The sequence below is a fragment of the Vibrio crassostreae genome (genome assembly GCF_041439375.1).
GTDB classification, from domain to species: domain Bacteria; phylum Pseudomonadota; class Gammaproteobacteria; order Enterobacterales; family Vibrionaceae; genus Vibrio; species Vibrio crassostreae_D.
Window position 1 is genome coordinate 1 of sequence record NZ_JBGONY010000001.1, and the last position, 115,343, is coordinate 115,343.

Here is a 115,343-nt window from a genome sequence, read left to right on the forward strand (position 1 = left end):
TTTGAAAAGCGAAATGTCGCTTAGCTAAGTGTCCAGTCTGACTGGAGCAGATCAAGAAGAGTAAAAGGCTATCGAGATGCAATTAAACTTTTTAAAATGCTTAACGGTGGTTGCCTATGGGCCCTAATATCTCGAACGGGCATGCGCTCTGATGAAGTCTTTCGCCTTCATACTGCCAACGGGTACACAAAGGAATCCATATCCAAACAGACCATTCATATTATCCATACTGACCTATCGAAAACTGTCAGAGGCTCACAATCAAAGCAAGATGAGTTCATCACTACAGAAATCGGGGGAAGGGCTTACGAGATATTACAGGCCTTACATGAGCCACTAAAAAAGCGCCACCCTGATAGCCAAACCTTTTTCCACAGCGGTACGGAGGGCTGTAGTTCTATTAATAAAGCACAACTCGGTAAACATGCTAAAAATTGGTTTGAACGCACATTGGGACAGAGGCTTACGTTAACCAATGACGACGTGATTGATTTGAAAATTTCTGATCCTAACCTTTCGTTCAACGTAGGGGGGGACTATGAATTTTCATGCCATCAGCTTCGTCGCTCTTTTGCATACTATCTAATCGGGTATGAGCTTTGCAATTTTCCACAACTAAAGCAGCAGTTCAGCCATGTATCAATGGCCATGACACGCCATTACGCTATGAATGCCAGCAAATTCCAGAAAATCAGAAAGCAAAAGCAAAACTTAGCCCACACCATTGGTGAAGAAAGAACTCTTCAACAGGCTCAGGTGTACCTGAGCATCTATCAAAAACTAGCAAATAAAGAACGAGTCGCTGGTGGTAAGGGTAAAGAGTTTGCCAAGAACATGTTGAAGGCTGAGCATAATCTATTCAAAGATAAGGTCGATAACGACATGCTCTCGCTCAACTACTGGAAAAAACAAATCCTGAAGCAAAAGCGCCATATTCATGCCGTGGCGCCCGGCATTTACTGTACGTCCACAGGGTGTAGTCTGCGTACTCAAGTCAATCTATTGGAGTGTGTGGACTGCAAGAATGACTATATTGTCGATGCAGTTTTTGCCGAGGCGAAGCGCAAAGAAGCTGAGATTCATATGCTATGGGACATTGAGCATGATGAATTAACGCCTCAAACAGCATCAGAAGTGTATATCAAAATCACGGCTGCTGAGCGCATTATGAAAGACTTAGATATTAGCTATGAACCCGTTGTAATACCTCAAGAAGTTCAAGACCTGCTGATACCCTGTGGAGTGAATACGTAATGACACAAGCAACTAAGAATAAGCTGATAAATGCCCTAGAGCGACTGTTAGATGGTAGTCCAGAAAACCGAGAGCTAAGGAAAAAAGCCCGAGAGGGCAAACTAAAAATCAACAATAGCACCGTTGAGAAGGAAGCAGGTCTTTCGGTAGGCGCACTACGAAGACATGAGGATGTTCGAGTCATGGTGGAGAGTAAATCACTTGAAGCTCGCGCGGCTCAGGATAACTCAAGCCAATCACCTATTGATGTATTACAAGCGGAAGTGAAACAACTAAAAAGCGATAAGACTCAAGCAAATAAAAAGAAAAAGGAGTATCTAGATCTAGCTAGAAGCCATGAGCAAGCATTAGCTGTGCAAGCTGCCACTCATATAAAAATGATTCAAGAACTAATGGAAATGCTTCCTGCTTCTGAGCGAGAGAAAGCCATGGATAAAGTCGTTAACACTAGGCCCGATAATATCGTTGAAGGCAACTTCAGAAAGTAACTAAACCTAGTTTAGAGTTACCACTAGACAACACCACCAAGCATAGATAAAACTACACACTGAAATAATAAGAAAGCTCGATTCAGAGTAAATTAAAGAAAGTAAGGATAACCCATGGCTATCGAAGCAGGACAAATCGCTCCAGATTTCACATTAAACGACCAAGACAACAACCCAGTAACCCTCTCTGAGCTGAAAGGAAAAAAAGTACTACTCTATTTTTACCCACGCGCTTCAACGCCTGGCTGTACAGTCCAAGCTCAAGCGCTTCGTGATACTAAGGCTGAACTAGATGCTCATAACGTTGTTGTACTTGGTTTAAGCCCTGACACACCCAAGAAACTGACTAATTTCATAAACAAACAAGAGCTCAACTTCACATTGCTAGCCGATGAAGAGCACGAAGTTTGTGAAAAGTACGGTGTTTGGCAACTTAAGAAGTTCATGGGACGTGAGAATATGGGCGTGGTTCGTACAAGCTTCCTTATCGATGAATCTGGGAATCTTGAGCATGTATTTAACAAGTTCAAAACCAAAGACCATCATGAAGTTGTTCTAGATTACCTCGACAACAATTAATATTGATACTCTAAATTACCCATTGAGCCAGTATATTTTCCACTGGCTCCTATTCAGAAACTCTTGCCATATCATGTATCAAAAGGCAGATAAACCTCTTCAACTCCCAACTCCTCAATCGGCAAGGAAACAGCCCCTTTACTACAAGGTTTCAGCTCTTCAGGGCAAGCTGACTCTTCCAGCTCAACTGAGCAGAGAGTACCAAACTCTTTGAGCGTAGTGCTATCAACAGCTCCACTCGCATGCAAACTAATTATTGTTTGGTGGACAGAACTCAAAATATCACTCATGTATACCTACCCCCGTTTAAAGTTATGAAGAGACTCTTTTGCCTGACTGATTAATAGTTCTTTTTCTTCTTCGTTCATTTTTGCGATTAAACAGACTAGCTCAGCAGACCTATCATCTTCACAAAAGAAGTAACTCAAAGGCACACCAAGTTCATCTGCAATTGACTTTAACGTACTGATATCTGGCGTATGTTTTCCCTTTTCGTATTGATTCATTCTCGGGCTTGCGGAGCTTTCATCCATACCTATACGCACCCCCAAAGCTTTTTGGGAGAGTTTCGCTTTTTTGCGTGCTTCTTTAAGACGCTCAGGGATTGGGTTAGTAAATGACACTTATAGTTCATGTCTCTGATCTCAAGGTAACTAAGATTTTCTTAGTTTTACTGATTTCTGTATACTAAGCAATCCTTAGTTTTCTAACTTGGTATGAGTTGTAAATGAAACGTTTTACTAAAATCAGTGCAATAATGCACAAGTTGTTGATTGAAAAAGAAATGGATGGATTTTCAGTTACAGAGTTACGGGATGCGTCTATTTCAATTAGCAGCGACCACACGGAACCGGGCGAAGCTCGCAAAATAGTCTACCGACAAATCCTACGCTTTATACAAAATGATTGGCTGAAAAGTGAAGGCACAGGGCAAAAGAAAAGGTACTTCCAAACCGAACTTTTTAAAACTCTACGAGTAGCGCCAAAACCAGAGGTGGTTGAGATTGAGATCCCTTCGATAAATGATTACTCGATATTAAGACGTGAGCGCAGCCAATATAAAGGCGAGTTAGAAATTGTTCTTGGAGAGATTGAAGAGTACCAATCTCTTAGCCACCGTTTTCCTGAACTAAAGGTCAAACTGGCTCCACCTCTTGAGCGGGCAAAAGAACGTTCAGCCCACCTAATTGGAAAGGTAAACGTTTTAACGAATGTTCTAAAAACACTTACAGAAAGAAAAACTACGTGCTGACACAATGGCAGAAAAGCATTATCAAGCAGCGTTAGAGAAGTATTGCTCGAATAAAACCACTTATTTTGATGAGCAACTCCGAGAACCATAAAACAGCCTTAGCTATAACTGTCGCATCAAAGTTATTAGAAAACAAATGATTGACCTAGTACTATGCTTCTCCCCATCTCAAACGGTTTCAGATGGCATAAAAAGAACTTTTTCAAAACTCTAAAATGTACTTTTAATGGTGAGTTAAGTGTTATCGGTCAATCCGTCCAATTTTTGAACGATAAGTTTTGGCGGACACATCGTAAAAATCGTGTACTTATCGTCTCCGATGAGAGACATCACCGCACAGGATCAGATATTGAAAATATGAACATCTAGGTCCAGCAAAACCATACCGAAACTCAATAATTAGCTACCTACACAATGTCGAATAGTCCATAGCGCTTCGAGAGTCTAGCTTTTATAAATCAATACCCTAAATGCCTCTATACTCAATTAAAGTCATAAAATAATTTGACAGTAATCCCTTCGTAAGAGTAATCTCATCACAAGTTTATGTTATGGGATAAACCGCCACTTACTGAGCATTCGTGCTCGAGGAAAGTTTAGGCTTTCTAACATTTTCCCCCATGCCTCGCTATCAACCCCCTGTGCTATCAGGCGCCTTGGACAACTTACGGTTGCACATCGCTATCTAGATAGGTCAGTAGAATTGAAAAGCATGGACATGAAGGGAATTCGCACTTTTGGGCGACCAAAGTGCGTGGAACCGGGGGCATGTGCTGATCAATCCCTTCCTAAGTAGGGCGAACTTAGAGTTTATTAGCAGTCTCATCGAGATTGTGGCTCTGAGGTACTAAGGAAAACATCATGAAAAATGAAAACGTAAACCACGATCAGCAAGTACAAAGCAAACCTACCAACAAGACTAAGTTGAAGCTTATGTGGAAGGGTTTTACAGCTTTAATTAGACTGTTTAACTTCATCTGCTGGCTATTATCTATCTTCGACGGTTCAGGAGAGTAATGTGCTCCCCCTAGTTTCAACTTTCCGCTTACATAGGTTTCACTATGCTCCATAAAGCACTTCGTTTAATAAGACAATATCATAGCCAAAGTCAACTAGAGTTATCTCAAAGTATCGGTATTACAAAAGATAGATTAGTAGCAATAGAGTTTGGAAATGAAGTAGTCACGAAAGACATACTCGAGAAGTACTCGACTCTTTTCGATATCCCTGTTTCATCTTTAGTTTTCTTCTCAGAAAGCCTTAACAAAGAAGGCAAATTTACTAAGAAAATTAGAAGTAAACTCGCTGGCAAAGCGCTACAAATTTTAGAGTGGAAGATTAAGCAAAATGAACCTAAAGTCGAAGCTTAAGATCAATACCAAACAAAAATGCTACCCACTGAATGACTCCCCTTTATACAAACTAAAAAGTAAAAAAAAATTAGCGTCTATTCTAAAAGTACAACTGCCTGAAATACTCGCACTTAGATGCGACGACGGTAACTATGCTGAGTTTACTGAACTAGGTAAAAGCGGAAAGCCACGCAGTATACAAAAACCCTGTTACAAGCTAGATGTAATTCACACTCGTATTGCTAGTCTATTATGTCGAATTGAAAACCCACCTTTTCTTCATTCAGGTAAGAAGTTCCATTCAAATGTAACTAACGCCGCTACCCACGCTAACTCACACCAATTGTTGGCAACAGATGTTAAGTCATTTTTTCCATCTACTTCTAGGCCGATGGTTTTCAGCTTTTTCTTAACCGTATTAAAATGCTCACCTGATGTTGCAGATATTCTTGCTGATATATGCACCTGCCATAAACATCTCCCTACAGGTAGTCGCATCAGTATGCCCTTAGCGTATTGGGCGAACTGTAGAATGTTTGAGGAACTCCAGCGAATATCCTTAAAGCACGGTGTTACTATGACAGTATACGTCGATGACCTGACATTTTCTGGCCAGGCAGTTAACCGTAGATTCAAGTCACTCGTCAAAAAAGTAGTATCTAAACATGGGCATATAATACATCCCACGAAGACTAAGCTTTACAAGGGCACTCAGCCAAAGCTTATTACTGGTGTAGTTGTGGTTGATGGTGTTTTAAAAGTTAGAAATGAACAACACCTCAAGTACTCAAGCGAACTTGCTCAATGGGATTCGATCAAAGACTTACCGGCGGCTTCTGAAACTAAACTTGTAGCGCAGTTGATAGGCAGGTTGCATTCAATGGGTGTTATAGATATGAAATATAAGGCCAAGGTAAAATCTATTAAAAATGCCACATGTTCCGACTAAGCTACCTTTCAACTTCCTCCTAAAGCTAACTTATATTAGTTGGCTTTTTGTCTAATAAATCGACAGGCATCAACAACCCTAATACCCAGCTTGCAGTACATTACTTCATAATACCGCTCCCAAACGCATAAAACATCCCAAAGGCTTTAACTTTCAATTAGTTAATTTATCGTTCTATTAAATAATATAGCTCGGGGAACATTGATGTCGAAAATTAAACTCTATAGTGTTACAGACTGGAATACCTATGCTCTAGTTACAGCAAGGAGCCACTACGAAGCAATTGTAATTGCTTATAGAGATAGATTTTTCAGAGTTGATAGCTCTAAATTAACTGACGATACGGTTACTCACGCTATGTGCTGTGAGTATGTCGGAGAGACGGCTCTCCGATTAGAACACTGCAAGAATGACATTTATCGAGTGTTAGTTATGAACGAACAACCAGAAACGCACCACTACCAACTCAAACAACAGAGCTGATGCTTCTACCAGTTCAAGACTCCCGTATAGAAACATCAGGGGGAGTATTTCCAGTAATGTGAAAGTCAGTATGTGAGGTTACCCACGTGAGCACAGATAATATAATGCTCATCATCGATTGTAACTAGAAGACTAGTAGATACTAGAGTACTCCTGAACCTTTGGTTAGCAGGGATATATTAGTTTTCGTATTGAAAGATCTAGTAGCTTTTCATAATGGGCTCTACCTTAAGCATTTCCATATAGTGCCTCGAAGAAAACAGCTGGATACTTCCGTAGCTGCGGCTCGATAATTGGGCGGTGAGCGATAGCCATTTTTTTACTATACCCAGCCAAATTTTCTCCAGTACGAGAAAGAGTACCTGAAATATCAGATGCAACAACTCTGTCGGCTAATCCTAGTGCATATAACTCTGTTGCAAGTGTTTCTTTTAACCCTGTACGTAAAGTCAGTTGTAGTTGTCTAACTAACCCACCAATCAACTGATTATTAAATAAATTTTCCAGTAAATCAGCACATGCACCAACGATCAGCATGACTTCATATCCAAGACTATTGTCACAAATATCTGTGATGTTTTCGATTTTCAGTTTGCGTTTCTGACTACCTGCTCTGTATTTGAAACCGTCTCTCTTCGCTTGTAACAAGATGTCGTTATAAGAAATACTTGAACACCACCACTTGGCAATAGAGAGTCCAGCTCCTTCACCTATTAACTTACCTAAGCTATTGTCCATACCAATATGTTCTGCGACAGGCCACAAAAACTCGAGCACACCTAAGATGTCAGACTCCTCATTGAAGGTACTAATATGATCGCTCAACCATTGCTCGAGATAGTCTAGCTTTTGAATTCCTAGTAATGCTTTTCCGTAATACGCGCGCTTTTCTGGTTCGACCTGTTGAACTCTATCTGCAACTACTCTGAACACTTGGGCAAGTTTCTCCCTTTCCTCATCGTTAGCGAGGCTAAAAGCAAGAGTGCCACTATAAAGTTCTCTTAAAGCTTCACCATTAAGCATCGCGTTACTACTCAAATTAGCAAGCAGAAAGCTCTCAAGACTTTCTAGGTATCTAATCCTTTGTTGCATCTGTTTCAGTAACCCAGCAACTGGCTTGCCTCTAAGACCCAACTCAATGCAACGATCTTCATATGCATAAGGGTTTTCAAGAAACGCCATAGGATCGATGGCATAATTAAAATCAAACAGATTCTGCACTAAACTCAGAAGACTGCTCGTGCAACTCTCTGAGTTAGACGGGTCTAACAAATTATTCATTTGAGACCATTGCCGACGTTTAGTTGAAAGTCGATTATCAAACAATTCCGTATCAGCAAAAATAATACTTCCTTCAGTATGCTTGCCAGCTCTACCCGCTCGTCCTAACAGATTATGAAAGTCTCGGGTTGATATTAACTTCTCGCCTTGAAAAACACCCGAGACAACAAGGTACTTGATCGGTAGGTTAACACCCTGTGCCAAGGTGGATGTGCAAACAACACAACGCCCGTGGCCATTTTCCATTGCATGTTCGACAGATATTCTCAACCCGTTAGGTATACTTGCACTATGCGGTAGAACACCTCGTTTTATCGCCTTAGTGACTACTGACTTACTTCCTAAGTGCAATTCAGATAGCCAGCCTATTTTCTCTATTTCATCTTGGCTGCTATACACTATTGGAGCTTCAAGTTGCTCAATACGATCCAACGGTTTGATCACTTCTCGACAGATTTTTAACACAGAGCTTTTTTGTCCACAGAAAATAGCCACAGGTCCACTCTCTGAAAGCTTAAGGCCTAAGTATGCAGCAATGAGTGACTTATCATCTCTAGGTGGGAATAACCTCTGCAACGTTTCACTCCCTTTCCTCGGTATCTCTAACGACTCCATCACTCGAGGTACAAAGAACTCTTCTGCATTGATGTTAAGTGGATCAACATAATGAAACTGCCCTCGGCCCCTAGTCCAACTAGTAAACGCTATACTTCGCTCAGTTGATAAGCATTCAGCACCGTTAACGACATTGCCTTCACCTGCATACAGCCAATCGCCAATAGATTCAGCATTTGATAAAACAGCTGAGATCAAAACATGCTGCGTCCCCCTTCCCAACTCTCGCTTTAAGCTCGTAAGAAGCAACTCATAAGTAACACCTCGGCTCCCTGTATCGAACTGGTGCCCTTCGTCATAAATAACTAAAGATATTGTTTCTGATAACTCTGGTTTGTGACGTAGCAGGTAAACAAGCTTTTCTGGTGTGGCAACAATAACTGTTGGGGTAGTAAGACTATCTTCTTCTTGTTCGAATAGTTGTGAAAATAACTCAACATCAAAATCATCTATTTGCGGAACGTCATTGAGTTGGTTGACCAGAACATCTTCATTCGCAAACGCAACAGATAATGAAGAGCTAATCTCTCTGCATAGAGATCGGAAAGGCGCGATAATCACCGCAATAGATGCCCTTCCAGACAAGAAAGATGAACGGATAATTAACTCTGCTGACTTAGTCTTACCAGCACTTGTAGGAAGCTGAACCACTGCTGATTTCCCACTTAGAACCTCGGCATCTCCAAGCAACCTCTGTGCTGGCCAAAACTCCTTGATAAATGTTGCTTTAGATAGAGCGGGAAGCCATAAATCTAACGGTAGGCCTGTATATGTAGGAAGTAGGTTCAATGATGAATTTTTCACCTTACGAGCCACTAGCGAAGCAATAATATCAGCCAACAAAAGCTCTCTATCACATCCCATGTCATGACAGTATTCCCGAACCTCTCCCGAAGCTTCTAGCATAGTAATTGAAGCGTCTAAATCGTTATCGAAGTAGTCCCGAATAGATTCTGACAGTCTCATCATTGTTGGAGTCAAAGGAGTTTCTTTGATGAACTTTAGGGGCTCATGAAATTTAGCCTTCAGCAACCACTCCAATAAAGTTTCTACCTCTGACTCCGTCAAACCAGCTTTCAACCCACCTAGCTTGTTGGATAAAACGACAGCACTGCCCGGCATATCCGCAAGATAATATGATGCAGCCCCCAACAGGCTTAAATAGTAATCATACTCTGACTGTAACTTTGCTCCAATTAGCGCATCAAAATACTTCGCTACACTTCTGAGCTCAGTTTTTCTTTGTTCATAAATAGCATTGTTTTTCTCAAGCGAAAGCTCTTCATGACACAAGTCACCTAATATCCCTATAGTCATTAGTAACAGCTTCGTAGGAGACTCCGCTAAATGAATGTGATGCTCCTCATCTAAACCAAATTCGTACATTTTGGCTTTTGATTTGGTGATAGAAAGTAGCTTCGACGATTGGTTTTCAAATCTCATACGCGGCTCTCTCATACAGTGCATGTGCGAGGGTCATCAACTCACTCCCTTGTATTGCCAAAAGTTCGAGATCTTGAGCGTATGGGTGTGCTGTGGTGGAGGCTTCAGAAAGAATCTTGCAATCATAAGCACTGTCCGAGCAAACTGCTGCTGCACCAAACTTTAACTTATAAGGCTGATTAATAGAGTCTTGGAATCTGTTGATCATGCCTACACTTTGGAATTCATTTCTGTCAATCATACGTTGTTTAATACCGTTAAGAGATTCGGCTAAACGTAAATAGTCTTTCGCAGAGTGAACAATAGCCTCTTGAAGCATAGGTTTTGTTCCAGGACTTAATTTTGCCTTTACTTCATACACTAACAGTTCGTCTTCACTCGCTCTTCCAGCAACCTGTTTAAAGGCCAATACATCCGATCCCTTAGTGGACTCGTTAGGTACACCTTTTCGATCATAGCGAGTTCTAGGAACAATGTAGTTGTGTAGATAAGTTAAATAATCAGCAACGAGAATCTCCGCAAAATCCCCAGCGCGAATACTGGGACCTGGAGAAATAGAATCACTAGGGAATTTCATTGAGAGTAAATAATCGGCACGAGTCTGCCCTGGAGCTTTAAGCCAATCTATCTGGTCATCAAAACAGTAATGATTCCTGAAATGCTTCGCCCATGCAGTCATTTTTTGCTGGTCATTAACATCATGATCAAAGCGAAAGACTTTTGCCTCTCGACCACACGCTAATACCAGAACATTTCCCGTGTCTTGGAGCCATTGTATGTGCTCATTAGTCCATGGCATGTATGCTTTCCAGCCTATTGTTATGTTTAACTATTTTTAAATAAAAACACTATATTCTAGACTTTACGCCTGTTTATTAGAACATGCTTTAGAAGACACAGATCTAACAAATAGCAAATTAGTGCGAACCAACTCTTAACATTGATTTTTTGCACACCGAAAACATCTAACAAAAATAGGGGTGACCACACCTTCATTTAACAGTCATCACGCTTATTTAATGCAACAAAAGAATCACCTAGCTAAAGTGAGATACAGATATGTATACTTAGTCTAATTCAAATAGAATCATACATATACAGCTCTCGGCTCGAACCCTAGAGGCACATTTACCAACCCAAGTGAGTATTCATGAAATCTACACTATTACTGCGCTTTCGTGACCTGTCATGCCCTCGTGGTGAAACAATCAATCGACATAAAGAAATCATCCATAAAAAGGGATATGTTTGGTGGGGTTGGTGGAACAAAGGTCATGAGAAGTTACCATCAGAAACCCTAAGTCAGTTGGAACTTAAAGAAGAAGATGATTCAGAAAAGTTTGTTTACCTCTTTGATAGTGCAGACAAGAAATTCTACAAGGCGACTGTATTAACTTTCAAAGCTGAAGTCGGTGGTGAAACTAATGCTCCCGAAGAAAGCCATACACCGAGTTATTACATCGAAAATACACACCCTCTTTGGTTCAAATTTCAAAGAATTGTTGAAGTTGAAAGCTGTGAAATAATTGAAAAAAAATCTTATGAATCAATGGATGACCTTTTTACGTCAAAAGCTCACTACGAAATTTATGAGGACAAAGTTGTAGCTTCTTCTGAAGAATTGGCTGAACAACACCGCACTATGTGGAGAATTAGAGATAGAGACTTCTCTAATGACAAAACAAATGAAATCCGTCTCCGCGGTCTCACAGAACTTCAGCCAAAACACTTCGATTCATCATACAAAGCTACACATAAAGACAGTATATTGTGGCTGTCTGATCCGCATTTTACGAACGAACGGTTTCATGGCTACTCCTTAGAGGACGGCTCCTCTGATAAAACAACTTTGGCAAAAACAATAAAGTCTGCCTACTTCGACAGTGAAGAGAATGGTATTGCCTCTTTATTGATATCTGGAGACTTAACTTGGAAAGGAGATAAAGAAGAATTTGATCTGGCAGGTCAATTTATCGATTATCTTTGCAGTACCGCCGACCTCGACAAGTCTTGGCTGTCTATTTGCCCTGGCAACCACGACCTATCGTTTTACAACGAAGCACATGAGAGCCAAAAAGAAAACGAAGATATTATTTGTGAAAACTACAAACAGTCTCGCGAGGCATACGGCAACTTTTATGCTAAGTACTTCGACCTTCAACCGAATAAATCAATGACATCTGGAAGAAAATTCCTCCTCAATAAGTCTATTCCTGTTGAAATAGTTATGCTTAATAGCGTTACACTGCAGCAAACTAAAGGTAGCTTCCAAGGTCATGGTTTTATTGGAGCAGAACAGCTCAAAGAAGTAGATAAAGCAATGGGCTTCCATGAAGAAAAACCGAGGAATGTCACTCGAATCTGCGTAATGCACCACCACTTGGTTCCGGTATCTCTAACACAAAACGCTTACCATGATGCGAAATATTCAACCGTCTTAGATGCGGAGAGACTATCTAGGTGGCTTACAGAACATAAATTTGATTTTTTGCTTCACGGACACATGCATCAAAACTTCCACTGTGCAATCGAGCGCTCAGTAGTAACGCATCTCCCACCTTCACCCACAAATCCTAAGAATAAACTTAATATTCTATCACTGGGAAGTAGTGGCGTTTGTACAAGTCATACAGGGGAGTCTTCGGGGAACTGGGCTTGTAAAATTAAGTTCGGGCATGAAAAAATCATCTTCGATTACAGCAAAATTAGTGATAAAGATGCTAATTTAAGGGAAAGCTATCAATTGGAGTTCGACTACAATGCCTAAACTACTGATCACCGACTTAGACAACACACTCTATGATTGGGTTTCTTTTTTTTCCCAATCATTCGAAGCTATGGTTGACTCTATCGTTGAATTGACAGGTATAGACAAAAATATATTGCTTCGAGATTTCAAAGATATCCATCAAAAATATAATAGTTCAGAAAGGCCCTTTGCTGCGTTAGAAGTCAAAGCAATCATAGACTACTTTGACACTAGTGATAAAGACGCTCTGAAAAAGGAACTAGCTCCAGCTTTCCGCAATTTTTCTGAAACGAGAAAAGAGACTCTGAAGCTGTACAAAGGTGTAGCCGAAACTTTAGCCAAACTTAGAGATCAGGGAGTGATTGTCGTTGGTCATACTGAATCATATGAAGTTAATGCAGTGTACAGGGCCAAAAGGCTTGGGCTTGATAAGTATCTAAACCACCTTTACACCATTGGTTCAAGCTCTTCTTCTCACCCAGATCAGACTAAACCAATGATTGACCCTGGTGATGCTGAATGGGTAGTAAAGCTACCTGAAGAAGAAAGGAAACCTAACCCTCGGCTTGTTTTAGACATATGTGAGAGGGAAGGGGTATGTCCAAGTGACGCGTACTATATCGGCGACTCAATAGTAAAAGACATCTCTATGGCAAATGCTGCTGGTGTGAACTCTGTTTGGGCTAAGTACGGAAAGGATTTCCAAAGCGCTAACTGGAAGTTATTGGTTAGTATCACACACTGGACAGATGAAGATGTAAGAATAGAAGAAGATTTAAAAGCAATGTACTCAAAAGAAACACCGACATTCGAAGTGTCATCTTTCTCTGATCTACAAAACATCTTTAAAGTCTAACTCGATATGCTAAAAGAGCTACCGTCCGTGTAGCTCTTTCCTTCATACAAGCTGCCACTAAGCAGTCACACCACAAGCTGCATGTGTTATTTTATGTGCTCAATTCCAGTTTTTATGACAGATTTTATGAAAAAAGTCGTTAAAAGCTTCGAATTCCCGAAAAATATGACAGTTGCTAAAACTGACGTCCAACATACAGAAAAAAATCATAAGACATTGTTAACATTAAATTTGACTCGCAATAGTCAAAAGTAATGTCTTATATATTTTCCAAGGGTGGCTTAGCATGGGCAAAATCTACGACGGCCTGCACCGTATTAGCTTCCTAATTGACGAAGAAGGTCAGATTGAGCACGTCTTCAACAAGTTCAAGACTAAGACGCACCACGAAGTGGTTCTAGATTACTTCAATCAAGAAGCTTAAGGTCGATTTGAGTGAGCTAATAACTTAGATTCACCACTCACTAAGCCAAGAGCAGCACTCATTTAGCTAATAATTAAGCTAAGAGCAAAAAGGCCGAACATCATGGATATTCGGCCTTTTTCTATAACAAGATCAATTAATTTTGATGTTCGGGGTCATCGTCTAATGCGTGGCTCGGTAAGGCATTCCAAACCGCTTTAACTAGCGTTGCTAGCGGGATAGCAAAGAACACACCCCAGAATCCCCACAATCCACCAAACACTAACACGGCAACAATAATTGCGACTGGGTGCAGGTTTACCGCTTCAGAGAAAAGAACCGGAACCAGTACGTTACCATCTAACGCTTGGATAATACCGTAAGCGAGAAGCAGCCAATAAAACTGAGGCTCTAATCCCCACTGGAACAGACCAACAATCGCCACAGGAACGGTCACAGCTGCCGCACCGATATAAGGAATCAGTACCGAGAAGCCAACCGCTACAGCCAATAATACTGAATAACGAAGATCCAGAATTGCGAAGGTTACGTAACTCACGCCGCCTACGATTAGAATTTCTAACACTTTACCGCGGATGTAGTTAGAGATTTGCTGGTTCATCTCTTCCCATACTTTAGTCGCTAAACGACGATTTCGAGGAAGTACACCGCTGGCCATTCTGATCATTTCTTCTTTGTCTTTTAACAAGAAGAAGATAAGCAATGGTACGAGAATCAAGTAAACCGCCAAGGTCGCTAAACTCACAAGAGAAGCAAGTGAGCCTTTGACAACACTTTCACCAAAACCTAACGCTTTGTTCTTGGCATTAGACATAATGGACTCAACGATCTGCAAGTTGGCAAGTTCAGGGTAGCGTTCAGGAATAGTCGCGATGAAGTTTTGTAAGCTGCCATACATACTTGGGATATCATTGATTAGGTTACCCACTTGTTCCCAAATGGTTGGTACCAAGCCAAAGATCGCAAGTAGCATCACGCTAAAGAACATCATGATAACCAGCATCACCGAAGGGGTTCTTGGAACACCGAGTCTTTGAAGTTGGGTAACAGGCCACTCAAGCAAGTAAGCCAACACAATGGCCACTAATAATGGCGCAATGAGGTGACCAAAGAAGTATATGGTAATAAAGCCGAATAGAATGATGGCAACCAAACTGACAGCATGGGGATCAGAGAAACGTCGTTTATACCAACGATTGACCATTTCAAGCATCTGACTGCAATTCCTTTTTAGTGACGAGGAGATGATAGTAATTAGAGCAAACCTCAGTGATGACGTCATAGGCTTGCTTAGACAAAAAAGTAACAATATCTTTCATCGAGCTGTTATCAGAGACATAAATTGACAATGATTGCCCGACTTCTAACTTTACACTGTGACGCTTGGCTAATAATAGTGCCATTGGACAGCGCTCTTGGCGTAAATCTAGAATATTAGGTGTCATTCTTGAGCTCGATGCTTATTATAAGGGTCGTATTGTAATCTGTTTTTGAAAACGCGCCATCATTCATCTTCCTTCATGATAGCGCACGCACTTGGCAAAGGTTAAATCAGATAAAGAACCAATTTGCATTGCACTTGTCTTACTGTCAGAAGAAACGGAGTATTACTGACTAATATGTTTAAACGCGCTCGCTCAATTGCTTGCTTATGCATCGCAGCTACATTAAGCACCCCAACGTTGGCGAATACCAATAGTTTGGAGCTACCCGATATCGGTACCGCTGCTGGCGGCACACTCTCTATCGACCAAGAGCTTATCTATGGTGATGCCTACATGCGTATCATCAGAAGCAGCCAGCCTATCGTAAACGACCCAGTTTTAAACTTATATATTGATACGCTTGGTCATCGTCTGGTCGCTAACGCAAATGATGTAAAGACGCCTTTCCAGTTCTTTATGATCCGTGACCGCAACATCAACGCCTTTGCTTTCTTTGGTGGCTATGTTGCTTTGCATTCAGGTCTATTCCTGCATGCACAATCTGAAAGTGAATTGGCTTCAGTATTAGCGCACGAAATCGCGCACGTTACCCAACGTCACTTAGCACGTAGCATGGAAGATCAAGCTCGCCGTTCTCCAGCAACCATTGCTGCACTTGCGGCTTCTGTATTACTGGCGATTGCAGCTCCTGAAGCGGGCATTGCAGCCCTAACGGCAACGACAGCGGGTAATATGCAAAGCCAGATCAACTACACACGTAGTAATGAAAAAGAAGCTGACCGCTTTGGTATCAACACGCTTGCGAAAGCTGGCTTTGATGTGAATGCAATGCCACGCTTCTTTGGCCGCTTAGCCGATGAATACCGCTATGCGAGCACACCACCTCCAATGCTACTGACTCACCCATTACCAGAAGACCGAATTACAGATTCACGTGCTCGTGCTCGTAGTTACCCGCCACTGAAACTGGCTCCGTCTTTGGACTACCATCTTGCAAGAGCCCGCATTGTTGCGCGCTATGCTGGCATTAATAACGATGCTGCTCTTGATTGGTTTGAGCGTCAGCTGAAGAAAGCCCCTAAAGCCTTGGTTCCATCGTTAGAGTATGGGCAAGCGCTGGTTTACCTAGATTCTAAAAAATTAGACAAAGCAGAGCCAATTCTGAACAAACTGATTAACAGCGACCCGACCAACCTGTTTTATCTAGATGCTATTTCCGATCTGCACATCGAGAAGAAACAGCCTGAGATTGCGATTAAAGAACTTAAGTCGGCACTGGTTCGTCAGCCAAACAACCCAGTTCTGACCATCAACTACGCCAATGCACTAATTGAAAATGAAAATCTACAAGAAGCAGTTCGCGTATTGCAGCGTTACACGCACGATAACCCGAATGACACCAATGGCTGGCACCTACTTTCAAAAGTAAATACGAGCCTTGGTAATAGCGACGAAGAACTGGCTGCTCGTGCAGAAATTTTGGCACTACAAGCCAACTGGAACAAAGCGATTCAGTACTACACGCAGGCGAGCCAAATCGCAGAACTAGGCAGCCTAAAACAAGCACGCTACGACGCTCGAATTGATCAACTAATGATTCAACGAGAGCGCTTCTTGTCGCTACAATAATATGTTTACTGGTAACCGCTCGTTGCAAGAATAAAAAGAAAGCTCAACGTTACACAAAAAAGAAGTCGCCTCTGGTGGCTTCAGCTAAACAATTAAATCAAAAATAATAATGAGGAAGAACCATGTCTGTCGTGATTTATCATAATCCACGTTGCTCAAAGAGCCGTCAAACTCTCGAATTGCTTGAAACAAACGGTGTACAACCTGAAGTTATCAAGTACCTAGACACGCCTTTAACTGTCGAGCAGCTAAAAGTGCTTTTCACTCAACTGGGTTTTGACAGTGTTCGCGACATGATGCGTACCAAAGAAGCGGACTACAAAGAAGCAAACTTGGATGATGCATCAGTAACTGATGAAGATCTTTTCTCAGCAATGGCAACAAATCCAAAACTGTTCGAGCGCCCTGTGGTTGTTGCGAACAACAAAGCAAAGATTGGTCGTCCACCAGAGCAAGTATTAGAGATTCTGTAATCCGATATGAGCATTAACATTCTTGTTCTTTATTATAGTCGCCACGGCAACACACAAGCTTTAGCAAGACAGATTGCACGAGGGGTGGAGTCCATCCCTGAGTGTGAAGCTATGCTGAGAACAGTGAACGACGTGTATACCGTAGAAGAGCAGCCTGATTCGCGTCATCAACCAACCGACCCTATTGCAACATTACAAGAGTTACGCTCTTGTGATGGTTTAGCGCTAGGCAGTCCGGTTTGGTTTGGTAACATGGCCGGGCCGATGAAGCACTTTTGGGATAGCACGACGTCACTGTGGATCAATGGCGATCTCATCGATAAGCCAGCTTGTGTATTCACTTCTTCTTCATCACTGCATGGTGGTCAAGAGACGACACAACAAAGCATGATGTTGCCTCTGCTGCATCATGGCATGTTAGTCGTGGGCATCCCCTACTCAGAACCTGCGCTGCACACCACTCAAACCGGTGGTACGCCTTATGGTGCAAGCAGCACAGGCGAAAGTGCTTCATTAAGCAAAGAAGAAATTGAGTTGGCGCAGAACCTAGGTAAACGCCTCGCGCGCATTGCTATGAATCAGAAAGGAATCTCTCAATGATATACATGTCAGAGAAGGCGATGTCTCCCAAAACCAAGCTATTTCGCTACCTTGCTTTAGCGGGCAACTTGTTGCTTTTATTCTGGGTGGTAGCTTGGCAAATGACACTTTCACCGCACCCTCACCTCAGTAACGTAACACTGGCAATTGCTTGGGCAATACCGCTGTTACTGCCATTACCAGGCATTTTAGCCGGTAAGCCTTATACGCACGCTTGGGCGAATTTCGTCCTGATGCTCTATTTCCTACACGCATTAACTATTTTGTATGTAGATGATGGTGAACGCTTGTTAGCGGCTGTAGAACTGCTTCTGACGACTCTTGGTTTCGCGGGCAATATCTTATTTACTCGCTTTAGGGCTAAAGAGTTAGGCATCAAGTTGAAGCGCCTTTCGGAAGTAGAAAAGAAAGAAAAAGCGAAATTCGAGCAATAATATTGATACGTTGCTCTTGAACACAGACACTAGATAAACAAAAAGCCCTGCAGGATTGCTCTTGCAGGGCTTTTTAATGTTTCATTTTAATCAGTCATGTCAGCAGACAATTATGAGCGAACCCACTCGTAGACCAAGCTTGGCTTAGCATGTACAGGCGCAGTATCAGCTGTGTTAGATTCCTCTAGCGTTGCGTCAGGCGTGTTCGTTAGCTCAGTATCCTCAGATACCTCATTGCCATTAATCACTTGTACGCCTGAGTCAGTTTCGTCACCAACGACTTCAGCAGCGTCTGTTGAATCATCGCCTACAGACATGGTGTTGTCTTGAGTTTCAAATTCAGGGCTCACTTCAGGCTCAATGTAAGATTCTTCAACCTTCGCAACTTGGCGAATACTTGCAACTTCTTGCTCAAACTCTTGTTGAGTCGACAATAAGTGAATTCGGAAAGTTACTTCGTTGTTCTGAATCTTCAGAATATCTAGGCTTGCCACCGAGTTGAGACGCTTAAGTGCGTTTTCCAACTGAAAGAAGTCTTGAGCATTATTCAGGCTAATAAACTGCGTTAAAATCGATTCTGATGACTCACTCGCTACCGTCACAGCACTTTTTCCTGCGTAGTAGTTACTGATTTGGTCGACTAACTTCTTAGAAGTCGTGGCACTGTTACCTGATAAAGAACCACTTACAGGCGATGTTGGTGCGCTCGTCAATTGACTTGGCTTTTGATCGTATAGAGTCCAACGTAGACCTGAAGATTGAGCCTTGATCACCAATACAGCATCAACAGGGTAACGCTGACTCGCTTTACTGATTGGCGTAACAAAGCTGCCCCACAAATCAGAAGTCGCAATACCCGTAATATCGTCAAAGTCACCCACAGGCAGCGTTAGAGGCAAACCGCGCTCTTTTGCGTTCGCTTGTAAACCTGCAGCTAACTGCGAGTTAGAGTGTTCCCACACGATATTCTTGTCGTAGTTGTCCTCTTCCACCAGCCAAACAAGGATGTTCGAACGCGTGTCAGGCCAGTACGGTAACTGTGCTTGAGTCAATAGCGAACGGATTTGAGCACCGTTAAAACGCATACGCAATGTTGAGTGGTCATTGCTTTCACCAAAACTCATTTGAGACATGTACTGCGAACTCTTGCGCATCGCCTTTTGAATCGTCTCATTCGAAGCGACATCAGTTTGGCCGGTCGCACGTATCAATACCTGCTCCATACCTGTATTTCTTGCCACTTGTTCTGGCTGTTTGTCTTCAGCGTTAATCGCAACTTCAGCACTAAAAATATCTACTTGAGTTAAGGCATAACTCGGAGAGGCTAATAGTCCCATCAACAACAATGCTTTGTAGCGCATACTGATCCTAATATTCAAATCTTGTGCCTAGATGATAAGCAACTATGGATTGAGGGGCAAGGTCGATAGAGCCCACTGTGTTTAATAACCACAAAATATCACCTGGCCATGATAAATCGCTCACTTATAAACTGAATTTCTAGGGCTTAGATGGATATAAAACATCATTAAGATAAATAAATTTGATCTATTTGGTGTGGCAATCGATTGCTAAGTGATAGAATCCCGCGAATTTTATTTTTCGCTTTTCATATAACGACCATTTTAAGGACATAACATGAAAAATGCTCTGCAAGGTGCGCAAATGCTGTTTGTAGCATTTGGTGCGCTTGTACTCGTGCCGCTACTAACAGGACTTGACCCCAACGTTGCACTCTTTGGCGCAGGTATCGGTACCCTTTTATTCCAACTTATTACACGCCGTTCAGTGCCAATCTTCTTAGCATCTTCTTTTGCATTCATCGCGCCTATCATGTTTGGTATTCAAACTTGGGGTGTCGGTGCAACCATGGGCGGCCTAATGGCGGCAGGTGTTGTGTATGTACTAATGGGCGCGTTAATTAAAGTTCGTGGCGTTGGCTTTATCCATAAACTGCTCCCACCAGTCGTTGTTGGCCCTGTAATCATGGTTATCGGTCTAGGCCTTGCGCCTGTGGCGGTAAACATGGCGCTAGGTAAAACAGGTGATGGCGCAGTTCAACTTGTTGATGCAGACGCAGCACTGTGGATCTCTTCGATTTCACTGTTAGTGACAATTGTCATCAGTGTGTTCTCTAAAGGCTTCCTTAAGCTACTACCAATCTTCGGTGGTATTGTTGCGGGATACATAACAAGCCTGGTTTATGGCGCAGTCGACTTCGCACCTGTTGCACAAGCGTCGTGGTTGGCACTGCCAAACTTCACTATGCCTGAATTCAACATCAACGCTATCTTCTTCATGGTGTTTGTCGCGATTGCACCAGCCGTTGAGCACGTAGGTGACATGCTTGCGATTTCCAACGTGACGGGTAAAGACTACCTTAAGAAGCCAGGCCTGCACCGCACAATCACAGGCGACGGCGTGGCAACGATTGCTGCATCGATGCTGGGCGCTCCACCAAACACAACCTATAGTGAAGTAACAGGCGCGGTAATGCTGACTAAAGCATTCAACCCGGTGATCATGACTTGGGCTGCGGTAACAGCCATTGTTCTTGCATTGGTTGGCAAGCTAGGCGCACTACTCCAAACAATTCCGGTTCCTGTGATGGGCGGCATCATGATTCTACTATTTGGTTCTATCGCAACCGTAGGCTTGAATACTCTAATTCAGAACAAAGTCGATCTACACAAATCACGTAACCTTGTGATTGTGGGCATTACGTTAGTCTTCGGTATTGGCGGCATGGCATTTGGCATCGGCGACTTTAGCCTACAAGGCGTAAGCTTATGCGGTATCGTCGCGATTCTACTTAACTTAGTACTTCCAGATGAGCTAGGTGACAACACTGTGGTAGATAAAGCTCAAATCGATTAATGAATAGGTAACCGTAGATTCAAAAGAATCACAAACCAACAAGATCAAAAAAGGGAGAGCATTGAATGCTCTCCCTTTTTATTAATACGGCTAATTCAGCGAGTTAAGAAACGGTTTAGAGTCACTTAAGCTGAAACCGAATTACTTAGTACCGAAGATCTTATCACCAGCATCGCCAAGACCAGGAACAATGTAGCCCTTGTCATTTAGCTTCTCATCGATTGCAGCAGTGTAAAGCTCAACGTCTGGGTGCGCTTTTTCTAGAGCAGCGATACCTTCAGGAGCAGCAACAAGCACAAGAATCTTAAAGTGCTTACAACCTTTCTCTTTCATCAGGTCGATAGTCGCGATCATAGAACCACCTGTCGCAAGCATTGGATCTACGACTAGAGCAATACGCTCGTCGATGTTAGATGCAAGCTTGTTGAAGTATGGTACTGGCTCAAGCGTTTCTTCGTCACGGTAGATACCAACAACACTGATACGTGCACTTGGGATGTGCTCAAGAACGCCGTCCATCATGCCTAGACCAGCACGTAGGATTGGCACTACAGTTACTTTTTTACCTTTAATTTGGTCAACTTCAACTGGACCGTTCCAACCGTTAATCGTTACGCGCTCAGTTTCAAAGTCTGATGTCGCTTCGTATGTTAGAAGGCTACCCACTTCTGTCGCTAGCTCACGAAAACGCTTAGTGCTAATCTCACCTTCACGCATCAGGCCAATTTTATGTTTTACTAGCGGGTGTTTCACTTCAACAACTTTCATTTCCAACTCCGGCAATATTTAAACAAACCTGTAGATTATACACGAACTTTGTGGTTATTTCAGAATCTTTATTCTAATAAAAAAAACCGCGCAAACGTTTGCTCTTGGTAATCAAGCCCTGTTAGAATAGCGCCGTTTTCACATCCAACTTAAGTTCGAGGACTATCCCGTGAGTGGTAATACTTCTTCTCTAAGCTACAAAGACGCTGGTGTTGATATCGACGCAGGTAATGCACTAGTAGACCGTATTAAAGGTGCTGTTAAACGCACTCGTCGCCCTGAAGTAATGGGCGGTATTGGTGGCTTTGGCGCCCTATGTGAACTTCCAACGAAATACAAAGAGCCAGTACTTGTTTCAGGTACTGATGGTGTTGGTACTAAACTTCGCCTTGCTTTGGATCTGAAAAAACACGACACCATTGGTATCGATCTAGTGGCAATGTGTGTGAACGACCTAATCGTTCAAGGTGGTGAGCCGCTATTCTTCCTAGACTACTACGCAACAGGTAAGCTAGATGTAGATACAGCAGCAGACGTTGTTTCTGGTATCGCTGAAGGTTGTGTTCAAGCTGGTTGTGCACTAATCGGCGGTGAAACGGCTGAAATGCCAGGCATGTACGAAGGCGACGACTACGACGTAGCTGGCTTCTGTGTTGGTGTAGTAGAGAAAGCTGACATCATCGACGGTACTAAAGTAGCAGCAGGTGACGCACTTATCGCTGTTGGCTCAAGTGGTCCACACTCAAACGGTTACTCTTTAATTCGTAAAGTTCTAGAAGTTTCTGGTGCTGATAAGAGTGAAGAGCTAGAAGGTCGCACTATCGGTGAGCACCTACTAGAACCCACTAAGATTTACATCAAATCGGCACTTAAGATGATTGCAGAGCATGACATTCATGCTATCTCGCACATCACAGGTGGTGGTTTCTGGGAAAACATCCCACGCGTACTTCCTGAAGGTACTAAAGCAGTCATTGATGGCAAGAGCTGGGAATGGCCTGCTATCTTCAACTGGCTACAAGAGAAAGGTAACGTGGAGACATTTGAAATGTACCGCACTTTCAACTGTGGTGTAGGCCTAGTTGTTGCTCTACCTAAAGATCAAGCAGACGCTGCTGTTGAACTACTGAAAACTGAAGGCGAAAACGCTTGGGTTATCGGTGAGATCGCAAACGCTGAAGCTGGCGAAGAGCAAGTTGAAATCAAATAAGTGATACGCGCACTTACTTAGTTAATCAATGAGGACCTAATGGTCCTCATTTTGCTATTTAGCCCGCAGAAAACCTTAGTTTATGTGGGTACATTGTAAACAGTCCCGTTAATCAATCGTATGACCCACTCTATGAAAAACAATCACTCAAATAAAACCAGTCACTCTAAGAAAAACATCGTTGTGTTAGTTTCAGGAAGCGGAAGTAATTTACAGGCAATTTTGGATGCCTGTGATAGCAATATGATTGATGCTTCAGTTAAGGCGGTCTTCTCGAACAAAGCAGAGGCTTTTGGATTAGAACGAGCGAAAGCCGCAGGTGTTGACGCACATTCAGTGAATCCAAAAGACTTTGGTTCACGTGAAAAGTTTGACCATGAATTGATGATTCAGATCGATGCCTACCAACCCGATTTAATCGTACTAGCAGGATACATGCGTATCCTAAGTTCAGAGTTTGTTCGTCACTATGCGGGTAAAATGGTCAACATCCACCCTTCCCTGTTACCTAAATATCCAGGTCTACACACCCACCAGCGTGCTATTGATGCGCAAGACAAAGAACACGGTACTAGCGTCCACTTTGTTACCGAAGAACTTGATGGTGGCCCTGTGATCTTACAGGCTAAGGTTCCTGTATTTGAAGATGATGATGCTGACATGCTGGCAAGCCGAGTGCTTACTCAAGAACACTGCATTTACCCTATGGTCTGCAAATGGTTCTCGGAAGATCGTTTATCAATGCTAAATGGGCAAGCGGTCTTAGACGGTAAAGTATTAGGCAAGCACGGTTACGCAGAAGAGTAATTCGTTAAAACTAAACCAAATAAAAACAAAAAGGCCGCTTACTGATTCATTAGTACAGTAAGCGGCCTTTCTTTTATGCGTTTCAAAATAAAGCTATTCGGATTACTTAACTCAATGGCTCAGTCGGTGCTTGGCTTACCACCTTCTTCGGCGCATAAGCGACATCTTCCAATGCTTGATGGTTGTTCCCAATCAGCTCACCAAAATGAAACAGTGCGTATTCGCCCGGCTTCATTCTAAACCACTCTTCATTGTCAGTTAGAGGCTGAGTCGCCACTACCGTAACCACATCATTAGGCGTGGTCTCTTCTTGAAAGTTAATCTCAACATCTTCATCAATCAGACTCGCATTACCAAAAGGCGCGCGTCTGGTTATCCAGTACAAATGGTTAGTACAGTATGTCATCACATACTCACCATCGCTCAATAACATGTTGAAAACGCCTTTCTCGCGTAGCTTGTCACAACACTCAGCCACGAAACGAAACATACCTTCCATGTCTTGAGGCGGTTCAGGAAAGCGCTCTTCAAGTTGTTTCAATAGCCAACAGAAAGAGAGCTCACTGTCTGTCTCGCCGACCGGTCTGAAACGACCACTCACCAGATCATCATAATCTGACAATTGACCATTATGAGCAAAGGTCCAATATCGCCCCCAAAGCTCACGGGTAAAAGGGTGTGTGTTTTCTAGATTAACGCCACCACGGTTGGCTTGACGGATATGACTGACAACGGCTTGGCTTTTAATTGGGTAGTTTTGAACCAACTCAGCGATCTTAGATTCACAGCTAGGGTTAGGATCTTTAAATGTACGAAAACCCTTTCCCTCATAGAAGGTAATACCCCAGCCATCGCGGTGCGGGCCAGTATTGCCTCCACGCTGCATAAGACCAGTAAAGCTAAAACAAATATCAGTTGGCACATTCGCGCTCATACCGAGCAATTCACACATGGTTTAATCTACTCCCTATTAAAACCAATGGAGCCACAAACCTGGGCTCCAAATGTCTGTAAAACTATTCTTCCATCTCTTTTTCGACAAGCTGAATCACAATGTGGATGATCTTAATGTGAATCTCTTGGATGCGATCTGCGTAACCAAAGTGTGGCACTCGGATCTCGATATCGGCACAACCCGCCATTTTGCCGCCATCTTTGCCCGTCAATGCAATCGTCTTCATGCCTTTAGCTTGAGCGGCTTCAATCGCTTTTAAAATATTGGCAGAGTTACCTGAAGTCGACAGACCAAACAACACATCACCTTTACGGCCTACCGCTTCTACATAACGAGAAAATACGTGGTCGTAGCCAAAATCATTACTCACGCAAGACAGGTGGCTTGGGTCTGAAATCGCAATGCCAGCGTAACCTGGGCGGTTTTCACGATATCGGCCAGTAAGCTCTTCCGCGAAGTGCATTGCATCACAGTGTGAACCACCGTTACCACAAGAAAGCACTTTGCCTTCCTGCTTGAATGAGTCAGCTATCAGTTTTGCAGCCGCTTCAATTTGAGCGATGTTATGGTCATCACTCAAGAACTTGTTAAGAACGTCAGCAGCTTCGTTCAATTCACTTTTGATTAGGTCTTGGTACATAAGGCTTATCTCTTATATTTTTTTACGCAACTTAAGGTACGTGAAATGAGAGCTGAGGGTTTTTCCCTCTTTTACCTGAGTTTACCCACAAACATGAAATAGTGTCGACACTTAAGCCCAAAGATTGCCACCTTAATTAGAGTCTCACTGCCGATCCGTCCAAATATTCGCCACCAACCTCTCACAATTAGAACTTTAACTCTATTGAGATCACTTTTTATTCACTTTGGAGTTTTACAAATATTTAATATTTTGTTTACACTTAACTGGTTAGACCTCTCACCTAAAACTTAATAACAATAAGTGATCTCTGAAAAGGAAATCGATCATGAACATATTGCTCTCCCTACTCGGCATGACCGCCATCTTAGGCGTCTGTCTTTACCATAGAGTTAGTCTGGTACGTGCATTAGTTGTATTAACTGGCGCAATGGTAGCATTAACACTGTTCGGCGGCGTGGCAGTCACTGGTTGGCTTTGTTACTTGTTAGCCGTTGCGATCTTTGCTGTGCCAGCCATTCGTCAAACTCTCATCAGCCAAAAAGCGCTTTCTGTATTTAAGAAAGTACTACCGGCAATGTCTCAAACAGAAAAAGAAGCACTGGAAGCCGGCACCGTTTGGTGGGAAGCAGAGTTGTTCAAAGGCAAGCCTGAATGGAAAAAGCTACAAAACATCGCTGATCCAAAACTGTCTGGCGCAGAACAAGCGTTCCTAGACGGCCCGGTAAACACGGTGTGTGAAATGGTCAATGATTACCAAGTCACCCATGAGCTTGCAGATTTGCCGCCAGAAGTTTGGCAATACCTGAAAGACCATAAGTTCTTCGCCATGATCATCAAGAAAAAATACGGCGGTTTAGAATTCTCGGCTTACGCTCAATCTCTCGTTCTACAGAAGCTTACGGGCGTTTCTAGCGTATTGTCATCAACGGTTGGCGTACCTAACTCATTAGGCCCTGGTGAGCTATTACAACACTACGGTACAGAAGAACAAAGAAATCATTACCTGCCGCGCCTAGCGGAAGGTAAAGAGATCCCTTGTTTTGCCCTAACAAGCCCAGAAGCTGGTTCTGATGCAGGTTCAATCCCAGATTACGGTGTGGTATGTAAAGGCGAATGGCAAGGTGAAGAAGTATTGGGCATGCGCCTAACTTGGAACAAGCGTTACATCACCCTAGCACCTGTCGCGACGGTATTGGGCTTGGCTTTTAAACTGCGTGACCCTGATGGTCTGCTTGGCGATCAAAAAGATCTAGGCATCACTTGTGCGCTTATCCCAACGGATTTAAAAGGCGTAGAGATTGGCAACCGCCACTTCCCACTAAACGTACCTTTCCAAAATGGCCCAACCCAAGGCGACGATATTTTCGTACCAATCGATTTCATCATTGGTGGCCAAAAAATGGCTGGTCAAGGCTGGCGTATGTTAGTTGAGTGTCTGTCGGTTGGTCGTGGTATCACACTGCCTTCAAACTCAACGGGTGGTATTAAGTCTGCTGCATTAGCAACGGGCGCTTATGCTCGTATTCGTCGTCAATTCAAACAACCGATTGGCCGCATGGAAGGGGTTGAAGAGCCACTTGCACGCCTAGCGGGTAACGCTTATGTGATGGATGCGGCAAGTAATCTAACCGTTGCAGGTATCGATCTTGGCGAAAAACCTTCGGTTATCTCAGCAATCGTTAAGTACCACTGTACACACCGTGGTCAGCGCAGCATCATCGATGCTATGGATATTGTTGGCGGTAAAGGTATTTGCTTAGGTCCATCGAACTTCCTAGCTCGTGGCTACCAAGGTTCGCCTATCGCGATTACGGTTGAAGGCGCAAACATCCTGACTCGTTCAATGATCATCTATGGTCAAGGTGCGATTCGCTGTCACCCTTACGTACTTAACGAAATGGAAGCGGCTTATTCTGAAAGCAGTGATGCTCTAGATAAGTTTGATTCGGCGTTAGCAGGACACGTTAGCTTTACTATGAGTAACCTAGTCCGCAGCTTGTGGTTTGGTTTAACCGATGGCCGTGGTTCAGATGCGCCAACACCTTCAAATAAAACCGATAAACAGACACAACGTTACTACCAACAGCTAAACCGCTACAGTGCAAACCTAGCGCTACTGTCTGATATCTCAATGGCAGTTCTAGGTGGCTCACTGAAGCGTAGAGAACGTTTATCAGCAAGATTGGGGGACATCCTGAGTCAACTTTACCTCGGCTCAGCAACGCTGAAACGCTTTGAAAGCGAAGGCAGCCACGCTGAAGATCTACCGTTAGTACATTGGGGTATGCAAGATAGCTTACGCCAAACTGAAGTGGCGATTGATGAGTTCTTAGCGAACTTCCCTAACCCTGTGATTGGTCGTCTGCTTCGTGTTGTGCTAATGCCATTTGGCCGTATCCGTCGTGCACCAAACGACAAGCTGGATAGCAAAGTCGCGCACATTCTACAAACACCAAGTGAAACACGCTCTCGTATCGGTCGTGGCCAATACCTAGAAGCAACGGAATACAACCCAGTAGGTAAGATTGAAAAAGCGCTAGAAGTGATTCTTCAAGCTGAACCTCTGTTCGACAAAGTCTGCAAAGAGACGCATCAAAAACGTGCCTTCTTACGACTTGATCTTGTTGCTCAGTTGGGACTTGAAAAAGGTATCTTAACGCAAGACGAAGCAAATCTTCTGATTAGCGCTGAGGAACACAGACTGTACACGATTAACGTTGATGACTTCTCACCAGAGGAGCTTGCAGCAAAGTCTCAGTACCCAGACCAATCGATTGATAACGTCGCTTAAGGTCAAAAATAGAAACAAAAACGGGACTCCTATGAGTCCCGTTTTTTTGTTCATGACATCGTTGTCAAAAATTCTAATGCTTTATCTCTGGCGGCTTATTCTCTCCAGACAACCTAATCATCTAAGCGAGTTACTTAGGCGCTTTAAGCTGCATCTCAGGTAACGCTTTTTTCTTCGCCTTGACCTTACGAACCACAAACCAAATCAATAAGCCCAATAGAATAGCGACCACATTACCCACCGCAATAATGATCATACTGCGCTGTCTGTCATCTTCACGTTTTTGAAGGATCATCAACTCTGTTGCGATACGCTTCTGTTCAGCAAGTGCTTCTTCTTGAAGGCGTCGTGACTCTGCTAAGTCGATATCTTCAACAACGCTGTACGACTGCTCAGTAATTGGAAAGATAAGCGGGCGCTGACTTGAAGCATCAGTGGCATAAACCATCCCTGACCAATTATAAATCCCTAAATCGCCATTATAAGGCAGCTCTAAAGCGACTTTCATTGCGTCGACTTCTGCTTGCCCCTGCTTGTACATAACATATTCATCAGGAGCCTTGTGCTCAACATGAACCGCCAAAGAGCTCGGTGCGATCATCCCCTGTTCACCAGACACCACAATAGTATGAGGTAAACCCTCTTTTCGAGACTGAATAAAGGTGGTAGTGAGCGGTGTTGGGTAAACCAAGACTTCTTGCTCTTGCGCTCGCAGGAACACACCATTACCAGAGGTAATTCGCGCTCGGTATTTACCGGGCTCGATATCAATTGGTAAGGATACTGTGAATACGCCGTCTCCCGCTTTTTCATCAAGATCAACACCATCATCAGCAAACTCGCCCATCACAACCGGAACCGGGCGAGCTTCTCTCACTAAAGACTCTTCGTTTTCAACAAACTTAGTAAAGGTAACCTTAAGCTTCACGCGATCGAGAAAATCACGCAGCACAAGCGGCTTGCCATCAGAGGTGAGACGGGCGGTAAATTTAATGCGCTCAGTCTGATACAACTTGTCGGGAAACTCATTAGCATCCAAAACAAGATGAGACAGGAGCTTGATGTTGTTCTTAGGGGAAACTTTACCTATCGCTTGCCAAGGGCCAGGCATCGGATTGTCGATAGATATAATGTCCATGGACGACTCTTCGTACCAACGGACATTATCAGCATTGCGCCAAGAGTAGTATTTCTTGCCATCAGGACGAACCAAAACGACAGGTTTAGAGTTATCGGCTCGATAAATCACAAAGGTGACTTGTTCAATACTGGAATCAACTCGAAAACGGTTGTCCAATAAACTCATTACGGATTCTGTTGCCGCATGCAAGCTAAAGCTTAACAGCAATAAACAACCGGTAGCCAATACCCTTAACATACTCTCTCCCTACTGACGCCAGAGGCAGCTTCCGCTTTTCTCGACGAGATCTAAACGACTTTGATGCGCTTCTACTTCATCGGCCGTAGCTCGTAAAACCTTTAGGGATTTTCGACCACTTTCTACTCTTCGTATGCTTTCGGCTTCGCCTTCCTGTTGACCAGCGTTAAATTGCAGCGAAGTTTGGCCACCCGTCATCAATAAGTAGACGTCGGCTAGGATCTCCGCATCGAGTAATGCGCCGTGGAGAGTACGGTGCGAGTTATCAATACCATAACGGTCACATAAGATATCTAGGTTGTTTCTTTTACCTGGGAATATCTTCTTCGCCATCGCCAAGGTATCGGTAACTTTACAGTAGTCATCCGTTTTACCTATCGCTGGATTAAGCTTCTCAAACTCATAGTCCATAAAGCCGGTATCGAAGGGCGCGTTATGAGCCACCAGCTCTGCACCTTTTATAAAGTCGAGAAACTCTTTATGTATGTCTTGATATTCAGGCTTATCAATCAAGAACTCATCGGTAATACCGTGAACGCCAATCGCCTCTTCTTGAATCGCACGATCAGGTTTTATGTAGACGTGAAAATGACGCCCGGTCAACCTACGGTTGATGATCTCTACTGCACCAATTTCAACGATGCGGTGACCCATGTAATGAGGGCCACCTTCTGTATTCATACCGGTGGTTTCGGTATCGAGTACAACAATGCGCTTATTTTCGTTCGAACTGTTTTTTTCGTTCGTGCTTTGTTCTGGAGTGCTACTGGTATTCATAAGGATAACTGTGTCAGACTATGCCGATAATGTGCTTGAGGTAATAGTATCAAATCATGACGAAACAAGTTGAAATTTTCACTGATGGTTCTTGTTTAGGCAACCCTGGTCCTGGCGGCTATGGCATCGTACTTCGCTACAAAAAAGTCGAGAAGACGCTAGCAGAAGGTTTCACGCTAACAACCAATAACCGTATGGAAATGCTCGCCGCTGTCGTTGCTCTCCAAGCCCTCAAAGAGCCTTGTTCTGTGATTCTGACCACAGATAGCCAATACGTGCGTCAAGGCATCACACAGTGGATTCACAACTGGAAAAAGCGTGACTGGAAAACAGCCGACAAGAAACCGGTTAAAAATGCCGATCTGTGGCAAAGGCTTGATAAAGAAACCGCTCGTCATAGCGTTGATTGGCGCTGGGTAAAAGGACACGCAGGACACAGAGAAAACGAAATGTGTGATGATTTAGCAAGAAACGCAGCGGAAAATCCGACTAAAGAAGATACGGGCTATCAGCCAAGTTAATCGTCTTTTTGAATTAGACGTACATTTCAGAAAATGATTTATTGTTCCTGAAACTGATTGATAACGCCTTAAATTAATTGATAGTTTCTTAACCGAACTAGTAGATAAAAAGCCGACAACTAGTCGGCTTTTTCTGTTTTTAGCGGATATGATGCTTTGGCTGAATCCATTGTACGACGCGTATTTGTTCTAAAACTTGCTCCAACAGGTGAGAAACGTCGCTTAAGGTGCCAATGTGGCTTGATAGGTTTTAGCGGGTAAGTACGTTTACGTGCAACAATAAAGTATTGGCTTCCGGCGAAGGATGCACATCCACCTAAGCTGTTCTCCAACCACGTCCACATCGCTTGATACTTACTCATCGGAAACAGCGCGTAGGTGTCACAATGAATCACTTCATAATTAAGTACCCCTAACCAGTCTTTTATTCGGTTAGGCGTGTACATGCGCCCACTCCAAGGCAAACTGTTCTTTCGCCAAGGCATCAAACTGGCAAGCCCAGTGACACTAATCGGGTTAAAGCCAGTGATAATGATATAGCCATCGTCCATCATGACTCGATCAACTTCTCTCAATAAGCGATGTGGGTCATTGCTATAATCTAACTGATGACTCAACACCACAACATCAAAGCTTTTCTCCAAAAAGGGCAAATTATAGCCATCCGCTATCACATTATGTAATGGGTTCTGGATATCTAGGTTTACTTGATGTTGAATGTTGCATGTGCAGCTAGAAATCTCACTACTGAGGCCACCGAGCTTGAGCATATGGTAACCAAATAGCTTTGGGCACCACTCATCGAGTCGAGTTTGAATAGATTCTCTCAACCAGTCCCCATTGTGCAATTGCGCCCAAGTATAAGGACGTTCAAACTTCTTTCTGCTACGTGCTGGCTTCATCAATAATCTGTCTCACTTATTCTGTCGCACTAAAAGTGACTGGAGAACCAATAATGTTACATATCAAAAGCATACCTGCATTTAACGACAATTACATCTGGCTGATTGAAAATAGCGATCGCCGTTGTGCTGTCGTCGACCCTGGTGATGCGGCTCCAGTATTAGAGTACTTAGCACACCATGAGCTAACTTTAGATGCAATCTTGATTACACACCACCACCACGATCACATTGGTGGCGTTCCAGAACTAGTTAGACAATTTCCCGGCGTGGATGTCGTGGGTCCAAGGAATGAACCAATCCCCACCTTAACTCACCCAGTCGATGATGGTGACCAATTAGAACTGTTTGACGAAGTATTCCTCGTCCTAGGGCTCAGTGGCCACACCGCGGGTCATATTGGTTATGTAGGTGATGCGAAACTGTTTTGTGGTGATGTGCTGTTCTCTGCGGGTTGCGGCCGAATCATGGAAGGCACACCACAACAGATGTTCGATGCACTGAATAAGATCACGGCGCTACCTCAAGAAACCGAAGTTTATTGTGCGCATGAATACACTGCCGCAAACATCGCTTTCGCATTAGCGGTTGAACCTGACAACCAACATTTGCAGCAATATCGCGACCAAGTGAACCGACTTCGCGCGCAAAATAAGTCGACCATCCCCACAAATTTGAGACAAGAGAAGTTTGTGAACCCCTTCTTACGCTATACCGAGCCAAGTGTAGTGAAATCAGTGTCTAATCGCACCGAGCAGACCGACCCTTTATCGGTATTCACCGCTTTACGTGCGTGGAAGAACGAATTTTAACAAATACAGACTTGTCACTCATAGGGGGTGGCAAGTATTATCATCGGCCGTTAATTAAAAAGGCTGTAACATGCGAGTTAAGTACAGCTGGGCTTTGGTATTACTACTTTCTGGTTGCCAATTAACTCAGTCAGAGAATCCAGACCAAGCTTCCGAGCAAACCAACACATCTCCTACTAAAGAAGTTTCTCAAGCGAACGTTTCATCAGAAGCCACAGCCAAAGAAGATCAAAAAGTTGAAGCACCTGTCGTAACTCCACAAACACAACAAGATGTTTGGAAACGCATTGCGATGCAACTTGAAATGGAAGTACCAGACCAAAAGAAGGTCGACTACTACCGAACTTGGTACCTCAAGCACCCGAGTCATCTAAAAACCGTATCAAAGCGTGCTGAACCTTTCCTGTATCTGATCACCACTAAGATTGAAGAAAAAGGCTTACCACTAGAGCTGGCCCTATTGCCCGTTGTAGAAAGTTCTTTCGATGCGTTTGCCTATTCTCATGGCAGTGCTGCAGGTCTATGGCAATTCATTTCAGGCACAGGCAAAGACTACGGGCTTGAACAGAACTTTTGGTATGACGGCCGCCGTGATGTTGCCGCCTCTACCGACGCCGCATTGGATTTCTTATCAGACCTTAACCGACGTTTCGATGGCGACTGGAACCATGCGATTGCTGCCTATAACAGTGGCGGTGGTCGAGTGAACAGCGCAATCCGTAAGAACAAGAAGTTGGGTAAACCAATCGACTTCTTCTCTCTCGATTTACCAAAAGAGACCAGCAGCTATGTACCTAAACTGCTTGCTCTAGCTGATGTCATTGCCAATCAAGAAAAGTATGGCATCGATATCCCTGCGATCCCGAACAAGCCAGTGCTGACTCTGGTTAACCCTGAAGAACAGCTTGATTTAGCGATTGCTGCGAACTACGCAGGCATTCCAGTTAAAGAGCTGCAAGGCTACAACCCTGCTTACAACCAGTGGGCAACGGCACCAGAGAAACACCAACAGCTATTACTTCCTCCAGACTCAGTTGAAAAATTCAACAAAGAAGTCGCAGCCAATAAAGGCAAAGGCATGAAGTTGGTACGTTACAAAGTTCAATCTGGTGACAGCATTAGCGTGCTAGCAAGCAAATACAACACCACCAGTAAAGTGATTCGCTCTGCAAACGGTTTGAGCAACAACAATATTCGTATTGGACAGCACCTGCTAATCCCAACATCAACTAAAGACGACAAGACATACGCACTAAGCGCTTCAAACCGCCTAGCAAGCACACAGTCGAAGAGTCGTGGTCAATATAAGCTCAGCCATACAGTAAAAAGTGGTGACAGCCTATGGACGATTGCACGCGCAAATAAGGTATCTCACCAATCACTGGCTAAGTGGAACGGTATGGGACCACGCGACACGCTGAGAGTTGGTCAAGAACTGGTCATTTGGAAGAATGGTTCAGACGGCGCCATCATCCGCACGATCTTCTATAACGTAAGATCTGGTGACACAGTCAGCGGTATTGCATCAAAGTTCAAAGTAAAAAGTACAGATGTTGTAAAATGGAACGCTTTGCAGAACAAGAAATACCTACAGCCAGGACAAAAACTCAAGCTGTATGTTGATGTAACTAAGGTAAGTGTATGAACCCGTCAAGTAACCCACTCGTCATGCTGTTGGATATATTCCGTTCACCGACAGCGTGTTTCTTAGCGCTTTATCAGCGAAGTGCTTGGGGATGGCAACCCTACGTCGTATTAATGCTCAGCCCATTTTTGTTTTGGGGTGCTTATTTTTCGAATGTCGATTTTGCATGGTTAAGTGCAGAGCTATCACAGCAATTGGCTCAAACTAACCCTGACCAATTGGCGTTACTTGACAGCAACACCCTACTCGCAAGTGAAATCATCAACGACGTATTTAGCCGAACGCTAACCATCGTTTTGTTGGCATTCTGGTTTAACCTAGCAACAAAGCCAAGCCAACATCAACATAGCTTTTGGCGATGGTTTGCAGCGGCATCCGTTATCATCTTCCCTGCAGTTTTAGGCGACATTGCGAGCTACGCAAGCCTGATACTCAAGCATGGACATGTGATGAACTACGCCGCTGATTTGAATAGCTTAAACGGCTTAATCAAGTTACCGCTAACCAATGATTGGTCGCAGTTTGCTAGCTCATTACCACTGTTGTTGCCTTGGTACATTGTGTTGGGTTATGCCGCAGTATTGACGTGGACTGAGTTTGAGCGTGGTCAGGCACTGGTCATCTCTGGCTTACCATGGGTCGGCTACTACCTAATCTGGGCGCTCTACATTTTAATCTTTTAAGTTAAAGATATAAGGCTAGCGAAAACTCTCTAGCCTATTTAACCTTAAAAGTCACTCGCATAGGGTTATGATCAGAAGCGTCCGTAATGGGCGCTTTTGCTTTTTCTACCTCTAGCCCTCGATAGAACACATGATCGAGCACCAGTCCTGTAATGAACTGAGTTCTGTTGTCTGGGTCAAAGGCTACTTCCGTCAAACCTACCTGTTCCAATGCACCTTTCAAGACAGCAAAGCGGGCTTCACTCCAACTATTAAAATCCCCAGCAAAAATAACAGGCCCACGATACTTTTGCAGATTGTCAGTTAAGCTCTTGAGCTGAGCTTTGTAATCTTCCGTACCAAACGTAAAGTTCACAGCATGGATGTTAATCACGGCCAGTTGTTCGCCGTTACTAAGTTGGTAACGCGACCAAAGCGCGGATTTTGGTAATTGAAGCCAAGGTTCTTCATGAGTATAAGCACAAGCTTCGATAGGCAAATGCGTCGCTAGGTTAAGTACACCAGCACTTTGCTCAAAGGCTTCAAACGCATTAACACGAGTGCTTCCCCACTGGCCACTCGTTACCCATTGGCGAAGTTCTTCTGTCATACTCGCTTCTTGCAACAAGACTAAATCGCTACCAGCCGACAGCTTATTTAATTCACTCTGCCAATTACTTCGGTTTTGCTTGTAGATATTCCACACCGTAATGTCTAAGCCATCAGACACATCAATTGCTTTCGGCTCAGAATTTTGATAGCAACTGTAGATATCATTGCTGGTATTTTGAGAAGAGGTGATCAGGTTGGGTTTATTCGGGATCACGAAGATTAAATGAAAACTAACGACAGCAAGCGTTATCAATAGCGTGATAACAATGATGGTTTTCTTAAACATACAACACCCTACCAGAGATGAAAAAGGAGCGATAAACGCTCCTTTTAGGGTAATAGTTTTTTTATACGGCGTCTTCGTCTTCTTCACCAGTACGAATACGTACCACACGTTCAACGTCAGTAATGAAGATCTTACCGTCGCCAATTTTGCCTGTTTGCGCCGTTTCGATAATGGTATCAACACATTGGTCAGCCACTTCGTCGGTCACAACAATTTCCAATTTCACTTTAGGTAAAAAGTCGACCATGTACTCTGCGCCGCGGTATAGCTCAGTATGACCTTTCTGACGTCCAAAGCCTTTCACTTCAGATACTGTCATACCCGTAATACCCACTTCTGCAAGTGCTTCACGTACATCATCAAGTTTGAATGGCTTGATAATGGCTTCAATCTTTTTCATGTTCATCCCTTAAACTGTGCGAATGGCTCATTATCGGTTAGCTATAGTAAACATTCAATGAAAAAAGCCAGAGCTTTAAAGCTCTGGCTCGAAATTTATCATCTTGTTTAATCAGCGCTTTAAGAAGGTTTTACTTAAGGCTTGCGTAGTAAGCGGCTAGATTAGCAATATCTGCATCATTCAGCATTGAAGCTTGAGCCTGCATTACAGCGGCCAAACCGCCGGTACGCTGGCCGTTCTTATATGCGTTAATTGATGAAGCGATGTATTGCTCGTTTTGACCTTTAAGGTTTGGGTAACCTGGGATCACTGCGATACCGTCAGCACCATGACATGCTGCACAGATTGCTGCTTTAGCTTGACCCGCAGCAACATCACCCGCCAGAGCGTTACCACTCAATAGTCCAAATCCAAGAACTAATCCTAGTGTAATTTTCTTCATTGCATATTCCATTAATTATTTTTATTAAAGTGACGGTGAATTGTGACACAAACTTTTTCTACTTGCTCCAAAGCGCTTCACAATCTTGACCTTCGTAGTTTTTATCTACGAATAAGCCTAAAACAGCGATCACTCGATCGCCATCCATTAATATTGGCGTTCTGCGTCGTAACCAACTGGGTACTTGGTACTCTTGAAAGAGTTTTTTGAGCTTTCTGCTATGACCGCGTCCAACAGGATGCGCTGATAATCCTTCAGGGTTGAAGATCACTCGTAGCGCTCCGTTTAACCCCTTCAAGCTGAAGCTTTGCGAATTACGACCATTCGATACAGCATCACTCTGTGATGGCATGAATTGTAATTTCCCTAAACCATCGGGCAGTTGCAAGCTATCACCAAGCACTACATCGGCATGCCAACTCGACAAGTCCTTAGTCTCTTTCACTATGTAGAGCTGATGATTAAAACGCCTAACCTCAACCTCATTCAACACCAATTTAGGGTTGGCATCAACCTGAGCGCACGCCACTTCATTCCAGATAAGCTTGAGCTGCTTTTGACTCGGCATTGCTTGATTACAATGACTCAACCACATTCTTAACAGTCGTGCTCGTAACAAGTCTGAGTGTTGAGATAACGCCTCAATGCTTAAGCTCTGACTATCTCCCAAAGCTTGCTGAAAGTGTGACTCAAGTAACTCATCGAGCAATAACTCTTGCTCCGCACAAAGCTGAGCACTACGACTGACCGACTCACGAAAGCTCGGCCAACGCTCAGTCAGCACCGGAGTCACTTGATGACGAATAAAGTTTCGGTCAAAACGCACATCCTGATTACTCTCATCTTCTACCCAAGTTAAGCCCATGCCGTAAGCAGCTGCTTCAATCTCGGTTCGAGTTACCGATAGCATAGGGCGAACAATATGAGCATCAACAAACGGCATCACTTTCGCCATTGAAGAGAGGCCTTTAGGCCCACTGCCACGCTTCAACGCTAACAAGAAAGTCTCTACTTGATCATCGAGGTGTTGACCTGTAACAAGCACATCCCCATATCGAATATGTTGTTTGAAGGCGTGATACCTAGCATCTCTAGCGAGTTTTTCTATGCTTTCTCCACTGTTAACATCCAACGACACTCGCTCAATAGCTAATGGAATAGACAAACCATCACACCATGTTTGGCATTGTTCTACCCAGAGGTCTGCATTTGTACTTAAGCCATGGTGCACATGAACCGCATGGCACTCAATGTCGTGCGCTTGGGCATATTGAGCGGATAACTCCAACAACACTCGTGAATCGACACCACCACTGAAAGCGACGACCAACCTACTACGAGGCTTAAGCGCGCTTTGATCAAGTACAGATGTGAAAGTATCAATTAAGTGTGTCATGAGGCTACTAAACCAAGAGGTCGTGTGTGAAAGGATAATGTTTTAATAATAAAAAAGGGTTGGCACTGAGTCCAACCCTTTCATCAACTTGTTACGTTAAGCAGACCTTATTACTAAGGTAACTTATCAGCAGTAGCCGTAGCTCATTAGACGCTGGTAACGACGCTCAAGAAGCGTTTCGTTATCAAACTGCTCTAGCTCTTCTAGCTGTTTAACTAGCATGTCTTTCATGTTCTGAGCGGTTTGTGCAGGGTCGCGGTGCGCGCCACCTAGAGGCTCAGGAATGATTTCGTCGATAAGCTCAAGCTCTTTAAGACGAGGAGCAATCAGGCCCATCGCTTCAGCTGCTTGTGGGGCTTTATCTGAATCACGCCATAGGATTGAAGCACAACCTTCTGGAGAGATTACTGAATACGTAGAGTACTGAAGCATGTTCACGTAGTCACCAACACCAATCGCTAGTGCACCACCAGAACCGCCTTCACCCACAACGTTACAGATAACTGGAACAGAAAGACCAGCCATAACCTTTAGGTTTTTCGCGATAGCTTCAGATTGACCACGCTCTTCAGCACCAACACCTGGGTATGCGCCCGCTGTGTCGATGAAAGTAATAATAGGCATGTTGAAACGCTCAGCGGTTTCCATTAGACGTAGCGCCTTACGGTAACCTTCTGGCTTTGGCATACCAAAGTTACGGATCACTTTCTCTTTAGTCTCGCGACCTTTCTGGTGACCAATAACCATAACAGGACGGCCATTTAGACGAGCCATACCACCCACAATAGCTTTGTCGTCAGCGTAAGCGCGATCGCCCGCCATCTCTTCAAACTCTGTGAATGCATGCTCCAGGTAATCTTTTGTGTAAGGACGTTGAGGGTGACGAGCAAGTTGAGCAACCTGCCATGCACCTAAGTCACTAAAGATTTTCTGTTTAAGCTCTAAGCTTTTTTTCTCTAGTTGTTCGATTTCTTTGTCTAGATCTACCGCTGTGTCACCACCATGACGCGAAACGTCACGTAGCGCTTCGATTTTTGCTTCAAGTTCAGCGATAGGCTTTTCAAATTCTAGAAAGTTCAGGCTCATCTATGAATCCTTGTTGATTCAGCTCCGTATTCGCGAAGCTAAATTTTAGTTAAATTCGAGTTCTACTTGGCTATTTCCAAGCAGCTGTTTTAATTCGTCTAGTAATGTATCACTTGGCGTCACACGCCATTCTGTGCCCAATGTTAACCGCGCTCTAGCGTCGGCACGCTGGTAGTATACATTGACTGGGACCGTTCCGGCTCTATAAGGTTCTAAGATTTGACTAAAGCGTTCAAAAAATTGACCGTTAATTTGGGATTGGTCGATAGATATCGACACCCCACGAGCATATTTCTCACGGGCGCTTCCTAAGTCCATGACCTCGCGCGCGGACATTTTAAGCCCGCCATTGAAATCATCAAAGCTGACCTGTCCGGAAACGACCACAATTTTGTCTTTTTCGAGCAACTCTGCGTAGCGATCGAGCGCATCAGAAAACAACATCACTTCCATTCGCCCAGATCGGTCATCAAGTGTCATCAAACCGATTCGTGTACCGCGCTTAGTGGTCATCACTCTCGCAGCAATCACCAAACCGGCAATCGTTAATGATTGGTCACGACGCGTTGGCGTGGCATCTTTCAAGCGACAGCTGGTGTATTTCGCTAACTCTTTGATGTAAGCGTTAACCGGGTGACCAGTTAGATACAAACCAAGCGTTTCGCGTTCGCCCTCAAGCCAAACCTTCTCAGGCCACTTAGGCACTTGGGTATACTTGTGTTCAACCTCTTCCGGAGCATCGGTCAACACGCCAAACATATCTGATTGTCCAAAGGACTCAGCGTGGTGATGTTGGCTTGCCGCTTTAACCGCATCCGGCAATGAAGCCATCATCGCTGCACGGTGAGGACCTAATCTATCTAAGGCACCGGATAGAATCAACTTTTCGATAACACGTTTGTTGACCTTCTTCAGATCAAGACGCGCACAGAAGTCGAATAAGTCTTTAAAGTAACCGCCCTTATTTCGTGCTTCGATGATCGCTTCAATAGGGCCTTCACCTACCCCTTTGATCGCGCCGATACCATAAACAATCGCGCCATCTTCATCGACGTTAAAGCGGTACAAGCCCGAGTTGATATCCGGTGGGAGCAGCTTGAGCTTCATACGGAAACACTCATCAACAAGGCCAATAACCTTCTCGGTGTTATCCATATCAGCCGTCATTACCGCAGCCATAAATTCCGCTGGGTAGTGCGTTTTCAACCACAGCGTTTGGTAAGAAACCAGTGCGTATGCAGCCGAGTGAGATTTGTTGAAGCCGTAGCCCGCAAATTTCTCTACCAAGTCAAAGATCTTCATGGCAAGTTCGCCATCAACACCATTGGCTTCAGCACCCTCTTTAAAGGTACCACGCTGTTTCGCCATCTCTTCTGGCTTTTTCTTACCCATCGCACGACGCAACATATCCGCGCCGCCAAGCGTATAGCCTGCCAGAATCTGTGCGATCTGCATTACCTGTTCTTGATACAGGATGATGCCGTAGGTAGGTTCTAGTGTCTCTTTCAGTGATTCGTGTTGCCACGTTTCATCAGGGTAAGAAACCGCTTCACGGCCATGTTTACGGTCGATAAAGTTATCTACCATGCCTGATTGCAGAGGACCCGGACGGAACAGGGCTACCAATGCGATGATATCTTCAAAACAGTCGGGCTGTAGACGTTTGATCAGGTCTTTCATACCACGCGATTCCAGCTGGAATACCGCAGTCGTTTCAGAATTTTGTAATAGATTGAACGACGCTTGGTCATCAAGAGGAATCGACTCAATACGAACTGGCTCTTTACCCTCTTTCTTCAGGCGAGGGTTTACGAGGCCCAACGCCCAATCGATGATGGTCAGGGTACGCAGGCCCAAGAAGTCGAACTTAACCAAGCCAGCCGTTTCAACGTCATTCTTATCGAATTGCGTTACTGGGAAGTTACCTTCAGCATCGGCATAGATTGGTGCAAAGTCAGTGATCGTGGTTGGTGAGATTACAACACCACCCGCGTGTTTACCGGCGTTTCGCGTACAACCTTCAAGAATGCGACATTTATCGATCAGTTCGCGAACTTCTTCATCGCCATCGTAAAGCTCCGGCAGTGCCGGTTCAGCAAGGAATGCTTTCTCCAACGTCATACCAGGATCTGGCGGTACAAGCTTTGAAATTCGATCGACGAAGCCAAATGGGTGACCCAGTACACGGCCTACGTCGCGAATTACCGCTTTCGCCGCCATGGTACCAAAAGTGATGATCTGAGATACCGCATCACGCCCGTACATCTCAGCAACGTGGTCGATAACTTGGTCACGCTTATCCATACAGAAGTCGATATCGAAATCGGGCATGGAGACACGTTCTGGGTTCAAGAAACGTTCGAAAAGGAGATCGTATTCAAGTGGATCGAGATCGGTGATATCCAAGGCGTAAGCTACTAGAGAGCCAGCACCAGAACCACGCCCTGGACCTACTGGCACATCGTTGTCTTTTGACCACTGAATGAACTCCATTACGATCAAGAAGTAACCTGGGAAACCCATGTTATTGACAACTTCGAGCTCGATCTTGAGTCGCTCATCGTATTCAGGTCTGCGCTCAGCGCGAACTTTTTCGTCAGGGAACAGGAACGCCAAACGTCGTTCAAGACCTTCTTCAGATTTCTTGATCAAGAAGTCTTCAATCGCCAAACCTTCCGTAGGGAAGTTAGGCAGGAAGTATTCCCCTAAACGAACGGTCACGTTACAACGCTTGGCAATCTCAACACTGTTCTCTAACGCTTCCGGAATATCAGAGAACAGCTCACACATCTCTTCTTCACTACGAAGATATTGCTGCGCGCTGTAGTTCTTAGGACGACGAGGATCGACCATAGTGAAACCGTCATGGATCGCCACGCGGATTTCATGAGCATCAAACAGGTCCTCAGTTAGGAAAACCACTTCGTTGGTTGCGACAACAGGCAGGTCTTCCTGTTCAGCAAGCTCTAACGCAAAGTGTAAGTATGACTCTTCATCCGGTCGTCCGGTACGAATCAGTTCTAAGTAAAAACGGTCGGCGAAGTACGTCTTGTAAAACTCGACGCTGCTTGCAACCAAATCACGGTTACCTTTCAGTAGCGCCTTACCAATCTCACCTTCTTTGGCACCCGATAGAATAATCAGGCCTTCGGCATTCTCAATCAACCACTCTTTATCGATAACAGGCTGATGCTGTACATGACCACGAAGGTAAGCTTTTGAGATAAGCAGCGTTAGGTTGTTATAACCTTTATTGTCGGTTGCAATGACGGTGAGCTTGGTTAGCTCGTCACCGAATTCCGGAGACTGCATCAAGAAGTCAGCACCAATAATTGGTTTAACCCCACACCCATGAGCAGTACCGTAAAACTTCACCAACCCACACAGGTTGGTAAAGTCGGTCAATGCTAGAGCAGGCATACCCATTTCAGCGACTTTTTTTACTAATGGTGGCACCTTGGATAGGCCATCCACCATCGAAAAGTCACTGTGTACGCGTAGGTGAACAAATTTTGGATCTGACATTATTTTTCCTGAATTCTAGGTTTGAGCCTAGGGTTACAACTGTGTGTATTCTATTTTTTTCTGACGCAAGTAAGCAACTTTATTCGATGCCCAGGTCTAGCTAACGTAAAGCTCTAGTCTAGATAGAGCTTAATCAATACGCTCTAATCTATGCCAAGGATACGTTTTACTGGCTTAAAGCTCTTACGGTAATGCTCGGTAACACCATGTTTTTCAATCGCTTCGAAATGCGCTTTGGTTGGGTAACCTTTGTGTTTCGCGAAACCAAACTCTGGATGCAACTTGTCGAGTTCTTCCATCTCTTGGTCACGAACCACTTTAGCGATAATAGACGCTGCACTTATCTCTGCTACTCGTAAATCGCCCTTTACAATAGCCAGACCGTCCATTGGCAGTTCAGGAACACGGTTACCATCGATCAGTGCCATGTCAGGCTGAACGCTCAACCCAGCGATAGCGCGCTGCATAGCGACCATAGTTGCCTGTAGAATATTCAGCTCATCAATTTCTTGTGGCGAACAGCGACCAACAGACCACGCCAAGGCTTTCTCCTTGATTTCAGGAAGCAGAGCAAGACGCTTTTTCTCAGACAGTTTTTTTGAATCGTTTAAGCCTTCGATTGGATTATTTGGATCTAGGATAACCGCAGCAGTCACCACATCGCCTACCAATGGCCCACGACCTACTTCATCCACACCAGCAAACAACTGGTAGCCTTGCGGATATTCAAATGGAGGAAGCTCTTTTTTCTCTTTTACTGCCATGACAATTCTCTTTGTAACTTATAAGTCAGTGCTTTCTGAGGCTGCACTTTATGATTCAACAAACTCTCGACCAATCAATTTCAGTACTGCGTTGGCGGCTTGCTTATCAGCATCTTTACGAATCCAGTGATGCATCTCGGTAAAACGTTCGATCAATGCACTGTTGTCGGCTGATAGCATTTTGTCGACAGATGGGAACAAGAAGTCTGGGTGGCATTCCTCAAGAATATGCTCTTTCACGATCTCTTCACCAGCCAAAATATTCGGCAGTGATACGAAATCAGTGATTGCTAGCTTCTTCACAATGTAGCCTGTCAGCTTATTTACTTTGTAGCCAACGACCATTGGACGCTTCAGTAACATACACTCAAGAGCCACTGTGCCGGAAGCCAGAAGCACAGAGTCAGCAGCGGTAATCACGTTGGTTGCCGTATCTTCGACTAACGTGAATTCAAGCTCAGGCGCTGTTGTTTGCCAGATTTCGGTAAACTGTTTTTTACGCTGTTCATTCACGAGCGCAACAACAAAATTGATGTCAGGGTATTTTTGCTTAATGCGCTGGCACGTTTCGATAAATGGTTGAGCGATCAACCCCATCTCACCACCTCGACTGCCCGGCAATACGGCTAACCACTGTTTGTCTTGGTCTAAGCCTAACAGCTCACGTGCATCTTGTTTACTTGGTTCTAAAGGAATTGCGTCTGCCAGCGTGTGGCCAACAAATTCACAGGCAACGTTGTATTTATCGTAAAACGCTTTCTCGAATGGCAGGAAGGCCAAAACCAAGTCGGTTGCTTTGTCGATTTTAAAGATACGCTTGGGACGCCAAGCCCACACTGAAGGGCTCACGTAATGGACCGTTTTAATGCCTGCGTTCTTAAGATCAAGTTCAAGTCTTAGGTTGAAATCAGGTGCATCGATACCAACAAACACATCTGGTGGGTTTTGAGTGAAATACTTAACCAACTCTGCTTTTACTTTTAGCAGACGAGGTAAACGGCCAAGTACTTCAACTAAGCCCATGACAGCTAGCTCTTCCATCTCGAAAAGAGACTCACAACCAAGCGCCTTCATTTTGGGTCCGCCAATACCGACGAATTCAGCATTCGGGTACTGTGATTTGATTGCTTTGATAAAACCTTCACCAAGCGTATCACCAGAGAGTTCTCCGACAACGATACCTACCCGCAGAGGTTCATTCGAAACAAAGTCCGTGCTGTTGGTTGCTGCTTCTTGCTGTGCCATAGTTTTCCAATTCCCTTCTTGCCTAAAACAAAAAAGATCGCCTAATGATTAGCGATCTTTTTGTTATACCAATCTGATTAAGTAATTATTGTCATACTTGCGCGGATTGGTACACAACCACATCCAGTATTAACGAATAATACCGCGCTCAGAATTCTCTAGCATTTCTAGCATAGGAGCCACCGAAGTAAACTCTTTCGCCATTTCAACTAAAGCCGCTTTCGCTTCTTCAAGTGTTTTACCTGAACGGTATAACTCTTTGTACGCTTTCTGTAGTGCACGAATTTCTGGTTTTTCAAAACCGTTACGCTTCAAGCCCACTAGGTTCAGACCGAATGGAGCAGCATGGTTACCCTGTGCAAGCACGTACGGCAGTACATCTTGAACTACAGCAGAACAGCCACCAATGTACGCGTAAGCACCAATAGAACAGAATGGGTGAATCGCAGAAAGCGCCATCACACCAGCGTAGTCGCCAACCGTAACGTGACCGCCAAGAATAGCGTTGTTACCAATATGAGTGTGGTTACCAACAATAACATCGTGTGCTACGTGAGCATTAACACAAAGTAAGTTGTCATCACCAATTACTGTGGTTGCTTTGTCTTGAACCGTACCACGGTGGATTTGAACCGCTTCACGGATCACGTTGCGATCACCGATCACAACTGTTGTCTCTTCACCACCGTATTTCTTGTCTTGGTTTTCTTCACCAATAACAGCATGAGGGAAGATACGGTTTTCTTTACCAATGGTTGTATGACCTTTGATCACAACATGCGACATCACTTCAGTGTCGTCACCAATTGTCACGTTACCAGCAATGTAAGTGAAAGGCCCAACTGTCACGTTAGCACCGATAGTTACATCACCTTCGATTACTGCTGCCGGGTGAATTTTCGCTGTTTCATGAATCATATTAAAACTCTCTACGAGCACATTTAAGTTCAGCTGAACATACAACGTCGCCGTCAACTTTCGCTACACCGTTAAACGATGCAATGCCACGACGCTCTTTTAAGAATTCAACTTCGATAACCAGTTGGTCACCAGGTACGACTGGCTTACGGAATTTTGCTTTATCAACACTTGCAAAGTAGTAAAGTTCGTTGCCAGAAGGCGCACCAAAAGATTTAAATGCTAGAAGGCCTGTTGCTTGTGCCATTGCTTCTAAGATCAACACGCCTGGGAATACAGGAAGCTGAGGGAAGTGGCCTGTGAACTGAGGTTCGTTAACAGAGACATTCTTAATTGCGGTCAGTGTTTTTTCTTTTTCAAAGCTAGTCACACGATCAACCATTAAGAATGGGTAGCGATGAGGTAATAGTTCCTGAATTTCAGTAATGTTCATCGTTGTCTGTTCAGTAGTCAAAGTCGTATTCCTATGTATATTCTTTATTTAATTAGAAGGATTATAAACGAAAAAGACTCGCTATACGCGAGCCTTTTATTAGAAATGCTGGAATTATGATTCCGCGCTCTTCTCGATAAGTTTTTCAACGGTTTTCAAACGCTTGTTCATTTCATCAATACGATGAACACGCGTTGCTGTTTTACGCCAATCTTTGTTTGGCTGTAAAGGAATACCCGAAGAGTACATGCCTTTCTCAGTGATGCTGCGCATTACCATCCCCATACCGGTGATTGTAACGCCGTCAATGATTTCAATGTGACCATTAATCACACAGCCACCACCAATAATACAGTACTTACCTATCGTCGTGCTGCCAGCTACAATAGTACCACCCGCAAGGGCTGAACCATATCCGATGTGAACATTGTGAGCAATTTGAAGTTGGTTATCTAAGATAACGTTATCTTCAATAATTGTGTCGTCTAATGCACCACGGTCGATGGTAGTACACGCGCCGATTTCTACGCGGTTACCGATACGAACTGAACCGACTTGTGGGATTTTAATCCACTCGCCTTTCTCGTTCGCATAACCAAAGCCATCAGAGCCGATAACCGTGCTTGATTGAATCAAACATGCTTCGCCAATCACAACTTCATGGTAAACACTTACGTTAGCCCATAGCTTAGTGCCAGAGCCAACTTTCGCGTTTTTACCAATAAAGCAACCAGCACCGATGATCACATCATCACCAAGTACCACACCAGACTCAATCACAGCATTTGCACCAATAGACACATTTTGTCCAATGGTCGCATCACTTGCAATCGAAGCTGAATCAGCAATAGCCGCAGCGGGTGCTGGAGTAGTATCAAGCGCTTGAGCAACTTTAGCAAAAGCAACGTAAGGGTCATTAACCACAATCACGTTCGTCTTACAAAGTTCACGCTCACTCTCTTTAACCATAATAGCGGATGCTTTACAGTCACCTAGGTGCTTGCTGTACTTTACGTTAGAAAGGAACGTAATGTTACCTTCTTGCGCTTTATCCATAGGAGCGACTGCTGAAACGGTAATAGTACCATCTCCGTGTAGCTCTCCCCCGGTAATCGTTGCCAATTCGGCTAAAGTTAGATTCTTCATAAAACTTATTTCAGTGCTTTAATTACTTTCTCAGAGATGTTGTATTCTGGCTTGCCGTATTGCAGAGCTTGAATATCAACGATCATATCGTAGCCTTCTTTCTCGGCAACTTTAGTTACAGCATCTTGAATCACTTTGAATAGCTTCTGCTTCTCTTGTGCTTCACGACGTTGGCTTGCTTTTTCTAGTGCTTGAGCTTTGATTTTGTACTTGCTGTCTAGTTGACCTACTTCGATACGTAGCTTTTCAACTTCGTCAGGACCTAGTAGCTCGCCATCACGCTTAAGCTTTTCAATCTTCGTTTTTGCTTCAGCTTGAATGCTCTGCAGCTCAGCTGCTTTGTCTTTGAACTCTTCCTGCATTTTTTGAAGAACAACTTCACGCTGAGGTAGAGCCTGGAATACTTGTGCAGTGTTTACATAACCCACTTTTTGCGCAGCTTCAGCAGCTGTTGCAAAGAAAGAAGAGCTAAGAACTACAAGGCCTAAACCTGCTGCTTTAATCATATTTTTCAAAATATTGTCCTTTAAATATTAGAAAGTTCTACCAATGGTAAATGTGAAGAATTCCTCATCATCACCTTCGTAAATTTTAACTGGTTTCGCTAGAGAGAAAACCAGTGGGCCCATCGGTGACATCCATTGAAGGGCTGCACCATAAGATGAACGGTAATTCGTTGGATCAGAGTAATCGTAGTAGTACTGGCCGCCACTATTAGGCGCGCCACGGTCTACAAATTCAGTATCCCATACACTAGCCATATCGAAGAAGACACTGGTACGAATCTGGCTGCGTGCTTCATCAGAAGCAAACGGCGTAGGTACAATTAACTCTAGACTTGCCAAAGCAACCGCGTTACCACCCACTGAATCATCAGTAGCAGTATCGTAGGTTGGGTTGTTACCTGTGCTGCTTCCGTAAACGGCTTTCGGGCCAGCCGAGTTAGAACCAAAACCACGTAGGGTTGTAAAACCACCTGCGTAGTAGTTCTCGTAGAATGGGAACAAGTTATCGTTACCATCCGTTTGACCATAACCATTACCATAGCCCAATCGGCCACGCATCAATAGTGTGAACTCATGCTTTTTGGTCAGCGGGATGTAATGTTTTACATCGTACTGCATTTTGAAGTACTGAGCATCAGAGCCTGGCACCGTCATTTTAGCGAAAGCACGCTGGTGGTTACCTTCTGTTGGGAAGAAACCACGGTTCAAGTTATTACGCGTCCAAGAGATATTGATATCGAAATCATCGGTTAAGATGTGCTCGTCACCATATTGGTCAATACTTCTCGCGAACTGTTCAACTTGGATATAGGTCGGAACGTTACCGATTTTGTTGTGTGTATAGCCAACACCAAACTCGATACGGTTCAGCTCATCCATAGGGAAACCCCATGTTAGGCTAGTACCATAACTTTGGTTGGTATAGTCGACAATACCCGCTTCAGAGGCTTCGAATTCGTTGTAGAAGATCTTACCGCCTAGACTCACACCATCAAGGTTCCAGTATGGGTCACGGTAGTCTAAGCTCACGTTCTTTTGGTAATCGTTCATCATGGCACTTACACCAACACGGTTACCTGAGCCTGCAAAGTTGTCTTGTTGTAAACCAACTTGGAAACTGACACCTGATTCCGTACCGTAGCCGACACCAAAGTTGATGCTGCCTGAGTTAGCTTCCTTAACGTTGTAAACCAAATCAACTTGGTCTTCACTACCAGGAACACGAACTGTTTGTACATCAACCGTTTCAAAGAAACCTAAACGGTTAAGACGGCTCTTACCAGTATCAATTGACTTAGAGTTAAGCCAACTGCCTTCCATTTGACGCATTTCACGACGAAGAACTTCATCTTTCGTTGAGTTATTGCCCGTGAATCGAATGTCGCGAACATAGATACGGCTACCCGCTTCTACATTGATAACTAACGACACTTCTTTGGTCTCATCATTGAATTCAGGAATCGTACGAACTTGTGGGTACGCATAACCAGATTCACCAAGAATTCGTTTTACGCTCTCTTCTAAAGACGTTACCGATGAACCGTTATAAGTATCACCGTCTTCAAATGGCACTAGCGCTTCAAAATCAGCCTCACGGCCGATGAGTTCACCACGAAATGCGACATCTTTAACGGTGTAGGCTTCGCCTTCATCAATACCAAGCGTGATATAAACGCCTTTCTTATCTGGAGAGATCGCAACCTGAGTAGAGTCTACCTTAAACTTAAGGTAACCACGGTCGAGGTAGTAAGATTTCAGCGCTTCGATATCACCCGCTAATACTTGCTTCTGATATTTTTCATCCGCAAGGAAGTTCCACCATGCAACATCAACGTTCAGATTAAAGCGGCTAAGTAGCTCAGCGTCTGAGAAGACTTCGTTACCGATAAAGTTGATTTGCTGAATCTTAGCAGATACGCCTTCAGTAAAGACAAACTTAAGGTCAGAACGATTACGAGGCAAAGGCGTCACAACCGCTTTTACTGTCGCGTTGTACTTACCAACACTGTAGTAAAAATCTTCAAGACCTTTCTCTATGTTGCTTAGCGTAGTACGGTCAAGGGCTTCACCTTCACGAACGCCAGACGCATCTAGGTTCTGTTGAAGTTGTTCTTCTTTGATCGCTTTGTTACCCGAGAATGAGATACTTGCGATGGTCGGTCGTTCTTTCACTTGAACAACTAAAACACCTTCATCGCGAAGGACTTTAACATCCTCAAAGTTACCCGAAGCATACAATGCACGAATGATCTCAGATACATCGCTTTCATCCACTTCATCGCCAATACGTACTGGCATTTTCAGTAGAGCTGCACCAAGTGCAACACGCTGTAAACCTTCAATCTTGATATCTTGAACTACAAAGTTTTGTGCTCCATTCGCTGCCACACTAGTGGCTAATAGACTTGCGAACAGAATTTGCTTAATCGCCATACTTATTCTAATTATTCCTTGCTACTACCAATGCCTGTGAGAAACCATTCACAGACGAGTAAAATCATTAAATATTGCCAGAGCCATCAAAGAGAAGAGGATTGCACCTCCCACTCTGTATCCCATTTCCTGAACTTTCTCAGGGACCGGTTTACGAGTAATGGCCTCAATAGCGAAAAAGAGCAAATGTCCGCCATCAAGCATAGGCAGCGGAACCAAATTAATAATACCCAAGTTAACACTAATCAGAGCCAAAAAGCCTAAGAAGTAAACCAAACCGTAATCGGCGGTTGTCCCTGCACCTTTAGCTATTGAAATCGGGCCACTCAAGTTATTTAAGCCAACATCACCAACGATGAGCTTCTTAAGCATTGTCAGCGTCAATCCAATGATTTGACCTGTTTTATCAAATGCTTTTCCTACAGACTCAATTACACCAAATTGTAACTCAAAGCGATAATCTTCTGGCCATTCTGCGACTTCTGGAGCAATACCTGCATAGCCAATTGTCGAACCATCAGAAAGCTCGCGACTTTTTGGCGTCATAACTAATGGCTGTTCAACCCCATTTCGCAATACGACCAAGTCCAATGATGTCATTGGATTTGCACGAATTAACTCAACAACCGACTGCCACTGCCACTGTTCAATAGGCTGTCCATTAATCTCAACAATTTTGTCGCCAGCCTTTACTCCGGCATCGTATGCCGCACCGTCATCAATGACTTGAGCAAGCACTGTCGATATCTCTGGAGAATACGGTCTAAAGCCCAGCGTTGTCATTGCAGATTCAGTTTCTGGGTTGAATGACCAGTCTGAAATATCCAATGTCATCTGCTGTTCAAAGCCTATATCGTCTTGAGAAGAAACCGTAACAGTCATGGACTGATCACCAATATGTGATATCAAACCCATATTGACTGATTCCCAATCTGCGGTTTTGATTCCTGAAATAGATTTAAGTTCCATTCCAGTTTCAATTCCGGCTTGTGCAGCAATAGATTGCGGAGTGACTTCACCGATTACAGGTTTAACCGCCGGCACGCCAATCAGAAACACTAGCCAATACGCAAAGACGGCAAAGATAAAGTTAAACGCAGGACCTGCACCAACTATCGCCGTTCTTTTCCACAATTGCTTCTTATCAAAAGCGTATTGTTGTTCGTCTTCAGAAAGGTCGTCAACACGACCATCAAGCATCTTAACGTAGCCGCCCAATGGAATGACTGACAAGCTGTATTCCGTACCATCACGGCCAACTTTGCTCCAGATTGATTTACCAAAACCAATCGAGAATTTCTCAACTTTCACACCACAGCGACGAGCAACCCAGAAATGTCCAAACTCATGAACAGCGACCAGAATGCCAAGCGCTACTATAAAGGATGCGAAGTTCCACAGAATTCCACTCATGCTAGCTGCTCTTTAATAAATTGATTGGCTAATTGACGAGACATATTATCTAGCTCGAGAAGGCTTTCCAAGCTATCTAAGCCCTCAGAGTTATGTTGTTCACATACTTTGCTCATAACATGTTCGTTAATGACAGCAATATCGGTAAACTTCACTCGATTGTTCAAGAAAGCATCGACGGCAATTTCGTTTGCCGCGTTAATTGCGGTTGTAGCATGCTGACCCAAGTAGCAAGCTTCAATCGCTAACCTTAAACATGGGTAACGACTAAAGTCTGGCTCTAGAAAAGTAAGCTCGCCCACTTTAGTGAAATCCAGAGGCTTAACGCCCGCTTCTGTTCGCTCAGGGTAAGACATCGTTAAAGCGATTGGCGTCGCCATATCCGGTTCGCCCATTTGAGCAAGCACAGAGCCGTCCTTGTACTGAACCATAGAATGAATCACAGATTGAGGATGAATAATCACTTTCAGCTGCTCTTGAGAGGCATTAAATAACCATTTCGCCTCAATGTACTCTAAGCCTTTATTCATCATAGTCGCAGAATCGACCGAGATCTTAGGACCCATAGACCAGTTAGGGTGTGCGATAGCGAGTTCAGGAGTCACTGATTCCAACTCAGCCACGTCGGTATAACGGAAAGGACCACCAGAACCAGTTAGTAGAATATGGTTAATACCGTTGGCTTCTAAATCACAGCGACCTAGATTGGTTTGGACGTTTTGCGACAAACACTGGAAGATAGCATTATGTTCACTGTCGACAGGAAGTAGCTCAGCACCGTACTTTTCCACGGCGTCTATAAACAACTGTCCAGACATCACCAAGGCTTCTTTATTAGCAAGCAAGATACGCTTACTAGCCTTAACCGCAGCCATAGTAGGAAGCAAGCCTGCTGCGCCAACAATCGCAGCCATAACAGTGTCTACTTCATCTAGGGAAGCGACCTGACACATGCCTTCTGAGCCTGAAAGCACTTTGATGTTTGGGTAATCCGAAGACAACACATCACTCAGTTGAAACGCTGCATCGGGGCAAGCCATCGCAACATAGCTTGGTTGCCACTTTTCAACTAGCGCCAGCATCTTTTCAACATTCGAACCGGAGGCTAGTGCCACGACCGTATAAAGATCTGGGTTTTGCTCAACGACTTTTAGTGTACTTGCACCAATAGAGCCGGTAGCGCCAAGGATAGTTAGATTTCGCATCACATATGACCGTAGAAATGTAATAAAGGGCAGAATCACTGCCCTTTTTTATTAGAATGCTAAATAAAGCAGAGCAAAGACAGGGAATGCAGCCGTTAAGCTATCTATTCTATCTAGTATACCACCATGACCAGGAATCAGATTACTGCTGTCTTTCACCCCAGACACACGCTTAAACATGCTTTCAACAAGGTCACCAAGAACAGAGATAACGACGGTCACAAGAGTAATAACAATCATGTGAAGAGGACTTGTGAATTGGATATCAAACAAGTCAGCAAAGATCCAAGCCACGATCACTGCAGTAATGATGCCACCAATAAGACCTTCAATCGTTTTATTCGGGCTTACCGCCGGGGCCATTTTGCGCTTACCAAAGCTCTTTCCTGAAAAGTAAGCACCGCTGTCCGCCGCCCAAACGAGCAAGCAAACAAACATCACCAATTTTGCACCGTGGTAGGGATCAACATCGATACCGTTAGCACGCAGGATAACCACACTCCAGAAGAATGGCAGCAGAGTCAGCACACCAAAGGCGTGACGAAGAAGAGAAGAATCTTTCCATGCAGGCATAGACTTAGGATAAGTCACCGCCATACCACTCGCTATTACCCACCAAATTGAGCCAATCGTTAGAATGGCGTAGTGAGCAGTAGACAAGTTATTAAGGCTAAATGCATCAAAAGGGATAAAAGCAAAACTTGCGGCACTAACCACAACCGTTGGAATCAACGCTAAATAACGCGATTTGCTTTCAATAAACTGAGTCCACTCCCAAAAACCTAATAGCGAGATCACCGCTAATGAAAGAATAAACGTAGGAAGTGATAACTCGAAAATGCCTAGAATAACTAGGGGAGCTAAAATCAACGCCGTAATAATTCGTTGTTTCAAACCAAAAAATCCTTATTAACTGTCCATCAGAGCTTTGATTTGCTCACCGGTGCATCCAAAACGACGCTCACGGTTTACAAACCAAGTCACAGCTTCTACTAAGCTGTCTTCATTAAAGTCTGGCCAGAATTGTTCAGTGAAATACATTTCGGCGTAAGCCAACTGCCAAAGCATAAAATTACTAATGCGGCATTCACCACTGGTACGGATAAGTAGATCGACTTCAGGAATATCTGCCATCGTCAGATGCTGTGTAATCATAGCTTCATCAATGTCATCTACATTAATATCACCAGACTTTACCTGTTGAGCAATAGAGGTCATTGCTTGCTGAATATCCCACTTACCGCCGTAGTTAGCCGCAATATTAATAACCATACCGGTATTGGTGCTAGTCAAAGCTTCCGCTTCTTCTATCTTCTTTTGTAGTCGATCATTGAAACGACTTTTATCACCAATAACACGAAGTTGTAGATTATTTTTATGAAGCTTTTTTACTTCACTCGATAGCACTGAAATAAACAGTTCCATCAAAATACCGACTTCTTCTTCAGGACGACGCCAGTTCTCGCTACTAAACGCAAAAAGAGTAACGGCTTTAATGCCAAGTCTGGCTGCAGAAGAGATAGTTTTACGAACGGCTTGAACACCGTTTTTATGGCCAAAGACGCGAGGCTTGCCCTGAGCTTTTGCCCAGCGACCATTACCATCCATAATGATAGCAATGTGTTTAGGAAGAGAGTCTGTGAACGCTTGAGAATTATGCATAAAAGAGTGAATCAAATTCTAATAGTCGAACAGAGTAGCATAAAAAAACGCTGCACCGTGAGTACAGCGTTTTTCCGGAAAGAAAAGAATAGGGAAAATTAAACTTCCATCAACTCTTTTTCTTTAACAGCTAGAACTTCGTCTACGTTCTTAACCGCAGCGTCAGTTAGCTTTTGAATTTCGTCTTGTGCTTTACGATCTTCATCTTCAGAGATTTCTTTATCTTTAAGAAGTGCTTTTAGATCGCCATTCGCGTCACGACGGATGTTACGGATAGCAACACGGCCACCTTCAGCTTCGCCACGAACGATTTTAACTAGGTCTTTACGACGCTCTTCCGTTAGCGGAGGAAGTGGAACACGGATAACTGTGCCAGCAGACATAGGGTTTAGGCCTAGGTCAGATGTCAGAATTGCTTTTTCAACTAGAGGAGTCAGTGTTTTATCAAACACTGTAATAGCTAGTGTACGTGCATCTTCAGCGATAACGTTAGCTACTTGAGTCAAAGGCGTTGGAGCACCGTAGTACTCAACAGTAAGACCAGAAAGTAGGCTTGGGTGCGCACGACCTGTACGAATCTTTTGCAGGCTGTTTTTTAGTGCATCAACACTTTTTACCATGCGCTCTTGAGCGTCTTTTTTGATTTCGTTAATCACAATTTCACCTTGATTATGTTCTTTCTTCAAGAAAGCTTTTTATTTGAGTGATAAGGATAAGCTTACCAAAGTCTAACACCTCAGTAAGCCCGAAAAATTAGTCAGCGTCGCTGATTAATGTACCTTCAGTTTCACCCATAACCACGCGACGTAGTGCGCCTGGTTTATTCATGTTAAATACGCGGATTGGCATTTTGTGATCACGTGCTAGCGTAAATGCAGCCAAGTCCATTACTTTAAGTTCTTTATCAAGAACTGTGTTGTAAGACAACGTATCATACAGCTCTGCGTCTGGGTTTGCTACAGGGTCAGAAGTAAATACACCATCTACTTTTGTCGCTTTTAGAACTACGTCAGCTTCGATTTCGATACCACGTAGACATGCAGCAGAATCCGTAGTGAAGAATGGGTTACCAGTACCAGCAGAGAAGATCACAACGCGACCTTGACGTAGTTGGCTGATTGCGTCTGCCCAGTTGTAGTCGTCACACACACCTTTAAGAGGGATTGCAGACATTACACGTGCGTTTACATAAGCACGGTGAAGAGCGTCACGCATTGCAAGGCCGTTCATTACCGTTGCAAGCATACCCATGTGGTCACCAACAACGCGGTTCATACCTGCTTCAGCAAGGCCTGCACCACGGAAAAGGTTACCACCACCGATAACAACGCCTACTTGAACACCTAGTTCAACCAATTCTTTCACTTCTTGAGCCATACGATCAAGGATCGTCGGGTCAATACCAAAACCTTCTTCGCCTTGTAGTGCTTCACCGCTAAGTTTTAACAGAATACGTTGATACGCCGGTTTAGGGTTCGTAGTCATGGAGTTTACCTTCCAAAGAGTTGATGATTAACAGTCATGGATAAAAACTGAATAGCTCAGTTTGCATTCATAACAGCTAAAAAATAATTCACTATTCATAAAAAGACCGCAGCATTTGCCACGGTCTCTTTTCAAACAATACGCTAAGGATTAACCTTTTTGTACCGCTGCAACTTCGTCAGCAAAGCTCATTTCAGCTGCTTTCTCGATGCCTTCACCAACTTCTAGACGTACGAAGTTAGATACTGAAGCGCCTTTCTCTTTAAGGATAGCGCCAACAGTCTGCTTAGGCTCCATGATGAAAGCTTGACCAGTTAGAGAAATTTCGCCCGTGAATTTCTTCATACGGCCAACAACCATTTTCTCTGCGATTTCAGCTGGTTTGCCTTCGTTCATAGCGATTTCAACTTGAACTGCTTTTTCTTTAGCAACTACGTCTGCAGGTACGTCTTCTGGGTTTAGGAACTCAGGACGTGATGCAGCAACGTGCATTGCAACGTGCTTAAGAGTTTCAGCTTCGCCTTCACCAGCAACAACAACACCGATTTTCTCACCGTGACGGTAAGAAGCTAGTGCAACACCTGAAACGTACTGTACGCGACGGATGTTGATGTTTTCGCCGATTTTTGCAACTAGAGCAACACGAGTCTCTTCGAACTGTGCTTGTAGCTCTTCAACAGTTGCTTGAGAAGCTACTGCAGCAGCTGCAACTTCTTCTGCGAATGCTGTGAAGTTAGCATCTTTTGCTACGAAGTCAGTTTGGCAGTTAACTTCAAGAAGAGCAGCTACGCCGTTCTCTTCTTTGATGATGATTGCGCCTTCAGCAGCAACGTTACCAGCTTTCTTAGCTGCTTTCGCTGCGCCAGACTTACGCATGTTTTCAATTGCTAGTTCGATGTCAGCGTTTGCTTCTACAAGCGCTTTCTTACATTCCATCATGCCAGCGCCAGTGCGCTCGCGAAGTTCTTTAACTAGAGCTGCAGTTACAGTTGCCATTCTCTATTCCTCAGTAAATTCTAAAAAAGATAAAAAACAGGGGCCTAATTAATTGGCCCCTGATATTGACTGTATTCAGTCCGTTAAGCCACCGATTATGACCGCTTAATATGAACTAAATATGGCTCAGAGCCGCTATTATTCAGCTTCTACAAAACCGTCTTTTTCAGCAGCTACAGCAGCAACATCTTTGTTGCGACCTTCTTTAACCGCGTCTGCAGCAGCGTTTAGGTAAAGCTGTACTGCACGGATTGCATCGTCGTTACCAGGGATAACGAAGTCAACGCCGTCTGGGTTAGAGTTAGTATCAACTACAGCGTAAACTGGGATACCTAGGTTGTTTGCTTCTTTAACTGCGATGTGTTCGTGATCAGCATCGATTACGAATAGAGCGTCTGGAAGGCCGCCCATGTTCTTGATACCACCAAGAGATTTCTCTAGCTTCTCCATTTCACGAGTACGCATTAGAGCTTCTTTCTTAGTAAGCTTGTCGAAAGTACCGTCTTGAGCCTGCGCTTCAAGTTCTTTCAGACGCTTGATAGACTGACGAACAGTTTTGTAGTTCGTTAGCATACCGCCTAACCAGCGGTTGTTAACGTAGAACTGGTTGCTGTTGATAGCAGCTTCTTTAACAGCTTCAGATGCAGCGCGCTTAGTACCAACAAAAAGAACTTTACCTTTCTTCTCGCCAACTTTAGCGATTTCAGCTAGAGCGTCGTTGAACATTGGTACAGTTTTTTCTAGGTTGATGATATGTACTTTGTTACGAGCACCAAAGATGAATGGCTTCATTTTTGGGTTCCAGTAACGAGTTTGGTGACCGAAGTGAACACCAGCTTTAAGCATATCGCGCATTGATACAGTTGCCATTTTAAAATCCTCTATGGGGTTAGGCCTCCACATCCCCCATGAATCCGACCCCTAACAACTAACCACTTTTCAGCCGTTATTTGTGTTGTTGAGGCACCCCGGAACATGTGTCGGAATGTGTGTGATTTAAAGAAATAAGTTAGTGGACACAAAGCTTGTTTCGCCAATTGGAGAAAACACTCCTGATGTCCGGCGCGCTTTATACCATATTTTGTCTATCTATGGCTAGAAAAAAATCGAAAAATGGCGACTGCTATACTGATCCCTATCGGCGAAATTTACCTATAAATAGTGTCGCTATTCATTCACTTCTATCTCAATAGACCGGACGTAAACCACTCAGGTTGAGTAGTATCCACCAGCATTGTATGGATATGGGAATGTTGCGCTAAAATGCTGCACTGATAGAATAGCCCCAATATGCACACTTAGGTGCTACCAAATTAAGAGATATGCAATGGCTGTAAAAATTAAAACTGCTGAAGAAATTGAAAAAATGCGCGTCGCCGGCAAGCTGGCGTCGGAGATTCTAGAGATGATTGAACCTCACATCCAAGTAGGTACAACGACAGAAGAGCTAAACCAAATCTGTCATGAGTACGCTACGGAAAGAGGCGCATACTCAGCACCACTTGATTATCACGGTTTCCCTAAGTCAATCTGTACCTCTATCAACCACATTGTGTGCCACGGTATTCCAGCATCACAAGATGAGACTGGCAGCACTGGTCAATTCAAACCTGCGGTACTAAAGGATGGTGACATTCTTAACGTTGATATCACAGTAATCATCCCTGATGACGAAAACGCAGACCTAAGCGTTCGTCCACAAGGCTACCACGGTGACACATCTAAGATGTTTCTTGTGGGTGAAGTTTCACCAGCAAACAAGCGTCTATGCATGGTTGCTCAAGAAGCACTTTACGAAGGCATGCGCCAAGTTAAGCCAGGTGTTCAACTTGGCCAAATCGGCACTGCTATCGAGAAGTACATCAAAACAAACAACAAGAATAACCCACGTGCTAAGTTCTCTATTGTTAAAGATTACTGTGGTCACGGTATTGGTTCTGAGTTCCACGAAGATCCGCAAGTGGTTCACTACAAGAACAGTGACCGCACAGTGCTGAAGGCAGGCATGTGTTTCACTATCGAGCCAATGATCAACGCGGGTAAGTTTGGCTGCCGTCTTGATGACCAAGATAGCTGGACAGTGTACACAGCAGACAGCAAAAACTCGGCGCAGTGGGAACACACACTGGTTGTGACAGATACAGGTTGTGAAGTACTAACACTACGCAGCGACGATACGATTCCACGCATCATGAAGAACGCTTAGTTCATCAAACTGAACACATCAGCCTTTTAAAAATATCCTCGCCTTGTCGAGGATATTTTTTTATCCACTCAATTTCGACTTTCCACCAGCTTCTGTTAAATTGTTTACTATTCTCATTTGCTTGCACGGATAGCAGACCATATGCCTTATCAATGCCCTCTTACGTTCAATGACGAACAAATTGAAATCTGCGAATTAAAAAATCAGCTCGAGATCTTCACGCAGTATCAAAAAAATGAATTCCTGAATCATCATCCAGTTACCGACTTAGTGTTGCTACGCTCCGAATACATGGATTTACTTCTCAATCGTTTATGGGAGCATTTCGGATTCAATAAACTGCCTCATATTTCACTCGTCGCTGTAGGCGGTTATGGCCGTGGTGAACTCCACCCCTTGTCCGACATTGATATCCTTATCGTCTCGCAAAAAACATTGCCACCAGCACTTGGCGAAAAAGTCAGCCAGTTCATCACCCTACTCTGGGATTTGAGACTCGAAGTTGGTCACGCGGTACGTACCATTGCCGAATGTCTTGATATCGGTATTGATGATTTAACCGTTGCAACCAACCTGCAAGAGTCTCGATTGCTGTGTGGTAGTGAAGACACTTTTCAAGAACTAAAGCTGAAAATTCATTCCGATTCATTTTGGCCAAGTGAAACCTTCTACAAGGCTAAGATTCAAGAACAAAGAGAACGTCATGCTCGCTACCACGACACCACTTACAATCTAGAGCCGGACATTAAATCGACTCCAGGTGGACTCAGAGACATCCATACCCTGAGCTGGGTAGCGCGTCGCCACTTCGGTGCGACCTCTTTGTTAGAGATGAGCAAGTACGGTTTTCTAACCGATGCTGAGTATCGTGAGTTAGTTGAGTGCCAAGATTTCTTATGGCGTGTTCGTTTTGCACTGCACATAGAGCTGCGCCGTTACGACAACCGCCTCACCTTTGCCCACCAAGCTCAAGTCGCTGAACATTTGGGTTATACTGGCGAAGGTAACCGTGGCGTTGAGATGATGATGAAAGAGTTCTACCGAACACTTCGTCGCGTTGCCGAGCTCAACAAAATGCTGCTTAAATTGTTCGATCAAGCAATCATCAATGGTGGCCAGACTCAAGACGCTGAGATTCTCGACAACGACTTCCAGCGCCGTGGCTCACTGATCGAAGCGCGCAAGCCAGCTCTATTCCAAGCTAGACCAGAAACGATTCTCGATATGTTTATCCATATCGCTAATGACTCGACTATCGAAGGGGTAAGCCCACCAACATTGCGACAACTGCGAACGGCACGTCGCCGATTAAACCGCTTCCTGCATACTATTCCTGAAGCTCGTGACAAGTTCATGGATCTAGTTCGCCACCCAAATGCACTACACAAAGCCTTTAGCTTAATGCATAAGCTAGGCGTGCTCTCAGCGTACTTACCACAGTGGAGCCAGATCGTTGGCCAGATGCAGTTTGACCTATTCCACGTATACACGGTGGATGAGCACAGTATTCGCCTGCTCAAGCACATTAACCGTTTTGGCCAAATTGATAACCACGACAAGCACCCTATCTGTTGTGAAGTGTACCCACGCGTGCAGAAGAAAGAGCTGCTGATTCTGGCGGCTATCTTCCACGACATCGGCAAAGGCCGCGGTGGAGACCATTCAGAGATTGGTGCTGTTGAGGCATACTCTTTCTGTATTGAACACGGGTTATCAAAACCTGAAGCAAAACAAGTCGCGTGGTTGGTACAAAACCACCTGTTGATGTCTGTAACCGCTCAACGTCGTGATATTTACGACCCTGATGTAATCACTGAATTCGCAAAAAAGGTCCGTGATGAAGAATCACTCGAGCTACTGGTTTGCCTAACGGTTGCCGATATCTGTGCAACTAACCCAGAGCTATGGAACAGCTGGAAGCGAACGCTGTTAGCAGAGCTATTCCACTCTACTCAGCGAGCACTACGCCGCGGATTAGAAAACCCTGTCGATGTCAGAGATCGTATTCGTCATAACCAACAAATGGCGTCAGCTTTGCTGCGTAAAGAGGGATTCACCGCTCGTGAAATTGAAGTGTTATGGCAACGCTTCAAAGCCGACTACTTCTTACGTCACACACACAAGCAAATCGCTTGGCACTGTGAGCACCTACTTCGCCTAGAAGACCCAAGCCAACCACTCGTACTGATCAGCAAAAAAGCGACACGTGGTGGTACAGAAGTATTCGTTTACTGTAGAGACCAAGCGGCACTGTTCGCGACCGTGGTTGCAGAGCTCGACAGGCGCAACTTTAACGTTCATGACGCGCAGGTCATGGTCAGCAAAGATGGCCATGTTTTAGATACCTTTATCGTACTAGACCAACATGGTGAAGCGATCGATGAAGCAAGACACAAAGCCGTTGCTAAGCATCTAACTCATGTACTGGCTGATGGCCGACCGACGAAGATTAAGACTCGTCGCACACCACGCAACTTGCAACACTTCAAGGTAAAAACCTTAGTTGAGTTTCTACCAACCAAGAGCAAGAAACGCACCTTAATGGAGTTAAGAGCTCTTGATACTCCAGGATTATTGGCTCAAGTCGGTGCAACCTTTGCGGAGCTAAGCATCAACTTGCACGGTGCAAAAATTACCACCATAGGTGAGCGAGCTGAGGATTTGTTTATTCTGACCAGTGAAGCAGGAGGAAGGCTTTCTGAAGAGCAAGAACAAGCGCTAAGAGAAAGGCTAACCGAGCATGTTTCGGAACTCGCTCCTTAGAAGTCGAATTAGGTCTTAGGGCAGCTTTAATAGCCAAATAAGTGTGGGTAAAGATAGAGAGCGATCTTGCCCACAACTTACAATCAATTCACAGATATCAACTATCTAGCTCGTCGTTAGGCTGCTACATTGATCAAGTCAATTACATAAAAGTATTACATTCATAACCTAGAGGTCGCTTATGTATCCAAACCTCACTGGCTTAGGTATCCACGAACCTAAACAGATTGAACGTTATTCCCTTCGCCAAGAAGCTCATAAAGATATCCTGAAAATTTACTTTCGTAAGCAGAAAGGTGAACTGTTCGCAAAAAGCGTTAAGTTTAAATACCCACGACAAGTGAAAAGTGTGCTTGTTAGCGGTGGCAATAATCAATACAAAGAAGTGACCGAGATTAACCGAAACCTCACTCTTGTAATTGATGAACTCAACAAGATAACCAAACCGACGCCAACGGCTGAGGTGGATGTGAAGCAGAAGATCCTTACCGACTTACGCCATCTAGAGAAAGTGGTATCAAGTAAGATCGCCGAGATCGAAGCCGATCTAGAAAAGCTAAAATGATCCCACGATTAACGACGAACTAGTCAACAATAGTGATGCCGTTAAGAACGCAAAGACATCAAAAAGGGCTGATATCGCTATCAGCCCTTTGTTTTTATTATATTTTTCTTTTCACTTAGACTCGCGATTGCTTAAATACGCGTGACTTACTTCGACAAGCAAGTTTGAGCATCGATTAAGTTGGTATCCCACTCAAAGGTTTCAAACAACCTTAGCCAAGTTTCATCCAGGTTCGCCTTCATGACCAACTCTTCTTTAGTGAAAGGATGAATGAAGCGCAATTCAGAGGCATGTAGCAACAAACGGTGCGAATCTAAATCATCACGAAACAGTCGGTTGTGTTTACCATCACCATGTGAGGTATCACCCACGATTGGGTGTCTTAGGTGAGCCATATGACGACGCAGCTGATGCTTACGCCCTGTTTTTGGCATCATCTCAACCAAGCAGTAGCGGCTCGTTGGGAAACGTCCTGTTGAATAGGGTACTTCGACTTTTGCTAGCGGTTCATAAACCGTCACAGCCTCTTGCGCTTCTTTGTCTTCTTTCGCGAACTTATCTGCGATCTTATCCAGCTCAACCTTAAGTGCGTAATCAAGCGTATCGCCCTCTTCTATCCAACCACGAACAATTGCATGGTAAGTCTTTTGCATCTCATGGTTAGCGAACATTGGCATCACCTCAGAGGCGACCTCACTCGATAGCGCAAACACCAATACGCCAGACGTTGGGCGATCTAAGCGATGCAGAGGAAATACGTGCTGACCAATTTGATCACGCAGTGTTTGCATCACAAATTGCGTTTCGTGTTTATCCAACCATGAGCGATGCACCAGCATGCCAGCGGGCTTATTCACCGCGACAAAATACTCATCTTGATAAATGATCTCTAACATTACGCGCATACCTCATCAATGCTCTGAATCGTCACTAGCAGTTCAGCCTTGTCTGCCTCATTTTTCCAAACTTCACAAAAATAAGGATGGATAGCAAAGCCCTTCGGTAGGGGCATTTTCGCATCCATCATTGCGTTGATCTTAACGATAAAGATCCACTGCAACCACTCTTCCGGTTGTAGACAATCAATAGCAAAAGGTTCAACACTGGCCAGAGCTTCGTCCGAAGGTGGAACATCACTCCACAGCGAACATTGGCGCATTTGTTGTTCTAATTGTTGAAGTAAAGGAGGTAACTTTGTGGCAGCTGTCATTTTTCACCAAGTTATTTATCTAGTGACCTTGAAATTGGGGCATAGAGTACCATCTATTTAGGAAAGAAAGTTAGGAGCTTTATTACTATGGAAACGATTCACACGCTCACTCAGTTACTCAAGAATAGCGGTTGCCAATACGATATCTACGACCTAGGTCGTCGCATTCAGAAGATCGACAACACCTTATTCTCTGATGTTGAGCAAGGGAAACAGCCGTACCCATTTCCACTTCAGAAACAAGCTCACTTAGCCATTAGTTACTGGAACGAACACAAGCAGCCTTGGATTTGGTTTCTAAAGTTCAAGCTGGACGAAAGGGGCCTGTTGCATCAAGGCGATGTAGGTAACTTCCTTAAGTTTGTCATAGAAGCAATGGGCACACGTCTAAACGGCGAGATCAGCGAAGAGCAACAACAAAAGCTGTCTAACAACCCATACACGTTTAAGCCTTCAGAGGACAAGATGGCCGTGTTCCATAGCCAAGTAAGATCAGGTTTAGATCTGGCGACTAGCCAATACTACGAACACGCTCAACACTACTTCACTGGTGATCTAGGCTGGGATAACTGGAAAACTGTTGGTCTTCAAGGTATCACCGATATGTGTGCTCGCCTAGGCAGCCAACAAAACGGTGTCGCGATTCGTAAAGCATTGAACAAACTACCATCAGAACCTCTATACGCAACACTAGGGGCGCTTGAGCACACGCAAATCAATGACAAGCTGGCTCAACGCTTACAAGAGATGGCCGAAAATGAGATCAATAGCCAAGAACCGGATCTGTTCTTGCTGTCTGCGTTGGTTCGTGCCCTTTCTGGTGCAGAACCAAGCACAACGAATGCCGTAATTAACCAAGTTCTGGCGAGCCCACGCTTAAGTCACCAAGAAGTGTTAATTGGTTTGGCTGGTCGAAGCTGGCACGCACTGCAAGATCCTGCGATTGCTGAGCAATTCTTGCTGCGCCTCGCACAAACAGGTAACCAAAACTTGTTCAATCAGTTATTTGCAGATTTAGTGATGATTCCAACTCTGAGAATGGTATTTTTACCGCTACTGAACTCAAATCCATCACCAGAACTTGCAAACGCACTGGTCGAACTGCAACAAGCGGCTAAAGCTAATTAAGTTCACAGAGAGACTCACTCTGTAGTTCATCAAAATGCGCAACTATCACAATTGGAATGAAGAGATAAAAAAGGAAGTATGGATTAAATGATAGATAACTTATTGGCTATTTTGTTTCTGTGCTTCTTTTGCTTTTTATTTTGGCAGCAGCGCAGGCAATCAGAGCTTGCGAAGGCTGCCATTGCGAGAAAGTGTAAAGAGCTGGACTTACAATTGTTGAGTGTCGCTTTTAGTGGTCATAAGCTTAAGATGCGCCATGAGTTAACCACGATTTGGCGCTGGCATACTGTGTACCAATTTGAATTTTCAGCGTTAGGTGATGACCTATACCAAGGTAAACTGACCATGGTCGGTTTCCGCTCTATGCGGTTTGAGCTACAGCCTCATAGAATGTAACGTCGCAATACTCGGTATAACGATATTCATGGTAAGGGCCAAACTGATCTTGTTTGGTCTCTTTAAATGCAAAACCTAATTTTTCTAATAGCTTAATGGATGGGTTGTGTCCGACATTCACAGTCGCAACAACATTCGTTAAACGCTCTTCAAAGCGCACCAAACTAAAGAAAGGTTTCAGTACCTCACTAGCAAAACCTTGATTCCAGTATTCTTTATCCAAAATAAAGCCAAGTTCATGCTTACCCTTTTCCGATGAAACAAAGACATGCCCAAGATATTCACGGGTTTGGTTGTGGATGATCGCGCGGCAGAAGCCGACGTTATCTTGCAGTATTTCTTGAAAAAGGTGCTTCGCAGAGGCGACAGAGTGAGGCCCATTCATTTCGGCACGATTAATGGGGCAGCAATTTAACTTGATAAAGTCGAGTTCTAGCTGTTCAGTATAAGGTACCAACAGCGTTCTTGAGGTTGCTATCGTCATAAAACACTCCTTGTGTTGACCATTAGCAGAAAAGCAGATGTTGCGCTCTTAAATGAAGAAGCTCTTAGATAAAGACGCTCTAGATTTAAAAGAGTCTCCTAGATAGAGAAAAGCCTCAGGAAAAGAAAAGCCCCGACACCGAAGTGTCAGGGCTAGGGTCTTACTCGCAGCAGTCCGGCTACTAATTAATGCTCCATGCATCATCCATAATAGTGGCTGTAATCCTTCAGCTCTTTCCTTTACTTCGCCGTCCTAGCGGTGTCCAATCATCCTGAAAGCTAACAATCCTAGTTAGCGCACATCACTTGTTCCGTGAGCGGTGTCCTTTGCATCGTCCTGATGCTAATCCAACCCTTTAATCCTAAAGGTGTCCATTGTCATTCCGTTGCAGCTAACTTCCTGTTAACTGACTGTATCCCTACAATGTCCTTACGCTCCATGCTTGATCACTCAATCCTAAGTAACCAAATCTTCATCCTGAAGATAACCAAATCCTTGGTGCTTTCCTGTTCCGTGTCAGAATCCTTCCGACAAGGTTTAATTTACGCGATTTAGGATTTCGGACAATAGATTTGCATCACACTTTGAATTCATCCGAGTTGTTAATTATATAAAACAATTAAAATTCAACAAGTTAACCATATGCATATCAATCTCTCTAGACAACTATTCGTGTTATCTCACAGCCTTTGTAAGAGATCTCTCACACGCCATGGGATGTTTTATGATTCGCTATCATCCAGCGGAGCGAGTAAAATGATTGAAGACTAAAAATGGAGGTCAACATGCTGACAAAAGATGTTTCTGAAGAGTTGAAATCAGTGCTTGAAGGACTGCAAGCACAAGGTAAAGAGCCGACCGTTGCATTAGTGAAAGCTCGTATGAGTACATCGGTTCCAATGCCTGCTTTAATCACAACCATCAAGAGCTGGAAAAGTGCGAATCGCGTTCCTAAAGTTGAAGTCGCGACACAAGAAGAGCCGGCACTAGACCGTGTTGGCCAACTGGAAAAGCAAATCCTTGAACTTACTGCTCGCGTTGCCACGCTTGAAGCCAAATTAACTGAGTAATAAGTTAACCGAGCAATAAGTTGACAGATAAATAAGCGAATAGAGAAATAGAACACTATGAAGATATGGGTTGATGCGGACGCTTGTCCAAAGGTTATCCGAGAAACAATCGTACGCGCAGCTGAGCGCACAGGGGTTGAATGTACCTTTGTGGCAAACCATCTGGTTCCCGTTCCTAAACGCAATAACATTCACTCGATTCAAGTACCAAGCGGATTTGATATTGCTGATGATGAAATCGTAAAGCGCACTGAACCTGGCGATCTTGTGATTACATCCGATATCCCTCTGGCTGACGAAGTGATCACCAAAGGTGGCCAAGCTCTCAGCTCTCGTGGTGAGCTTTACACCAAAGAGACCATCAAAGCACGTCTGAACATTCGTGACTTCATGGATACTATGCGCTCAAGTGGCATCCAAACTGGCGGACCAAGTACCCTTTCTCAAACCGATCGTCGAGAGTTTGCCAACCACCTTGATAAAATCCTCGCTAAGCGACCAAAATAGCCAATTTATTTTGTGTGCACCATTTTGAAGCCGGTCAAGATGGTGCTCCAAGCCTTATCCCAACAAAGATATACAGTTAACACATATCAGATATTGAAACTGATCATTACCTCCTCGTAGCACAGACATAGATACTCCCTCTTTTAGTGAACACATGAGTGCACCATGCTACATAAAACAACGACTATTTTTGGCTCGTTGCAATGGATCTGCTCCCTGCTCCTTGGATTCTCTTCTACTTCTTTAGCACAAGAAGATACAGTTCTCCCCTCGCCACCAGATAACAAAGATAACGGATTATTTTCACTGCTTGGGGGACCAGCTTACATGCCTGAAACTGGCTTTATGCTTGCCATCGGAGGATTGTACTCATTTAACACCACACCGGAACAACCGAGCAAAACTCAACGCTCTTCTATCACATTAGTGGGTATCGCCAATGAAATGGATAGCGGTGTAGGGTTTGGTGTTCGCTCTAAGCAAAAAATATTTTCTCCACAGAATCGACTTCGTTACTTCGGCCAATTATCGATGGGAAAACAAAGCTTGTACTATTTCGGTACAGGTTATCAATCGGGGGTAAATACCGGCAAAGATGAAGAGAACTTAGTCGACTATGATTTCGTCACTTACAATGCCGATCTAGGAATGCACTTAGGTAACAACATTTACCTAGGGCCAATACTTCGCCTGCAGTACAAAAAGGCCATCGAAGAGTCGATTTCATCAAACGTCGCTCAAGATGCCGATTTTGTCTACGGTCAAGATAATCCCTTCACTTTAGGGCTAGGGGTAGCCTTACAGTGGGATACTCGAGACATCGCAGTAAATGCACGTCAAGGTCAGTTTCTAAGCCTTGAATACGCGAGCTACCAGGACAACTTTGGCAGTGACTCCAATTTTGAAAAAGCCGAAGCCGATTACCGTCTTTATTGGACACCAATCAAAGGCGCCACCTTCGCTTTTCTCAATACTGCCAACCTAAGTACAGGCGATGTGCCCTATTACGAACTGCCGACCTTTGGCGGCCAAGATTCTATGCGTGGCATCTATTACGGACGCTACCGTGATATGCACAGCGTCGAGCACACCATGGAGTATCGCCAGTCATTTATGAACAATGGTGATTACACCAAACATGGCTTTACGATGTGGGCAGGTCTCGCTACAACAGCTGAAAACACCAATGACCTGTATCAAGATAAAATTTACAGCTATGGCGTTGGTTATCGCTATGAACTACAACCTCGTATGAATGTTCGTGTTGATCTCGGGTTTGGATCCAATGATGCCCAAGGCCTTTACTTGTCGATCAACGAAGCGTTTTAAGAGGCCATCATGACGAAATTTACAACGTTAGGTGCCGCTGTCGCATTGGCTATAGGCTCAACACCAAGTAAGGCAGAGGACGGTGCACGAGTCGATTTCCCTGATGCTGAAACACAGCAAAAGCTGAATAAAAAGTGGGAGCATGCTTTGCCCTTTCATGCCCAAAAAGCAATTGATCTAGGTTACGCTCTGCCTCTACCATTTTCTGTTTCATTTATAGGTAACGCTTCTAAGCAAAACATCGAAATGTATGATTTGGGCGTGCAAGTTGGCGATGTAGATTTAGGTGACAGATACGAGCTTTCTCAGGTGTCCTTTGGTACTCCTGAGATCGAGAGCAAAAGCATGCAACTGCGCGCTGCGGCTTGGGTGTTTCCTTTCTTACAAATGGGTGTGCATGTAGGCCGTTTCTCGGGAGGAACACAATTAACAGCCGAAATACCGACCTCACTCTTTAAAGCTTGCGACAATCATCCAAGATTACCCACTTGCGCTAAAGAATCCGTCAGCACTCCGGAGTTTTATCCCGATGTTGAAGGTTCGAATTGGGGGTTCTCAATGAATATTGTAGGTCAAGTTGGGGATTTCACTTATGTGCTTCCGGCCAGTATGACGCACTCTCGCACTGATGATGAGCGTACTAACACCAAAACAATGTTGTTCAGTCCACGAGTTGGCCAACTTATCCAAACTGAAAACTGGGGTAACATTTTCCCCTATATTGGTGCCGCTTACATGCATAGCGAAGGGCTAACCCAAGAAAACAACGCGCTAGGTGTGGATGGACTGTCTTACCAATTATCTCAACAGAGCGCTGAAGACTACTCTGCAATCATCGGAGCAAACTGGAATATCACGAAAACTTACGGAGCTAATTTAGAGTTTATCGGAGGCCCGGGTAGAAAAATCATCAATGTCATCATGACTTACTCCTACTAGTTCCCAATGGCATAACGAAAAAAACCTGCGATAAACGCAGGTTTTTTTGTTCTCTAATAGAGAACTGTCTATAAGAACGAACCGTCTATAAACAAATATAGTACTCAAGACTAAGGCGTGTAGTACGTTGCAGCGCCCGGACCTACTGGTAGGCCAAAGACGAATACCCAAACGTAGAACATTAAGCTCCAACCAACCAAGAACACGATTGAGTATGGAAGCATAGTTGCAATCAGAGTACCGATACCTAGGTTCTTCATGTAACGCGTCGCTACCGCAAGGATAAGACCGAAGTAGCTCATCATTGGAGTAATGATGTTGGTTGTTGAATCACCGATACGGTAAGCCGCTTGAATCGTTTCAGGAGCGTAACCTACTAGCATTAGCATTGGAACGAAGATAGGCGCTGTTACTGCCCACTGAGCAGAAGCTGAACCGATCATCAGGTTAATGAAGCCACACATTAGGATGAATGCGAAGAACAACATTGGACCCGTTAGGCCGATATCTTGTAGGAAAGTAGCACCTGCAACTGCGAATACTTGACCAAAGTTAGTCCACTTGAAGAAAGCGACAAACTGAGCAGCAAAGAACACAAGTACGATGTACATGCCCATTGAAGACATCGACTTAGACATTGCCTCGATCACATCACGGTCTGTTTTCATTGTGCCGGTAACTTTACCGTAAACAAAACCAGGAACCGCGAAGAATACGAAGATGAACGCTACGATACTTTTCAGGAATGGAGAACCTGAAACCGTACCTGCGGCTGAACGTAGAACACCATCAGCTGGAACAATCGTCCAAGCAAGAAGCGCTGAAACCGCTAGCACTGCGATACCCGCAAGCTTAAGGCCTTTCTTCTCAACGTCTGTTAGCTTGCCCATTGAATCATTTGATAAATCTTCAGACGCTTCTTCGTCGTTGTATTTACCCAGTTTTGGCTCAACAATCTTCTCAGTTACAAATGCACCTGTAATAGCGATGAAGAAAGTAGAAACAAACATGAAGTACCAGTTTGATTCAGGACCAACGCTGTAAGTCGGGTCAATCATTTGTGCTGCTGTTTCTGTGATACCAGAAAGCAGTGGGTCAACCGTACCGATCAGAAGGTTTGCAGAGTAACCACCAGATACACCAGCAAATGCTGCCGCTAGACCCGCTAATGGGTGACGACCCAAAGAGTGGAAAAGCATTGCTGCAAGCGGGATAAGTACTACATAACCCAGCTCTGAAGCCGTGTTAGAGATGATACCGGCAAAAACTACAGTTACCGTAACCATGCGCTTAGATGCGCCCATTACCATGCCACGCATCGCAGCAGATAATAGACCTGAGTGCTCAGCAATTGCTACACCTAGCATTGCAACCAGCACGGTACCTAATGGCGCAAAGCCAACAAAGTTTTTAACTAGATTAGTTACGATGAGTTGTAAGCCTTCAGCATTCAGTAAGCTTACAACATAGATCATTCCGTCAGCAGAACGACCTGGAGCACCTTCTGGGCGAGGGTCCATAACAGACACTTCAAAATATCCAGCGATACCTGAAGTAACTAGAATAGCGACACAGAAGATTGCGAAAAGAGTGATTGGGTGGGGTAATAGGTTCCCCAAATATTCAACACCATCGAGAAAACGGGTAAAAATAGGTTTCTTTGGCGAGTTGTTTTTTATTGAAGCTGATGAACTCATCAGTTCCCTCCTTGTAGTGATTCCTATGCAATTGTGACAAAAATGTTCAAATTGCCAGCGAAGGGTACGCGACAAAATTATCAATTAGAAATTCAAAATGTTACAAAATGTGTAACAAATGGTGGTTTTTAACTCTATTTGAACAATTAACTAGCAAATAAATCTACATTAAATACAAAATCTAGATTTATAATTCACAATCACGCATTCACTACAAATATATCTAACGATATAACCTATTGATTCACTTAAAAATAAAACACATCGTACGCTAAATAAACACTCTATCTTTAATCCGGTTCCTCTTGAGGGAAAAGAAAAGCAGTCAAATGAATGAAGTTTGACTTCCCCCTCGTTTTTTACACACGTGTCACATCAAATTGACGGCTTATTTCTGAACCGCTTTGAATCTCGGATTAGTTTTACAGATAACATAGTGACGGCCTCGGCGTTTTACTATCTGACAATCCGGGTGACGGTTCTTTGCACTTTTCAGTGATTTCACGACTTTCATTTATTTCGCTCCCTTACCTAATTGACCAAAACGACGAGTGAAGTTCGCAACACGTCCCTCTTTATGTAGCACTCTCTGTTTACCGGTATAGAAAGGGTGCGACTTTGACGATACTTCAATCGTGAAATAAGGGTAAGTATTGCCATCTTCCCATTCGATAGTACGTTCTGTTTTCAACGTTGAGCCAATCAAGAAGTACTCATCGACACTGGTGTCGTGGAACACCACTGTGCGGTAGTCAGGGTGGATATTCGGTTTCATTGTATTTCCCTAAATGTTTAAATTGATACGTTATAACATACCAAATGATAATTATTATCAAAAGAAAAACAAGCGATTTTGTGATATTTTTCCGTCTTAACTGAAACCAGGGAACACCTTGCTATGTACACCATTAAACCTGTTGGCTTTATTGAGTCTCCTTATAAAGAGAAGTTCGCTGTGCCAAGACAGCCTAGGTTAGTACCCACTTCGACCTCAAGAGTTAGGCTAGTTGAAGCAGCGAACTGCCTTGAGTCTGTTCGTGATATTGAACAATTTAGCCATGTGTGGTTGTTATTTTTGTTCGATAAGAACCTTGAAGCAGGATGGAAACCAACCGTGAGGCCACCTCGCCTTGGCGGCAATGAACGTATTGGTGTATTCGCGTCTCGTGCCACATTCAGACCCAATGGAATTGGCATCTCTGCGGTTGAACTCAAAGGTGTGTCTCAAGAGAAAGGGCAAACTTGGTTGGATCTCGGCAGCGTCGACTTAGTAGACGGCACACCGATCATCGACATCAAACCTTATATTCCCTACTCGGATTCGATTCCAGATGCATTCGGAGGGTTTGCCGCCGAAGAGCCAGAGGTGCTAGAAGTTAGCTTTTCTCAGCAAGCACAAAGTAAACTAGCAAACCATCCACAAGCCCGTCATATCATTCAGGTGATCAAAGAAGTGCTTGGCCAAGATCCACGTCCGGCCTATAAGAAAGGCAAACCAGACAACAAGGAATATGCGGTAAATTTGTTCGATCTTAACGTGAAATTCGTTGTTGAAACGCTTTTCATCAATGTAACTGACATTGAGCGCTTTTGAGATCTCAAATAGGCTGATATTATATGCGGCTATATCAGATTTGCTGTAGTCACTAACCACAGCAAGTTTTCTTTTATCAATGATGAAACGGATACCATAGAATGCGTACCAGTAACTACCTTCTTTCTACTTTGAAAGAGACTCCAAACGACGCAGAAGTTATCAGCCACCAGCTGATGCTACGTGCAGGTATGATCCGTAAGCTAGCTTCAGGTTTATATACTTGGCTACCTACTGGTCTACGTGTACTGCGTAAAGTCGAAAATATCGTTCGCCAAGAGATCGATAATGCAGGTGCCGTTGAAATCTTGATGCCCGTAGTTCAACCGTTTGAGCTTTGGGAAGAGACTGGCCGTTCTGAAAAGATGGGCCCTGAGCTACTTCGTTTCACAGACCGTCACTCTCGTCCGTTCGTTCTCAGCCCAACAGCTGAAGAAGTAGTAACGAGCCTAGTACGTAACGAGATCAGCTCTTACAAACAGCTACCTCTAAACCTGTACCAAATCCAGACTAAATTCCGTGATGAGCGCCGCCCTCGCTTTGGCGTAATGCGTGCACGTGAATTCTCTATGATGGATGCGTACAGCTTTGATATCGACAAAGAAGGCTTAGAAAAGTCTTACCAAGCGATGCACGATGCTTACTGTAAAGCATTCGACCGCATGGGCCTTGAATACCGTCCAGTATTAGCTGACTCTGGCGCAATCGGCGGCAGCGGCTCTCAAGAGTTCCACGTTCTTGCTGAAAGCGGCGAAGACCTAATCGCATTCTCAACTGAGTCAGATTACGCAGCAAACATCGAAAAAGCAGAAGCACTCGCTCCTACTGAAGATGCTGCAGCACCAACTCAAGAGATGAAACTGGTTGATACACCAAACGCGAAAACTATCGCAGAATTGGTAGAGCAACACGGTCTAGCAATCGAGAAGACAGTTAAGACTCTATTCGTTAAAGCATCTGATGAAGTAGAAGCAGATATCATTGCTCTAGTCATCCGTGGTGACCACGAGCTTAACGAAGTGAAAGCAGAAAACCTTCCACAGGTTGCTTCTCCACTAGAGATGGCTTCTGAAGAAGAAATCCGTGCTCTTATTGGTGCAGGTCCTGGTTCACTTGGCCCTGTTGGCCTAGAGCTGCCATTCATCGTTGACCGCTCTGTTGCTGTAATGAGCGACTTTGGCGCTGGTGCAAACGTAGACGGTAAGCACTACTTCGGTATTAACTGGGGTCGTGACGTAGAGCTTGCTCAGGTTGAAGACCTACGTAACGTAGTTGAAGGCGACCTTAGCCCATGTGGTCAAGGTACTATCCAACTTAAGCGTGGTATCGAAGTTGGTCACATCTTCCAACTAGGTAATACTTACTCTAAAGCAATGAACTGTAACGTGCTTGGTCCTGATGGTAAGAGCGTAATCCTAGAAATGGGTTGTTACGGTATCGGTGTTTCACGTGTTGTTGCATCGGCTATCGAGCAAAACCACGATAAATTCGGTATCACTTGGCCAGACGCACTAGCGCCGTTTCAAGTTGCTATCGTACCGATGAACATGCACAAATCTGAGCGCGTTAAAGAAGCAGCTGAGAAGCTATACGCTGAATTAACAGCTATGGGTATCGAAGTTCTATTCGATGACCGTAAAGAGCGTCCTGGTGTTATGTTTAAAGATATCGAGCTAGTGGGTATTCCTCACACTATCGTTATCGGTGATCGCAGCATGGACGAAGGTAACTTCGAATACAAAAACCGTCGTACTGGTGATAAAGAAGCTATCGCAATGGACACGGTTATCGAGCACCTTAAAGCTCAACTAGCTTAGTAATCCGATTACTGACTAGATAAACATTGAAAGGCTGCCATTAGGTAGCCTTTTTTGTTCCTGCTATTAATCACCTAACGTAAAGAAATGTCAGTTAATCCTCTGTTCATCTAACAGTCCGTATATTGGTGTCATCAAATTTTTAGACATGCTCACCATTGGAGGTATCGATGGATATCAAAAGCTTACTTAACCAAGCACTTAAGTCAGATCTCGTTAAACAAGGTACTCAGAAGTTTTCCCAAGGATCTTCGAGTTTAAGCAACCTATCTCAAGGCAGTAATGGCAAGAGTAGCAGTGCCTTCGGTGCTGGCGCTGTTGGTGGTGGACTATTAGGGGCGTTAATGGGCTCTAAAAAGACCAAGAAAATGGGTAAGAAAGCGGCAGGGATTGGCGGCGCAGCAGCACTGGGCGCTTTGGCTTATAAAGTCTATAACGACTACCAATCTAAACAAGGGCAGACTCCCAATGTCGAACAGGCTCAGTTTGATGAAAATGATGCAAACCACAGTGTTCTGATTCTACGATCGATGATAGCCGCGTCTAAAGCTGATGGCCATGTTGATGAAGAAGAGATGGCTAAGATAGAACAAGCCGTCGAGAATATGGGCGCTGATTATCAACTGACTAAATTGGTATCTGAAGAACTGCACAAGCCACTCGACCCAAGCGAAATCGCTCAACTGGCAACGTCACCTCAACAGGCGAGTGAGATCTACTTAGCCTCTTTAATTGTGGCCGACGAACAGAACTTCATGGAAAAGGCGTACCTAAAAGAGCTCGCCAAGCAACTCAACCTTGCTGATGAAGTCACCTATCAACTTGAACAACAAGTCTCTGGCTAATCGTTAAATACCAAACAAATCAGTAAAGAGAAGCCTAAGCAGCGAACTAACCAAGTCAGATATTGAGCAAGAACAAACTAACTCTGAACTTAATCAGATCCACTTTGTTTTTGCTTATCTCTATGTGTATATTGAGATCAGTTATCATTTGGTTAGGTATAGAAATGAAAGTATACGATTGTTGTGATTTGGTGCGTGAACTGTATTCTCAAATTGGCAGTGGCGACCAAGGCTATATCCCTAAAGCGATCACCTGCGCGGTAAAAACATTGAATGACCTTGCTGAAGATGAATCTCTTCCTAAAGAAGCGCGTGAGCGTGCAGCATTTGCCGCAGCTAACTTACTGATTTCAGATTTCGAGGACTAATATGAACCTCGCTAACTTTGAAAAAATGGATCCTGTGATGCTGATGAGCATCGTCAACATGAAACTGCGTGATGACTTCGGCGGTGATTTGGATCGAGTGGTCAACTTCTACGAGATCGACAAAGCAGCATTAATCGCGAAACTTGCGTCTGCTGGCTTTGAGTTCCTTCCAGAAGCCAAACAGTTTAGATAGTCATTTAGAACAAGCTTGATTTTGAGAGGCCAACCTTAGTGTTGGTCTTTTTATTTTTTGGCCGGAAGAAGGGTGCATAATAGGCCAAAGATCAATAAACCTATTATAAATTATCTGTTTGCGCCTATACTTTTATATCCTAGAGTCAACCTGCGATCCTTGAACCAAAGCGTGTTGTTGTATAGGCTACCCAGAACAGCATATAAAACTCATCACTAAGTTGGATGATATCGAAGGACTAACAATGAAAAGACTCGGACTATTAGCCGTTATCACAGCCGCACTCACCGCAGGGTGCTCTTCAAATACTCAGCAAGATAACTTTCGTGAAGCCTCTTTTGAACTGTGTAATACCGAAGTCGATATCTACTCAGTAAGCCATGATGAGCGAATTCGTATCGTCTGTTCTGATGGTTCTAAATTCGCTTTGAACAGCGAAGATACGCTAGAAGTAATGCGTGATATCAACATCGACTACTGCGATGGCGAAGGCTTAGGCAAATTCAATGAAAGCCGCAGCTACTACTCGTTCAAGTGTAAGTCAGGCACTTTACTGAGCATCAAAAAGTAAAATTGAGACCAGCAAACAACAAAGGGTTGATGTGCAAGCATCAGCCCTTTTTAGTATCAGCCTTTCTGTATTCTCAGATAACCCAACTCCATACCCACAGATACAAAAAAGGCCCCAAAAGGGACCTTTAAACTCTTTTTCAAAGTAGATGAACGAAGTTCAAGGAGCTCACACGGAGTTTGCGCTAGCAAATGAGTATGTGCGACACAGAAATTCGTTCACTCTCTAAGCATTTCTATACCAATAAAAAAGGGACTCAATGAGCCCCTTTAAAAGTGTTTTTCAAAGTAGTTGTTTGAAATTCTAGGAGAGCACGCGGAGCTTACGGATGTAAGTGAGCATGCTCGACAACGAAGTTCAAATTACTACGAAGAAAAAATTAAGCGTAAACAGGTAGACGCTTACAGATTTCTAATACTTTTGCTTTTGTCGCTTCGATAACAGACTCATCGCCCATGTTATCAAGAATGTCACACATCCAACCTGCTAGCTCTTTCGCGTCTGCTTCTGAGAAACCGCGACGAGTGATAGAAGGAGAACCGATACGGATACCTGAAGTAACGAACGGGCTACGTGGATCGTTTGGTACAGAGTTCTTGTTCACTGTGATGTTCGCTGCACCTAGTGCTGCATCTGCTTCTTTACCTGTGATGTCTTTGTCGATTAGGTCAACTAGGAACAGGTGGTTCTCTGTAGAACCTGAAACGATGTTGTAACCGCGTGCAAGGAATTCAGCAACCATTGCTTTTGCGTTAGCCACTACGCGAGCTTGGTATTCTTTGAATTCTGGCTCTAGAGCTTCTTTGAACGCTACTGCTTTACCAGCGATAACGTGCATTAGAGGACCACCTTGGCCGCCTGGGAATACTGCTGAGTTTAGCTTCTTGTAAAGATCTTCGCCTTCGTTAGAAAGGATAAGACCACCACGAGGACCAGCAAGCGTCTTGTGTGTTGTCGTTGTTACAACGTGAGCGTGTGGAACTGGGTTCGGGTAAACGCCTGCAGCGATTAGACCGGCAACGTGAGCCATATCTACGAAGAAGTAAGCACCTACTTTGTCAGCAATTTCACGCATGCGCTTCCAATCACAAACTTGAGAGTAAGCTGAGAAACCACCGATGATCATCTTAGGCTTGTGCTCGATAGCTAGCGCTTCCATCTCTTCGTAATCGATTTGACCTGCTTCATCGATACCGTAAGGGATTATGTTGTAAAGCTTACCAGAGAAGTTTACTGGAGAACCGTGAGTTAGGTGACCACCGTGCGCAAGGCTCATCCCTAGAACAGTATCGCCAGCGTTCAGCAGTGCCATGTATACAGCGTTGTTTGCTTGAGAACCTGAGTGAGGTTGTACGTTTGCGTATTGAGCGCCAAACAGTTCACATGCACGTTCGATTGCTAGGGTTTCAACTTTATCTACGTACTCACAACCACCGTAGTAACGCTTGCCTGGGTAGCCTTCAGCGTATTTGTTTGTAAGTTGAGAACCTTGAGCTTCCATTACACGTGGGCTTGTGTAGTTTTCTGAAGCGATAAGTTCGATGTGCTCTTCCTGACGAAGAGTTTCTTCTTGGATAGCTGCGAATAGGTCCGCATCGTAATCAGCAATGTTCATGTCACGCTTAAGCATCTGTATCTCCTGACTCAGATTGTACTGAAAGTTTCAAAAAAACCACACAACGACCGAAAGCAAACGTTTCCGTCACCGTTTTGATGTGACGCATTCTACATAATTTGATCTAGGTCATAAAGAGCTAATTGCAATTTTATCATGCAGTTTTTTCATAATCACATATAAGATTCATCATGGTTATTAAGCTTATCCAACCAAAGATGACGCTTACTGTCAATTTTACGCTTTACACCCTGTAAAACGCAGATTACATAGGTTTACCTTAATTTTGCACCTCAAGCTACCGAAAGCTAAGGTTTTTCTCTACTATGCACGCCTTTATTGGTTAGGTAATTATAAAAACGATGGAAAAACACTCACGTAAAGAAGATTGGGTAGCGATTCTCACTGGCACGTTTTTAGTGGCGTTAGGCGTCTTCTTTTTACAGTCAGCGAACCTGCTTACCGGTGGTACTACTGGCTTGGCTCTGCTTTTGAGTCAATTCTTGCCTGTAACCTTTGGTATTTTGTACTTTGTTGCCAATTGTCCATTCTACTTATTAGCATGGAAACGATTCGGCCGCAGCTTTGCTATTAGCAGTGCGATTTCTGGAGCTTTAGTGTCTGTGTTTGCCGATCATTTATACTTGGTGATTTCGTTAGAAGTTCATAATGAGATTTACTGCGCTGTTGCAGGCGGGCTGTTAATGGGCTTAGGTATGCTGATCTTATTCCGTCATCGCTCAAGCTTGGGTGGATTCAACGTCTTGTGCTTATTCATTCAGGATCGCTACGGTATCTCAGTAGGCAAAACCCAAATGGCTATTGATGCGTGTATTCTGTTTGCATCATTCTTCTTCGTATCGCCTTGGGTGATTGCGGTTTCTGTATTGGGCACTGCGGTATTGAACATCGTATTAGCGATGAATCACAAGCCTACGCGTTATTCAGTGAACTACGCGTCTTAGCGCCAGCTATCCAATCAATGAATTACTAGCTGTTTTTCATAACGAAAACAGCTAGTATTTAGCTTTTATAAGCTACCCTCTCTTTTCTTATGCAAGATTACCTCTCTAGTGCTAAAGACACTCAAACCTCGATCTCTATTGAAGGTTTAGAATTCAACCCCGCGACACGTGTCTTAAGTTGCAACGAGCAGGTCATCGATCTAGAACCTCGTTCTATTGAATTACTCGAACTGTTTCTGACTAGCGTGGGTGAGCCGCTCGCAGCTGAGCAGATCATCGAGTCGGTTTGGCAAAGTAGCTTCATCTCGAAGAATGTGCTTACTAACAGGATCAGTACACTGCGCTCAGTGCTGCAGAAGTACTTACCAGAAAGTGATGCGACTAAGATCTTGGTTACTTACCCACGCAAAGGGTACTTCCTTAACCCTAGCTCTGTGAGTTTGGCTAATGCACAGCCCGAACCTCTTGAGTTCACCGAGCAACCTAAAGCGAGTAAAAAGACATCACCGTTTAATCTTTTGTTACTGTCACTCTCTGTTGTGCTGCTGATAAGCACTGCGACTTTAGGCTATATGTTTTGGCACTCTTCAAACCAAGCCTCAGAGCTTGAACGCACACAGAGGCTAATTCCTAAGGTCGAGCTACTGCTAAACCGTATCGATGCCATTGGAGACAATGCGAGAACGTATCGCAAAGCCGTTAAAGCGCTACTACTTCAACAACAAATTGAATACGCTTATACCGACTTAGCGAATCAAGATGCACCTAGTTACTTCGTAGACCCAATAGACAGCACGCCCTTCTTTCCGGGTGCCAAAAACATGCGCACCAGTGACTACCTGCTCAATATTCAATTGAAAGATCAGGAAGTTGATACACGTCTTGCGGCTAAAGTCAGCCTTATTTACCCAAGTTCAGGGAAACTTGCTTTCCGCGGTGTCTATTCAATAGCGATAGATAACCTCAGTGAAGACTTGATGGAGATAAATAGAGAGCTAGCGAACTACTTCGCTTTGCCTGCTCCGCTATCACCAGAATGGTCTGTCAGTGATCAAGAGCTGAGCCGATTGCTAAACGGGGAAACGCTGAAACTTGATAGCATTCCACTCAACGTGATGACTTCAACCTTGCTTGCTCGACAACTGGCACTGTTTGAAACTGACCACCAGCGCCTTATTAGCTTCACTAGCCTGGTACAAACGCGTTTTAAGTTGATTCCCGACGAGCTAAAACTCTGGCTTGGGATTATTCACTTCAAGTTAAGAGACCTACAAACCGCGAAGGAATTTCTGACCAACACGGCGGGCAATTCGACCATTGAGAACGCACTGGTCTATATGATGATTTCCCATATTGCTTACAAGTAAGGGGACATGGATAAGTTTCGCCTCAACTACATGGAATCCTTAGTCGCGTTATTACGAGTAGTTCCTTCTGAAGAGTTGTTCAATCGCTTATCCAAACCTGAGTCGAAGTCGACCTGTCTCCAGCCTTGGAAAAATCTAAAATTGAGTATCTTCATTTATTGCCCTATTAACTCCCCCAACAATAGCATTCCTAAAAACATCAGGCCGCTCAAGGCCAACTATATTAGGAATGCTCAACATGAAAAAATCCATGACGTTGCTTGCGACTTCTCTCTTTGCTCTTTATGGCTGTGGCGGCGGCTCTTCTTCATCAGGCTCAACTGGTGCAACTCAGTTCGACTACCCGATCAACAACTCTCAGTTCGCACCACAAAGCATCACATTGTTGTCTTACCTGACCTCTGAAGATGGTGGAGAAAACGTAGCACTGGATCTTGCATACCGAGATATCAGTTCACAGCAGATGTTGGCCAATATTCAGTTGGAATTAGATAAGTTAGCGATCTCTAATGAGACTGAAGGTGTAGCTGAATTAGAGAAGCTAAAAACAACGTTAGAGAGCATGGTTAACAGCGGCATCAACGACTTCTACGCCGCGGATATGACGGTACAAGGTGAAACGGACAGTGGCTTGTTTTACAAAGGCAATGATGGCTTTGTTAACTCAGTTGATTCCAATATAGAATTGACTAATGGTGAGGCTGTCGACTTTTTGGTGACCAACCCAGTATTCAAATCTTCAGGCAGTACAGTAAAAGAAAAAAGCCCCAATATTAGTCACAGCAGTAGTTCTGTCGGGCTTTCGTTTGAGGTTACTACTGGCCAACTAGAAGCCTTGCTTGATGATTTCTACGAAGGCGAGATCGACGATTTAGAGCCGTCAGACACACAATGTGACTTCCATTGGCAGCAACAAGTTTCCGAAAATGGGCAGCGCTCAACGGTAACGGTTCAAGACAAGAAAATTGAAACGGCGCACCTTAAAGTTGAAAACACTTACAACGTTGTTTGTGATGGGTATGATTCAGCTGAATTTCAAAGCAATACCGAGACATGGTTTAACCCAAACTTTGGCGTTGTGAAAATGATGGACTGGGACGAAAAGAATGGCACCCAACTGAGCGAAACGACATGGGTTCTCGATTCATTTACGGTCAATAAAGGCTAATAACCAAAACCTTCCATTGAAAAATAGGAAGGAAAGCTTTGAGCCTGACACTTAGATTTCAGGCTCAAAGCTTATACTCGCATAGGGGAACGAGTATTATTGCTCTATCAAGAGAATTCTTGTTTCATACGGTCGTAAGGCTACCGTATTTGCAGAAACTGGCGACTGCTCATCAGAGTAATTCCCCAATAACAGTTGCGTTTTATCAAGTTCAAATTCATTAGGTAACTCAACCTGACACGCTTCACCGTAGTAGTTATTAATACACAACAAAGTCTGACTATCAGTCTCACGAGAATACGCAAATACCGATGGGTGCTCAGGCAACAAATCTTTGTAGCTACCATGAGTAATCGCTGGCACTTCTTTACGTAACTCAATCAAGCTCTTATAGAAGTAAAAAACAGAGTCTTTATCTTCTAGCGCTTGCTCAGCGTTGATCTCAGTGTAGTTATTTGCAACATCTAGCCACGGCTTAGCTTGTGAGAATCCTGCGTAAGGCTCAGTGTTCCATTGCATTGGTGTACGAGAGTTATCACGAGACTTCTGCGCTAAAATCGCCATCATATCTTGATGAGCCACACCATCACGGTTAACCATGATGTCATACATGTTGGTGCTCTCTACATCACGATACTGGCTGATCTCTGTGTAACCTGGGTTGGTCATGCCAATCTCTTCACCTTGATAGATATACGGCGTGCCTTGCATCATGTGTACAGACGCAGCCAGCATCTTCGCCGACTCAATACGATACTGCTGATCATCACCTAAGCGGCTCACCACTCGCGGTTGGTCGTGGTTACACCAAAACAATGCGCCCCACCCTTTGCCGTTCAAGCCTGTTTGCCAATGATTGAAGATCGACTTGAGCTGTAAGAAATCAAACGGCGCATTAGTCCACTTCTCACCATTGGTGTAATCGACCTTAAGGTGGTGGAAGTTAAACACCATTGATAGCTCGCTGTTATCAACATTTGAGTATTGCTGACAATGCTCCAACGTAGTTGAAGACATCTCACCTACAGTCACGCTGCCGTACTTCTGGAATACTGCTTCGCTGATCTCTTTCAGGTATTCGTGCACTCGTGGGCCATCAGTGTAAAAACGACGACCATCACCGATATCATCATTGGGGAAGTCTTGCTGTTTCGAAATCAGGTTGATCACATCCAAGCGAAAGCCATCAACGCCCTTCTCAGCCCAGAAGCTAATGACGTCTTTCACTTCTTCGCGTACAACCGGGTTCTCCCAGTTAAGGTCGGCTTGCTCTTTCGCGAATAGGTGTAGGAAATACTGACCCGTCGCTTCATCCATTTCCCATGCATTACCACCGAACTTAGACTGCCAGTTGGTTGGTGCTTGGCCGTTTACAGGATCTTTCCATATGTAGTAGTCGCGGTATGGGCTGTTTTTATCACCCAATGCTGACTGAAACCACGCATGTTCTGTTGAGGTGTGGTTTACCACGATATCCATCACGATACGAATACCACGTTGGTGCGCTTCAGCCAGCAATAGGTCGAAATCTTCCATGGTGCCGAATTGCGGGTTAATCGCGTAGTAATCTGAAATATCGTAGCCGTTATCGATCATTGGGGATGCATAAACTGGGGTTAACCAAATGGCATCCACACTCAAGTGTTTAAGATAATCCAGTTTTGAAATGATCCCTTTGATATCGCCAGTACCTTTACTGCCACTGTCACAAAAGCTCTTTGGGTAGATTTGATAGATGGTTGCGGTTTTCCACCAACTTTCATCATGCTCAGTCATCGCCATCTCTAACACTCACTTACCAGAAAATATAAAATAAAAATCACCATGTGAATCATGGTCGAATAGCCGTTATAACTAAAAGAAAAAGCTATAACTAAGAGAAAAAGCGATGGCTCACCTTGGAGTCATCGCTTATTAAATGCATTACGCGTTGGCGGTTTCTAGCTCGCCTTTCATCTGTGCTCGTTTATAGAAGAACAGTGTTAACGTGACGGGTAGTACAATCGCCACCAGCATCGCAATTAAGTAAACAGACCAATATTGCGGTTGAATCGATAAGATGCCTGGCAAGCCACCAACACCGATACCATTCGCCATCACTCCTGCACTACCACAGATAGCAGCCGCAGCGGCACTGCCGATCATTGCGCTCAGCATTGGGAATTTGTATTTAAGGTTGATGCCGTACATCGCTGGCTCTGTTACACCTAAGTAAGCAGAGATTGCAGCTGGAACCGAGATATCTCGTTCGCCTTCGCGTTTGCTTAAGATGATGATGCCAACAACCGCTGAAGCTTGTGCAATATTTGATAGCGCAATCAAAGGCCAGATTGGTGTGCCGCCTAAGTCTTGCATCAGTTGTAGGTCGACGGCATTGGTTGTGTGGTGAATACCTGTAATCACCAAAGGTGCGTATAGGAAGCCAAAGACTACTGAACCAAGAATCGCAAAGTCACCTGTCATTGCCGCTTTAGCCGCGAATGCCACGCCATCGCCTAACATACGGCCAAATGGGCCAATGAAAGCGTGCGCTAGAATCACAGACAAAATAATCGATACGAACGGCACGACAACAAGGTACAGGTAAGAAGGAACAATACGCTTGAGGTTGGTCTCAATGAACGCCAAAGCCACACCCGCTAGCATCGCAGGGATCACCTGTGCCTGATAACCGACTTTCTCAATCACGAACAAGCCAAAGTCCCACACTTCAGGTACCGATTTACCTATCATGTAAGCGTTCATCAATTGCGGGGAAACCAAGGTCACACCGAGCGTGATGCCTAAAATAGGGGTTCCGCCGAGCTTCTTAACCGTTGCCCAACACACACCAACCGGAAGGAAGAAGAAAATAGCTTCGCCGATCAACCATAAGAAAGAGTGAACCGTTGCCCAGAATTGACTGATTTCAACTAGGGTTTTGCCGTCGAACATGCGAATGTCGCCAATCACATTACGGAAACCAAGAATCAAACCGCCAGTAATGATGGCAGGCAGCAGTGGTACGAAAATTTCGGCTAAATGGGATATACCACGCTCAAGGAAGTTCATATTTTGACGAGCAGCCAACTTCGCCTCATCTTTTGATGATGCATCTTTACCAGTTTGCTCAATCAAAAGTGCGTACACCTCATCAACCTCGGTGCCAATCACGACTTGGAATTGACCTGCGTTAGTAAAGCAGCCTTTTACCAGTTTAAGCTTCTCTAATTCTGCTTTGTTCGCTTGTTCGGTATCGTTCAATACAAAACGCAGTCGAGTTAGACAATGGCTGACACTCGCAATATTCTCTTTGCCACCGACTAACTCGATAAGACGCGCAACGTCTTGCTTCGCTATCTTACTCATACTACCCCACCCTGGTTTCATTCAATTACTCATCTAAACCATGTAGCTATAACCACTCAGATTTAGATTTATGGGAACATTCCCAATTACGGTTATTATAATGCCCACATGAATGATAAATTAAAATGGGAACAGTCCCATTAATTGAAAGAGATCACACTCTAATTTTAATCTAAGCGGTTCAATTTCGCTTAATTGAGTGGATTATAGAATCGGAGATTGAGTGTGATGAGAGATCTCTGAATTGCCTAAAAGCTGAGAGATCAATAGATTAGCAGCCAGTTTACCTGCAGATTGGTAACCAGGATCAATGCTAAATACTCGTGGGAATAAGAAAGAGAGAAGATCATTACCACCAACGCCGGTGACGACCACATCTTCACGTTGTCGCTCTTGCAGACGTTTGATCACACCGAGAGCCAATGTGTCACTAGCACAGACTATAGCTTGGGTGTTAGGTGTTAGCACCTCATCCACCAACTGATAAGCGCTTTCGTGATGAAGTTGACCAGTACGATAGTTCGCAATTGAACCTGTATTTTCACACCACTCGAGATAAGCCTTAAGACGCAGTTCACCGGTTGATTTGTCACTAGGATCAACGCCAATGAAACCAACCTCAGAGATCCCCTGATCTGCTAAATGCGTTAACGCACTATTGATCACCTGTTGGTTATCATAGTTAATCGACGTCACGTTCTCGGTATCCAGAGCAATAACCACCGCTTTGTGTTCCCAAGCTTCAATCGCAGGAATATCGCAATCAGTAAAACCAAACACGATTATGCCGTCTACATTGCGGCGCTTGAGAACCTGAAGGTGCTCATTGGCTTTTTCTCTATCGAGCTGGCTTTCCATGATCACGACATCGTAATCCGCTCGATACAACTCAGCCAACATAGTGCTAACTGCTTTGTTTTCAGAAGGGGAATCCAGACGAGAAATGATGACACCGATGACTTTTTGACTGCCACCACGCATCGACTGCGCAGACTTTGAAGGCGTGTACCCAGATTCTTGAATGACTCTTTCCACCCTTTCTCGGGTTTCAGGTTTCACTTTTGGATCATTGGTCAGAACGCGAGATACGGTTGACTTACCAACACCGGACAGCTTAGCAATATCGAGAATAGTGAGTTTTTTGCTCATAAAAAGTCTAACGTTAAAGGGAAGAGAAGAAAAAGTGAGGGCATACCCCCTCACTTAACTGTTTGTAAATCCTAGAAGTTAACTATGACTTACTTTCGGCAATTTTTATAGACGACACGACCAAGTTCTAGACGCGCGTTGTCACCTTTAGTGCGTAAAGTGACGCTATTGATCAGTTCAGAGGTTCCATCATCTAAGATGTACTTCGTTCCTGAACCTGCCGATATTTGAGTTAGGCGATATTCATTCTCTGGCAAACGTAATACCGCTTTTTCATTACCAAGGTAAGCGACCTTAAATGAAGCGTCAGACTCACATTGATAAGTCACGAATTGATCGTCCGAGACTGCACCATCAGGCGCCGCGGATTTAGAACACCCGACTAACGCTACCGTACATAGAGATGCTGCCAACAATGCTTTCATACTGCGTTCCTCATCTTTATATAGTGAACAACACTTATATCTAAGTGAAAGAGACTTAGTGTCTTAACCTTTTAAGAAAGCTGGCACGTCTTTAATGCTATCAAGCACAACGCTCGCCAAGGCTTCACCTTTTTCAGTGATTGGTTTGCCTGTTCTTACTAAGACTTTAGTACCAACGCCTGCTGCTTCTGCAGCCATCATGTCTTCAGCTTTATCGCCGATCATGACCGAGTTAGCCATATCAATCTTCAGAAAGTCACGAGCAGAAATGAACATACCTGGCTTTGGTTTACGACATTCACAATCTTGCTTGTAGTCACCAATACCGTGTTCAGCGTGGTGCGGGCAGTAATAGATGCCATCAAGCTCAACGCCGTTATCAACAAAGTTCCAATCCATCCACTGCGTTAAAGAAAGAAAACGGTCTTCACTAAACATGCCGCGAGCAATGCCTGACTGGTTAGTCACTAGCACCAATAAATAGCCCATATCTTTAAACGCTTTCGCCGCTTCAAACACACCGTCAATGTATTCAAAGTCATGCTCATCATGTACGTAGCCGTGGTCAACGTTAATCACACCATCACGATCTAAAAAAACAGCAGGTTTAGACAAAATTTTGTTCTCTATCAACTCTCTATTAATCATTAATTATTACACGCTTTATTTGCTTCATCACTATCTATTTAGTTTTGCGTTCGTTAACGAATTGTTTCTAGCTTAGCCATACAACCGACGTTTAGCCGTCTAGACGTAAAAATATCTATTGACTTAGATCATAGAACACCATAGCATCGTCTGTAAATCGAGCGAGCTATCGACATATTATTCTGTTCTACCTGCACGGGTTTCTCTATGATTAAAGTGAATCAAGTCAACAAGGTTTTTTATCAAGGTACTAAAGAAATCAATGCCTTAATTGATATCAACCTCCACATTCCTCAAGGTCAAATTTTTGGAGTCATCGGCTCTTCAGGTGCAGGCAAAAGTACCCTAATCCGCTGTGTAAATATGTTGGAAGCACCGACCTCTGGTGAAGTGATTGTTGACGGTATCGACCTAACAAAACTCAGCAAATCAGAACTTAGCGAAGCGCGCCGTAACATCGGCATGATATTCCAGCACTTCAACCTGCTGTCTTCTCGTACTGTATTTAACAATGTAGCACTGCCTTTAGAACTTGCTGGTAAAGATAAAGCGATTATTGAAGCAAAAGTGAGTGAGTTACTTGAACTCGTTGGCTTAGCGGATAAGCGAGACACCTACCCGGCAAACCTAAGTGGCGGTCAAAAGCAGCGTGTTGCGATTGCTCGTGCACTGGCCTCTGATCCGAAAGTACTGCTGTGTGACGAAGCGACCAGCGCATTGGACCCTGCGACCACTCAATCGATTCTTGAGCTACTGCGTGAAATCAACCGCAAGCTGAACATCACTATCCTGCTTATTACGCACGAGATGGATGTAGTGAAAAGCATTTGTCACGAAGTGGCGATCATTGGCGGTGGTGAATTGGTAGAGAAAGGCACAGTTGGTGACATCTTTGCTCACCCTAAAACTGAACTAGCGCATCAATTCATTCGTTCAACGTTGGATCTGACGATCCCTGAAGATTACCAAGCACGCCTGCAAGAGACTCGCGTAAACAGCAGTTACCCGTTGGTACGTCTTGAGTTTACGGGCGCAACGGTTGATGCTCCGCTGATGACTCAGATTGCACGCAAATTCAATATCGATGTCAGCATCCTAAGCTCTGACCTTGATTACGCCGGCGGCGTGAAGTTCGGCATGATGGTTGCTGAACTGTTCGGTAATGAAGCAGATGATAATGCTGCTATCCAATTCCTACGCGACAACAATGTAAAAGTAGAGGTGCTTGGTTATGTCCTTTAGTTTCAACGAGATTGCTGACTGGATCAGCCTTAACGGTAACCTTCTATTAGGTGCAACCGGCGAGACGCTTTACATGGTTGCAGTTGCGGGCATTGTTGGCTTTGCTGTCGGTATTCCATTAGGCGTGATTCTACACACGACTAAAAAAGGTGGCCTGTTAGAGAACACCAAAGTAAACAAGATTCTAGGTGCGATTGTGAACGTGGGTCGTTCAGTGCCTTTCTTAGTATTGATGGTTGCGATTATCCCATTGACTAAGATGCTGATTGGTACCTTCATAGGCACAACAGCAGCGATTGTTCCATTGACGATTGGTGCTATCCCATTTGTGGCTCGACTTATCGAAAGTGCACTACTTGAAGTACCAACAGGTCTAGTAGAAGCGGCTCAATCAATGGGCGCAACACCAACACAAATCATCAATAAGGTTCTGCTTCCTGAAGCACTACCGACTATTATCAACTCAGTAACGATTACGCTAGTGACACTTGTGAGCTACTCAGCAATGGCGGGCACGGTTGGTGGCGGTGGTCTAGGTGATGTCGCGATTCGTTACGGATTCCACCGTTACGATGTGACCATCATGGCTGTAACGGTAGTGATGTTGATTGTGCTTGTACAAATTATTCAATCAATCGGTGATTCCTTAGTTCGCCGCGTTGACCACAGATAAAGACTCAGCGCTAAAACGCAAACTCTCTAAGACAAGAGTCGTCTGAACCAAATTAAATAGATTTATTAAAAGGAGATTATTATGAAATTTAGCCTTAAAGGTTTACTTACTATCGCAGCAGCGGCATCAGCGCTAGTACTAGCAGGTTGTGGTGATAAAGAAGTGGATACTTCTAAAGTAAAAGTTGGCGTAATGGCAGGTGCTGAAGCGCAGGTTGCTGAAGTTGCAGCGAAAGTAGCAAAAGAGCAGTACGGCCTAGACGTTGAACTGGTTACTTTTACGGATTACGTAACGCCAAACGCGGCACTGGATGATGGCTCTATCGACATCAATGCATTCCAACACGCACCGTACCTAGATCAGCAAGTGGCTGACCGTGGTTACAAACTGACTATCGCTGGTAACACGTTTGTTTACCCTATCGCTGGTTACTCTAAAGAAGTGAAATCTGTCGACGAAATCCAAGACGGTGCTCGTATTGCGGTACCAAACGATCCAACAAACCTAGGTCGTTCTCTACTGCTTCTTGAGCAACAAGGTCTTCTTGAGCTTCGTGAAGGTGCTGGTCTTCTAGCAACAGTTCGTGACATCGTTAAGAACCCTAAAAACCTAACGATTGTTGAACTAGACGCAGCACAACTGCCACGTTCTCTTGATGATGTAGCGCTTTCTATCATCAACACAACTTACGCGAGCTCTATCAACCTGACTCCACAAAAAGATGGCGTATTCGTTGAAGACAAAGATTCTCCTTACGTAAACCTAATCGTTTCTCGTGAAGACAACCTAAACGCTGAAAACGTACAAAACTTCGTTAAAGCTTACCAAACTGAAGAAGTGTACAACGCAGCTTCTGACATCTTCCAAGGTGGCGTCGTTAAAGGTTGGTAATCAACTAAACGACAGCACTGTATAGATACCCGAAGGGGCTGACATAACGTCAGCCCCTTTTTGTTGGTTAGGATTTACCAGAAAGTTCGACTTACCACCAAGCTTCCACTTGCATGCCAACGCTCATTTCACTGTTTTTACCTTCACCGAAGGCATTGTCGTTTTCAGCATCATTCAGGTAAGTGGCGAAGATACGGAATTCAGGACGAGACCAGAAACCCACTTGTGGAACCCAAGCCTGAGCGATGGTGAATTTACCACCTGCCCCATCTTGGTTATCAATCGTTTCTACAAAACCACCAATTTCAAGAATGGTACGCATGCGCTTGTCCCACTTATAAAGCGGACGAATAACTGCACTGAAAGAGTCATCATCACTGTTATTAGCACCCACACCGGTTGAAGCAGCATAACGGACAGTGTGGCCAAACTCGATGTTCTCACCGATCGCAAGCACGCCCCAGTTAATCAATCGGAAGCCCTCGGCGTCATTGTTGTTGGCATCACGAACGATGCCTTTACCTGTCCCAAAAGTCGTCATCTGCTCGGCATAACCAGAGTTAGCAACCTGTAGAATAGTTTTGTTGAAGCCACCTGAAAGATTTTGATTCAAGCTTGCCGTTAGCATTACGCTGTCATCCGCATCGACCGTTTGACCTTGCTTTTCATTGACAAAGTTCATATCAATACCAACCTCAAGATCCGCATTGTTCCACAATGGAATACCCGCATAACGTATATCAGCAATCATGGCTGTGGTTTCTTTGCCATCAAACACATCGCCTGTCACTGTATCTTGAATCAAAGCCACCGATAATTTACCTGGGCCCATATTGATGTGTTCAACACCTGCACCAATACCGCTCACATCCCAGTAGTAGTTATCAACGATGTGTACATCATGACGTTGGTAGTAGCGCTCACCCGCCCAAATGCCAATGTCCTTATCTTCAAAAAGCCCTACAGCTTGAACATTGAGCTGAACTACATCCACGCTTTTATCCGCCGCGTTCTCATCTTGGCCTTGCCAGTACGACAACATGGAATCAACTAAAAATGAAACGTCGTCCTCAGCATACACTTCTTTTCTAAAACCAAACTCGCCATACAGGTCATTTTCGTTGCCGAGTCGTCCAACTTTACTCACCTCCCATTTACTATTTGAACCGCCTTCATTACTCAGGCCAACGCCGCCGCGCATGTAGCCATTAAACTCCAACGGCGTGGTTTCATCAGCGTATAAATTAGGTGCAAGTAAAGCAGTAGAGAGTGCAGCAGCAATAGGTAACAGTTTCATCGTCCATTCCTTTAAGATCTAGAATTACGTTATTTCTATAAATGGGAACATTCCCATGGGATCGATCCCATTTATATTGGGAGGAATATAAATTGAAAGGGAACTGATTGATTACTGTGATCCAGTTAACTATTGAAATGATCAAAAGTTGATGGGTGTGGAATTATTTTGGTGAATACATGAGAGCTACAGAGAGAGACATACAGCACAAAATGTGTGCATTTAAGAGCTAAATAGGTTCGACAATATTGGCAAAACCCAATACTGATTAATACTCAATATGGAGGCTAAAGAAAGAGAAACAGATGAGAAGCTAACAGGGAGAAAACAAAGGCATAAGTATCGAAGTATTGATCAACACTTCGATACCTTGAATCGCTAATTTAGCTTTAGGAGTTAGGGATTAGGAGTTACTTAAGATGATCCCAAGAGATGTTTGATACCAGACGGCAGTCATCACACTTGAAATAGAAAATATCGTGGATCGGCGCATCTAGCAGCCATTCGCCGCCACATTGAGGACATTTACGCTCTTTTTCAGCTTTTAAGCTGATGCCACCCACGCGGTACAAGTAGTAATAAGTCGGGATCTTGGTGAGATATTCAATACGTCCTCTTAAGCCCCAACCGCGTTTGAACAACACGCTTTTGGTATCACTGATCTCAGTCAGAGTTGCGTGTTCAGCACGACAGCCACCACCCATCTGGACTTCATCACAGGCTTGCCATTCAGTCTGCCATTTCAACACGGCTTTATGGTCACCATTGAAGGTTGGCGGGTTGCGGTACAGAGGGATCGGCAACAAGCTATCGCCACTACGTAGCGGTGAACAGGTATGAACGAACGTCGTGTACAGTACCTGCCAGCTAGGCGCTTCGTCTTCCGCCACTTCTTCAGAGTTAAGATCTCGACCAAGCAAACGCATTTTTGGCGCAAGTAGGCTCGCGTTAGACAAGCGATCAAAACACACTTTTACGAAATCTGAGTGGTTACGCGGGTGCAAGCTGTCTTGTTCTGGACAGACAACGCGAACATAAAACTCACCGTCGCCCATCACGATAGGAAACTCACGACCCAACACTTGTCCGTTATAACGAAGTGCATCCATTAAGCCATTAACAGCCTTGTCGACAGCGCTTACCGTTGTGTTATCAAAACACTCAAATTGAAGTTCTAGTACGTACATCTATTTATACCGCTGGTTGTAGCTTTTCTAAAAATTCTGCCAATGTCTCGGCTAGTACATCACGATTTTTGGTGCCTAAGCGCTCCAGAATCACGTTGCCCGTTAGGTTACAGATAGAGATAACATCCAGTTCCGCGTCAGTCGCTGCGATGAAAACCGTAGGCTTTAGCTTTAAGCGACGTTGAGTCACTAGGTGACCTAAGATGTTTTCTTGTAGACATTCGAAGTCTTCATCACTCCAAATCTGTAATAGAGTCAGTTCATTGCCGTCGAAGGTCGCGTTCATGTCTGCGCTGTATTGCGCACCGTAGAAGGTTTTGATGTCTTCGTGCAGCGTTAATTCAATGCCAGTTTCAACGTTGGTGAAATCCGCGAATTGCTCACGTGGATAGTGCTTCCATAACACGGCATCGCCGCTCTTTTCTTCTACACATGGCGATACCACGTCCACCAACTCCTCATTGCGAGGTAAGCTTTGGTGTTGCTGTTGCCACGCGTCAACGTATCGCTGACTAAAAGAAAGTAGTGCGTCTTGAGCACGTTGAGTCATGAAAATCTCCTAAACACAAAATAATAAATAGAATCCGAGCCCTTTCCGTGTCGATTAGGCGATGACTTAATGACAGGGTAATGGGGATTCAGTAAAATCGACCCCATTCTAATCGAATTTGAAACGAAAGTATGAGCAAATATTCTGACGCAAAAGAGCTAGCGGGTTTAACCCTAGGCCAAAAAACTGAGTACTCTAACCAATACGATGCAAGTTTATTGCAACCAGTACCTCGTAGCCTGAATCGTGATGATCTTGCGCTAAACGGTGAACTGCCTTTTGTTGGTAATGATATTTGGACAATGTACGAACTTTCGTGGCTAAACACTAATGGCCTACCACAAGTCGCCGTGGGAGAAGTTTTCATCCCAGCAACGAGCCCAAACTTAATTGAATCAAAATCTTTCAAGCTGTACCTAAACAGCTACAATCAGACTCAATTCGAAAACTGGGAACAAGTCACTGAGCGACTGACCCAAGATTTGTCAGCATGTGCAGGCGAACCTGTGGTTGTGAATGTAAACTCAGTAACCGACTACACCAACCAACCTATCGTAACGATGGAAGGCGAGTGTATCGACAACCAAGACATCCAAATCACTAGCTACGACTTTGAAGCATCACTGCTTGAAGGCGCTGCTGGCGAACAAGAAGTAGAAGAAACACTGCACAGCCACCTACTGAAGTCGAACTGTTTGATCACCAACCAACCGGACTGGGGCAGCGTTGAGATCGCATATTCAGGTAAGCAAATTGACCGTGAAGCTCTGCTACGCTATTTAGTTTCTTTCCGTGAACACAACGAATTCCACGAACAATGTGTTGAACGTATCTTCACTGACATCATGAAATACTGTGGCCCATCAAAGCTAACCGTATTCGCACGTTACACGCGTCGTGGTGGTCTGGATATCAATCCATACCGTTCAACAGAGCAAGATCGACCAAGCCACAACAAGCGTATGGCTCGCCAATAATAGGCTCAAGACACACACTTATTGGAACCTACCTCATCTTTAAAGGGACATTGAAATGCGTTGGTTATACGTCGTTAGCCTATTTATTTTAAGCTTAAGCACATCGGTTAATGCGTCGGTCTATTCATCGGCGCTGCTCAACGAAGCCAATAACTTGGTTGAGATCGAGCCGAGCCAAGCAAAACAAATGGCCAACAGTTACCTAACGCTTCGTGTCCTTTCTGATCAACGCGAGAAAAGCCCTTCAGCGATTTCTCGCGAAGAGACAGACTCTTCGATTCGTACGCCAAACAGCAGCATCGATGCCTACAAGATCTTAGCGAAAGCCGAGTACAACCTTGGCAACATTCGCATTGCAATTCAGCACATCGACAAGGCCTCTGAGCTCGCGAAAACCTATAAGCTTGAGTACCTCAAACTGGATCTAGAGATCCTAAAAGTACGCTTACTTTGGCTAAGTGACAGAAAGTCCGCCAAAGCAAAGGCAGATCTCGCCAATATTGAAACAAACCTAGAATCGGTGAATAAAACCTTACGTCTGACGGAAGGCATCACCTACCGCTTGATCATGCTGAAAGCCGATATCGCCTCTTACGATAACAAGATCGATGAAGCCGAGAAGTTCTACCAAGAAGCGAAGACCTATCTCGACCAACGTTACTCTGAAAAAGTGACCATCGATTACCACATCTCGGTCGGTGAGTTTTACCTGAACCATAAAGAGTACAATCACGCGCTATCTGAGTTGTTGTATGGCTATTGGAAGTCGGTAGAAGGCAACTTGAGCTCTCGTTTGGCTAAAGTAAACCGCCTCTTGGCACAGCTTTTCTTTGAGCGCCAGGTGTTAGATAAAGCACTAGAGCACCTTTCTCAAGCTGCTGATTTTTATGATAACTTTGAAAACTCTCCTGTCTTAGCGCAAGTGCTCAAGAAAATGGGTGACGTGTATTTCTATCAAGGAAAATACAACCTTGCCCTTGTGCACTTCTTCAACGTTCTTGATCACGAGAGTACTGACCGAGATATCCATCAAGTCATTGATATTCGCCTAAGTTTATCGGCAACCTATCTGCGTCTTTACAACTACCCATTGGCAGAACAATACCTAACACGCGCCCTTGAACTGCTTGAATATACGGATATTCCCAAGCTAGAAGGTCGTGCTGCATTGCTCTCTGCCGGGCTCGCTTATCACCTTCAGCAGAGTGAGGATGTGATCAAACATGCCACTCGCGCACTGGAGATCTCGCGTCAGGTTGAGAACATGCGCCTTTCGCAGCGTTCGTACTACTTACTCTCTTTAGGCTATGAGCAAGCAGGAAAACCGCAACAGGCTTTAGAGAACCTTAAGCAATACAACAGTTTGGTTTCTTTAGAACAACAAAAGCTGAACCGCGTTGGTGAAGATGCTTTCCGCCAACAGAAAGAGTTCGCTGAGCAAACTCTTCACTATGCAGGACAAGCCCAAGAACTAGAAAAGTACAAGCTGGAACATCGTAAGTTCCAAAAGATATCGTTCGCCCTATTTTTGTTCAGCATTATCTTATTCTTCTTTGTGCTACGCCGTGGCTACCTCATTCAAACCTTGGCTAAAGAAGTCGACTCACTGCGAACAGACCTGTTTACACACTCACGCTCTAAGCTGCCCAATCTCAGAATGCTGAATGCCAAGCTGTCCAACTCACTAGAACAAACCAGCCAAACCTTCGAACAGTGGCAACTTGGCGAGCTCATTCATGAACCATTGAATGACCGTCTGCGCTTCGTGATGATTGACTTACCTTTCCTACGTAACATGTATACGCAGAATGGCTATAAAGCGGGTCTGGAGTTAGAAGTTGCTTTTGGAGAGTTCTTGAAAGAGAAGCTTGAAGGCCCTGCTCGTGTCTATCACTTCTCGGACGCAAACCTGCTTTACATCGAACCTAACTCAGACCGAGATTCATCACCCGAGGCGATGTTTAAAAAGATTCAATCGTGGATTACCGACTTTGAACCGAAACGTAATATCAACCGAACAATTCGTATGGGCATCGCTGACTACCCATTCTTGCCACGAGCTTACACCGCGATCAACGATCAAGAGCTGCTCGATGTGTTATTAATGTCGACTAACCTAGCCCGTGAGATCAGTCTCAAAGAGCGCAGTAGCCAATGGGTATATCTAAAAGCTATCGATAATGCACCCGCAGCGAGCCTTGCAACGGGTAACATAAGAGAAGCCTGTAAACATGCGATTAATCAAGGGCTAATAAAAATACAATCATCGTACCAGAATGAGGACAACATCAAAAAAATGCTAAAAGATGACTGATTTGCGAGCGGTTAAGAGCGGCAAGTCGTGACCTTATTTTTAGTTTTGTTATTATTGATTTAACGGAATTTCATCAAAATGATCGAGATCGGTCTACGCGGCGCTAATTAATACATCTATGGGCATTCTTGAAAAAGACATTCAGGCGCAACTCCACCAGCTGAAATTTCAGTTGGAGCAAGTTCGTTTGGCGCAAAGAGACACCTCGTTCAAATTTCTTAGAGAACAAAAAGTTCTAAAGCGTATCGTCACATCTTTGAGTGATGCATGTGTTGGCAGTAACAGCCATTTAGATGAAAACCTCATTGCCCTTAGGGAAGAGCTAGAAAAGCAAAAAGACATTAGCTCGATGATCCCAAAGCTGGCAGTATTAGAAAGGATGCTTAAGCAGAAAACGTTGGCTATGGATAAACAGAACGGATATCTGGACGATAGCATTAAGCACAGTGGGGAAACGCTGCAACGCATAACTGGCCTTCCAGCACAGCTAAAACGCGACCTACGAAACTTACTTAGCTTCTCCGAATGCAATGGCAGTCAGAAAGTTGACCATGCCATGAAACTACTCGGTATTTATGAGCGTGCCATTAAGATTATGGCGAACAACTCACGCACTCATTTTGCCGATGCTACGCATTCTCCGGAACAGGAACTTCTTTCCGACCTGTCAAACGAATTACAACACCTGATTACTGAACTCGATTTTGAGGGTGAATCGGGGGATTTGCTTACTGATATTAGAGCTAAGCTACTACTTGGGGTTTCCACACAAAACCTACTTGAGCTGACACTTCAGATCCTCAAACTGGTTATTGAAGGCACCAACCTAGAGCGCAAGAAGTCTGAACAGTTTATCGATCAACTTAATTCCTCTCTAGCTTCCAGCATCAAAACGGCAGACCAAAATGCCGACCAGAGCCAAAGCTACTTTGAGCACCGCCAAGGGCTTAACTCTGAGTTAAATGAACTTGTCGCTAAGAGCCAGAATTCAGTAGAGAAAGCCAAGGATATTGATAGTTTAAAACGGTCAATTAACCCGCTACTCAGTGAAATCGCTTCTCTTTCGGAAAGACTGAACCACGCAGAGCAAAAAGAACAAGCTCTAATAGAGAGAATGAGTTACGGAAAAACTCAGTTAGATTCACTCTATGAAGTCACCCAAGATTACCGTAAGCGTTTGGAAGATCAGGCTCAGCGTATGCTGCTTGACCCTCTTACGAAGGTTTACAATCGTACCGCTTTCACTGATCGCTTAGAGCTTGAGTATCGCCGCTGGATCCGCGCACAACACTCACTGCGCGTAGTACTTCTGGACATCGACAACTTCAAAGCCATTAACGATAGCTTTGGTTATACCGCCGGCGATAAAGCGCTTAAGATCATCGCAAGAACCATCACCAAAGAAGCAGGCACGACCGATACTGTGGCGCGTTTTTCAGGTGAAGAATTTGTCTTACTATTGCCAGAGCAAACCGATGAATATTGTCACCAAGTGATTCAAAACATTCAAACTCAAGTAAGCCGCTTACCCTTTAAGTTCCGTGACCAACAAATCACGATTACTTTATGCGCGGCAAGTACTCAGTTTAAAGAGTCAGATACACCTGAAGAAGTGTTAGAGCGACTCAATACAACACTAAATAAAGCAAAACAACGCGGTAATAACCAACTTGTTTGGCACTAGGCCAGCCCTAGATTTAATTTATTTCATTTTTTCAAATACTTATCACATACCATTTCCCTCAATGTTTGCTAAGCTAATGATTAACATTCGCTTAACAAGCATTCTTGGCAAGCAACGCTGTCGTATCCGTTTCGTCTGGTTAACTCTCCCCCACCTTTAACCAAACACTTTCAACGTTTGCTTCTCACTCTCGAGCCAGAGGGTCACTTCAACGTCCTCTGCTCTTTTCAACAAGGAGGCACTATGATCACTCATATCAGCCCTGCCGGTAGCATGGATTTACTCTCTCAACTTGAGGTTGAGCGTCTTAAGAAAACCGCGTCTAGTGATCTATACCAACTGTATCGTAACTGTACGTTAGCGGTACTCAACTCAGGTAGCCACACCGACAACTCCAAAGAGCTACTCGACAAGTATCAATCGTTTGATGTTGAGGTAGTGCGACGTGAGCGTGGTATCAAACTCGAGCTGAGCAACCCACCAGAGCATGCCTTTGTCGATGGTGAGATCATCAAGGGTATCCAAGAACACCTATTTTCAGTGCTGCGTGACATTGTTTACGTCAACATGCACCTCGCAGATAACCAAAGGCTCAACCTGACTAATGCCACTCACATTACCAACCTCGTATTTGGTATTCTGAGGAATGCAGGCGCACTTACGCCGGGCATCGAGCCTAACCTGATCGTGTGTTGGGGTGGTCACTCAATTAATGCCACTGAATACCAGTACACTCGCGAGGTGGGTAATGAACTGGGCCTACGTGAGCTGAACATCTGTACCGGTTGTGGACCGGGTGCGATGGAAGGGCCAATGAAAGGCGCGGCTATTGGTCACGCTAAGCAACGTTATACTGATCATCGTTACTTAGGGCTGACAGAGCCTTCAATCATTGCCGCTGAGCCACCAAACCCGATAGTAAACGAACTGGTGATCATGCCAGATATCGAGAAGCGTCTTGAGGCATTCGTTCGTATGGCGCATGGCATCATCATTTTCCCAGGCGGCCCAGGCACGGCCGAAGAGCTGCTGTACATCTTAGGGATCATGATGCACCCGAATAACGCCGAGCAGCCAATGCCGATTGTCCTAACTGGCTCGAAAGAGAGTGAAGCGTATTTCCGCTCGATCGATAAGTTCATTGGTGAAACTCTAGGGCCTGATGCACAGAAACATTATGAAATCGTGATTGATGACCCAGCACGCGCTGCGAAAATCATGAAACAAGCGATGCCAGATGTGCGCTCTCACCGTAAAGAGACTGGCGATGCCTACAGCTACAACTGGTCACTGCATATTGAGCCTGAGTTCCAACTGCCATTCGACCCAACACACGAATCTATGGCGGCGCTTGATCTTCATATGGACCAAAAAACAGAGAGCCTAGCCGCTAATTTACGTAAAGCGTTCTCTGGCATTGTGGCGGGTAACGTCAAAGCTGAAGGGATTCTGGAGATCGAGAAGCACGGCCCATTCCTAATTGATGGCGACAAAGAGCTAATGACCAAAATGGACCAACTGCTAAACGATTTTGTTGAGCAACATCGAATGAAGCTACCGGGCGGTACGGACTACGTGCCTTGCTATAAAATCGCACCAAACGATTAAGCACACTCATTAACGAGTAACTAAGTGAGTGATAACCAATTGGCAGACATAAAGTTAATCAGGTTATGACGTTTACGTCGCTAACGTTTCAACTCACCAAGTGATACGTTACTATAAGGGGCTAACAGCCCCTTTTTTATTGCCTATTTAGTGGAAACTTATGTCTATCCATCTTGTTATTATCGATGCCTTAAACCTCATCCGACGCGTGCACTCTGTTCAGCCGGACCCAACCGATATAGCAAGAACTATCACCACCACTACTCGCACTCTCAATAAGATTCTGACTGAATCAAAGCCAACCCACATCATCGCGGTTTTTGATCATCACTTACAAGACCGAGGATGGCGCGCTGAAGTACTACCAGCTTATAAACAGAACCGTAAGCCAATGCCAGAACCATTGATGAAAGGCCTTGATGCTATCCAACAGGCTTGGTGGGAGTTAGGCATTGATTCACTGCTGTCTGATGGCGATGAAGCAGATGATCTAGTCGCAACACTGGCCAAGAAAGTGGCAGACCACGGAGAAACCGTCACCATCATCTCGACAGACAAAGGGTATTGCCAACTGCTATCACCCACTCTGCAGATCCGAGATTACTTCCAACACCGCTGGCTAGACAAACCCTTTATCGAAGCTGAGTTTGGCGTTAAACCTGAGCAGCTTGCAGATTACTGGGGCTTAACCGGTGTGAGCTCTAGCCAAGTACCGGGGATTCCAGGTATAGGACCAAAAGCTGCAAAAGAAATCTTAACCACTTACCCGGATATCGAAGCGGCCTTTCAGGCGGAAGACTTACCGAAGAAATATCGTAAGAAGTTTGATGAACACATTGAATCAGCACGTGTGTGTAAGCAAGTCTCTGCACTCAAAACCGATATTGACCTTGGATTCAACCTGCAAGACATTCGTTACGAAGCGAAAGTTTAACTCGCTGTGACTCGACGATATTGATATAAAAAATGCTCCTTAAAGGAGCATTTTTTTCACTGACACGCTAACGTAAATATTAGTGCGGTGAGATGTTTGAAAGCGCCTGAATGTGAACCGTGATCTCTTCGCGATCATGATAAAGGTGCTTAGCCTGCATCTTAAACTTCACTTTGTTCTCAATAAGGAACACTTTTAGGTTCTCGATATCTTGCAGTACTTCATCGTAACGGCCTTTCATTGGCAGTTTAAGGTTGAATAATGCTTCTTTCGCCCAACCTTTGATGATCCACTCACCCATAAGGTGTGCAACACGAGCTGGTTTCTCAACCATGTCACAGATAATCCAAGTTACGTTCTTACGATCTGGTTCAAACTTAAAGCCATCTACCATGTGGTGCTTAATTTGACCCGTTTCCATTAGGCTGTCTGCCATCATGCCGTTATCAACACAGTGAACGAACATCGAACGCTTAACCAATTGGTAAGTCCAACCACCTGGACACGCACCTAAGTCAACACCCCACATACCTGGAGCCAGACGCTCGTCCCACTCATCACGAGGGATGAATACGTGGAATGCTTCTTCTAGCTTCAATGTAGAACGGCTTGGTGCATCTGATGGGAATTTCAGACGAGGGATACCCATAAAGAACTGTGAGTTGTTCGATGGGTAAGAGTAACCCACAAAGCAGTGACCCGGAGCGATGAAGCATAAATGAAGCACAGGCTTCTTAGCATTATCTTTCGCTGTCATCAGGCCTTTGCCACGCATCGCTTGACGCATCGGCACAGTAAACTTACGGCAGAACTTCAAAAGCTCTTTTGCTTCGTTAGTATCTGGCGTTTCGATACGGATATCACCACAACGAGGGAAACCTTCTTTATCAGAAAGCGCCTCAAGAATTGGAGAAATACGGTCATCAGTTGGCAAGTCTTTAATTTCAACAGCCACTGCCAGCATTTGACGAGCAAAGATCAGTGATTGGAAATCGATCTCTTTGATCAACTTGTCCGCTTCACCTGCTTGGTAACATTCAAACAATACAAAGCCTGTATTGTTCTTTAGGCGAGGAAAACCAAACACTTCCAGTTGTGTTGCCTTGTCTTGAATTTCGCCAGCACATTCTTTTTCAAAACCAGAGCGACAATAAAGTAGTACGTGTTTCACTGAGTTACCTCTTTTATATTCAAAGCAGCGAAGGAGAAGACTCCCCAACCAATGATAAATAGTAGACCACCAAACGGAGTGATAGGGCCAAACCATTTTATTCCTGTCAGTGCCAAGCCATAAAGGCTACCACTAAAACAAAGGATGCCGATGATAAAGCAAATTGACGCGATGAAAAAATATTTTTGTGATTTAGCGCCAAGTTTCATCTGCAGCAGGGCGCCACACGCCAATATCGCCAATATCGCCAGAGTATGGATAAACTGGTATTGAACTCCAGTCTCAAACACACCTAGCAGATACTCAGGTAAAATAGCTTTCAAACCGTGAGCCGCGAAGGCACCAAGCATCACTGCTATCGCGCCAGAAATGCCGGAAAACGTGAGTAAATACTTACTTCTCATTCAGCACCTCTTTGATAAACGCCGACAACTTCTCAACGGTTAACGCAATATTCTGCTGCTCTGTGTAACCGGAGCTCTTACGAGGCTTAAAGCTGTGGTCGCCATCGGGAATAAATTCAACATGAATAGAATCCGACAGATCAAAGTCAGCAAACTCTTCACGCTTACCAAAAGTGTCGCGCTCACCCTGTAAAATCAGACACGGCTTTTGCAACTCAGCTAAGTGTTCACCTTTATACTTATCTGGTTTACCAGGAGGATGAAAAGGAAAGCCTAAACACGCCATGGCGGCCACCTTATCAACTTCAGACAAATGGCTCGCCATACGCCCTCCCATCGACTTACCACCAATCACAAGCTTATCGGCATCAACCTGCTCAATAACCTCTTGGTAGGCTTCAAGTAGCTTAGGTGCTCTGTCAGGTGGACGACGCTTACCATCTTCAGCACGCTTGATCATGTAAGGGAAATTAAAGCGGATAACTCGTATCCCTTTAAAGGCTAATCCTTTGGCTACCGACTGCATAAACTCATGATCCATGCCTGCGCCAGCACCATGAGCAAAGATAAAGGTGATAGGATTGTCTTCACCATCAATGATGAGGTTATTCATCGAGTAAGTCCTCTTGTTCGCTTTGCGCTTTCGCCAGCATCCAATCACGGAAAGTAGCGATACGCCCCATATCGGCTTGCTTCTCATGACAAACCACATAGAAGGCGTTCTTACTCACCAACACTTCGTCGAAAGGCGCAATCAAACGACCCGCTTCGATTTCAGGTTGCGCCAACACGTTATTACCCAGTGCAATACCCTGGCCATGAGCTGCTGCCTGCAACACCATGGTTGAGTGACTGAAGATAGGTCCGTGATTAACGTTAACCCCGTCGATGCCATTTTGCTTAGCAAACTGTTTCCAATCCTTTCGAGAGGTATCATGCAATAGCGTATGGCATGCCAGATCACTGAGAGATTCTAATGGTTTAGCTCCTAGCAGCACGGAAGGTGAGCAAAGAGGGATCAAGTATTCTTGGTAAAGCTTATCGGCTCTAAGCCCCGGCCAGTTACCTCGACCATAGTAAATAGCCACGTCTACATCATCGGTCAGCGAGCCTTCATCCATATCAACGGCTTTGATTCTTACATCAATATCAGGTTCTTGCTGATTAAAGTCAGCGAGCCTTGGCACCAACCATTGAATCGCAAAACTAGGCGGTAAACTGATGGTCAATGCGCCCTTCTCACTTCGCTCCAGCACTTTGTCTGTCGCTTCTGCCAGTGATGTGAAAATATCTTTGATATCCAAGAAGTAGCTTTGGCCTTCTTCAGTCAGCAGCAAAGAGCGGTTTCTTCGGCGAAACAGCTTCAAAGATAAGAACTCTTCAAGCGCTTTGATCTGATGGCTAACCGCCGCTTGAGTAACAAACAACTCTTCTGCGGCACGCGTAAAACTCAAGTGTCGAGCAGCTGCTTCAAACACTCTTAGCGAGTTTAATGGGGGTAATCGACGAGACATAGTTACTCTCTAAATAAGCATTAGTTTTTTTTATCTGAAACATTATAATTTGTCCATTGCCTAGCGGCCAGAGAAATTCTATATTTCATCCCGCAGCAGCTAGCCTGAACGGCTTGATTCTCTCTAGAATCAATTGGCTTAGCTCCTGCGATGTTGTGTTTGCAAACTCGTTCTTTTCGAGTTGGGTAGAGTTCTACCAAATGTTTTGTTGCAGTTCTATACTGAAACGAGGCATGTACTTCCTGTATTTATTTTGACCTGTCTGTCAAATTTGTTTACACCGCCTTATGGGCGGTGTTTTTTTATGTGCAAAGAAATGTAACAACAAGTTTATCAATAGCTGTACTAATTAATCTTTATTATTTTTCATCGCTAATCACAGAATCAGACACCCACTCAAATAATCAACTGAACACATACAAATAGCACCATTGAGTTGCACTAAAAAGTAACAGAATACTTCAAGATACTCACACTTCTTCGGTACTTATAAACCCGTTTAGAGCTTACTCTTTCTATCAATCAAAAATTTTAAAGCTGAGCATGACGATAGCACGCCCAAACTCACGCCTCTGTCTGACTACTGTAAATCATTCACAATAGAAAATAAAAAAGCCGCTTACTTTTCAGTAAGCGGCTTGGCAAAATAATTAACGGTTGGTCAATACACCACTATGGGCGGTAAACCTTAACGTTATGGAAGCCTTGCTCTTGTAGGTAAAGCGCCTGTAGACGGCTCATTACACCACGGTCACAGTACAGCAAGTACTCTTTCGCTTGGTCTAGGTCGCCAAACTGAGTCGAAAGCTTGAAGAATGGGATGTGTTTAATTTCAACACCCTCGATCTCTAGTGGGCTTTCGTCTTCTTCTTCTGGGCTACGGATATCAAGAACGATAGCGTGCTCAGCAACAGCTTGAACTTGTTCAACTTCAGGCGCTTGCTCTTGGCTCTCTTTCTCGATGTCACGGATATCCATAACACGAGCGTTCTCGATCACTTGATCCAGCACTTCAAAGTTAAACTTAGCTTCTTCTGCTTCTAGTTTGCCTTTCTTCGCTTTCACTGTTGGCTTCTTAGAGATAACACCACAGTACTCAGGCATTACTTTAGCGAAGTCTTCAGTACCGATGATACGAGAAAGGTCAATGATGTCTTCTTTATCCCAGTTGATAAGCGGACGAAGAATCAAAGTATCTGTCACGTTGTCGATGTGGCGAAGGTTAGTTAGCGTTTGGCTAGAAACCTGACCAAGTGCTTCACCCGTTACTAGAGCTTCAATACCGAAGCGCTCTGCAACCATACCACCAGCACGCATGAACATACGCTTAAGAACAACGCCCATTTGGCCGTCTTCTACGTTCTCAAGAATTTCAGCAACCACTGGTTCAAAGTCTACAGAAATGAACTTCACCTTTGCAGATGAGCCGTATTTATTCCATAGGTAGTGAGCCACTTGCTTAACGCCAATCTCGTGCGCTGGGCCACCAAGGTTAAAGAAACAGTAGTGAACCTTAGAGCCACGTTTGATGTGCAGGTAGCTTGAAACACCAGAATCAAAGCCGCCAGAGATCAAGCTTAGTAGATCTTCTTGGGTACCAAGAGGGAAACCACCTAGGCCTTTGTGACGAGCTAGAACTTGGTTTAACTTATCGTTAGCCACTTCAACTTTAACGGTTACCTCAGGGTTCTTAAGTCGAACTTTAGCTGACTCAACTGCTTGGTTTAGGCCGCCGCCTACGTAGCGTTCAAGTTCAATAGAGGTAAAGTCATGCTTACCACGACGCTTAGCTCGAACAGAGAAAGTCTTGCCTTCAATGTCAGCACGGCTGCGTTCTAGTACTTGCTCGTAAATATCGTGCAAGTCTTTAAACTCAGACTGTTGAACTTCAAGAGAGTGGTGAATACCTGGAGTGTGAGTCAGAGCCTCTAACACTTCTGCGTAGTACTGGTCACTCTCAGACGTCACTTCGATATGATCGCGACGGTTGAATACCGCAACACTTTCACAGCGACGTTGAATAACGTTACGAATGTTGCACTCTAGAATCCTTGTGAAGCGCTTACGCACCGATTCACTTTTTACAAAAATTTCCGGATGGGGCTTAACAATAAATTTCATAGTACTTTCACAACATTAATGTTCAAAATTTTGAGAACGCTCATCGCCAAGTAAATTAGAGAATTTACACAGCACTTGAAGCAAGAATAGATCATATCTAAATCTAAGGGCGCGAATTATACATGAGAAAGTGAAGCAAGGAAAAGAGTGCTTGCTGTAACACCATCATTAAACCGCTTGTTATTAAAAGTAGCAGGTTTCGAAACAACATAAATTCAGCAAAGAGCATGGTGAAAGACCTACAAACAAAAAGCCCAACCTCATTATAAAGTTGGGCTTTCGATGTTATCTGGATGCTACCTTGTGTACACGTATCGGCTATTCATTAATAACAGGCACTTCGTCACTGTAAAGCGGTTCGCCCTGCATGATGCTAATTTCAACGCGGCGGTTGAGGCTACGTTGCCATTCAGTATCATTCGGCTCTACTGGCTCGGTATCAGCCATGCCACGTACTCTCAAGCGTTGATGAGAGAAACCGCGTACCTTTTCCATCTCTTGAGCAACAGACACCGCTCGCTGTGATGACAAGTCCCAATTAGAGCGATAAAGCTCTGAATCAAGACGTTGGTTATCGGTGTGCCCTGAGATTCGAACGATACCCGGAACATCTTTCACCAACTCAGCAACCTGTCTCACCAATGGTCGGAACTTAGGTTGTAAGAAAGCGGAACCTGATGGGAACGCGCCTTTTTCACGAATTCGAATCACAATCTGCTGGCCAAGGTTTTCCACCTCAATCGCGCCTTGGTCGATCTCTCGCTCCAACGCCTTCTTGATGCTTTCCATCAAAGTTTCCATCTCTTGCGATTGAGCTTCAGCTTGTTGTTGCTGTTGGTCTGACTCAGAGTTTTGATTGTCGTGAGTCGAGACCTCTGGCGACTTGCCTCCGGTCATCTTGCCTTGGTCACGCATGGTACCACCAGCACGTTCAGATTCACCTTCATGAAACTCAAGCGTTTGCTGCGTAATATCAATCGTCTGCTGCATGATCACATCAATCGGTGTCGGCTCTGGGCGACCTGGACGAAACTCTTGTGCAATAATACTGGTGCCTTTAGGAATGTCTTTCACTTCCAAGCGGTTTTGTACACCAAACGCAAATTTCATCGAGCCAGCGATCTGTTTGAACTTCAGTACGTCCATCTCAGAAAATGAGAGCAGCAGTACGAAGAAACACATCAGCAGTGACATCAAGTCAGCAAATGTCCCCATCCATTGAGGTAACCCCGGAGGAGGACATTTACATGGATTATCTTCATCCATCTTAAACTCCTCTTACGCGGGTTCACCATCAATAGTCCGCTTACCTTCGTTTAGGTAGCTCTTGAGGTAACCATCAATAACTCGTGGGTTCTGACCATCTTGAATCGCCAGCACACCATCCATAACCAGACGGCGGTTAAGTGTCTCTTGATCACGACGTAGCGCAAGCTTATCAGCAATAGGAAAGAACACCATGTTCGAAAGAATCGCACCGTACAGGGTGGTCAAAAGTGCTACCGCCATCGCAGGACCGATCGCTTTAGGATCATCCATGTTCGAAAGCATGGCAACCAGACCAACCAAAGTACCAATCATACCCATCGCAGGAGCAACATCACCAAATGCAGAGAACACTTTCGCGCCCTGTTCGTGACGCTCTGTGGTTAATGCGATGTCTTTTTGCAATGCAGCACGCACCACATCACCATCATGGCCATCTACCAACAGGTCGATACCTTTTTGCATGAAGCTGTTGCTGATTTCCATCTCTTCCAGTGCTAAGAAGCCACCTTTACGCGCTGCATCCGCCATCTCTACCACTTTAGCGATAAGATCTTCAGGTTCATCGGCTTTAAACATGAATGCTTTGCCAGCAATTTTAGTAGCACCAAAGAACTGTCCCATGGTGAACTTCATTAGAACAACAAAGGTTGAGCCACCAACTACGATCAAAATGGATGTCGTGTCATAGAACATCCCGAGGCTTCCACCTAGGATCATTGCCATGATTACAAAGGCAAATCCACCAATCAAACCTATTAGGGTTGCTAAATCCACTGAGCACTCCTCATGCTTTTTTGTAGCTCTATGTCGACGATAATCTTTGTATCGGCAAGACTATAAGATCTTTTAGTAAATTCTTGGCCTAAGTATCACACTTTTCGTTTTTGAATCCCAACTATTGGCTTACTTTGCTCTTAGACGTAGCGCATAAACTCGATAAAGCTAAGGTTATTCAAGCAAAGTGAGTTCAAGCCCCTTAAAAACGAACTTTCTAGCAAAATTTCTTGGTTACATTTGACCATCTCAGCGGCCTAGGGTAACGTTCGTTCATCTTTCCAAACGCAGATTTATTATGGCTACTAAGAAACCTGAAAATATGAGCTTTGAAGCAGCAATCGAAGAGCTTGATGGCTTGGTTGATCAACTAGAAAATGGTGATCTAGCTTTAGATGATGCGCTTAAAAAGTTCGAACGAGGCATCTCCCTCGCTCGTGCCGGTCAAAGTAAACTAAATGATGCTGAACAACGCGTTAGCATCCTACTGCAGAATGATGAAAATGCAGAGCTGAGTGACTTTAACCCACAACCTGAATAACGAATTGTATGAGATCCCCTATGATCGAGACTTTATTGTCTTATCAAGCACGTAATAACGAGCAACTGAACCTTTGGCTTGATCGCCTGCCACACCAAAATCAGAACCTGATCAACGCGATGCGTTATGGGTTACTTTTAGGCGGCAAACGCGCACGTCCATTTCTTGTCTACATTACAGGGGAAATGCTCGGCTGCACCGCTGAAGAACTCGACACTCCAGCATCTGCAATCGAATGTATTCATGCCTACTCTCTGATTCACGACGACCTTCCAGCAATGGATGACGATGAACTGCGTCGTGGGCATCAGACTTGTCACATCAAATACGATGAAGCAACGGCAATTTTAACGGGCGATTCACTACAAACTCTCGCTTTTACTATACTTGCGGAAGGCACATTAAGTACTGACGGTGAAAGCAATCGCGTTCGAATGATTCAACGCCTAGCAGAAGCCTCTGGTGCACAAGGTATGTGTATTGGACAAGCACTTGATATTGAAGCTGAAAACCGCTCTGTCACTCTAGAAGAGTTAGAAGAAGTTCACCGCAATAAAACGGGCGCTCTAATGAAATGTGCGATTCGTTTAGGTGCGCTTGCTGCGGGCGAGAAAGCGTTTGAAGTGATGCCTCTATTAGACAAGTACGCCGATGCCATTGGATTAGCATTCCAGGTTCAAGATGATATTTTAGATATCACTAGCGATACTGAAACTTTGGGTAAGCCACAGGGTTCTGACCAAGAATTAAACAAAAGCACCTACCCTTCTTTGCTAGGTTTAGAGGGCGCTCAAGAAAAAGCGCGAACTCTGCTACAGGAAGCGCTTCAAGCTTTGGCTGCAATCCCATACAATACCCAGTTACTCGAAGAGTTCGCCCGATACGTCATCGAGCGCAAGAACTAAGACAATAAGCGCGCATTACCTATGACTCTTGATATATCAAAGTACCCAACTCTTGCTTTGGCTGATAAGCCAGAGGATTTGCGTCTACTTCCAAAAGAGACGCTGACACAGCTTTGTGATGAATTACGTACCTATCTTCTTAACTCAGTGAGCCAATCAAGTGGTCACTTAGCATCAGGCTTGGGTACAGTAGAGCTAACCGTAGCTCTGCACTACGTGTACAACACGCCTTTTGACCAGTTGGTTTGGGATGTTGGCCACCAAGCATACCCGCATAAAATTCTTACTGGTCGTCGCGACCGTTTATCGACTATCCGTCAAAAAGATGGACTGCACCCATTCCCATGGCGTCAAGAGAGCGAATACGACACACTTTCTGTTGGTCACTCTTCAACTTCGATCAGTGCTGCACTTGGTATGGCTATCAGTGCAAAGAAAGAAGGTAAGAACCGTAAAGTCGTGAGTGTGATTGGTGATGGCGCGATTACTGCTGGTATGGCATTTGAAGCAATGAACCACGCAGGCGATATTCACAATGATATGCTGGTTATCCTGAACGATAACGAGATGTCGATCTCTGAAAACGTAGGTGCGCTAAATAACCACCTAGCTCAAGTTCTTTCTGGCAGTCTTTACACGTCAATTCGTGAGGGCGGCAAGAAAGTGCTATCAGGCGTTCCGCCGATTAAAGAGTTGGTTCGTCGTACAGAAGAACACCTAAAAGGCATGGTTGTACCTGGCACCATGTTCGAAGAGTTAGGCTTTAACTACATTGGCCCAATTGATGGCCACGATGTAAATGAGCTGATTAAAACGCTTAAGAACATGAGAGACCTTAAAGGCCCTCAGTTCCTGCATATCATGACTAAGAAAGGCAAAGGCTACGAGCCAGCTGAGAAAGATCCTATCGGTTACCACGGTGTACCAAAGTTCGATCCCGCACACTCAAGCCTACCTAAGAGCACCAGCTCTAAGCCAACTTTCTCTAAGATTTTTGGCGACTTCCTGTGTGATATGGCTGCGCAAGATCCTAAGCTAATGGCAATCACGCCAGCAATGCGTGAAGGTTCTGGCATGGTGCGTTTCTCGAAAGAGTACCCAGAGCAATACTTCGATGTTGCTATTGCTGAGCAGCACGCAGTAACGCTAGCAACAGGTATGGCGATTGCAGGTGATAAGCCGATTGTGGCTATCTACTCAACTTTCCTACAACGTGGCTACGATCAACTGATCCACGATGTGGCTATCATGGATCTACCGGTTATGTTCGCTATTGACCGTGCTGGTCTTGTTGGTGCCGATGGTCAAACACACCAAGGCGCGTTCGACTTAAGCTTTATGCGCTGCATTCCAAACATGGTGATCATGGCACCAAGCGACGAAAACGAATGTCGCCAAATGCTATACACAGGCCACCAACACACAGGCCCTAGTGCAGTACGTTACCCTCGCGGTAATGGTATGGGCACTGAGATTCAAAGTGAGTTTACTGCTCTTGAGATTGGTAAAGGCCGTATCGTTCGTGAAAGCTCAAAAGCAAAAGATGGCGCTAAGGTTGCTATCCTAAGCTTTGGTACCTTCTTAGAAAATGCACTTCAAGCAGCTGATGCAATGGATGCCACCATTGCAGACATGCGCTTTGTGAAACCGCTAGATGAAGCTCTAATCAAACAACTTGCCGCTGACCACGATGTACTGGTGACTATCGAAGAGAATGCGATTGCCGGTGGTGCAGGTGCAGGTGTAATTGAGTTTTTGATGCAAGAAAAACTGCTAATGCCAGTACTGAACCTTGGCTTACCAGACAAGTTTATAGCTCAAGGTACGCAAGGCGAGCTACATGAAGAGCTTGGCTTAGACGCGAAAGGTATTGAGAAGTCTATCTCTGACTATCTTGCTAAGTAGCCTTAATACGTAAGCTCGTAAGCTCGTAAGCTCGTAAGCTCCGCAAACAAAAAAAGGTTGGCCCTAGGGTCAACCTTTTTAGTATCCGTTAATTAGTTTGGTGTATCGCCAACTAAACCTTAATCCTTCAGTGAACTCACACTAACCAACCAGCGAAATGTGCCACGGCATACAACGAAATAGCCGCCATAATACCCGCTACAATATCGTCAATCATGATACCTAAGCCGCCGTGAATTCGTGCATCTAACCAACCAATCGGCCATGGTTTTACCATGTCAAAAAAGCGGAAAAGCACAAAACCAGTCAGAAGCCATTTCCAGTCATCAGCAGGGATATTCAATAAAGGCACTAGGCCCATGGTGATCCAAAAGCCCGCAAACTCATCCCATACAATAGAGCCATGGTCGTGTACACCCATATCATCAGAGGTCACCTGGCAGATCTTGATACCAATAATGCAGCTTACCACTACGATGGCAACATAAGCTGGGAAAGGTAATTGAACCAACAATAAGTACAATGGAATAGACGCAAGCGTGCCCATTGTTCCGGGAATTATCGGCGATAAGCCACTGCCAAAACCCGTTGCCAATAAGTGCCAAGGATTTTTAAGAGAAATAAGAGAAAGTGGATTTGTCATCAATTAACCTTAAAGTGATCGTAACCAGTTAAGTTCCAGCTTAGTGGTTCACCATTATTGTGTAATTCAAAATATTCTACAGGTCTTATCTGGCCAATGCAGGTGACTTTTGTGCCAGTGTGTGACAAAGCACTTTCCAATGAACCTTTATTTTCTTCCGGCACGGTAAAGCAGAGTTCGTACTCTTCACCACTGGTGAGCGCATACTGCTGCGCAGAAGCGATATCAGAAGAGAATTGACGTAATTCAGCGGAGATAGGCAGCGTGCTCACATCAATGCTTGCACCGACCTGAGAACGCTTAAGGATGTGTTTTAAATCAGCAATAACACCATCAGAGATATCAATGGCAGACGAAGCAAGGTTCACCAGTGCCTGACCAGCCAAAACTCGTGGAGTGCTCAGGTAGTGTCTCTCTTCAAGCTCTCGCGCATAAGGCTTAGCTTTGTTCTGCTCTGGGTTAAGTAACACCTCTAGACCAGCTTTACTGTCACCTAGGTTACCCGTCACGTAAATCCAGTCACCCACTTTCGCGCCATCTCTGCGTAGTGCTCGACCCTCAGGTACAAAGCCCTGCACAGTAAGTGTTAAACTCAGCGGCCCTTTGGTCGTATCACCACCGATTAGTTGAATACCAAAATAGTCTGCAAGTTTGAAAAAAGAATCACAAAATGGGGCAAGCCACGCTTCATCGACTTCAGGCATGGTTAAGGCAAATGAAACCCAAGCAGGTGTCGCGCCCATAGCAGCAAGATCACTGATGTTGGAAGCCAAGGCTTTGTGTGCCACCCAAGCTGGGTTTGCTTCCGCTAAGAAGTGAGTGCCTGCCACTAAGGTGTCCGTACTGATAGCAATCTGAACATTACTTGGTGCTTTGACCAAAGCACAGTCATCGCCCGCTGCCAGATGTACGTCTTTACGTTGTGGTTGTCGATTTACAAAATATTTTTCAATCAGGTTAAATTCGCCAGACATCACATGCCCTATCTTTAGTATTACAAAAATTTAGTTACAAAAAAGGCCAGCATAAAAGCTGACCTTTAGATTCAATATACGAACGTCTTATTTCTTACGAACGTGCGGTGCAGCTTTATCAAGCACACCGTTAACAAACTTATGGCTGTCTTCTGCTGCGAATACTTTCGCAAGCTCGATAGCTTCGTTGATAACCACTTTGTATGGTACATCTTCGCGACGAGTCATCTCGTACATAGCTAAACGTAGAAGCGCTAGTTCCATCAAATCCAGATCTTGCATAGGGCGAGATACGAATGGACGAAGCTTGCTATCAAGTTCCATGTGGCTAAGAGCAACACCAGTTAGTAGGTCGCGGAAGTATGCAACGTCTGTTTCTGGCATAGCTAGAGCAGGTTCTGCGGCATGATGCTCTTCTTCATCATACTTACCACCAGATAAGAACTGTTCTTCAACGGTAGCAATATTTTCTTTAGTAATTTGCCAAGAATAAATTGCTTGTAGAGCAAATTGACGTGCGTTACGACGTGCGGCTGGTTTCACACTGGCCCCCATTAGGAATCGATTTCAGAAAGAACGTTGATCATCTCAAGTGCGCTAAGTGCTGCTTCTGCACCCTTATTACCAGCCTTGGTTCCTGCGCGTTCAATAGCTTGATCGATCGTATCAACAGTAAGAACACCAAACGCTACTGGAAGAGAAAATTCCAGAGACACTTGTGCCAAACCTTTATTACATTCACTACAAACATAGTCAAAGTGAGGTGTACCGCCACGGATTACTGTACCAAGAGATACAATCGCATCGAACTTACCTGTTTTTGCAACGCGCTGCGCTACAAGTGGAAGTTCTACTGCACCAGGGCAACGAACAACAGTGATGTTGTCTTCGCTTACTTGTCCATGACGCTTTAAAGTATCGATTGCACCAGAAAGTAAACTTTCGTTAATAAAACTGTTGAAACGAGCAATAACGATAGCAATTTTTGCATTTGGCGCTGGGAAGCCACCCTCGATCACTTTCATAAGCCTTCCTTTAACTATTTTCATCAAGTGAGAATCGCCGGATTCTAGCACAAAACTGTGAGCAATATCTAATGCTAATTTAGAAGAACAGGTACCGGAGATGTAAAGATGATAACGCAGCGCTGCTGCCAACCTTATTGGAGCAGCAAGTAGCCAAGCTTGTGTATTTAACACGTTTTGAATCGGGCTTGGCTACTTTGCTCTTTTATCGAAATTAACCTCTAAAAGAGCCACTGAAATCATCGGTAAATTATGTCGCTATAAACGGACAGACGTCAGCTTACTCGCAAACGTATTCAACCACGTTAAGACCAAAACCACCCAATGCGTGGTAACGCTTAGTGCTTGAAGAAAGCAGACGCATATCGTGAACGCCTAAGTCTTGAAGGATCTGAGAACCCACACCAACACGACGAGAAGTACCTTGTTTCTTAGCCATGGTTGGTTGCTCATTCTTATCTTGAGCTTCGAACGTCTTCACTTTATGAATCAAAGAATCAGACGACTCTTCGTTACCCAGAATAACCAACACACCGCCTTCGTCGCCAATGCGCTTCATCGCTTTATCTAGCGACCAGCTGCGCTCAGTACCGCGGTCGGAATGAAGCAAATCGGTAAACGTATCATGCAGGTGAACACGCACTAAAGGAGCGCCTACAGACAAGTCGCCCTTTTGCATTGCGTAGTGGATCTGGTTATCAATCGTGTCACGGTAAGTCACAAGCTCAAAGTCACCAAACTCTGTTGGCAAATGGCATTGTGCTACACGTTCAATCGTCGTTTCTGTGTTGTTGCGGTATTCAATCAAGTCAGCAATGGTGCCTAATTTGATATCGTGTTTTTCAGCGAAGACTTCAAGATCAGGGCGACGCGCCATGGTGCCGTCGTCATTTAGAATCTCAACGATAACCGATGCTGGCTCACAGCCTGCTAGACGAGCTAAGTCACAACCTGCTTCAGTGTGGCCTGCGCGCGTTAGAACACCACCTTCTTGAGCGGTCAGTGGGAAGATATGGCCAGGTTGAACTAAGTCAGCCGCTTTTGCGTCTTTTGCTACTGCCGCTTGAACCGTAACTGCACGATCGGATGCAGAAATACCCGTTGTTACGCCCTCAGCAGCTTCAATTGAAACCGTAAAGTTCGTCGTGTATTGAGCATTGTTGTCTTGAACCATAGGCGCTAGACCCATACGGTTTGAACGCTCTTTCGTCAATGTTAGACAAATTAAGCCACGGCCATACATCGCCATGAAGTTAATCGCTTCTGGCGTGACATGTTCTGCTGCCATGATCAGATCGCCTTCATTCTCACGATCTTCATCATCCATCAGGATAACCATTTTTCCTAGGCGAATGTCTTCAATAAT

109 protein-coding genes and 3 pseudogenes (1 of these 112 running past the window's edge) are annotated in these 115,343 nt (G+C 44.4%); 51 read left to right on the forward strand and 61 right to left on the reverse strand.

Annotated elements, in window-relative coordinates:
* Nucleotides 1-78: 78 nt before the first annotated feature.
* The 3 genes and pseudogenes from ACED45_RS00005 to bcp form a co-directional block, all read left to right on the forward strand.
* A pseudogene (locus ACED45_RS00005) lies at nt 79-1,254 on the forward strand (site-specific integrase); the annotation flags it as partial.
* A complete protein-coding gene (locus ACED45_RS00010) occupies nt 1,254-1,742 on the forward strand; it encodes a hypothetical protein (RefSeq protein ID WP_017090160.1) in 489 nt (162 codons plus the stop codon). The pseudogene ACED45_RS00005 and the gene ACED45_RS00010, both read left to right, overlap by 1 nt.
* A 114-nt stretch (nt 1,743-1,856) precedes the next feature.
* Nucleotides 1,857-2,321, forward strand: a complete 465-nt coding sequence (gene bcp, locus ACED45_RS00015) for a thioredoxin-dependent thiol peroxidase (protein ID WP_017090159.1) — start codon at nt 1,857-1,859, stop codon at nt 2,319-2,321.
* Nucleotides 2,322-2,392: 71 nt separating this feature from the next.
* Here bcp and ACED45_RS00020 read toward each other — a convergent pair whose 3' ends face one another.
* A complete protein-coding gene (locus tag ACED45_RS00020) occupies nt 2,393-2,611 on the reverse strand; it encodes a hypothetical protein (protein ID WP_017090158.1) in 219 nt (72 codons plus the stop codon).
* 6 nt (nt 2,612-2,617) lie between these two features.
* Complete coding sequence (locus tag ACED45_RS00025) at nt 2,618-2,944, reverse strand: helix-turn-helix domain-containing protein (RefSeq protein ID WP_017090157.1); 327 nt, start codon at nt 2,942-2,944, stop codon at nt 2,618-2,620.
* 104 nt (nt 2,945-3,048) lie between these two features.
* Here ACED45_RS00025 and ACED45_RS00030 point away from each other — a divergent pair, with 104 nt between their 5' ends.
* The 4 genes from ACED45_RS00030 (at nt 3,049) to ACED45_RS00045 (ending at nt 5,874) form a co-directional block, all read left to right on the forward strand.
* Entirely contained in the window at nt 3,049-3,573 is a 525-nt protein-coding gene (locus ACED45_RS00030) for a hypothetical protein (protein WP_017090156.1), read from the forward strand.
* Between the two features lie 861 nt (nt 3,574-4,434).
* Nucleotides 4,435-4,590, forward strand: coding sequence for a hypothetical protein (locus tag ACED45_RS00035; protein ID WP_017090155.1), 156 nt, complete (start codon nt 4,435-4,437; stop codon nt 4,588-4,590).
* Between the two features lie 44 nt (nt 4,591-4,634).
* The gene (locus ACED45_RS00040; RefSeq protein WP_017090154.1) at nt 4,635-4,943 is read left to right on the forward strand and encodes a helix-turn-helix transcriptional regulator; all 309 of its coding nucleotides are present in this window, start codon (nt 4,635-4,637) and stop codon (nt 4,941-4,943) included.
* Nucleotides 4,921-5,874 carry a reverse transcriptase family protein gene (locus ACED45_RS00045; protein ID WP_017090153.1) on the forward strand — a complete coding sequence of 318 codons (954 nt, stop codon included), beginning with the start codon at nt 4,921-4,923 and terminating at the stop codon, nt 5,872-5,874. The genes ACED45_RS00040 and ACED45_RS00045 overlap by 23 nt, the downstream gene beginning before the upstream one ends.
* 711 nt (nt 5,875-6,585) lie before the next feature.
* Here ACED45_RS00045 and ACED45_RS00050 read toward each other — a convergent pair.
* Nucleotides 6,586-9,696 carry a DEAD/DEAH box helicase gene (locus ACED45_RS00050; protein WP_371713081.1) on the reverse strand — a complete coding sequence of 1,037 codons (3,111 nt, stop codon included), beginning with the start codon at nt 9,694-9,696 and terminating at the stop codon, nt 6,586-6,588.
* The gene (locus ACED45_RS00055; RefSeq protein ID WP_371713082.1) at nt 9,686-10,495 is read right to left on the reverse strand and encodes a virulence associated protein; all 810 of its coding nucleotides are present in this window, start codon (nt 10,493-10,495) and stop codon (nt 9,686-9,688) included. The genes ACED45_RS00050 and ACED45_RS00055 overlap by 11 nt, the downstream gene beginning before the upstream one ends.
* A gap of 351 nt (nt 10,496-10,846) precedes the next feature.
* On the opposite strand from ACED45_RS00055, the gene ACED45_RS00060 reads away from it, so the two are divergent.
* From ACED45_RS00060 to ACED45_RS00070, 3 genes and pseudogenes are all read left to right on the forward strand, one after another.
* Nucleotides 10,847-12,463 (forward strand): metallophosphoesterase family protein, encoded by a 1,617-nt coding sequence (locus tag ACED45_RS00060; RefSeq protein WP_371713083.1) that lies wholly within the window; start codon nt 10,847-10,849, stop codon nt 12,461-12,463.
* Nucleotides 12,456-13,301, forward strand: coding sequence for an HAD family hydrolase (locus ACED45_RS00065; protein WP_017088933.1), 846 nt, complete (start codon nt 12,456-12,458; stop codon nt 13,299-13,301). Before ACED45_RS00060 ends, ACED45_RS00065 begins: the two co-directional genes overlap by 8 nt.
* A gap of 286 nt (nt 13,302-13,587) precedes the next feature.
* A pseudogene (locus ACED45_RS00070) lies at nt 13,588-13,725 on the forward strand (thioredoxin-dependent thiol peroxidase); the annotation flags it as partial.
* A 136-nt stretch (nt 13,726-13,861) separates the two neighbouring features.
* Here ACED45_RS00070 and ACED45_RS00075 read toward each other — a convergent pair.
* Together ACED45_RS00075 and ACED45_RS00080 are read right to left on the reverse strand one after the other, a co-directional pair.
* Nucleotides 13,862-14,938: an AI-2E family transporter gene (locus ACED45_RS00075; protein WP_055319544.1), complete on the reverse strand. Its 1,077-nt coding sequence runs from the start codon at nt 14,936-14,938 to the stop codon at nt 13,862-13,864.
* The gene (locus ACED45_RS00080) at nt 14,931-15,170 is read right to left on the reverse strand and encodes a sulfurtransferase TusA family protein (protein WP_004734311.1); all 240 of its coding nucleotides are present in this window, start codon (nt 15,168-15,170) and stop codon (nt 14,931-14,933) included. The genes ACED45_RS00075 and ACED45_RS00080 overlap by 8 nt, the downstream gene beginning before the upstream one ends.
* Nucleotides 15,171-15,344: 174 nt before the next feature.
* Here ACED45_RS00080 and ACED45_RS00085 point away from each other — a divergent pair, with 174 nt between their 5' ends.
* The 4 genes from ACED45_RS00085 (at nt 15,345) to ACED45_RS00100 (ending at nt 18,306) form a co-directional block, all read left to right on the forward strand.
* Nucleotides 15,345-16,799, forward strand: a complete 1,455-nt coding sequence (locus tag ACED45_RS00085) for a tetratricopeptide repeat protein (protein ID WP_057622310.1) — start codon at nt 15,345-15,347, stop codon at nt 16,797-16,799.
* 122 nt (nt 16,800-16,921) lie between these two features.
* Nucleotides 16,922-17,272 (forward strand): arsenate reductase (glutaredoxin), encoded by a 351-nt coding sequence (gene arsC, locus ACED45_RS00090; RefSeq protein WP_048661241.1) that lies wholly within the window; start codon nt 16,922-16,924, stop codon nt 17,270-17,272.
* 6 nt (nt 17,273-17,278) lie between these two features.
* Nucleotides 17,279-17,872 (forward strand): NAD(P)H:quinone oxidoreductase, encoded by a 594-nt coding sequence (gene wrbA / locus ACED45_RS00095; protein ID WP_048661240.1) that lies wholly within the window; start codon nt 17,279-17,281, stop codon nt 17,870-17,872.
* Nucleotides 17,869-18,306, forward strand: a complete 438-nt coding sequence (locus tag ACED45_RS00100; protein ID WP_057622309.1) for a DUF2069 domain-containing protein — start codon at nt 17,869-17,871, stop codon at nt 18,304-18,306. Before wrbA ends, ACED45_RS00100 begins: the two co-directional genes overlap by 4 nt.
* A 110-nt stretch (nt 18,307-18,416) precedes the next feature.
* On the opposite strand, the gene ACED45_RS00105 is transcribed toward ACED45_RS00100, so the two are convergent.
* The gene (locus tag ACED45_RS00105) at nt 18,417-19,667 is read right to left on the reverse strand and encodes a DUF2066 domain-containing protein (RefSeq protein WP_371713084.1); all 1,251 of its coding nucleotides are present in this window, start codon (nt 19,665-19,667) and stop codon (nt 18,417-18,419) included.
* Between the two features lie 277 nt (nt 19,668-19,944).
* Here ACED45_RS00105 and ACED45_RS00110 point away from each other — a divergent pair, with 277 nt between their 5' ends.
* A complete protein-coding gene (locus tag ACED45_RS00110; RefSeq protein ID WP_371713085.1) occupies nt 19,945-21,183 on the forward strand; it encodes a uracil-xanthine permease family protein in 1,239 nt (412 codons plus the stop codon).
* A gap of 141 nt (nt 21,184-21,324) precedes the next feature.
* Here ACED45_RS00110 and upp read toward each other — a convergent pair whose 3' ends face one another.
* Complete coding sequence (upp, locus tag ACED45_RS00115; protein WP_017060716.1) at nt 21,325-21,951, reverse strand: uracil phosphoribosyltransferase; 627 nt, start codon at nt 21,949-21,951, stop codon at nt 21,325-21,327.
* A 169-nt stretch (nt 21,952-22,120) separates the two neighbouring features.
* Between upp and purM the strand changes: the two genes are divergently transcribed.
* Nucleotides 22,121-23,161: a phosphoribosylformylglycinamidine cyclo-ligase gene (purM, locus tag ACED45_RS00120; protein WP_102464690.1), complete on the forward strand. Its 1,041-nt coding sequence runs from the start codon at nt 22,121-22,123 to the stop codon at nt 23,159-23,161.
* A 132-nt stretch (nt 23,162-23,293) separates the two neighbouring features.
* On the forward strand, nt 23,294-23,968 hold the full coding sequence (gene purN, locus ACED45_RS00125; RefSeq protein ID WP_371713086.1) for a phosphoribosylglycinamide formyltransferase: 675 nt from the start codon (nt 23,294-23,296) through the stop codon (nt 23,966-23,968).
* A gap of 106 nt (nt 23,969-24,074) precedes the next feature.
* On the opposite strand, the gene ACED45_RS00130 is transcribed toward purN, so the two are convergent.
* Together ACED45_RS00130 and lpcA are read right to left on the reverse strand one after the other, a co-directional pair.
* The gene (locus tag ACED45_RS00130; RefSeq protein WP_057622306.1) at nt 24,075-24,920 is read right to left on the reverse strand and encodes a class II glutamine amidotransferase; all 846 of its coding nucleotides are present in this window, start codon (nt 24,918-24,920) and stop codon (nt 24,075-24,077) included.
* A gap of 64 nt (nt 24,921-24,984) precedes the next feature.
* Complete coding sequence (gene lpcA / locus ACED45_RS00135; RefSeq protein ID WP_371713087.1) at nt 24,985-25,563, reverse strand: D-sedoheptulose 7-phosphate isomerase; 579 nt, start codon at nt 25,561-25,563, stop codon at nt 24,985-24,987.
* Between the two features lie 328 nt (nt 25,564-25,891).
* Between lpcA and fadE the strand changes: the two genes are divergently transcribed.
* Entirely contained in the window at nt 25,892-28,357 is a 2,466-nt protein-coding gene (fadE, locus tag ACED45_RS00140) for an acyl-CoA dehydrogenase FadE (RefSeq protein ID WP_102432043.1), read from the forward strand.
* A 130-nt stretch (nt 28,358-28,487) separates the two neighbouring features.
* Here fadE and ACED45_RS00145 read toward each other — a convergent pair whose 3' ends face one another.
* Both ACED45_RS00145 and dnaQ read right to left on the reverse strand, forming a co-directional pair.
* Nucleotides 28,488-29,735: a TIGR03503 family protein gene (locus ACED45_RS00145; RefSeq protein ID WP_017066581.1), complete on the reverse strand. Its 1,248-nt coding sequence runs from the start codon at nt 29,733-29,735 to the stop codon at nt 28,488-28,490.
* A 9-nt stretch (nt 29,736-29,744) separates the two neighbouring features.
* Nucleotides 29,745-30,512 carry a DNA polymerase III subunit epsilon gene (gene dnaQ, locus ACED45_RS00150; protein ID WP_017060722.1) on the reverse strand — a complete coding sequence of 256 codons (768 nt, stop codon included), beginning with the start codon at nt 30,510-30,512 and terminating at the stop codon, nt 29,745-29,747.
* Nucleotides 30,513-30,568: 56 nt separating this feature from the next.
* On the opposite strand from dnaQ, the gene rnhA reads away from it, so the two are divergent.
* Nucleotides 30,569-31,033, forward strand: coding sequence for a ribonuclease HI (rnhA, locus tag ACED45_RS00155; RefSeq protein ID WP_048661234.1), 465 nt, complete (start codon nt 30,569-30,571; stop codon nt 31,031-31,033).
* 119 nt (nt 31,034-31,152) lie between these two features.
* Here rnhA and ACED45_RS00160 read toward each other — a convergent pair whose 3' ends face one another.
* Nucleotides 31,153-31,935: a class I SAM-dependent methyltransferase gene (locus ACED45_RS00160; protein ID WP_048661233.1), complete on the reverse strand. Its 783-nt coding sequence runs from the start codon at nt 31,933-31,935 to the stop codon at nt 31,153-31,155.
* 53 nt (nt 31,936-31,988) lie between these two features.
* Here ACED45_RS00160 and gloB point away from each other — a divergent pair, with 53 nt between their 5' ends.
* The 3 genes from gloB (at nt 31,989) to ACED45_RS00175 (ending at nt 35,075) form a co-directional block, all read left to right on the forward strand.
* Nucleotides 31,989-32,747, forward strand: a complete 759-nt coding sequence (gloB, locus tag ACED45_RS00165) for a hydroxyacylglutathione hydrolase (protein ID WP_048664593.1) — start codon at nt 31,989-31,991, stop codon at nt 32,745-32,747.
* 70 nt (nt 32,748-32,817) lie between these two features.
* Nucleotides 32,818-34,392, forward strand: coding sequence for a LysM peptidoglycan-binding domain-containing protein (locus ACED45_RS00170; protein ID WP_371713088.1), 1,575 nt, complete (start codon nt 32,818-32,820; stop codon nt 34,390-34,392).
* The gene (locus tag ACED45_RS00175) at nt 34,389-35,075 is read left to right on the forward strand and encodes a YIP1 family protein (RefSeq protein WP_048661230.1); all 687 of its coding nucleotides are present in this window, start codon (nt 34,389-34,391) and stop codon (nt 35,073-35,075) included. Before ACED45_RS00170 ends, ACED45_RS00175 begins: the two co-directional genes overlap by 4 nt.
* A gap of 34 nt (nt 35,076-35,109) precedes the next feature.
* Here ACED45_RS00175 and ACED45_RS00180 read toward each other — a convergent pair whose 3' ends face one another.
* The 21 genes from ACED45_RS00180 to rpsB form a co-directional block, all read right to left on the reverse strand.
* A complete protein-coding gene (locus tag ACED45_RS00180) occupies nt 35,110-35,952 on the reverse strand; it encodes an endonuclease/exonuclease/phosphatase family protein (protein ID WP_048661229.1) in 843 nt (280 codons plus the stop codon).
* Between the two features lie 61 nt (nt 35,953-36,013).
* Entirely contained in the window at nt 36,014-36,352 is a 339-nt protein-coding gene (gene glnB / locus ACED45_RS00185) for a nitrogen regulatory protein P-II (protein WP_004738609.1), read from the reverse strand.
* A gap of 130 nt (nt 36,353-36,482) precedes the next feature.
* Nucleotides 36,483-36,794, reverse strand: a complete 312-nt coding sequence (locus tag ACED45_RS00190; protein ID WP_048661228.1) for a c-type cytochrome — start codon at nt 36,792-36,794, stop codon at nt 36,483-36,485.
* Nucleotides 36,795-36,852: 58 nt separating this feature from the next.
* Complete coding sequence (gene tilS, locus ACED45_RS00195) at nt 36,853-38,190, reverse strand: tRNA lysidine(34) synthetase TilS (protein WP_048661227.1); 1,338 nt, start codon at nt 38,188-38,190, stop codon at nt 36,853-36,855.
* 126 nt (nt 38,191-38,316) lie between these two features.
* Nucleotides 38,317-39,276: an acetyl-CoA carboxylase carboxyl transferase subunit alpha gene (accA, locus tag ACED45_RS00200; RefSeq protein ID WP_017060731.1), complete on the reverse strand. Its 960-nt coding sequence runs from the start codon at nt 39,274-39,276 to the stop codon at nt 38,317-38,319.
* Between the two features lie 45 nt (nt 39,277-39,321).
* On the reverse strand, nt 39,322-42,801 hold the full coding sequence (gene dnaE / locus ACED45_RS00205) for a DNA polymerase III subunit alpha (RefSeq protein ID WP_048664589.1): 3,480 nt from the start codon (nt 42,799-42,801) through the stop codon (nt 39,322-39,324).
* 143 nt (nt 42,802-42,944) lie between these two features.
* Nucleotides 42,945-43,565, reverse strand: a complete 621-nt coding sequence (rnhB, locus tag ACED45_RS00210) for a ribonuclease HII (RefSeq protein ID WP_048606660.1) — start codon at nt 43,563-43,565, stop codon at nt 42,945-42,947.
* Between the two features lie 48 nt (nt 43,566-43,613).
* Nucleotides 43,614-44,810: a lipid-A-disaccharide synthase gene (gene lpxB, locus ACED45_RS00215; RefSeq protein ID WP_048664585.1), complete on the reverse strand. Its 1,197-nt coding sequence runs from the start codon at nt 44,808-44,810 to the stop codon at nt 43,614-43,616.
* Nucleotides 44,811-44,939: 129 nt separating this feature from the next.
* Nucleotides 44,940-45,728: an acyl-ACP--UDP-N-acetylglucosamine O-acyltransferase gene (gene lpxA, locus ACED45_RS00220; RefSeq protein WP_048606664.1), complete on the reverse strand. Its 789-nt coding sequence runs from the start codon at nt 45,726-45,728 to the stop codon at nt 44,940-44,942.
* A gap of 1 nt (nt 45,729) precedes the next feature.
* The gene (gene fabZ, locus ACED45_RS00225) at nt 45,730-46,182 is read right to left on the reverse strand and encodes a 3-hydroxyacyl-ACP dehydratase FabZ (protein WP_048661224.1); all 453 of its coding nucleotides are present in this window, start codon (nt 46,180-46,182) and stop codon (nt 45,730-45,732) included.
* A gap of 93 nt (nt 46,183-46,275) precedes the next feature.
* Nucleotides 46,276-47,307: a UDP-3-O-(3-hydroxymyristoyl)glucosamine N-acyltransferase gene (gene lpxD / locus ACED45_RS00230; protein WP_048661223.1), complete on the reverse strand. Its 1,032-nt coding sequence runs from the start codon at nt 47,305-47,307 to the stop codon at nt 46,276-46,278.
* Nucleotides 47,308-47,312: 5 nt separating this feature from the next.
* Nucleotides 47,313-47,813: an OmpH family outer membrane protein gene (locus tag ACED45_RS00235; RefSeq protein WP_017056311.1), complete on the reverse strand. Its 501-nt coding sequence runs from the start codon at nt 47,811-47,813 to the stop codon at nt 47,313-47,315.
* Nucleotides 47,814-47,840: 27 nt separating this feature from the next.
* Nucleotides 47,841-50,246: an outer membrane protein assembly factor BamA gene (gene bamA / locus ACED45_RS00240; protein ID WP_371713089.1), complete on the reverse strand. Its 2,406-nt coding sequence runs from the start codon at nt 50,244-50,246 to the stop codon at nt 47,841-47,843.
* Nucleotides 50,247-50,294: 48 nt separating this feature from the next.
* Nucleotides 50,295-51,659, reverse strand: coding sequence for a sigma E protease regulator RseP (rseP, locus tag ACED45_RS00245; protein ID WP_371713090.1), 1,365 nt, complete (start codon nt 51,657-51,659; stop codon nt 50,295-50,297).
* On the reverse strand, nt 51,656-52,864 hold the full coding sequence (ispC, locus tag ACED45_RS00250; RefSeq protein WP_371713091.1) for a 1-deoxy-D-xylulose-5-phosphate reductoisomerase: 1,209 nt from the start codon (nt 52,862-52,864) through the stop codon (nt 51,656-51,658). The genes rseP and ispC overlap by 4 nt, the downstream gene beginning before the upstream one ends.
* 51 nt (nt 52,865-52,915) lie before the next feature.
* Nucleotides 52,916-53,758, reverse strand: a complete 843-nt coding sequence (locus ACED45_RS00255) for a phosphatidate cytidylyltransferase (RefSeq protein ID WP_146492096.1) — start codon at nt 53,756-53,758, stop codon at nt 52,916-52,918.
* 15 nt (nt 53,759-53,773) lie between these two features.
* Nucleotides 53,774-54,526, reverse strand: a complete 753-nt coding sequence (locus ACED45_RS00260; protein ID WP_017063364.1) for an isoprenyl transferase — start codon at nt 54,524-54,526, stop codon at nt 53,774-53,776.
* 98 nt (nt 54,527-54,624) lie between these two features.
* On the reverse strand, nt 54,625-55,182 hold the full coding sequence (gene frr, locus ACED45_RS00265; protein WP_017060741.1) for a ribosome recycling factor: 558 nt from the start codon (nt 55,180-55,182) through the stop codon (nt 54,625-54,627).
* A 97-nt stretch (nt 55,183-55,279) separates the two neighbouring features.
* The gene (gene pyrH / locus ACED45_RS00270; RefSeq protein WP_017630771.1) at nt 55,280-56,011 is read right to left on the reverse strand and encodes a UMP kinase; all 732 of its coding nucleotides are present in this window, start codon (nt 56,009-56,011) and stop codon (nt 55,280-55,282) included.
* A 150-nt stretch (nt 56,012-56,161) separates the two neighbouring features.
* Nucleotides 56,162-57,007 (reverse strand): translation elongation factor Ts, encoded by an 846-nt coding sequence (tsf, locus tag ACED45_RS00275; protein WP_017630772.1) that lies wholly within the window; start codon nt 57,005-57,007, stop codon nt 56,162-56,164.
* A gap of 138 nt (nt 57,008-57,145) precedes the next feature.
* The gene (rpsB, locus tag ACED45_RS00280) at nt 57,146-57,877 is read right to left on the reverse strand and encodes a 30S ribosomal protein S2 (RefSeq protein WP_009847420.1); all 732 of its coding nucleotides are present in this window, start codon (nt 57,875-57,877) and stop codon (nt 57,146-57,148) included.
* Between the two features lie 457 nt (nt 57,878-58,334).
* On the opposite strand from rpsB, the gene map reads away from it, so the two are divergent.
* From map to ACED45_RS00295, 3 genes are all read left to right on the forward strand, one after another.
* On the forward strand, nt 58,335-59,213 hold the full coding sequence (gene map, locus ACED45_RS00285; protein WP_048661217.1) for a type I methionyl aminopeptidase: 879 nt from the start codon (nt 58,335-58,337) through the stop codon (nt 59,211-59,213).
* Nucleotides 59,214-59,354: 141 nt separating this feature from the next.
* On the forward strand, nt 59,355-61,976 hold the full coding sequence (glnD, locus tag ACED45_RS00290; RefSeq protein ID WP_371713092.1) for a bifunctional uridylyltransferase/uridylyl-removing protein GlnD: 2,622 nt from the start codon (nt 59,355-59,357) through the stop codon (nt 61,974-61,976).
* Nucleotides 61,977-62,157: 181 nt separating this feature from the next.
* On the forward strand, nt 62,158-62,541 hold the full coding sequence (locus ACED45_RS00295; RefSeq protein WP_004734354.1) for a DUF3461 family protein: 384 nt from the start codon (nt 62,158-62,160) through the stop codon (nt 62,539-62,541).
* A gap of 146 nt (nt 62,542-62,687) precedes the next feature.
* On the opposite strand, the gene truC is transcribed toward ACED45_RS00295, so the two are convergent.
* Together truC and ACED45_RS00305 are read right to left on the reverse strand one after the other, a co-directional pair.
* Nucleotides 62,688-63,437, reverse strand: a complete 750-nt coding sequence (truC, locus tag ACED45_RS00300) for a tRNA pseudouridine(65) synthase TruC (RefSeq protein WP_048661215.1) — start codon at nt 63,435-63,437, stop codon at nt 62,688-62,690.
* Nucleotides 63,437-63,751 carry a YqcC family protein gene (locus ACED45_RS00305; protein WP_048664578.1) on the reverse strand — a complete coding sequence of 105 codons (315 nt, stop codon included), beginning with the start codon at nt 63,749-63,751 and terminating at the stop codon, nt 63,437-63,439. The genes truC and ACED45_RS00305 overlap by 1 nt, the downstream gene beginning before the upstream one ends.
* An 87-nt stretch (nt 63,752-63,838) precedes the next feature.
* Here ACED45_RS00305 and ACED45_RS00310 point away from each other — a divergent pair, with 87 nt between their 5' ends.
* Together ACED45_RS00310 and ACED45_RS00315 are read left to right on the forward strand one after the other, a co-directional pair.
* The gene (locus ACED45_RS00310) at nt 63,839-64,879 is read left to right on the forward strand and encodes a DUF3549 family protein (RefSeq protein ID WP_048661213.1); all 1,041 of its coding nucleotides are present in this window, start codon (nt 63,839-63,841) and stop codon (nt 64,877-64,879) included.
* Nucleotides 64,880-64,966: 87 nt separating this feature from the next.
* Nucleotides 64,967-65,275, forward strand: a complete 309-nt coding sequence (locus tag ACED45_RS00315) for a DUF3301 domain-containing protein (protein WP_019821602.1) — start codon at nt 64,967-64,969, stop codon at nt 65,273-65,275.
* On the opposite strand, the gene ACED45_RS00320 is transcribed toward ACED45_RS00315, so the two are convergent.
* Complete coding sequence (locus ACED45_RS00320) at nt 65,241-65,759, reverse strand: GNAT family N-acetyltransferase (RefSeq protein WP_048612224.1); 519 nt, start codon at nt 65,757-65,759, stop codon at nt 65,241-65,243. The two genes, ACED45_RS00315 and ACED45_RS00320, sit on opposite strands and share 35 nt — an antisense overlap.
* 785 nt (nt 65,760-66,544) lie before the next feature.
* Here ACED45_RS00320 and ACED45_RS00325 point away from each other — a divergent pair.
* From ACED45_RS00325 to ACED45_RS00340, 4 genes are all read left to right on the forward strand, one after another.
* A complete protein-coding gene (locus ACED45_RS00325; RefSeq protein WP_055319552.1) occupies nt 66,545-66,829 on the forward strand; it encodes a hypothetical protein in 285 nt (94 codons plus the stop codon).
* A gap of 57 nt (nt 66,830-66,886) precedes the next feature.
* A complete protein-coding gene (locus ACED45_RS00330; RefSeq protein WP_060982534.1) occupies nt 66,887-67,336 on the forward strand; it encodes a YaiI/YqxD family protein in 450 nt (149 codons plus the stop codon).
* A 165-nt stretch (nt 67,337-67,501) separates the two neighbouring features.
* Nucleotides 67,502-68,665: a BamA/TamA family outer membrane protein gene (locus ACED45_RS00335; protein WP_285954311.1), complete on the forward strand. Its 1,164-nt coding sequence runs from the start codon at nt 67,502-67,504 to the stop codon at nt 68,663-68,665.
* A 9-nt stretch (nt 68,666-68,674) separates the two neighbouring features.
* A complete protein-coding gene (locus ACED45_RS00340; protein ID WP_285954310.1) occupies nt 68,675-69,604 on the forward strand; it encodes a hypothetical protein in 930 nt (309 codons plus the stop codon).
* Between the two features lie 110 nt (nt 69,605-69,714).
* Here the strand turns inward: ACED45_RS00340 and ACED45_RS00345 are convergent, their stop codons facing one another.
* The 3 genes from ACED45_RS00345 to ACED45_RS00355 form a co-directional block, all read right to left on the reverse strand.
* A complete protein-coding gene (locus ACED45_RS00345) occupies nt 69,715-71,301 on the reverse strand; it encodes an AbgT family transporter (protein ID WP_146492087.1) in 1,587 nt (528 codons plus the stop codon).
* A 388-nt stretch (nt 71,302-71,689) separates the two neighbouring features.
* A complete protein-coding gene (ykgO, locus tag ACED45_RS00350; RefSeq protein WP_123301017.1) occupies nt 71,690-71,815 on the reverse strand; it encodes a type B 50S ribosomal protein L36 in 126 nt (41 codons plus the stop codon).
* Complete coding sequence (locus tag ACED45_RS00355; RefSeq protein ID WP_146492086.1) at nt 71,816-72,076, reverse strand: type B 50S ribosomal protein L31; 261 nt, start codon at nt 72,074-72,076, stop codon at nt 71,816-71,818. It abuts the gene before it with no gap.
* A 123-nt stretch (nt 72,077-72,199) separates the two neighbouring features.
* Between ACED45_RS00355 and tsaA the strand changes: the two genes are divergently transcribed.
* The 6 genes from tsaA to ACED45_RS00385 all read left to right on the forward strand — a co-directional run bounded on the left by tsaA (nt 72,200) and on the right by ACED45_RS00385 (nt 76,689).
* Nucleotides 72,200-72,895 carry a tRNA (N6-threonylcarbamoyladenosine(37)-N6)-methyltransferase TrmO gene (gene tsaA / locus ACED45_RS00360; protein WP_371713093.1) on the forward strand — a complete coding sequence of 232 codons (696 nt, stop codon included), beginning with the start codon at nt 72,200-72,202 and terminating at the stop codon, nt 72,893-72,895.
* A gap of 101 nt (nt 72,896-72,996) precedes the next feature.
* Nucleotides 72,997-74,712, forward strand: a complete 1,716-nt coding sequence (locus ACED45_RS00365; protein ID WP_371713094.1) for a proline--tRNA ligase — start codon at nt 72,997-72,999, stop codon at nt 74,710-74,712.
* Between the two features lie 170 nt (nt 74,713-74,882).
* Nucleotides 74,883-75,557: a tellurite resistance TerB family protein gene (locus ACED45_RS00370; RefSeq protein WP_371713095.1), complete on the forward strand. Its 675-nt coding sequence runs from the start codon at nt 74,883-74,885 to the stop codon at nt 75,555-75,557.
* Nucleotides 75,558-75,721: 164 nt separating this feature from the next.
* Nucleotides 75,722-75,925: a YaeP family protein gene (locus ACED45_RS00375; RefSeq protein WP_371713096.1), complete on the forward strand. Its 204-nt coding sequence runs from the start codon at nt 75,722-75,724 to the stop codon at nt 75,923-75,925.
* 1 nt (nt 75,926) lies between these two features.
* Entirely contained in the window at nt 75,927-76,118 is a 192-nt protein-coding gene (locus tag ACED45_RS00380; RefSeq protein ID WP_010436438.1) for a DUF4250 domain-containing protein, read from the forward strand.
* 244 nt (nt 76,119-76,362) lie between these two features.
* Nucleotides 76,363-76,689 carry a hypothetical protein gene (locus ACED45_RS00385; protein WP_060982543.1) on the forward strand — a complete coding sequence of 109 codons (327 nt, stop codon included), beginning with the start codon at nt 76,363-76,365 and terminating at the stop codon, nt 76,687-76,689.
* Nucleotides 76,690-77,068: 379 nt separating this feature from the next.
* On the opposite strand, the gene glyA is transcribed toward ACED45_RS00385, so the two are convergent.
* Nucleotides 77,069-78,319: a serine hydroxymethyltransferase gene (gene glyA, locus ACED45_RS00390; RefSeq protein WP_371713097.1), complete on the reverse strand. Its 1,251-nt coding sequence runs from the start codon at nt 78,317-78,319 to the stop codon at nt 77,069-77,071.
* A gap of 347 nt (nt 78,320-78,666) precedes the next feature.
* Between glyA and ACED45_RS00395 the strand changes: the two genes are divergently transcribed.
* From ACED45_RS00395 to ACED45_RS00405, 3 genes and pseudogenes are all read left to right on the forward strand, one after another.
* Nucleotides 78,667-79,269 carry a YitT family protein gene (locus ACED45_RS00395; RefSeq protein ID WP_048661205.1) on the forward strand — a complete coding sequence of 201 codons (603 nt, stop codon included), beginning with the start codon at nt 78,667-78,669 and terminating at the stop codon, nt 79,267-79,269.
* Nucleotides 79,270-79,358: 89 nt separating this feature from the next.
* Nucleotides 79,359-80,786 (forward strand): annotated as a pseudogene (locus ACED45_RS00400) (winged helix-turn-helix domain-containing protein); the annotation flags it as partial.
* 88 nt (nt 80,787-80,874) lie between these two features.
* The gene (locus ACED45_RS00405) at nt 80,875-81,804 is read left to right on the forward strand and encodes a hypothetical protein (protein ID WP_371713098.1); all 930 of its coding nucleotides are present in this window, start codon (nt 80,875-80,877) and stop codon (nt 81,802-81,804) included.
* A 96-nt stretch (nt 81,805-81,900) separates the two neighbouring features.
* Here ACED45_RS00405 and treC read toward each other — a convergent pair whose 3' ends face one another.
* The 5 genes from treC to gmhB form a co-directional block, all read right to left on the reverse strand.
* Nucleotides 81,901-83,586, reverse strand: coding sequence for an alpha,alpha-phosphotrehalase (gene treC / locus ACED45_RS00410; RefSeq protein ID WP_371713099.1), 1,686 nt, complete (start codon nt 83,584-83,586; stop codon nt 81,901-81,903).
* 141 nt (nt 83,587-83,727) lie between these two features.
* On the reverse strand, nt 83,728-85,152 hold the full coding sequence (treB, locus tag ACED45_RS00415; RefSeq protein ID WP_022570656.1) for a PTS trehalose transporter subunit IIBC: 1,425 nt from the start codon (nt 85,150-85,152) through the stop codon (nt 83,728-83,730).
* Between the two features lie 204 nt (nt 85,153-85,356).
* Nucleotides 85,357-86,301 carry a trehalose operon repressor TreR gene (treR, locus tag ACED45_RS00420; RefSeq protein WP_371713100.1) on the reverse strand — a complete coding sequence of 315 codons (945 nt, stop codon included), beginning with the start codon at nt 86,299-86,301 and terminating at the stop codon, nt 85,357-85,359.
* A gap of 89 nt (nt 86,302-86,390) precedes the next feature.
* A complete protein-coding gene (locus ACED45_RS00425; protein ID WP_102576340.1) occupies nt 86,391-86,726 on the reverse strand; it encodes an MliC family protein in 336 nt (111 codons plus the stop codon).
* 63 nt (nt 86,727-86,789) lie between these two features.
* Nucleotides 86,790-87,374 (reverse strand): D-glycero-beta-D-manno-heptose 1,7-bisphosphate 7-phosphatase, encoded by a 585-nt coding sequence (gene gmhB / locus ACED45_RS00430; RefSeq protein WP_017060762.1) that lies wholly within the window; start codon nt 87,372-87,374, stop codon nt 86,790-86,792.
* A 207-nt stretch (nt 87,375-87,581) separates the two neighbouring features.
* Here gmhB and metN point away from each other — a divergent pair, with 207 nt between their 5' ends.
* The 3 genes from metN (at nt 87,582) to ACED45_RS00445 (ending at nt 90,180) form a co-directional block, all read left to right on the forward strand.
* Entirely contained in the window at nt 87,582-88,616 is a 1,035-nt protein-coding gene (metN, locus tag ACED45_RS00435) for a methionine ABC transporter ATP-binding protein MetN (RefSeq protein ID WP_017060763.1), read from the forward strand.
* Nucleotides 88,606-89,289 (forward strand): methionine ABC transporter permease, encoded by a 684-nt coding sequence (locus ACED45_RS00440; protein WP_017060764.1) that lies wholly within the window; start codon nt 88,606-88,608, stop codon nt 89,287-89,289. Before metN ends, ACED45_RS00440 begins: the two co-directional genes overlap by 11 nt.
* An 81-nt stretch (nt 89,290-89,370) precedes the next feature.
* Entirely contained in the window at nt 89,371-90,180 is an 810-nt protein-coding gene (locus tag ACED45_RS00445; RefSeq protein WP_017630795.1) for a MetQ/NlpA family lipoprotein, read from the forward strand.
* Between the two features lie 91 nt (nt 90,181-90,271).
* On the opposite strand, the gene ACED45_RS00450 is transcribed toward ACED45_RS00445, so the two are convergent.
* The 3 genes from ACED45_RS00450 to syd all read right to left on the reverse strand — a co-directional run bounded on the left by ACED45_RS00450 (nt 90,272) and on the right by syd (nt 93,214).
* A complete protein-coding gene (locus ACED45_RS00450) occupies nt 90,272-91,477 on the reverse strand; it encodes a carbohydrate porin (RefSeq protein WP_371713101.1) in 1,206 nt (401 codons plus the stop codon).
* Nucleotides 91,478-91,887: 410 nt separating this feature from the next.
* Entirely contained in the window at nt 91,888-92,664 is a 777-nt protein-coding gene (locus tag ACED45_RS00455; protein ID WP_017630798.1) for a Zn-ribbon-containing protein, read from the reverse strand.
* A 4-nt stretch (nt 92,665-92,668) separates the two neighbouring features.
* On the reverse strand, nt 92,669-93,214 hold the full coding sequence (gene syd, locus ACED45_RS00460; protein ID WP_017630799.1) for a SecY-interacting protein: 546 nt from the start codon (nt 93,212-93,214) through the stop codon (nt 92,669-92,671).
* A 131-nt stretch (nt 93,215-93,345) separates the two neighbouring features.
* On the opposite strand from syd, the gene queF reads away from it, so the two are divergent.
* From queF to xni, 5 genes are all read left to right on the forward strand, one after another.
* On the forward strand, nt 93,346-94,191 hold the full coding sequence (gene queF / locus ACED45_RS00465) for an NADPH-dependent 7-cyano-7-deazaguanine reductase QueF (protein ID WP_371713102.1): 846 nt from the start codon (nt 93,346-93,348) through the stop codon (nt 94,189-94,191).
* A gap of 55 nt (nt 94,192-94,246) precedes the next feature.
* A complete protein-coding gene (locus ACED45_RS00470; protein WP_371713103.1) occupies nt 94,247-96,505 on the forward strand; it encodes a tetratricopeptide repeat protein in 2,259 nt (752 codons plus the stop codon).
* A 118-nt stretch (nt 96,506-96,623) separates the two neighbouring features.
* Nucleotides 96,624-98,189 carry a sensor domain-containing diguanylate cyclase gene (locus ACED45_RS00475; protein ID WP_146492076.1) on the forward strand — a complete coding sequence of 522 codons (1,566 nt, stop codon included), beginning with the start codon at nt 96,624-96,626 and terminating at the stop codon, nt 98,187-98,189.
* A gap of 243 nt (nt 98,190-98,432) precedes the next feature.
* Nucleotides 98,433-99,797, forward strand: a complete 1,365-nt coding sequence (ppnN, locus tag ACED45_RS00480) for a nucleotide 5'-monophosphate nucleosidase PpnN (protein ID WP_146492075.1) — start codon at nt 98,433-98,435, stop codon at nt 99,795-99,797.
* A 160-nt stretch (nt 99,798-99,957) separates the two neighbouring features.
* Nucleotides 99,958-100,731: a flap endonuclease Xni gene (xni, locus tag ACED45_RS00485; protein WP_146492074.1), complete on the forward strand. Its 774-nt coding sequence runs from the start codon at nt 99,958-99,960 to the stop codon at nt 100,729-100,731.
* Nucleotides 100,732-100,810: 79 nt separating this feature from the next.
* Here the strand turns inward: xni and rlmM are convergent, their stop codons facing one another.
* The 7 genes from rlmM to pomA form a co-directional block, all read right to left on the reverse strand.
* The gene (gene rlmM / locus ACED45_RS00490) at nt 100,811-101,902 is read right to left on the reverse strand and encodes a 23S rRNA (cytidine(2498)-2'-O)-methyltransferase RlmM (RefSeq protein ID WP_285954299.1); all 1,092 of its coding nucleotides are present in this window, start codon (nt 101,900-101,902) and stop codon (nt 100,811-100,813) included.
* Complete coding sequence (locus ACED45_RS00495; RefSeq protein WP_371713104.1) at nt 101,899-102,306, reverse strand: DUF423 domain-containing protein; 408 nt, start codon at nt 102,304-102,306, stop codon at nt 101,899-101,901. Before ACED45_RS00495 ends, rlmM begins: the two co-directional genes overlap by 4 nt.
* Nucleotides 102,296-102,919 carry an alpha/beta fold hydrolase gene (locus ACED45_RS00500; RefSeq protein ID WP_371713105.1) on the reverse strand — a complete coding sequence of 208 codons (624 nt, stop codon included), beginning with the start codon at nt 102,917-102,919 and terminating at the stop codon, nt 102,296-102,298. Before ACED45_RS00500 ends, ACED45_RS00495 begins: the two co-directional genes overlap by 11 nt.
* On the reverse strand, nt 102,912-103,820 hold the full coding sequence (locus ACED45_RS00505; protein WP_060982558.1) for a transcriptional regulator GcvA: 909 nt from the start codon (nt 103,818-103,820) through the stop codon (nt 102,912-102,914). Before ACED45_RS00505 ends, ACED45_RS00500 begins: the two co-directional genes overlap by 8 nt.
* 672 nt (nt 103,821-104,492) lie before the next feature.
* Entirely contained in the window at nt 104,493-105,941 is a 1,449-nt protein-coding gene (gene thiI, locus ACED45_RS00510) for a tRNA uracil 4-sulfurtransferase ThiI (RefSeq protein WP_102393212.1), read from the reverse strand.
* Nucleotides 105,942-106,259: 318 nt separating this feature from the next.
* Nucleotides 106,260-107,207: a flagellar motor protein MotB gene (locus tag ACED45_RS00515; protein ID WP_285954297.1), complete on the reverse strand. Its 948-nt coding sequence runs from the start codon at nt 107,205-107,207 to the stop codon at nt 106,260-106,262.
* A gap of 12 nt (nt 107,208-107,219) precedes the next feature.
* Complete coding sequence (pomA, locus tag ACED45_RS00520) at nt 107,220-107,984, reverse strand: flagellar motor protein PomA (RefSeq protein ID WP_004734406.1); 765 nt, start codon at nt 107,982-107,984, stop codon at nt 107,220-107,222.
* Between the two features lie 298 nt (nt 107,985-108,282).
* Between pomA and xseB the strand changes: the two genes are divergently transcribed.
* The 3 genes from xseB to dxs are packed head-to-tail and all read left to right on the forward strand — an operon-like array spanning nt 108,283 to nt 111,335.
* Nucleotides 108,283-108,525, forward strand: coding sequence for an exodeoxyribonuclease VII small subunit (gene xseB / locus ACED45_RS00525; protein WP_004734405.1), 243 nt, complete (start codon nt 108,283-108,285; stop codon nt 108,523-108,525).
* 20 nt (nt 108,526-108,545) lie between these two features.
* Nucleotides 108,546-109,430: a (2E,6E)-farnesyl diphosphate synthase gene (gene ispA, locus ACED45_RS00530; protein WP_146492070.1), complete on the forward strand. Its 885-nt coding sequence runs from the start codon at nt 108,546-108,548 to the stop codon at nt 109,428-109,430.
* Between the two features lie 21 nt (nt 109,431-109,451).
* The gene (gene dxs / locus ACED45_RS00535) at nt 109,452-111,335 is read left to right on the forward strand and encodes a 1-deoxy-D-xylulose-5-phosphate synthase (RefSeq protein ID WP_371713106.1); all 1,884 of its coding nucleotides are present in this window, start codon (nt 109,452-109,454) and stop codon (nt 111,333-111,335) included.
* Nucleotides 111,336-111,471: 136 nt separating this feature from the next.
* Here dxs and pgpA read toward each other — a convergent pair whose 3' ends face one another.
* From pgpA to ribBA, 5 genes are all read right to left on the reverse strand, one after another.
* Nucleotides 111,472-111,978 carry a phosphatidylglycerophosphatase A gene (gene pgpA, locus ACED45_RS00540; RefSeq protein ID WP_146492068.1) on the reverse strand — a complete coding sequence of 169 codons (507 nt, stop codon included), beginning with the start codon at nt 111,976-111,978 and terminating at the stop codon, nt 111,472-111,474.
* Nucleotides 111,978-112,952, reverse strand: a complete 975-nt coding sequence (gene thiL / locus ACED45_RS00545; protein ID WP_371713107.1) for a thiamine-phosphate kinase — start codon at nt 112,950-112,952, stop codon at nt 111,978-111,980. Before thiL ends, pgpA begins: the two co-directional genes overlap by 1 nt.
* Before the next feature lie 87 nt (nt 112,953-113,039).
* Nucleotides 113,040-113,507, reverse strand: a complete 468-nt coding sequence (gene nusB / locus ACED45_RS00550) for a transcription antitermination factor NusB (RefSeq protein ID WP_004734399.1) — start codon at nt 113,505-113,507, stop codon at nt 113,040-113,042.
* Nucleotides 113,507-113,977 (reverse strand): 6,7-dimethyl-8-ribityllumazine synthase, encoded by a 471-nt coding sequence (gene ribH / locus ACED45_RS00555; protein WP_004734398.1) that lies wholly within the window; start codon nt 113,975-113,977, stop codon nt 113,507-113,509. Before ribH ends, nusB begins: the two co-directional genes overlap by 1 nt.
* A gap of 280 nt (nt 113,978-114,257) precedes the next feature.
* A protein-coding gene (ribBA, locus tag ACED45_RS00560; RefSeq protein WP_004734397.1) for a bifunctional 3,4-dihydroxy-2-butanone-4-phosphate synthase/GTP cyclohydrolase II crosses the window boundary here: on the reverse strand, nt 114,258-115,343 show its 3' portion. The gene runs 24 nt beyond the window's last position; only the last 1,086 of its 1,110 coding nucleotides appear in the window; its start codon lies beyond the right edge, outside the window — the gene reads right to left on this strand; the stop codon is at nt 114,258-114,260.

Bases quoted from the DNA above. Each gene is read 5' to 3' on its own strand.
- ACED45_RS00010 (WP_017090160.1), top strand. From the start codon at position 1,254: ATGACACAAGCAACTAAGAATAAGCTGATAAATGCCCTAGAGCGACTG.
- bcp (WP_017090159.1), top strand. From the start codon at position 1,857: ATGGCTATCGAAGCAGGACAAATCGCTCCAGATTTCACATTAAACGAC.
- ACED45_RS00020 (WP_017090158.1), bottom strand. From the start codon at position 2,611: ATGAGTGATATTTTGAGTTCTGTCCACCAAACAATAATTAGTTTGCAT.
- ACED45_RS00030 (WP_017090156.1), top strand. From the start codon at position 3,049: ATGAAACGTTTTACTAAAATCAGTGCAATAATGCACAAGTTGTTGATT.
- ACED45_RS00035 (WP_017090155.1), top strand. From the start codon at position 4,435: ATGAAAAATGAAAACGTAAACCACGATCAGCAAGTACAAAGCAAACCT.
- ACED45_RS00040 (WP_017090154.1), top strand. From the start codon at position 4,635: ATGCTCCATAAAGCACTTCGTTTAATAAGACAATATCATAGCCAAAGT.
- ACED45_RS00045 (WP_017090153.1), top strand. From the start codon at position 4,921: ATGAACCTAAAGTCGAAGCTTAAGATCAATACCAAACAAAAATGCTAC.
- ACED45_RS00050 (WP_371713081.1), bottom strand. From the start codon at position 9,696: ATGAGATTTGAAAACCAATCGTCGAAGCTACTTTCTATCACCAAATCA.
- ACED45_RS00055 (WP_371713082.1), bottom strand. From the start codon at position 10,495: ATGCCATGGACTAATGAGCACATACAATGGCTCCAAGACACGGGAAAT.
- ACED45_RS00060 (WP_371713083.1), top strand. From the start codon at position 10,847: ATGAAATCTACACTATTACTGCGCTTTCGTGACCTGTCATGCCCTCGT.
- ACED45_RS00065 (WP_017088933.1), top strand. From the start codon at position 12,456: ATGCCTAAACTACTGATCACCGACTTAGACAACACACTCTATGATTGG.
- ACED45_RS00075 (WP_055319544.1), bottom strand. From the start codon at position 14,938: ATGCTTGAAATGGTCAATCGTTGGTATAAACGACGTTTCTCTGATCCC.
- ACED45_RS00080 (WP_004734311.1), bottom strand. From the start codon at position 15,170: ATGACACCTAATATTCTAGATTTACGCCAAGAGCGCTGTCCAATGGCA.
- ACED45_RS00085 (WP_057622310.1), top strand. From the start codon at position 15,345: ATGTTTAAACGCGCTCGCTCAATTGCTTGCTTATGCATCGCAGCTACA.
- arsC (WP_048661241.1), top strand. From the start codon at position 16,922: ATGTCTGTCGTGATTTATCATAATCCACGTTGCTCAAAGAGCCGTCAA.
- wrbA (WP_048661240.1), top strand. From the start codon at position 17,279: ATGAGCATTAACATTCTTGTTCTTTATTATAGTCGCCACGGCAACACA.
- ACED45_RS00100 (WP_057622309.1), top strand. From the start codon at position 17,869: ATGATATACATGTCAGAGAAGGCGATGTCTCCCAAAACCAAGCTATTT.
- ACED45_RS00105 (WP_371713084.1), bottom strand. From the start codon at position 19,667: ATGCGCTACAAAGCATTGTTGTTGATGGGACTATTAGCCTCTCCGAGT.
- ACED45_RS00110 (WP_371713085.1), top strand. From the start codon at position 19,945: ATGAAAAATGCTCTGCAAGGTGCGCAAATGCTGTTTGTAGCATTTGGT.
- upp (WP_017060716.1), bottom strand. From the start codon at position 21,951: ATGAAAGTTGTTGAAGTGAAACACCCGCTAGTAAAACATAAAATTGGC.
- purN (WP_371713086.1), top strand. From the start codon at position 23,294: ATGAAAAACAATCACTCAAATAAAACCAGTCACTCTAAGAAAAACATC.
- ACED45_RS00130 (WP_057622306.1), bottom strand. From the start codon at position 24,920: ATGTGTGAATTGCTCGGTATGAGCGCGAATGTGCCAACTGATATTTGT.
- lpcA (WP_371713087.1), bottom strand. From the start codon at position 25,563: ATGTACCAAGACCTAATCAAAAGTGAATTGAACGAAGCTGCTGACGTT.
- fadE (WP_102432043.1), top strand. From the start codon at position 25,892: ATGAACATATTGCTCTCCCTACTCGGCATGACCGCCATCTTAGGCGTC.
- ACED45_RS00145 (WP_017066581.1), bottom strand. From the start codon at position 29,735: ATGTTAAGGGTATTGGCTACCGGTTGTTTATTGCTGTTAAGCTTTAGC.
- dnaQ (WP_017060722.1), bottom strand. From the start codon at position 30,512: ATGAATACCAGTAGCACTCCAGAACAAAGCACGAACGAAAAAAACAGT.
- rnhA (WP_048661234.1), top strand. From the start codon at position 30,569: ATGACGAAACAAGTTGAAATTTTCACTGATGGTTCTTGTTTAGGCAAC.
- ACED45_RS00160 (WP_048661233.1), bottom strand. From the start codon at position 31,935: ATGAAGCCAGCACGTAGCAGAAAGAAGTTTGAACGTCCTTATACTTGG.
- gloB (WP_048664593.1), top strand. From the start codon at position 31,989: ATGTTACATATCAAAAGCATACCTGCATTTAACGACAATTACATCTGG.
- ACED45_RS00170 (WP_371713088.1), top strand. From the start codon at position 32,818: ATGCGAGTTAAGTACAGCTGGGCTTTGGTATTACTACTTTCTGGTTGC.
- ACED45_RS00175 (WP_048661230.1), top strand. From the start codon at position 34,389: ATGAACCCGTCAAGTAACCCACTCGTCATGCTGTTGGATATATTCCGT.
- ACED45_RS00180 (WP_048661229.1), bottom strand. From the start codon at position 35,952: ATGTTTAAGAAAACCATCATTGTTATCACGCTATTGATAACGCTTGCT.
- glnB (WP_004738609.1), bottom strand. From the start codon at position 36,352: ATGAAAAAGATTGAAGCCATTATCAAGCCATTCAAACTTGATGATGTA.
- ACED45_RS00190 (WP_048661228.1), bottom strand. From the start codon at position 36,794: ATGAAGAAAATTACACTAGGATTAGTTCTTGGATTTGGACTATTGAGT.
- tilS (WP_048661227.1), bottom strand. From the start codon at position 38,190: ATGACACACTTAATTGATACTTTCACATCTGTACTTGATCAAAGCGCG.
- accA (WP_017060731.1), bottom strand. From the start codon at position 39,276: ATGAGCCTGAACTTTCTAGAATTTGAAAAGCCTATCGCTGAACTTGAA.
- dnaE (WP_048664589.1), bottom strand. From the start codon at position 42,801: ATGTCAGATCCAAAATTTGTTCACCTACGCGTACACAGTGACTTTTCG.
- rnhB (WP_048606660.1), bottom strand. From the start codon at position 43,565: ATGGCAGTAAAAGAGAAAAAAGAGCTTCCTCCATTTGAATATCCGCAA.
- lpxB (WP_048664585.1), bottom strand. From the start codon at position 44,810: ATGGCACAGCAAGAAGCAGCAACCAACAGCACGGACTTTGTTTCGAAT.
- lpxA (WP_048606664.1), bottom strand. From the start codon at position 45,728: ATGATTCATGAAACAGCGAAAATTCACCCGGCAGCAGTAATCGAAGGT.
- lpxD (WP_048661223.1), bottom strand. From the start codon at position 47,307: ATGAAGAATCTAACTTTAGCCGAATTGGCAACGATTACCGGGGGAGAG.
- ACED45_RS00235 (WP_017056311.1), bottom strand. From the start codon at position 47,813: ATGATTAAAGCAGCAGGTTTAGGCCTTGTAGTTCTTAGCTCTTCTTTC.
- bamA (WP_371713089.1), bottom strand. From the start codon at position 50,246: ATGGCGATTAAGCAAATTCTGTTCGCAAGTCTATTAGCCACTAGTGTG.
- rseP (WP_371713090.1), bottom strand. From the start codon at position 51,659: ATGAGTGGAATTCTGTGGAACTTCGCATCCTTTATAGTAGCGCTTGGC.
- ispC (WP_371713091.1), bottom strand. From the start codon at position 52,864: ATGCGAAATCTAACTATCCTTGGCGCTACCGGCTCTATTGGTGCAAGT.
- ACED45_RS00260 (WP_017063364.1), bottom strand. From the start codon at position 54,526: ATGCATAATTCTCAAGCGTTCACAGACTCTCTTCCTAAACACATTGCT.
- pyrH (WP_017630771.1), bottom strand. From the start codon at position 56,011: ATGACTACGAACCCTAAACCGGCGTATCAACGTATTCTGTTAAAACTT.
- tsf (WP_017630772.1), bottom strand. From the start codon at position 57,007: ATGGCAACTGTAACTGCAGCTCTAGTTAAAGAACTTCGCGAGCGCACT.
- rpsB (WP_009847420.1), bottom strand. From the start codon at position 57,877: ATGGCAACTGTATCAATGCGCGATATGCTTAAAGCTGGTGTTCACTTC.
- map (WP_048661217.1), top strand. From the start codon at position 58,335: ATGGCTGTAAAAATTAAAACTGCTGAAGAAATTGAAAAAATGCGCGTC.
- glnD (WP_371713092.1), top strand. From the start codon at position 59,355: ATGCCTTATCAATGCCCTCTTACGTTCAATGACGAACAAATTGAAATC.
- ACED45_RS00295 (WP_004734354.1), top strand. From the start codon at position 62,158: ATGTATCCAAACCTCACTGGCTTAGGTATCCACGAACCTAAACAGATT.
- truC (WP_048661215.1), bottom strand. From the start codon at position 63,437: ATGTTAGAGATCATTTATCAAGATGAGTATTTTGTCGCGGTGAATAAG.
- ACED45_RS00305 (WP_048664578.1), bottom strand. From the start codon at position 63,751: ATGACAGCTGCCACAAAGTTACCTCCTTTACTTCAACAATTAGAACAA.
- ACED45_RS00310 (WP_048661213.1), top strand. From the start codon at position 63,839: ATGGAAACGATTCACACGCTCACTCAGTTACTCAAGAATAGCGGTTGC.
- ACED45_RS00315 (WP_019821602.1), top strand. From the start codon at position 64,967: ATGATAGATAACTTATTGGCTATTTTGTTTCTGTGCTTCTTTTGCTTT.
- ACED45_RS00320 (WP_048612224.1), bottom strand. From the start codon at position 65,759: ATGACGATAGCAACCTCAAGAACGCTGTTGGTACCTTATACTGAACAG.
- ACED45_RS00325 (WP_055319552.1), top strand. From the start codon at position 66,545: ATGCTGACAAAAGATGTTTCTGAAGAGTTGAAATCAGTGCTTGAAGGA.
- ACED45_RS00330 (WP_060982534.1), top strand. From the start codon at position 66,887: ATGAAGATATGGGTTGATGCGGACGCTTGTCCAAAGGTTATCCGAGAA.
- ACED45_RS00335 (WP_285954311.1), top strand. From the start codon at position 67,502: ATGCTACATAAAACAACGACTATTTTTGGCTCGTTGCAATGGATCTGC.
- ACED45_RS00340 (WP_285954310.1), top strand. From the start codon at position 68,675: ATGACGAAATTTACAACGTTAGGTGCCGCTGTCGCATTGGCTATAGGC.
- ACED45_RS00345 (WP_146492087.1), bottom strand. From the start codon at position 71,301: ATGAGTTCATCAGCTTCAATAAAAAACAACTCGCCAAAGAAACCTATT.
- ykgO (WP_123301017.1), bottom strand. From the start codon at position 71,815: ATGAAAGTCGTGAAATCACTGAAAAGTGCAAAGAACCGTCACCCGGAT.
- ACED45_RS00355 (WP_146492086.1), bottom strand. From the start codon at position 72,076: ATGAAACCGAATATCCACCCTGACTACCGCACAGTGGTGTTCCACGAC.
- tsaA (WP_371713093.1), top strand. From the start codon at position 72,200: ATGTACACCATTAAACCTGTTGGCTTTATTGAGTCTCCTTATAAAGAG.
- ACED45_RS00365 (WP_371713094.1), top strand. From the start codon at position 72,997: ATGCGTACCAGTAACTACCTTCTTTCTACTTTGAAAGAGACTCCAAAC.
- ACED45_RS00370 (WP_371713095.1), top strand. From the start codon at position 74,883: ATGGATATCAAAAGCTTACTTAACCAAGCACTTAAGTCAGATCTCGTT.
- ACED45_RS00375 (WP_371713096.1), top strand. From the start codon at position 75,722: ATGAAAGTATACGATTGTTGTGATTTGGTGCGTGAACTGTATTCTCAA.
- ACED45_RS00380 (WP_010436438.1), top strand. From the start codon at position 75,927: ATGAACCTCGCTAACTTTGAAAAAATGGATCCTGTGATGCTGATGAGC.
- ACED45_RS00385 (WP_060982543.1), top strand. From the start codon at position 76,363: ATGAAAAGACTCGGACTATTAGCCGTTATCACAGCCGCACTCACCGCA.
- glyA (WP_371713097.1), bottom strand. From the start codon at position 78,319: ATGCTTAAGCGTGACATGAACATTGCTGATTACGATGCGGACCTATTC.
- ACED45_RS00395 (WP_048661205.1), top strand. From the start codon at position 78,667: ATGGAAAAACACTCACGTAAAGAAGATTGGGTAGCGATTCTCACTGGC.
- ACED45_RS00405 (WP_371713098.1), top strand. From the start codon at position 80,875: ATGAAAAAATCCATGACGTTGCTTGCGACTTCTCTCTTTGCTCTTTAT.
- treC (WP_371713099.1), bottom strand. From the start codon at position 83,586: ATGGCGATGACTGAGCATGATGAAAGTTGGTGGAAAACCGCAACCATC.
- treB (WP_022570656.1), bottom strand. From the start codon at position 85,152: ATGAGTAAGATAGCGAAGCAAGACGTTGCGCGTCTTATCGAGTTAGTC.
- treR (WP_371713100.1), bottom strand. From the start codon at position 86,301: ATGAGCAAAAAACTCACTATTCTCGATATTGCTAAGCTGTCCGGTGTT.
- ACED45_RS00425 (WP_102576340.1), bottom strand. From the start codon at position 86,726: ATGAAAGCATTGTTGGCAGCATCTCTATGTACGGTAGCGTTAGTCGGG.
- gmhB (WP_017060762.1), bottom strand. From the start codon at position 87,374: ATGATTAATAGAGAGTTGATAGAGAACAAAATTTTGTCTAAACCTGCT.
- metN (WP_017060763.1), top strand. From the start codon at position 87,582: ATGATTAAAGTGAATCAAGTCAACAAGGTTTTTTATCAAGGTACTAAA.
- ACED45_RS00440 (WP_017060764.1), top strand. From the start codon at position 88,606: ATGTCCTTTAGTTTCAACGAGATTGCTGACTGGATCAGCCTTAACGGT.
- ACED45_RS00445 (WP_017630795.1), top strand. From the start codon at position 89,371: ATGAAATTTAGCCTTAAAGGTTTACTTACTATCGCAGCAGCGGCATCA.
- ACED45_RS00450 (WP_371713101.1), bottom strand. From the start codon at position 91,477: ATGAAACTGTTACCTATTGCTGCTGCACTCTCTACTGCTTTACTTGCA.
- ACED45_RS00455 (WP_017630798.1), bottom strand. From the start codon at position 92,664: ATGTACGTACTAGAACTTCAATTTGAGTGTTTTGATAACACAACGGTA.
- syd (WP_017630799.1), bottom strand. From the start codon at position 93,214: ATGACTCAACGTGCTCAAGACGCACTACTTTCTTTTAGTCAGCGATAC.
- queF (WP_371713102.1), top strand. From the start codon at position 93,346: ATGAGCAAATATTCTGACGCAAAAGAGCTAGCGGGTTTAACCCTAGGC.
- ACED45_RS00470 (WP_371713103.1), top strand. From the start codon at position 94,247: ATGCGTTGGTTATACGTCGTTAGCCTATTTATTTTAAGCTTAAGCACA.
- ACED45_RS00475 (WP_146492076.1), top strand. From the start codon at position 96,624: ATGGGCATTCTTGAAAAAGACATTCAGGCGCAACTCCACCAGCTGAAA.
- ppnN (WP_146492075.1), top strand. From the start codon at position 98,433: ATGATCACTCATATCAGCCCTGCCGGTAGCATGGATTTACTCTCTCAA.
- xni (WP_146492074.1), top strand. From the start codon at position 99,958: ATGTCTATCCATCTTGTTATTATCGATGCCTTAAACCTCATCCGACGC.
- ACED45_RS00495 (WP_371713104.1), bottom strand. From the start codon at position 102,306: ATGAGAAGTAAGTATTTACTCACGTTTTCCGGCATTTCTGGCGCGATA.
- ACED45_RS00500 (WP_371713105.1), bottom strand. From the start codon at position 102,919: ATGAATAACCTCATCATTGATGGTGAAGACAATCCTATCACCTTTATC.
- ACED45_RS00505 (WP_060982558.1), bottom strand. From the start codon at position 103,820: ATGTCTCGTCGATTACCCCCATTAAACTCGCTAAGAGTGTTTGAAGCA.
- thiI (WP_102393212.1), bottom strand. From the start codon at position 105,941: ATGAAATTTATTGTTAAGCCCCATCCGGAAATTTTTGTAAAAAGTGAA.
- ACED45_RS00515 (WP_285954297.1), bottom strand. From the start codon at position 107,207: ATGGATGAAGATAATCCATGTAAATGTCCTCCTCCGGGGTTACCTCAA.
- xseB (WP_004734405.1), top strand. From the start codon at position 108,283: ATGGCTACTAAGAAACCTGAAAATATGAGCTTTGAAGCAGCAATCGAA.
- ispA (WP_146492070.1), top strand. From the start codon at position 108,546: ATGATCGAGACTTTATTGTCTTATCAAGCACGTAATAACGAGCAACTG.
- dxs (WP_371713106.1), top strand. From the start codon at position 109,452: ATGACTCTTGATATATCAAAGTACCCAACTCTTGCTTTGGCTGATAAG.
- pgpA (WP_146492068.1), bottom strand. From the start codon at position 111,978: ATGACAAATCCACTTTCTCTTATTTCTCTTAAAAATCCTTGGCACTTA.
- thiL (WP_371713107.1), bottom strand. From the start codon at position 112,952: ATGTCTGGCGAATTTAACCTGATTGAAAAATATTTTGTAAATCGACAA.
- nusB (WP_004734399.1), bottom strand. From the start codon at position 113,507: ATGGGGGCCAGTGTGAAACCAGCCGCACGTCGTAACGCACGTCAATTT.
- ribH (WP_004734398.1), bottom strand. From the start codon at position 113,977: ATGAAAGTGATCGAGGGTGGCTTCCCAGCGCCAAATGCAAAAATTGCT.